The following is a 115,343-nucleotide window of genomic DNA, read 5'->3' as shown; positions in this document are numbered from 1 at the left end:
TCATAATTTATCTCCATAGTCAGATATTTGAACACGCAGCCTCATATAGAGCTTGAAAGCCAGATGTCTGCAATGAAAATAGTAAAAATAAAAGCCCCGTCAAAGACGGAGCTTTTAAAGATCTCTTATATATAGAGCTTTCTCTATACTAAAACTAGATCAGAATCAGCTTTTGCTATATTAGAATTTGTAAGCTACACCAACACGGAAATCATTGGTTTTATAAGCAGCTTCATAACTTTCGTTTGAAAGTTTTACTTTACCAAAATCCGAGTAACGGTATTCTGCACGTAAGATAACATTATCAATGATTGCAAAATCAACACCGGCACCAAGAGCATAACCAACCATTGTTTTTTTCGTGTCATAAAGCACACCAGAAATAGTTTTATCATTACTTCTTGTAGCTTGAACACCCTTAGCTTCCTCTTTCGTTACAGTAACTGTATCAAAGCCACGTATTTGCGCATAAGAAATACCACCAGCAATATAAGGCATCATACGATCAGCAACTGTATAACCAAGACGTACCCGCGTAGCACCAGACCACTTCGTTCTAAAAGTAAGATCATCACTTGCTTTAGCGTTTTCTACAATTACACCATCCATATCCCCATTAATCTTGGCCTTCTTAAATTCCTGTTTAAAATTAGAAACCAAGTGTTCATCAAGAACAACATCTGTAAAGACTGGTTTTGTATCCTCCCGATCTTGCCAAACCGCATCTGTTTCAACACTCAAAATGACACCATGTCCAAGTTCCATATTAGAACCAGCATAAACACCACCTGTGAAGCCTGAAACCTTAGGTGATCTATCTTTAGCCCAAGATTCAGCCTCTCTTGATCCCGTCATCTTAATATTACTAGAAAAATTACCAACTTGACCACCAAGATAAAAACCTGTCCAAGAAAACGCAGGAGTAAAGGTGACAACTGCAGATGACTCTTCTTTAGGCGCCATAATATCTGCAGCTTGCACCGCAGAAATCGAAGTCAAGGCAATAACAGAAGTCGCCATTAAACGTTTTATATTCATAAATTTGCTCCTAATTATTTGTGCGTGATTTTATTTATGTGCGTGATCTTATACGGCTACGACAAAAAAATCTGTAGTAAAAATGATACAGACATAAAAAAAACAAAATTTTAAAATTATTTGTAGTATTTTTTCTAAACTCATTCAAATACAAAATATCTTTAATAATATTTTTATCAAAGCTTAAACAACTATGCTTTATACATAAAAAAAACTTATAACTATAGCTACAAATCAAAGTGTTTCCAAACAAGACTCCTTGATGAATCAAATCATTATACATCAAAATTTATAGGCTATACCAATATTAAAATCATTGGTTTTATAGGCAATTTCATATTTACTTTTTATGAATTTCTTTTTACCATAGTCAGAATGACGGTATTCCGCGCGGACAATAACACTATCAGTTAGTGCAAAATCAATGCCGCCCCCAAGTGTATAACCAACTAGAGATTTTTTTTCATCAGATAACTCACCAGAAGCGATCACTACATTTGATATCCCCCTTGTTACTGATATAAACGTAGAGTCCTGAAGCTGAGTATAAGAAACACCACCAGCAATATAAGGCAAAACACGACCAGCCGCAAAACCAATACGCGCTCTTACAGCACCAGCCCATTTTTGTTTTAAAGCAAAACTGTTAGTTCGTTCATCATCTTTTTGGACTCTTTCATAGTCCATTACTTTGATTCCAGCCTCTTTTAACTCTTGCTTAACAACTTTTACCTGATCATCATTCATCTTAAATGGTTTAGCCGCCTTAGTATCACTTTTATTAACCCAAAGAACATCTGTATCAATACCTAGAATAAAACCATTATTAAACTCAAAGTTAGAGCCTGCATAAAAGCCACCAATAAAACCAGATAATTTAGGTGAAAGATCTTTACCAACAGAGATTTTTCCTTCTGGTCCAAGAAGGTGGTCCATTTTATTGTTGCTGGAAAAATTTCCAACCTTACCACCCAAATACAATCCTTCCCAAGAAAAAAGAGGAGAAACAATAACTGGTGAAGCTGTAATATCTGCTATAGGCTCATGGTGAATAATAGCATCTGCTGTCCATCCTTTAGAAACAGAAAAAACAAAAGCAAAAACTGTTACTAACCATTTTGTATTCATAATTTATCTCCCTCATGAATTTGAATATGTGCACTCATATAGAGCCCATCCTCCAAATAACTGTAGTAAAAATAACACATTCAAAAAACAAACGCTCTATTATAGTCTATTATAATAAGCTTTTTTAAAGGTTTAATTCCTTCATAATTAAACTATGTCAAAATGCAAAAGTTTTTATAAAGCTTCTTTTATCACGAATTAAGCAATAATATTCTCTACACGAAATATTTTACAATATAATAACTATAATCACAAAAAAAGAAGCTTTGTTTTTGCAAAGCTTCTTAATGATTAAAACTTATAAAACATTAAAATTTATAAGCTATACCAACACGAAAATCATTGGTTTTATAAGAAATATTGTATTTATCTCTTACTAATTTCTTTTTACCATAATCTGAGTAACGGTATTCTGCACGCATGATAACATTATCAGTCATTGCTAAGTCAATACCTCCTCCAACAGTATAACCAACAAATGATTTCTTTTCATCCACAAAATTACCAAAAGCAATCATTTCATCCGTATTTTGTGCTAATATTGCTATAGACGCAGTATTTTGAACCTGAGAATATGCAACACCACCAGCAATATAAGGCAAAACACGACCAGCCGCAAAACCAATCCGCGCCCTCACAGCACCAGCCCACTTTTGTTGAAAAGTATAACTATCTACCCGTTTATCACCTACTTGAATTCCTTCAGGATCCTCTTCCTGTCCCACTTTGATTTTAATACCGACTTTTTTAAATTCCAGCATAAGAGGTTCTACCACATATGCTGAAAGCGGTTTTTCTTTGATTGTCTGAGTGTTCTTTTTATCAATAAAAACAAAGTCTGTATCAAAGCCAAAAACAAAACCTTTGCCCAAATCAATGTTTGAACCTGCATAAAAACCACCTGCAAAACCTGACAGATTAGGCAAAGCATTTTTATCAATGGGAACTATTTGCCCTTTACGAGCAAAATCTACTTTAGGGCTACCAGAAAAACTACCAATCTCACCACCAATATACGAACCTGTCCAAGAAAAAGTAGGAGAAACCATAACCGGTGCACTCATCGCAGGTGTTACAGCCTTACGATGAATAAAAACATCTGCTGCCCACACAGAGGAAACAGAAAAAGCAAAAGAAGCGGCTGCTAATAACCATTTTATATTCATAATTTATATCCCCCCCCTTGAATTTGAATATGTGGGCTCATATAGAGCCGCTCCTCCAAATGACTATAGTAAAAATAACACATTCAAAAAACAAGCGCTTTATTATAGTCTATTATAATAATTAGTCTATTATAATAAGCTTTTTTAAAGGTTTAATTTCGCCATAATTAAATTATGTCAAAATGCAAAAGTTTTTATAAAGCTTATAAAATATTAAAATTTATAAGCTATACCAACACGAAAATCATTGGTTTTATAAGAAATATCATATTTATCTCTTGCTAATTTCTTTTTACCATAATCTGAATAACGGTATTCTGCACGCATGATAATATTATCAGTCATTGCTAAATCAACACCTCCTCCAACGGTATAACCAACAAATGACTTCTTTTCATCCGCCAAATGACCGAAAGCTAGTCTATCAGCTGTATTTTGTTGTAATATTTCTATCGACGCAGTGCTTTGAAATTGAGAATATGCGACACCACCGGCAATATAAGGCAAAACACGACCGGCAACAAAACCCATACGCGCTCTTAGAGCTCCAGCCCATTTTTGTTTAAAAGTATAACTATCTAATCGTTTGTCACCTTCTTGTATCTTTATCTCCTTTCCTTGGTCCGTTTTTATATGAATACCGGCTTTTTTTAATGTTTCCGTAATTTCATCTACTCGACTCTTTTTAATCGCTCTTCCTTTGACGTTTTGAGTATTTTTTTTACCAATAAAAACAATATCTGTATCAAAACCTATAACAATACCTTTTCCGAACTCAATGTTCGAACCTGCATAAAAACCGCCTACAGATCCTGATAAGTGCGGCATAGTATTTTCGTTAATAGGAATTTTTTGCTCTTTTCGAGTAAACTCAACGTTAGTGTCACCAGAAAAATTGCCAATCTCACCACCAATATACGAACCTGTCCAAGAAAAAGTAGGAGCAACAACAACCGGTGTGGTGACAACAGATGCTACAGGCGCACGGTAAGTGACCATGTCTGCTGCCCATCCTGCAGAAACAGAAAAAGCAAAAGAAGAGGCTGCTATTAACCATTTTATATTCATAATAATCTCCCTCATGCATTTGAATATGTGAGCTCATATAGAGCCGCTTCTCCAAATGTCTGTAGCAAAAATAACACACTCAAAAGACAAAAAACTCTCAGGCATGAAGCACGAATATTTATGAATATCACAAATGAGAACTTATAAAGCCTACCCCCAATTAAAACCTACCCCCAATGAAAAATCAAAACCCCACCCCTCATTAAACTCAACTTTATTTTTTTCAAAAACTTAATATCTCCCCCCGCTTTACAATAATATAACACAAGATTCCAAATCTCATTATTGGCATCAAAATGTAAATAAACAACGCCCTTCACCCTCAATTGTGGAATGCAATCAACTCAAATGAAAATCTTACAACCTGACATTGTTTTTTTTACTTGCTAATAACTCATTGGACCTCTAGACAACTTTGGACGTTCTCGCCTTCCCCCACCAGGAGCATGCCTTTTTTTACGCTTCAACGCTACAGATTCTAATTTTAATTTTTTGGCCTCTTCCCAATTATTATGATCGATATGAGAAAATTCCTTGAGAAGAATTTCACTTAAATGATCACCCAAACCTTTATTAAGAGAGGGATCCTTAAAAGAAATATCTGCCAATTTTTGTGAAATCAAAAGACCTTCTCCCTGAGCTGCAGGAACCAAAGAAAAAGTAAAAACTGTCGTAGAAACCATAATAAAATATTTCATATTCATAACCTTATCTCCATATAAAATATCCATATTGTATTTATATAGTAGACAAGAACCACATGTCTATAAAAAATAACAGGATTATTTATAAACAAAAAAATGTTTTAAAAACAATAATTTGATATATTTCTATTTCAAAATAAAGGAAAATCTTTTAGCTAAGTCAGCTATTAACAAATCACGTATATCGAGATAAATGAAAATATAATATACAGTTTGTGGTTAGTACTAATAGTCTAGATATTTTTACAGCTCACTTCTTTAGCAAGAGTATCTTATACTCTCTTACCTAATACAAACCAACAGTAACTGTGTATATATTGATCCTTTAATACAGTTCCATATTTTTCTGCTATCATCTTCATGATAATATTTATTTGTCATGAAATCTTGAAAAAGAACGCTACATAAAATCAAAATAAAAAAGCGAACAAAGACACCCTTGCCTCTACACAGGCGCTTTGTTCAACCATATGATTTTTTTCTACTTACGATGTTTAAAGCAAATGTAAATATTAAAGTCAGCTATGCGCAAAAATATCAACCTCTGGCCATCCTAAAAGATCGAGTTTTGCCCTCATAGGTAAAAATTGAAAACACGCTTTTGCGACACTTTCCCGCTCTTCACGTCTTAAACGTTCTTCAAGAACATCTTTTAAACGATGCAAATATAACACATCTGATGCTGCATATTCGATTTGTGCACGCGATAAAGTTTCTGCTGCCCAATCAGAAGATTGTTGCTGTTTAGAAATATTGACATTCAACAATTCGCTACAAATTTCTTTTAATCCATGACGGTCCGTATAAGTACGAGTAAGTTTTGAAGCAATCTTTGTACAAAAAACAGCATCTGGCATAACACCAAACGTATGCGCTAAAATAGCAAGATCAAAACGCCCAAAATGAAAAATTTTAGTAATGGTATTATCTTCAAGTAATTTGACTAAATTAGGTGCACTTTTTTGCCCTTTAGCAATCTGTATAACGTCAGCACTACCATCCCCAGAAGAAAGCTGAACAACACATAAACGATCACGATGCGGTTGTAACCCTAAAGTTTCTGTATCAACTGCAACAGCATCAATTTGATAATTATCCAAATTTGGCAAATCACCTTGATGAACACGAATCTCCGTCATTTATCCTCCTATTTTTGCTAAAGTTGCAAGAATCCGCGCCCAAGACCGCTGCCCCTTATGAAACGATTTTAAATTATACTTTTCATTAGGTGAGTGAATACGGTCATCATCTAGTGCAAATCCAACTAAAACCGTTTCCATATCAAGAATGGACTGAAAATCTCCAACAACTGGGATAGACCCTCCCATCGCAGTTAATAAAGCTGGGTTGTTCCATTCTTGTGATAAAGCATCTTTTGCTGCCTTGATAAAAGGTGAATCATAAGGAAGTTGAATTGCTGGAGAAGCGCCATGTTCTTTAAATGCAACTGTACAATCAGCAGGAATAAAGCTTCGCACATAATCACGAAAGGCTTGACGTATTTTCTCTGGATCTTGCTTATGCACTAAGCGAAAAGAAACCTTTGCGCTTGCTTTGGAAGCAATAACGGTTTTAAATCCCTCACCTTCATAGCCACCACTAATACCATTGATTTCTGCTGTAGGACGAGCCCATATTTGTTCTAAAATACTCCTTCCCTTTTCACCGGCAGGAATAGAAAGGCCAATAGGCCCCAAAAATGTCTCAGCATTACAACCAAGCTCATTCCATATTTGTAAAATATGTGACGGTGTTTCTTCCACACCATCATAAAATCCTGGAAGAGTTACTCGACCATTTTCATCATGCAGTCCTGCTAAAATCTTGGACAAAATACGAATAGGATTAGCCGCTGGACCTCCAAAAGAACCAGAATGCAAATCACAATTAGCCGCTGTAACAATGATCTCTTCTCCCAAAAAACCCCGAAGACCAACAGCAATTGATGGTGTATTTGCATCCCACATTGTAGTATCACAAACCAAAGCACAATCAGCTTTCAATTCATCAACATTTTCTTTTAAAAAAGGAATTAAAGAAGAAGATCCACTTTCTTCTTCTCCTTCAAATAAAATAGTAACCTTAACAGGAAGCTGTCCGGTTTCTTTTTTAAAAGCGCGACACGCTTCAATAAAAGTCATAAGCTGACCTTTATCATCTGAAGCGCCACGTGCACAAATGACTTTTTCGCCCCCTTGTTCTTTTATAGATGGCTTAAACGGATCATCTTCCCATAAATTGAGTGGATCAACAGGCTGAACATCATAATGCCCATAAAAAAGCACATGCAAACAATTTTCTGAAGCGCCTGGATGATGCCCAACAACCATCGGATGACCAGGTGTATCACGACGCGAAGCATTAAAACCAATACTTTTTAGATCTTCCACTAACCAATCAGCGGTTTTGCGACAGATATCCTTATAGGCAGGATCTGTAGAAATTGATTGAAAACGTAAAAGAGAAAAAAGGCGCTCAAGACTCTTTTCTATATTCTCATCAAGATGTGTCAATACTCTATTCAGCATAAAAACCCTCTCAAGTCTTGTACAATTGCAGATGTGACTTTAAGCTTCTTCTTAAATTTTTCAAGCCACCTTATTCACTTTTGACACTGCAAGCAGTAAAAACTCGAACGCCCTGATTGCAAAATTCGTACTATAGACATCCCACATTGCAAACATTCTTCTCCCTCGCGACCATAAACTGAGAAAGTGTGCTGAAAATAGCCAAGTGAGCCATCAACATGCTTATAATCACGCAAAGAAGAGCCACCAGATAAAATTGCTTCAGAAATTACATTGCGTATATTTTGTGCTAAAGAATCTGCAAATTCACGTGCACGGATCGTTTTTAGTGCTAATGTAAATGCGCAACGCTTAGGAGATAAGCGGCTACGCCAAAGCGCTTCACAAACATAAATATTTCCAAGACCCGCAACAATAGACTGATCAAGCAAAGCGCCTTTAAGAGATTGTTTTTTATTAATAAAAGACTTTTGTAAATAATCACCAGAAAACGCATTACTCATAGGCTCAAGACCTAATTTCTTTAAAAGTGGATGTTCATAAAGCCTGTTGGTATCCACTAAAAGCATAAACCCAAAACGACGAGCATCATTATAAATGAGACGATAAACTTTTCCACTTTTTGATTGAACATCCATTACAAAATGATCATGTGCAACAAATTTTTCTGTAAAAGAACATTCTTGTCTTAAAACTTTATCTTCTATGCGCCATGATCCTGACATTCCTAAATGACTCAAAATTGTTTCACCTTGTGAAAGGTAAAACAACAAATATTTCGCACGCCGACCAAGATCTAGAATTATTCTCCCCACAAGCCGTTCAGAAAACGCCTCTGGAAAAGGAAACCGCAAATTTTTACGATTAAGTGTAACTGATAATATCTTTGCGCCATTCACAACTGGATCAAGACCACGGCGAACCGTTTCGACTTCAGGGAGCTCTGGCATCCATTTTCCCAATAATTAAACATTTACAAAAACATTAAACCCATTCACCTTGGCGAAGTATAGGAATTTTTGTACCCTCCTGTGTAATGCCGTCTATATCAATTTCACCTGAGCCAATCATCCAATCAATATGAATCATACTTTTATTACCACCACGCGCTGCAATTTCTTCTGCTGTTAATGATGCACCATTTAAAAAGCACTTAGAATAACATTGTCCTAAAGCAATATGACATGCGGCATTTTCGTCAAATAATGTGTTATAAAAAAGAAGATTACTCTTAGAAATCGGTGACGAATGAGGAACAAGAGCAACCTCGCCTAATCGACTTGCACCCTCATCGCTTTGTAAAACCTTTTGCAAAACTGCCTCACCTTTCAAAGCACGCGCATCAACAATACGCCCCGCTTCAAAACGCATCTCAATGTCATCAATACGTGTCCCTTGATAAGAAAGAGGCTTCGTTGAACGAACAAAACCTTCAACCTTATATGCATGAGGAGTGGTGAATACTTCTTCCGTTGGAATATTAGGATTACAAACAACACCATTTTGAGCCACTGATGCACCACCGTGCCATTCATGATCATCTGCCAAGCCAACCTTCAAATCAGTCCCCGGTCCTGTAAAATGCAAAACAGAAAAACGTTGTTCATTAAGCCAAGATGACCGTTGTTTTAAAATTGCATTATGTACCTTCCATGCATGCACTGGATCATCTTCCGTAACACGAGACGCTGCAAAAACTGCATCGGCTAATTTTTTAATTGCTTCATTAAGCGGCAAAGAAGGGAATACCGCTTTAGCCCACCCTGCCGTGGGATATGCAACTATCGACCAATTCATGGAAAAATTGGATATTTCTTTAAGTGCAGGCTGATATGCTATCGAAGCGGCCTTATTTAAACGTGTCACCCTATTCAAATCTTGATCAGCAAGCAAAAAAGGATCATCGCCAGTAATTGCTAAACGAGCAGCACCATTTTCAAAAGCCTTTGCCATGCCCTCATATAACCAAGAAGGTGCACAATCAAAACTTGCATCACGTGCATTCTCAAAGCGCATAAGTGACAATACGTCATCGCTAAAAAATGGTGTAACCACACCAGCACCAGCTCTATAAGCATGATATGCAATGCGCCGAACAAAAGGTAAAGCAACAATTGGAGCTGTCAAAATAAGATTTTGCTCTTCTTGTAAATTAAGCCCTACTTTTACAGCAACTTCCGCAAGACGATCAAGCATTTCAGATGAAACTGTTTCATAAATATCAAGGCACATTACCAATATCCTTTTTTTGATTATGAGAATATTACCGACTTCTATACCGCTCTTCCAACATTGCAACAATTGCAATTAACTGATCTGATGAAGGTACTGCATATGCCACAGCCATTTCATTTTCTTTTTTCTGATTTGTGCGATCAGGTGCAAACGTAGGAATGGGCACCTTATCAAGCTGTACAACAACAAAAGGCGTAATATGTGACGTATCCGCCTGAGCTATATCTATTGCAATCGATGTATTTTGTTTCTCTTCTATCTTTACGTCACTATTTGTTACTAAATTTTCATCCGTGAAGCTTGGCACATTGCCGGCGCGCTCTTGAGCAAAAGCAAAAGCAACATCATAAGGACGATTGTTAGCTGGAACTTGGCGCGAACCATCACGCGCGCGCCTTTCATAAAAAGCATTGCCTCCAGCTATACGAACATAGTGCATATTTTTATAAGGATAAGAAAAACCAGCTGTATGAAAAAACATAGCATCTTTAACTTTTTTGTCTCGTTCTCCGCGCAAAACAGCATCGGCAGCCTCTCTAGCACGAGCAACAGATGCTGGCTCAGTCATAGGACGCGTTAAAACACCAGGGGCGAACTGCTTATGTTGACCAACGACCCCACAGATCGTCTTTGGATAAGCACTTGAATTAACACGATTCATAACAACCGTTCCCACTGCAATCATCCCTTCGCGACTTGTACGATTAGATTCAAAATACATTGCCCTCATAAGACATTGATGCTCAGTCGACGGATAAACCACAGCCTGTATCTTCTTGTCATCATTTACTTTGTTAAAAGCAAACTTATTTAATGTACATCCTCCAGTGACTAATGATGCTACACAGCAGATCATTAAAACAATAAAACGATCTTTTTTCATTTTACACAATACATTTCCATATCTTTAAATGTTGCAAATAAGATGTCATAAAAAAAACATTTATGTGAAAAAAATTAAAAATTCTTAATAAAAGACATGATTTTGTCATAAAATGCACAAAATTTTTATACAATTTCAATAATTATGAAATATTACCTATAAAGATAGCCTTAAAATTTATGGCTACCCTATTGCAGCGCACCACAAAAAAACACATCATTATTTCAAGATCAAAAAAATGAAAGCTAAAATTATCTGCGTTAATATTAAATCTGCAAATAAAAAAAATGCCTTCTCAACATCAATTTTAGCAAAATAATAAAAAGCTTTTCTTTTCATTGATGCATAAATGGTAACGACACTTCATATCCAAGCATATCTAACTTAAACAATTTACAGCACAGCTTTTAAAAATATTTTTGCTTTCTTTCTTATTACCCATAACGCACAAACTTTACCTCTCTCCTTCGATTATCCTGAAAGAGTCCACAACGTTTCTTGTTTTCAACAAAAAATCATTTTTATACATCTAAGCTGTATATCTTAATTTGTTTTTCTCTCTCCTACCCCAACCTTGTATGTAAGATCATCGCGAGGACGATCAGCAGACATATGATAACCCGTTATGATATAATGCAGCGTTTCAGCAATATTGGTAACGTGATCGCCAATGCGCTCAATGTTTTTCACACAAAAAAGTAAATGCGTGCAAACCGTTATATTGCGTGCATCTTCTGCCATATAAGCCAAAAGCTCTCGAAAAAGAGAAGTATAAAGAGTATCAATTTCATCATCACGCTCACGCACGGCATCTACATGTTCTAATAAACGGCTTGTATAAGCATTTAAAACATCTCTTAACTGATTGAGCGCCAAAGCTGTGATCGTTTCCAACCGACAATAAAAAGCTGCAGGTTGACGAATTTCTGAAATAGCGACCGTACGCTTAGCAATATTTTTAGCCATGTCTCCAATCCGCTCAAGATCGGCAGAAATACGAATAGCTCCAACAATTTCACGTAAATCAACAGCCATCGGTTGACGCTTACAAATAACCGTAATTGCTTTTTCATCAATATCGCGTTCTGCTTCATCCATAAATAAATCATCCGCGATAACTGTATCAGCAAGCTGGAGATCATTATATACGATTGAAGCAACAGAACGTTGAACCATTTTCTCAGCATGACTACCCATTTGCGTAATCTTTGATGTCAAATATTTTAATTCTGCATCATAAGAACGAACAGTATGGTTCATAGACATTTTTTTTACACTCCTCAAATTTACCTATCCAAAACGCCCTGTAATATAATCTTGTGTTCGCTGTTCTTTTGGTGAATTGAATATCATTTCAGTTTTACCAACTTCTACCAAGTGTCCCAAATGGAACATAGCTGTATATTGAGAAACCCGTACTGCTTGCTGCATTGAATGTGTTACAATAACAATTGTATAATTTTTCCGTAGCTCATCAATAAGCTCTTCAATACGTGCTGTTGCGATTGGATCAAGTGCAGAACAGGGCTCATCCATTAAAATAACCTCAGGATTAACAGCAATAGCACGCGCAATACATAAACGTTGTTGCTGTCCTCCTGACAAACTTGTTCCTGCATCATGAAGTCGATCTTTTACTTCTTCAAATAACCCTGCTTGCCTCAGACTTTTTTCCACTACATCACGCAATTCAGCACGCGATTTAACTAAACCATGAATGCGTGGTCCATAAGCAACATTTTCAAAAATAGACTTAGGAAAAGGGCTTGGTTTTTGAAAAACCATACCAACTCGCGCACGCAATTCTACTACATCAATACGCGGGTCATAAATATCTTCCCCATCCAAAGTAAGAAGACCTGTTACTTTAGCTCCCTCAATAATGTCATTCATACGGTTAAAACAGCGTAAAAAAGTTGACTTTCCGCAACCTGACGGACCGATTAGAGCCGTAACCCGGTGCTCAGGGATATCAAGAGTAATACCATGGAGAACTTCTTTTTCTCCATAAAAAACTTTTACATCCTGACCACGCATTTTAATCTTCATGACAAAATTTACCTCATTTTAGAACAAAAATTTTATCGAAATTAGTAATGCCGTTCAAATCGTCGGCGCAAAAAAGCAGCAACAATATTCATGATAACAAGAAAAATTATCAATACGATAATAGCGCCTGATGTCTTTTCAACAAAGGCGCGTTCTACTTCACCCGCCCACATAAAAATTTGAACTGGCAAAGCTGTTGCTGGATCCATTGGTGTAGCAGGAATATTCACAACAAAGGCAACCATTCCAATTAAAAGTAAAGGTGCAGTTTCACCTAAAGCTTGAGCCACACCAATAATCGTTCCTGTTACAATACCAGGTATAGCTAAAGGAACAACATGGTGAAAAACCATTTGTGTTTTCGACGCTCCTAGTCCTAAAGCCGCCGCGCGAATAGAAGAAGGAACAGCCCGTAAAGCAGAACGCGTTGCAATAATAATTGTTGGTAGTGTCATGAGAGCTAAAACAAGCCCACCAACAAGAGAGGCTGAACGCGGTAAACCAAAAAAATTAATAAAAACAGCAAGTCCTAAAAGACCAAAAACAATTGAAGGAACAGCGGCAAGATTATTGATATTAATTTCAATGAAATCTGTAAATTTATTTTTACGTGCATATTCTTCAAGATAAATAGCTGTGGCTACGCCTATAGGCAGCGAAATCACTAAAACAATAGCCATCATATAAAAAGAACCAATTATAGCGACACCTAATCCTGCAACCTCAGCACGACTTGAATCACCAAATGTAAAAAAGCTAAAGTTAAACGTTTTATAAAGTGTACCATCATGAATCAAACGTCTCATCCATTCCACTTGACGATCAGAAACTTTACGTTTTGTTTCCGCAACACGCAAATCAATCTGCCCTTTATAAGCAGAATCAATATCTGCTGCGACTAAAGCTGTAACTTTCTGCGTTGTTCCAATAAGTTTTGGATTCTTTGTCACCATTTCGCGCAATTGAACGCGCACACTGCTTGAAAACATACGATTAACTTCACGCATTAGAGCTCGATCATTTTTATCTACATTAAGCTTTTGTGCCAAAGCATTACGGACAAGAACCGGATAATTCGCAGTTATTAATACCTTTGGATCTATTTCTCGTTGATTATTTGGATCGATAACTTTTTCATCCAAATAAACTGATAATGTTATTTTACTTTGAAAGAAAGCTGAGTATCCCTGACTAATGACAGACCATAAAAGCGCAAATAAAAAGAAAAAACCAATAAAAATAGCTATTAAACCATACGCTCGAAAACGACGTTCGGCCCAACGTCTACGTTTGAGACCAATATTGCGACGATGCGAACAAAAAGCTTCACTCATTCATATTGTTCCCGATATCTTCGCACAATGTAAAGCGCAAAAATATTCATCAAAAAAGTTATAATAAAAAGAGTCATTCCCAAAGCAAAAGCAACAAGAGTTTGTGGAGAATTAAATTCAAAATCACCCGTTAATTGATTGACAATCTTAACCGTCATTGTAGTCATTGCTTCAAACGGGTTAAGAGTTAAATTTGCTAAAACACCCGCTGCTAAAACGACAATCATTGTCTCTCCAATTGCGCGTGATGCTGTTAATAAAATTGCCCCTATAATTCCCGGGAGAGCAGCTGGTATCACGACTTTTTTTATTGTTTCAGATTGTGTTGCTCCTAAACCATAAGATCCTTCACGCAAAAAACGTGGAACAGCCGTAATAACATCATCTGACAAAGAAGAAACAAAAGGGATCAACATAATCCCCATTACAAATCCAGCTGTCAAAACACTTTGCGCCATAATAAAACCAACACCACCAGAAAGAAAAATGGAGAGATCATGCAAAAATGGACCGACAATCTTTAAAGCAAAAAAACCATATACAATAGTTGGAATGCCAGCAAGCATTTCCAACAATGGTTTAACAATTGATCGCAATCGAGGTGACGCATATTCAGCCATATAAAGAGCTGAAAATAACCCTATTGGAACAGCAAAAAGCATTGCTACAAACGCAATATAAAGCGTACCAGCAAGTAATGGTATTAAACCAAATTGTCCCACTTCATTCCCTGAACCACTAGATGAAAAACGTGGATCCCAAACCGTTCCAAAAAAGAAATTTGAAAAGGATACAGACTGAAAAAAGTTCATCGTTTGCAAAAATAAAGAAAGTGCAATACCCACTGTCGTTAAAACAGCGACGATAGATGCACAAATCAATCCAATAACAATAAAGCGTTCAACTTTATTGCGCGCACGCTGACGCGGAGAAACTTGCATAGTTCCTAAAATAAAGCCACCGAGAGAAATGATAAAACATAAGCTAGCACCAATAAATTGGTGCCTTTCAGAAGAAGAATACCATAATTGTACTATTCTTAATACATTATCGGGAGCTTCTTTTGGCAAAATGAACCCCTTTGCAAACAATTGTGCTTGCACCTCACTATATGAAACATTAGCGAGATCCCCCTGAAAATGATGAATAACTTTAACTAAACTACGGATAATTTCTAAAACAAGATCGGGGTTAACAACCTCTGTCACACATGCACTACATTCCCGCACCTCTCGCGCAGCACTATACTCTAAATAAACTGCGCTCCCGCTATCCCACAAAATCAAAAAGATGAATGCTGGGATAATAGTCATCAAAAATGTCCACCAGCCATAATAATATGCACGAGAATGCATCTTACATTGTGCATATTCAAAATAACGGGCTCGCATATAAGAAATGCAAAAACCAATAGAACCAAAAATTAATAAGAGAAAAACAATAAAAGAAATGTGCATATCATTTTCAATTTTTATAAATAAGCAGCACGATAAACTCCTATACCGCAATGTAGAACATTATTTCAAAGTCATCTGCTACTAGCAGAAAAAGCAGAACGTTGCGCCAATCGTTCTTTTTCAGAAGCCGCAACTAAACCATATTCAACCAATGGACTATTTGGACCAATCATTTGATCAGAAATAAAAAAGTCAACATATTCTCGCAAACCTGGCACAATATCTAAATGTGCTTTCTTAACATAGAAGAAAAGTGGACGAAAAACTGGATATGTGCCAGTAGAAATTGTTTCAGCAGTGGGTAAAAAACCATTGATATATGCAGCCTTTAACCTATCAGCATTATTTTCATAAAAAGACAAACTAAAGACACCAATCCCTGTTTTGTTAGAAGTCAAGCGAGCAAAGGTTTCAGAATAATCACCATCAATATCAACAACCTTTCCATCTTTACGTATAGAAACACAAGCGGCATGTATCTCTTTATTATTCATACCTAAAGATTTCATTACCTCAACTGCACCGCTGTCCCGACAACCTACAACGAGCAATTTTTCTTCAAAAACTTCACGCGTTCCATGCTTTTCTCCAGGAATATAAGCTGCTATCACCCAGTCAGGCAAAACATTGTTAATTTCGTTCCATTTCAAAGTTTTGTTTGATTGCAATTCCCCATTTATAACAACCTGAGCAGCCAGTGCTCTATAAATATCTACCGGTCGCAACTTCCAATCAGGGCCATTGATATCTGTGGCAAAAACAATGCCATCATATCCGATGAGTATTTCTTCAACATCTGTTACGCCAGCATTAAAACAAGACTGCAATTCGCTTTGTTTCATTGCTCGCGAAGTATTAACAATATCAATTGTGTTTTCTCCAATGCCGCGGCAAAAATCTTTAATACCAGCACCAGATCCACCAGATTCAATAATTGGAACCTTAAAATTAGGGTAAATTTCTCCAAATATCTCAGCCACAATTTTTTGGTAAGGGAGCACTGTTGATGAACCCGCAATCCGAATTTGATCACGAGCATTGCTAGCACTCACCGATAATACAAGCGCAAAAGCTATCCCCATTCCAATTGATAGCAATTTACTCATCTGTACACTCCTAAAAATATGAAGCAAAACCTCTCATTCACACCATATGACAATCAGGATTTAATTCATATTTTCAATATGATAAATATAAAAAAACAACATTCATACTTTTTTTAACAGAACTATGTTTTAAGTTCTCCTTTTTAACGAATTTAACTTGAACATTTCAGTTCAATGATATCCCAAAAAAGATTAGCAATATCCGCACCACCAAAGTTTTTAATTTCTCGAATTCCAGTAGGAGATGTAACATTAATTTCTGTCATATAATCTCCAATCACATCAATTCCCACGAGGATAAGACCACGTTCTCGCAAAGCTGGACCAATGCGTTCGCAAATCTCATAATCACGTTTTGTTAAATCAATATTTTCTGCCTGCCCTCCAACATGCATATTAGAGCGGATATCCATTTTAGCTGCAATCCGATTAATGGCTCCCACGGGATTACCATCAAGCAAAATAATACGTTTGTCTCCTTTTTGTACATCATTCAAATAGCGCTGAACAATAAAAGGTTCACGATAAATTTGTGCAAACATTTCTAACAATGATGCTAAATTGCGATCATCTTGCCTTAAATAAAAAACACCTGTTCCTCCATTACCGTAAAGCGGTTTAATAATAATGTCACCAAACTGATCTCTAAAAGACTTTACTTCTTCCATGTCGTTTGTAATCAATGTTTCTGGCATCAAATCAGAAAATTCAGTAACAAAAATTTTTTCTGGACTATTACGCACCCATACTGGATCATTCACAACCAGTGTTTTAGGGTGTACACGTTCTAATAAATGTGTTGTAGTAATATAATTTAAATCAAAAGGGGGGTCTTGGCGTAAAAGAACAACATCCATATCCTTCAATTCCGTGCGCACAGGTGTCTCTAATTGATAATGGCATTCTTCTTTATCCTGCACTGTCAATGGCTCTAACCATGCAATCACACAGCTATTGTACATAGATAAACGATCTGGAGTATAATGAAAAAGAGAGTGTCCACGTTCTTGCGCTGCCAAAGCAAGCGCAAATGTAGTATCTCCTTGAATCCGAACTGTTGAGATATGATCCATCTGAATAGCAATTTTCATGAACAAAGCCTTTCTGTAATTAAAGCGGACTAGTCTATGCGCAATAAATTTAGTAAACAATAAAGGAACTATGACAAGAGAAAGCTGATGATACAAGACGCTGAGAAAAAATTAAGTAATGAAGAAATTGAACGTTACGCACGCCACATTATTTTGCCGGAAATTGGTGGGATAGGACAACAAAAGCTTAAGGCTGCGCGCGTTCTTGTCATTGGTGCAGGGGGTCTTGGTGCGCCGGCTCTAATTTATTTGGCTGCAGCAGGCGTTGGCACTCTTGGAATTGTTGATGACGACATCGTTTCACGCTCCAATTTACAGCGCCAAGTGATTCATAAAACAGACACAATTAATCAATGCAAAACTGACAGTGCCAAAGCTACTATAGAAGCAATAAATCCCCATGTTGCAGTTGAAAAACACTATTTACGCTTGGATAAAAGTAATGTGGATAAACTATTAAACGCCTATCATATAATTATTGATGGAAGTGATAATTTCGCCACACATTATCTGCTTGCTGATCATGCTGCTCAATGCGAAAAACCTTTAATAAGCGGAGCTGTAGAACGTTTTAATGGATCACTAACAGTGCTCATGCCGTATAAAGACAATAATCCTCACTATCGTGATTTATTCCCGAACCCTCCAGCGCCTGGTATTATTCCAACATGTGCTGAAGCTGGAATCATCGGAGCTTTACCTGGAGTGATTGGAACATTGCAAGCAATGGAAGCCATTAAACTTATTACCAACATCGGCCAGCCTTTAGTAGGAAAAATTCTTCTCTATAATGGATTATCAGCACAATTTAATACAATCACCTATAAGCGATCAGATTCTAACGCAAATGCGGCAGACATCAAAGCCTTTGTATAAGCATTTTTAGGTTTAGAAAAAATATGATCAGCACAACCATGCTCAACCATTTCTCCGTTGCGCATAACAATCACTTCATGCGCCAACGCTTTAACAACTTTCAAATCATGACTAATAAATAGATAACCTAAATGATATTTTTGTTGTAAATGACGTAAAAGATCAATAATCTGGGCCTGTATACTTACATCAAGAGAAGATGTTGGCTCATCAAGCATTATGAAGCGCGGCTTGAGAATAATTGCACGTGCGAGAGCAATTCTCTGTCTTTGTCCACCAGAGAATTCATGTGGATAACGATGCCGAGTAGAGGGATCAAGGTTAACTTCATATAAAGCTTCAATCACACGATCATTGCGTTCAGAATAGGAAAGTTGCGGTTCATGGACTGATAACCCTTCAGCAATAATTTCATTTACAGACATTCTCGGAGAAAGTGAACCGAAAGGATCTTGAAAAACAATCTGAATATGGCGACGTAAAGGACGCATCTGCTTAAAAGTAAAATTGCTAATATCAGTATCACCAAAAAAAATCTGCCCTTTAGAAGATAACATTCGTATCAACGCAAGCCCCAATGTTGTTTTTCCTGAACCCGATTCGCCCACAACACCAAGCGTTTGACCAACACGAATTGTAATATCCACATCCTGAACAGCTTTTACAGAATCCACTGTCCGGCGCAATAAACCTTTTTTAATAGGAAACCAAACACGAATTTTTTGACCTTGCATCAAAATAGGCGCACTATGATCTGCTTGAAGTGGATATCCTTTCGGTTCTGCAGCCAATAATTGTTTTGTATAAGGCTGTTGAGGGTTTTCAAACAATTCATTTGTTAAACCACTTTCAACAATCTTTCCTTTCCTCATAACATAAACTCTATCAGCAATACAGCGTACAATCGTCAAATTATGAGTAATAAAAAGCATCGACATATTATTGCGCTTTTTAAGTCGCATCAAAAGTTCGAGGATTTTTGCTTGAACCGTAACATCAAGTGCTGTTGTCGGCTCATCAGCAATTAAAAGCTGTGGGTTATTTGCAAGCGCCATAGCAATCATCACGCGTTGCCGTTGTCCACCCGACAATTGGTGGGGAAATGATTCTAAACGTTTTTGTGGTTCACGAATTCCCACCTGAGACAACAAATCAATAACGCGTGCACGCAATAATTGATTTGGCACATTTGCATGTATTTTGAGAACTTCACTTATTTGGCTCTCTACATCATGCAAAGGATTAAGAGCTGTCATTGGCTCTTGAAAAATCATAGCAATATCTTTACCACGAACTTTACGCAGTTCTTCTTTTGTTTTTTTTAATAAATCCTGCTTATTAAAAATAATTTTGCCCGATTGATAAAGATTTTTTGTCGAAGACAATAATTGCAAAATAGATAACGCTGTTACTGACTTTCCAGAACCCGATTCTCCCACCAGAGCAACTGTTTCTCCTTCTTTAATTTCAAAAGAAATTTGTTCAATGATATATTTTTTTTCTTCTGCTTGACATAATGCCACCGAAAGATCACTTACTGAAAGCAAATTTGTCATTGTAATGTTTTCCGCGGGTCAAAAGCATCTCGCGCAGCTTCGCCAATAAATGCCAATAACGATAATATCACAGCAATAACAACAAACCCTGTGATGCCAATCCAAGGAGCGTTCAAGTTCATAGTCGCTTGCCGCACCAATTCCCCTAAAGAAGGATAACCAGGGGGAAGACCAAAACCTAAATAATCAAGCGATGTGAGTAATGAAACTCCCGATGTTAATAAAAATGGCATATAAGTTAAAGCAGCAACCATCGCATTCGGTAATAAATGCCGTACCATTATAGCACTATTAGGGACCCCTAAAGCACGTGCAGCATCGACATAGGTAAAATTGCGCGCACGCAAAAATTCTGCTCGCACAACCCCAACCAATGTTACCCATTGAAACAGAAGCATAACTCCCAGTAACACCCAGAAACCCTGTGCTAAAACCGCAGCCATGATAATGACTAAATAAAGTGAAGGAACAGAAGACCATATTTCAATCAGCCGCTGAAAAATTAAATCAACCCAACCACCAAAATAGCCCTGAACAGCTCCTGCTGTAACACCAATAATAGTAGAAATAAGCGTTAAAAGAATACTAAAAATTATTGATACACGAAAACCATATAAAGCGCGCGCAAAGATATCACGTGTTAGATCATCCGTCCCAAGCCAATTCCATCGACTGATTGTACATTCTGGATCAGCACTTCCCTGTGCGTAATTAACACAACGTTCCTCTTTGCTTTGAAGCCAAAAAGGAGGTGCCAATGCCATAGTTTTATTGCCTACAACCGTATTATAAGAATAATGCACTAGCGGCCACACGGCCCAACCATGTTGCGCAATTTCATTCTGAATAAAAGGATCGCGAAAATCTGCTATAATTAAATTTCCACCAAATTTTTCATCAGAATAGTCAAAAAAAATAGGAAACAGCAGCTCTTTTTTATAATAAGCAATGATTGGACGATCATTGGCAATAAATTCTGCTGAAAATGAACATAAACATAAAAAGAAAAAGATCCATAATGACCACCAACCGCGCCGATTTTGCTTAAAATTATGCCAACGGCGTGCATTTAATGGAGAAAAAAAAGGCTCTTTTTGCAATTTAGAACCTTGCGAGCTGTTATATCTTTCTTCTCGCATTATAAATCCTTTTTATCAAAATCAATCCTTGGATCGACTAGCATATAAACGATATCAGACATGAGACTAACAACTAAACCAATTAACGAAAAAATATAAAGAGAAGCAAATACAACAGAATAATCACGATTAACGATAGAGGTATAACTTAAAAGCCCTATACCATTTAGGGAATAGAGCAGTTCAATCAATAAAGATCCACTAAAAAATGATGTCATAAAAGTTGTCGGAAAACACGCAATCACAATTAAAATTGCATTGCGAAAAACATGCCCATAAAGAATCGAACGCTCACTTAACCCCTTAGCGCGCGCTGTGATAACATATTGCTGACGAATTTCCTCTAAAAAACAATTTTTTGTTAGCAAAGTCGTTGTAGCAAAAGCAGAAATAGTCATTGCCGTTAAAGGAAGAACCAAATGATAAATGTAATCTAATATTTTTCCTCCAAAAGACAATTGGTCAAAATTATCAGACGTTAAATGACTTAATGGAAACCAATTTAAAAAAGAGCCTCCAGCAAAAAAAACGATTAAAAAAACACCAAAGAGAAAACTTGGAATGGCATAACCAATGATGACAACAGTACTTGTCCATACATCAAAAGCTTCCCCCTCTTTCAAAGCCTTACGGATTCCTAACGGTATAGAAATAGCATAGGAAATCAGCAAATGCCAAAACCCAAGCGAAAGGGAAACGGGTAAAGCACTTTTAATAAGCTCAATTACTGAACGCCCCTGTGTATAAGAATCCCCAAAATCAAACCGCAGGTAACAACCAATCATTGTAAAATAACGTTCTAAAGGAGGCCTATCAAACCCAAATTGCTTTTCAAGTTTTGCAATAAATTCTGGATCTAGCCCTTGTCCACCGCGGTATTTAAAATCTCCAGAAGAATATGATCCAGCATTTGCACCATTTAAAATAACATCAGAAGAAAGACCAGTATCACTCCCTCCACCTACTCGTCCTAATGCATCACCACCCACGCCTTGTAGCTGAGCAATAATATTTTCAATAGGCCCACCCGGTGTAAATTGAACAATGATAAACGTCACCGTTAAGATACCAATGAGTGTCGGTATAATAAGTAAAAGACGCCGCAAAATATAGGCTGCCATTTTTTTATTTTTACCTTCTGATACGATTCACCAAATCAATTTTAAATAATGTATCAGTAATGACTCCAATTATAAATCCATAACGATCTTTTTTTAATCTTATAAAATCTAAATTACAAAAAATATTACACGTTTTGCTAAAATGAGCACTCTAACGTAACTCAATCTAATACATTTTCTTTATTCTCCACTGGCAAAGAAGCAGGATGATCAGATAAACTCCGCAAATAAAGCAAAAGGTCAGCACGATCTTGATCATTTTCGATTCCACGAAAAGACATTATTGTTCCTGGAAAGGCTTTACGTGGTGATTGTAGATAATGATCTAAAGTCATAAAATCCCATATTTTATCAGAATTTGCACGCAACGCTCGTGAATAAGCAAAATCCGCTGTATTCGCCAAAGGACGATTAACTATCTCCCAAAGTGATGGACCAACGCGACGCAGCCCTTTATCTTTAGAAGAAGTATGGCATACGGCACATCGGCGAAAAATTTTACGTCCATTTTCAAAATCACCTTGTTGAAGACGATCGTTTAATGATAAAAAAGACACTGATATTTGCTGATTTTCTTTGAGTGCATTATTTTCCGTAACTTTATGAGGAAGTTGCATCGCTTCAGAGTTATGATAAACCCTATTGCTCATCTTAGGAATGACCATCCACATAATCAGCAAAAACAAACAGACACAAGCAAAACAAGCAACAATTAAGCGTTTCTTCATAAAAATTCAAATGTTCATACTTTTCATTATAGCTTTTAGCTTAAACCCTTTCTTGATATTACACAATACTATAAATGAAATGCATCACATATAACATTTGGAATTTCATGATGGTTATTGACCCAATTATTTTTATTCCCGCTCGAATAGGATCAACACGTTTACCTCAAAAAGCTTTAGCTGATATCGCTGGAAAACCAATGATCGTACATGTTGCTGAACAAGCCAAAAAAGCTGCAATAGGACGTACTATCGTTGCAACAGATCACAATGACATTGCCAAAGCTGTTACAGCTTACGGACATGAGTGTATCATTACACGTAACGATCATAAATCTGGGTCTGATCGTATTTATGAAGCTCTAACCAATATTGACCCTGGACAACGATACAATACCATCTTGAATTTACAAGGTGATTTGCCAACAATAACCCCCAATGAAATTATCAGCTCTTTACAACCCTTAGAAAATAACTTAACGGATATAGCAACTTTAGGAGCTAAAATTGTTGATGAAGAAGAAAAAATAGATCCGAATATCGTAAAAATTGTTGGTACACCGCTTTCTCAAAATCGCCTTCGTGCTCTTTACTTTACCCGCGCAACAGCGCCTTATGGAAATGGTTCCCTATATCATCATATTGGAATATACGCCTATCGACGCGAAGCACTTGAACGGTTTATAACTCTCAAACCTTCTACACTTGAGCAACGTGAAAAGCTTGAACAATTGCGCGCATTAGAACATAACATGCGTATTGATGTAGAAATAATCGATACAATTCCTTTAGGGGTAGACACACAGCATGATCTTGACAAAGTACGTAAAATTTTAACATGAAAATAGCTAGAAAAACGAATAAAATTTCTTTTCAAGGGGAATATGGTGCTAATTCTCATATTGCTTGCTCTAATACGTTTCCCGATATGGAAGCGGTACCTTCTGCCACTTTTGAAGATGCACTCAATTTAGTAAAGAGTGAACAAGTTGACCTTGCTATGATTCCAATTGAAAATACTCTTGCTGGTCGCGTTGCGGATATTCATCACCTTTTGCCACAATCCTCTCTCTACATCATTGGAGAATATTTTTTACCTATTCATTTTCAATTAATTGTTTTGCCTGGCGTTACACATGAAGAAATCGAAACCGTTCACAGTCATGTTCATGCTCTTGCACAATGCCGTAACATTATACGGAATAATAACTGGAAGCCTGTTATTGCTGCCGATACAGCTGGAGCTGCAAAATTTATAAAAAGAAGTGCTAAGCGTTCACAGGCAGCTTTAGCATCTTTTCTTGCAGCAGAAATTTATGAACTTGATATTCTTGAAAAAAATGTTGAAGATAGTCTTCATAACATAACTCGTTTTGTCATTCTTTCACGCTCTCAACAGCATGTACCAAGACCTCAAAATGGCGAAAAAATCATTACAAGCCTTCTTTTTCGAGTGCGCAATGTACCAGCAGCTCTTTATAAAGCTATGGGGGGATTTGCTACAAATGGTATCAATATGACAAAATTAGAAAGCTACCAAATTGATGGAAACTTTAATGCAACACAATTTTTCGTTGATATTGAAGGGCATCCTGAAGATCCTATGATGCAACTTGCCTTAGAAGAATTATCTTTCTTTTCTACTGAATTTCGCATTATTGGCGTATACCCTGCTAAAAAAGATCGAACACTGCAGGCACAATAAACAAATAACAAATAAATTGTATCATTTTTCTTTGACACAAAAAATTTAAAAACTTTATGACGCAGTTCACCTTAAAAAAACTATCTCTCTTTTTTCAACCATTTTTCAGGAGAATTTTAAAAAAACAAATAGCAACTTTTTACAGTGAAAAGCTCAAATTTTCTGATAACATTCCTCAATGAATTCATATCATAGCAAACGCCAGTTTAACGAGCCGAACACTAACACAAAAAATTAAAGATAAATGTTTCTTTTTCTATTTATACCACTTATAAACAGAGAAAAAGCTCTTTAAAGATCTCAATGCGCTTTCGTAGAACTTATTTCAATAGAATGATTGTAAAATTTTCAAATGGAAATAGAAAACTATTTAAAAAATAGTTTTATAAAGCTAAAAAATTTAGCTGAGCCTTTCGTTTCTGAGATGAACTCGTATTTTCATATTTATAAAAGCTGATTTACAAATAATTATATCGAAAATAAAAGAGAAAATATAATGAAAAAAATCTTCACTCAAGGATTATTAGCTGCAAATATTCTGACTTACTCTCATGCTGCATTTGCTGGATTTGGCGAAAAAAACTGGAGTTTTGCACCAAATGAAAGCATTACGATTAGTAAGTCTGACATAATACCTCAGGGCGTTGAATACTCTTGCAAGGTATTTAATCCTTCAAAAGCTTCTTTTACTTTATCCTACTCTGCTTCTTCAGACTTGGATAAATTAGGAATTGTTGCTGATGATAAAGAGAAAATAACACATGATAAGAAAAATAAAATCTTTATACTTAAAGATATAACATCTCTTGATATAAGCTTTCCATCATCTGGAAATTACATCTTTAAAAATATTACTAATCAAAAAGTAATAGGAATAGGTTGCGATACTGGAGATTACGATTAACAATATTTTCAAGAAAAAAACATTTGAGTTTCTGAGTAAACTTATCCAAACATTGAAAAAGCTCTTTTCAAACTCAAATATAACAGACTTTCAAAGCTTAATTTCCTATGAAATGAAATCTTTATTCTTGTACAACGAAATGAAATATTAACTGATTTTTCAATCAATTAAATTATTTTTGTTATGAGAATCATTCTTAACAATAACATAGCATCCCCTCTTTCGATCAGATCACCGCACAATTATTACAAACTGCATCGTATACAAATTACAATCATAAACAGAAAAAGCGCAAAATCTGCTTTAGTTCTGTAAATATGTTCTATATTTTATCTAGTATAATATAGACAACAATGTTGAATAAAGTTGAATAAAATAAATATGAAATGAACTATTCCAATGAATATGAATAAATCGCTGGTCTTATTTGGTATCCATAGAGTAAAAAATTAAACTAAAAATAAAATTTTTCACCATTCTTGCTACATTTTTTGTTTCTTAGCTTGATTTTTCATTTTAAATTGACAATATGAACTTGGGAGGTTGGTGATGGACGAACAGTTCGCCAACCGGGTCAGGTCTGGAAAGAAGCAGCCCCAACGGATTTTTGTACGGGTCATAGTACCAGCCTCCTATTTTTGTCTGATAAGGCGCTTTTTGATCGCTTTCTGGTCAAGATTTTTGATCTTTAAATCAGCATTGTGTGTATAAAAAGTGACGGAATTGGGCTCAGTTTTAAGTAGATTTTCCTATCCTCTCAAAAATAATTTGATTGAAAAAAAATCCTTCTGTATGAGAGAATGCTGTTAGTTTGCGCTTTTGTATTATATAAACAGACTCAATAAAGAGCATTAAAATTGGAATCATTGATGGGAAATATGCCGGTAGAAAAAGCCTATCGTGTTCTCGCGCGCAAATATCGACCTCAAAATTTTTCTGACCTTATTGGTCAAGAGGCTATGGTACGTACTCTCACAAATGCCTTTGAAACAGGTCGTATTGCACAAGCGTGGATGCTAACAGGAATTCGCGGAGTGGGTAAAACCACAACGGCACGTATTTTAGCACGCGCGCTCAACTATGAAACAAAAGACATTGACCGTCCAACCACTACCTTAAATAAACTTGGTGAACATTGCACCCAAATCATTGAAGGACGTCATATTGATGTCATAGAAATGGATGCAGCTTCGCATACAGGTATTGATGATATTCGTGAAATTATTGAACAAATACGTTACCGTCCTGTTTCCGCACGTTACAAAGTTTATATTATTGATGAAGTGCATATGCTTTCAACGCAAGCATTTAATGGCTTATTGAAAACGCTCGAAGAACCACCAGAACATGTAAAATTTATTTTTGCAACAACAGAAATTCGTAAAGTTCCTATTACGATTCTTTCACGTTGCCAACGTTTTGATTTACGTCGTATTGAATCCGCAGTTTTGAGTGCACATTTACGTAAAATTGCTGAACATGAAAATGTGGAAGTCGAAGATCAAGCACTTTTCATGATTGCCCGTGCAGCAGAAGGCTCTGCACGTGATGCATTATCCATTTTTGATCAGGCCATTTCTCATAGCAATAATGAAAATATCAGTGCTACAGCAGTGCGTACCATGCTAGGATTAGCAGATCAAGCGCGCATTATCGACCTTTTTGAATTCATTATGAAAGGTGATGTTGTAAGTGCACTACATGAATTTCGCAGTCAATACGATGCAGGCGCTAATCCTTTTACCATATTAACAGAATTGGCCAACTTTAACCATCTTGTCACACGTTTACACTTCACACCAGAGATAGCACAAAATTACTCGCTTACTGAAGAAGAACGTTTAAGAAGCTTAAACTTTTCACAAAAACTTTCCATCCCAGTTTTATCCCGAAACTGGCAAATGTTACTTAAAGGTTTGCAAGAAGTCAGTCAAACAACTCGCCCATTTCAAGCAGCTGAAATGTTATTGATTCGTCTTGCGTACACAGCTGATTTACCAACCCTTGATGAAGCTTTAAAAAATCTTACACAAGAAAAAACACCTCTCACAATTGTTCAAAATTCTTCTCATACAAAATTTACGAATGCAAATAATACAACAGCAGGAGAAAAAGAGTATATACACCCTTGCCCTAATGATTTAAGCACATCACAAAACCAATTAGGTCGTTCTTTAGGTCTAAAAAGTTCGTCGCAAATTCAAATTCCTGAAAGCACAAATTCCTCTAGGATAGCAAAAGTTTTTGAAAACTCTGAGCTTATTGACTTTCCTGAAAAAAACGCAAATTTACCGCATTCTTCTACACATACCGATGAAAAAATCACCAAGCAAGAAACCACAACTGTCAATTCCTTGCATGATATTCTTCAATTAGCTGAACAGCATAATGAGGCCACTGTCAAAATATTTGTGAAAGAATATATTCACCTCATTTCTTTTAAACCAGGGCATATTACTTTGAGACTGCCTGAAGGTACAGAACATTCATTGGTCCGTCATACGGAAAAGATGTTGTCTCAATGGACAAAAAATCGCTGGACTATATCTTTAGTAAACGAAGGTGGAGAACCAACCCTACAAGAAAAAAGTGACGCGGCACAAAAAAGGCTTTTTTCTCATGCACAAGCAAATCCCAATGTTGAAAAAATTCTTCACTATTTTCCTGAATCTCAAATTGTTAATGTCCGCTTAAATGAGCAAGAAAATGAGCTTGATTTATCTCATAATGTACTTAAAAATAAAAATGAAATAAATAATGAATAAGGAACTTCACTTCAATGCGTAATATAATGAACATGATGAAAAATACCAAAGAAATGCAAAAAAAAATGCAGAAAATTCAACAAGAAATCGCTAATTTAGAAGTAACTGGTATTGCAGGCGGTGGACTCATTAGTATTACCTTGAATGGAAAAAATCTTATAACGGTAATGAAAATTGATCCTTCATTGCTCAATCCTGAAGAAGCTGAAATGCTTGAAGATTTGATTATGGCAGCCTATAATGATGCCAGGGCGAAACTTGAAATAGCCATAGCAGAAATGACACAAAGAATAGCAGCAGGATTCACCGTCCCAGCTGCAAAACCCTTGTTCTAGTGAATCAAATTTTATTTAATCCTTTGGAACAATAGTATGGCAAAACACACTGCAGGACCTGAGATTGAACGTCTTATTCAACTTTTGGCGCGGATACCAGGTCTTGGTCCACGTTCAGCACGCCGTGCTGCGCTCCATCTTATAAAAAAAAAAGAAGCATTATTAGAACCTTTGGGAACAGCAATGCAAGTTGCAGCAGAAAAAGTTTGCATTTGTTCTGTTTGTGGAAATGTAGATACAGCTAACCCTTGTTCAATTTGTACAGATTCTCGTCGCGACGATACAACAATTATTGTTGTTGAAGATATTGCGGATCTTTGGGCTCTTGAGCGTGCAAGGACTCTGGCAACACGTTACCATGTCTTAGGCGGACGGTTATCTCCATTAGATGGGATTGGTCCAGATGAACTCAATATAGCTTCTTTAGTACAGCGTGTTTTAACAGGTAAAATTACAGAGGTTATTTTAGCCGTTAATGCTACCGTTGAAGGACAAACAACAGCTCATTACATTACTGATCAACTTTCTAATTTTCCAGTTAAAATTACTCGCCTTGCCCACGGCGTACCAGTGGGGGGGGAATTAGACTATCTTGATGATGGAACTTTAGCTGCTGCTTTACAAGCAAGAACCAATCTATAAAACTACCCTCGCTTAATTATTAGCCTTCTTGCTTGTTCTTTTGTTTAAATTTATAAAAACTATTTTAAATGCTCAAGAAACCACTTTCTTTCCTGTATAATTTTTTCCTGGCATTCTAATATGTCTGTTTTTATCTGCTAGTGTTTATGCTGTACGACAAGTTTTTCAACATTACATATATCTTTCACAAGCGTTCAAATGGCAATAAATAATTATTAAGTTGGTGCACATTTTAATGTTAGCCTCTACTGTTTTTACTTTATTCATTATTTATCATCGACCAACACAAGCACATTTATGTCTATGCACACTTATTCCTATAACTGTTATGTCTACTCTTAGAATTTATTGATCTGTGTCACATAACATATTAAATATTCTGAAATATTTTTTTGATAATAAGTATATGCCATTTTATGGCTATAGCTTAAGAAGTTTTTACTGATATTTGACCGTATATATGATCAAAAATAAAGAAAATTATTTATGCGATGCTATAAAAAATAAGGTAGGTGTACACCCATATAAAGCAATATGTTAAAAGAGTTTAAAAATTGCAAAATAATAATAATGTATCAGGAAAACAACAAGCCTTCTTTCATTTTACAATCATAAAATCATTCTATATAAATATAGTAGTGTTATGGATGATATTATGTTAAAAATGAGTACCTGAACAATAAACTAAAAAACACTATAGATCTTTTTTTATCATATCCTTCGAATAAAATATTTTATGCTTATTCTTGCCATAGACACTGCTTCAATTTATTGCGCTGTTGCGCTTGTTCACCATAAATCTGTGATTGCCCGCATCAGCGAACGTATGAATAAAGGGCATGCTGAAAAACTCATTGGACAGATTATGCAGGTGACTGATCAAGCCAATATTACCCTTAATCAAATAGATCGTATCGCTATCAATATTGGACCTGGATCATTTACTGGCGTACGTGTAGGTGTTGCAACAACAAGAGCGTTAGCACTAGCATTAAAAATACCAGCTGTTGGAATAAGTTCACTTGAAGCATTAGCCGCACAGGTAAACGATAAAAATACCACATCAGCAATCGCTGTTGTCATGGACGCTGGTAGAAATATGTTTTATCATCAAAATTTTAATGCAGATCTTACACCTTTAGGGACACCTAAATTAAACACTATTGAAAATATTATTGAAGATTTACCGCAAAAAGCTAAACTAACTGGTCCAGCAGCTAATATCATTGCGCTACATATTAAAAATAACAAAGTAAATAAAAAAATCTTACTAGATTTAACCTTCTGCGAAGCAGCTGATATTGTAAGCTACGCCAATCTTGCCGCAGATAAAGAACCTCAAGGCTTACCACGCCCACTCTATCTGCGCAGTGCAGATGCAAAACAACAAACTGATTTTGCTTTACCGCGACAAAAATAATGGATAAACTTCCGTTGATACACAAACGTTTTGACGTTTTTTCATTACAAACAGATGATAGCATGTCTCTCTCTCAAATTCACCAGCGCTGTTTTATTCCTGCTTGGGAAAAACAAACATTTGATAATTTCTTAAAAGATCACTCTATTTTTGGATACAAAGTTTATCCTATTGATCAACCTGATCATGTTTTAGGTTTTTGCTTATGTCGTCTTATTCTTGATGAAGCAGAAATGATCACGATTGCAGTCCTTCCTCATTACCGTCGGCAAGGAATCGGTCACCTACTTATCGATAGTGTACTTCATCATCTGCACCGCGCATGCGCTATCAAGTTATTCCTAGAAGTAGCAGAAACTAATCTTTCTGCTTTAAAACTTTATCAACGTTTTGAATTTCAGAAAATTGCTAAACGTCCTGGCTACTATCAAGCAAAAAATAATCGTATAGACGCAATCGTTATGCAAAAAACTTTTAAGCAAAAAGATTGAGATTTATATAAAAAAAGTTTAAACACATTACTATGAAACAAGAAGATCCTAAAAATCTATGCCCTGCTGCTCCAAAGAAAGTTTTTATTAAAACTTATGGATGTCAGATGAATGTTTATGACAGTCAGCGCATGACTGATAGTTTAAGTTCACAAGGTTATGTCTCTACGCAGACACCAGATGACGCTGATCTTATTCTTGTTAATACCTGTCATATTCGCGAAAAAGCAGCAGAAAAACTCTATTCTGATCTTGGTCGCTTGCGGGTAATGCGTCAAGAACGTGCTCCTGACAAGCCTTTGATGATCGGCGTAACGGGGTGTGTTGCACAAGCTGAGGGAAGTGAGATTTTACGTCGCGCACCAACGGTTGATCTTGTCATTGGACCGCAGATGTATCACCGCTTACCAGATTTATTAAAACAAGCAAAACAAGGAAAAAAAATTGTTGAAACAGATTATGCTGTTGAAGACAAATTTGCTCACTTACCACCTCATAATAAACGTGCTGTAAGAAAACGTGGTGTCAGTGCATTTTTAACCGTACAAGAAGGTTGCGATAAATTTTGTACTTTTTGTGTTGTTCCTTACACACGAGGTGCTGAAATATCGCGATCCGTCGAACAAATTACTGAAGAGGCACGCCAACTTATTGAAGCTGGTGTCAAAGAAATCACGCTCCTTGGACAAAATGTAAACGGTTGGCATGGACAAAGTATTGATGGAAAAACTTGGCGTCTTGGCGATCTTCTTCATCATCTTGCTAAACTAGATGGTTTAAAGCGTCTGCGTTACACAACTAGCCACCCACGTGATATGGATGACAGTCTTATTGCTGCACACCGAGACCTTGATATATTGATGCCTTATCTGCATCTTCCTGTTCAATCAGGTTCGGACCGCATTCTAAAAGCAATGAATCGCCAACACAAAAGTATTCATTATCTTGATATCATAGAAAAAATTCGTGCTGCACGACCAGATATTGCTTTTTCAGGTGATTTTATTGTAGGTTTCCCAGGAGAAACAGACGAAGATTTTGAAGAAACTATTAAACTTATAAAACAAGTGCAATATAGTTCAGCTTACTCTTTCAAATATTCACCTCGACCTGGAACAGTTGGTGCAACAATGAAAAATCATGTTGATGAAGCTGTAAAGGATACTCGACTTCAGCATTTACAAGCTCTTCTTCTTGAACAGCAGCATGCATTTTTGCACTCTAAAATTGGTCAAAAAACTGATGTTCTCATTGAAAAAGCAGGGCGTCACTCTGGACAAATGATAGGTCGTTCCCCTTGGCTTTTGCCTGTTGTATTAGATACAGAAGCATCCATAGGTACTGTGGTTCCTATCAACATTAAAAATGCGGGTTCGAATAGTTTCGTCGGTGAAATAACGAATATATAAATACATTTTTTACGTATATTCAATACGCATATTCAAAATGATCTTAGAAGATTATTTTATTCTTGAAAAAAGTGATCACACCTAAAGCTTATACTTTATGAAAAATATAGAAGATTTTTAAAACATAGGAGAGTAGGTTGAAAGCGTTGACCGAAAAAGTAAAACACGCTAAAGAAGAGATAGATATTTGTCCTAAAAATGCTGATATCCTAAAAAAAACAAGTACATCGGACATTAACCATGTTGTTTTAATTTTTGAAAATAATAAATATGCAAAAGCAGTCTTTGGTAAATTTGATGAAAATCTTGCTTATATTGAAAAAAAGCTTGGAATCCATATTCATCCGCGCGGCAATGAAGTTTCAATCCGAGGTGAAACTGCTGCCATAAAACAAGCGCAACATGTATTACAGCAGCTTTATGAATTAGCCAAAACACATCAAGAGTTTACTTTATCAGATATCAAAGGAGCGATTTCTATGGCAAATTTGCTGCAAGAACAGCAAGAATCGCTCATAACAACAGATCCTATAAAAAAACGTACACCGGCGCGATTAAGTACGCATAAAAAAGTAATCCATGCTCGAACTGCAACTCAAGATGCTTATATACGTGCAATGGAAAGCAATGAACTTGTTTTTGGTGTAGGACCAGCCGGAACAGGAAAGACATATCTTGCTGTTGCTCATGCTGCAATGCTTCTAGAACGTGGTATCATTGAACGCATTATTCTTTCACGTCCTGCTGTTGAAGCTGGAGAACACCTTGGTTTTCTTCCTGGGGATCTCAAAGAAAAAGTGGATCCATATTTACGACCACTTTATGACGCACTCTATGATATGATGCCTATAGAGAAAGTAGAACGTATTTTAGCTTCTGGTACAATGGAAATTGCTCCTCTTGCTTTCATGCGAGGACGAACACTATCACATGCGACGGTCATTCTTGATGAAGCACAAAACACGACTTCTATGCAGATGAAAATGTTTCTCACACGTCTTGGAGAAGGAACACGAATGATCATAACTGGAGATATCAGCCAAATTGATTTGCCTGTAGGACAAAAATCAGGTTTAATTGAAGCAATGCGCATTCTCTCAGACGTAGAAAATATTGCAATTATTCGTTTTAGTGAACAGGATGTTGTCCGCCATCCCCTTGTTGCTGCGATTGTTCGTGCTTATGATCGTGATTCTACTACAGAGAACAAAAAATACTCTTCTCATACTTCTTATAAAAAAAATGAACTTTATTCGTCATGATTACAATTGATATAACTGTTGAAAGCTCTGGGTGGTATGATAAACAAGTACTCTATGATATCACTGAAAAAGCATTAAAAACTACGATGCACCATCTTTCATTAGAGAAAGTTGTAAGCGAAATTAGTCTGCTTTTTACAGATGACGAACGTATAGCACAAATTAATGCACAATGGCGCAATAAAAATGAAGCTACGAATGTGTTATCTTTTCCTGCCTTTCCTCTTAAAGCTGGGGATTTTCCTAAACTTATGCTCGGCGATATTATTATTGCACGAGAAACTGTCTTATCTGAAGCAACAAAAGAGAGGAAATCTTTTCAGGATCACTTAACGCATATGATTGTACATGGTGTCCTTCATCTTCTTGGTTATGATCACGCAACAGATGAAGAAGCCTATCAAATGGAAAAGCTTGAAAAAGAAATTCTTCAAAAGCTTTTCATAAAAGATCCTTATATTGAATTGTCTTAGAATTATAAAAAATGATTTTTTAAATCAATATTATTATACCCATTACAGTTTTTTTTAACAGCTTATGTATCTTTTATAAAAAGGGAAATTTAAAAGATTTTAAAACCATGGCAGAAAAAGTTAACGCACAAAATAACAATAAAACATCTTCTAATATTGAAGAACATCCTCCTCAGCGAGCAAATTTTACAGAAAAAAATTCCTTAATGAATCACTTATTTTCGTTTTTACGTGGACGCAATTATACATCACCACGTGATAACCTTACTGTTGCACTTTCCGCTGATAACGACAAAGATACGTCTTCTTTCTCACCAGAAGAACGTATTATGCTGCACAATATTTTACAATTGCGCGAGGCACGCGTTGATGATGTTATGATTCCACGTTCTGAAATTGAAGCATTAGAAATTAATACTTCTCTTGGAGAAGCCCTTAAATGTTTTGCAAAAATTGGACATTCTCGTATGCCTGTTTATGCTGAAACTTTGGATGATCCACGAGGAATGGTCCATATTCGTGATATCCTGAATTATATGACTCACTTTATTACTAAATCAGCCAAAATGGATCAAACATCTGATTTCTTTCAATTAAATCATATAGATTTGAGTACACCAATTGGAGAATTGGATATCATACGAACAGTTCTCTTTGTTCCAGGTTCCATGATGGCAAACAAATTACTAACACGTATGCAAGCTACAAGAACACAAATGGCTTTGGTTATTGATGAACACGGTGGCACGGATGGTTTAGTTTCCATGGAAGATATCGTCGAATTAGTTGTTGGAGATATTGAAGATGAACATGATGATGTCAATAATGCCATTATAAAAGAGCCAAACAATAGATGGCTTGTTGACGCGAGGACCGAACTCAAAGATGTAGAAAAAGCTCTTGGATCTGATTTTATCGTAGCAAAATACGGTGATGAAGTTGATACTGTTGGTGGTTTGATTGTTTCTATTCTTGATCGCATCCCTGCAAAAGGTGAAATTATTGACACTATACCAGGTTATCAATTCCGTATTTTAGAAGCTGACAAACGCCGAATTAAGCGATTGCGTATTTTTCGTATCTCGGAACATGGAAACTATAAATAAAATGTCATTTTTAAAGAATGACCAAATATTTTTGAACAGATTCACGCTTTTTGCGCTTTCTGTTACTGGTTGGAAACGACAAGCACTTGTGTTTTTATGTGGTGCATTGACATCTTTTGCTCTTCCACCTTTTTATTTTGTGCCCATTTGCTTTTTAACTTTTCCCGTTTTTATTGTTTTGCTTGATCAAATAAACATCATTAAAAACAATAAAAAACGCCTCTTCACTTATGCTTTAAGTTGCGGGACTTTTGGTTTTAGCTATTTTATTTGTAGTCTTTGGTGGCTTGGCAATGCTTTACTAATAGAGCCAACAACTTTGAAATGGGCATTTCCTTTTGCTGTCTTGTTCCCTCCTCTTTATCTTGCTCTCTATTGGTTTTTTGCTGGTTTCATTGTTGGTTGGTTATGGACAAAGGGAATAGCACGTTTTTTTGTTTTAGCTTTTGCGTTAGGGTTAGCAGAATGGTTGCGTGCTATTTTGTTTACGGGATTTCCATGGAATGCACTTGGTTATACAGCTATGCCTACCCCGATATTCATGCAATCAGACGCAATCGTAGGACTTTTTGGAATGAATATTCTTGCTGTTTTAGCCTACAGCTTACCCACTGTGTTATTAACGGATGAAAAAAAGAAATTTGCACTTTTTCTTTGTTTATCGCTCATATCAATTCATAGCGGTTTTGGATTTTATCGTCTCAATACCACATCTGCGACAATCGATTATCAGAAAAGCAATTATTGGGTACGCGTAGTTCAACCTTCTATCCCGCAAAATGAAAAATTAAATAACACCTTATCGGAAGAAATATTGGATGCCCATATAAAACTGAGCATAACACCAACAAATGGTAAAAAGCCAGAACCTGATTTGATTATATGGCCTGAAACATCACTACCTTATATTCTCAATGATTCGCCTGCTCTTGCAACATATATTGCTTCTTTTCTTAAACCTAAACAATGGGCCATTATTGGAGCTGTGCGAACCACTTATGATGCCTCTTATTCTCAAACACAGTATTTTAACTCAATGGCGGTTATTGACGCAAAAGGAGATGTTCTTAACACCTCAGATAAACTTCATCTGGTTCCTTTTGGTGAATATCTTCCTTATAAAAGTTTATTTAACAAAATTGGATTTCATATTCTTGCGGAGGATGATATCAGTGAATATACTGCCGCTCATGTACGCAAAACTGTCACATTGCCAAATGGTTTTTCTTACCTTCCTCTTATTTGTTATGAAATAATATTTCCTAATGAAATGACCTTTAAAGGTTATCCTCCACAAGCAATCATTAACGTTACAAACGATGCCTGGTTTAATATAACCCCTGGTCCATATCAACATCTTCAACAAGCACAACTGCGTGCAGTTGAACTGGGCATTCCCCTTATACGAGCAGCTAATAATGGAATATCCGCTGTCATTGATTCTTATGGGCGAATCGTTATAGCTCTTAAGCAAGATGCTGTTGGTGTTATTGATTCGCCAATCCCATCACCAATTGTCCCTATATGGAGCAATGAATGTAGAATAATATCTACTTTCATCTTGTTCATTCTTATGTTATTGTGCCGCGTTGGTTTTGGTTCTACAAAACAGCCTCAATGATCGAGTGCCCATGTATGGTACTATATTGTGTGTGCCAGTAACATTGGGAAAAAATGTTACATATTATTTAAATAATACGATAAACTAGCCTCACATAAATCTGATGTTAGTTTGGAAGTAAAGCGCTGAAAATAAAGAGTTGCATTATGACCGAGACTAAAAAAAAACCTGATCCTATAGATATCTACGTGGGAACTCGTATTCGTTTACGCCGTAATATTTTAGGACTTACTCAAGAAAAATTGGGAGAAAAGCTGGGCATCACTTTTCAACAAATCCAAAAATATGAAAAAGGTACAAACCGTATCGGAGCAAGCCGGCTTCAAGCCATCGCAGAGATTATGGATGTACCTGTTTCTTATTTTTTTGATAAAGGCATGACTACGCAACACGTAGAAGGCTTTGCTGAAAGCGATAATAATTTTATGGATTTTTGCTCCAGCAACGAAGGAATCCAACTTATGCGAGCTTTCACAAACATATCCGATGCCAAAGTGCGTCGAAAAATTATTGATTTGGCAAAGGCACTTTCTGAAGAAGAAGAACTAGCAGATAAGCTATAAAAGAATATACCCTTCTCTCTGATTATCTCACAAATTAGGATTGACGATTTGCCATGGTATTGGCAAAGGAGGGGCGATTTTAACAAACATTTAGTAAAATATTGATTTTCTTTTTTGGAGGAATTCCTATGCCGCATCAAGATTATCTTTTTACAAGTGAATCGGTATCGGAAGGACACCCTGACAAAATTTGCGATCGTATTTCCGATGAAATCGTTGATATGATCTACAAAGAAGCCCAAAAAACTGGTACGGATCCATGGTTAATACGCGTTGCTTGTGAAACTTTAGTAAGCGTAAACAGAGTTGTTATTGCTGGTGAAGTGCGTGTTCCTGATACACTCTTAAAAAAAGATAAAAACGGAGAATTTATCTACGATGAAACAGGGTTTCCACTTATTAATCCGACTCGCTTTCGTGCGGTAGCACGCCGTGCTATTCGTGCAATAGGCTATGAACAAATAGGCTTCCATTGGAAGACTGTTAAAATTGATGTTTTGCTGCGCCCCCAATCAACAGATATTGCACAAGGAGTTGATAACGCTATAGATCGACACGGCGAAGAAGGAGCTGGAGATCAAGGCATCATGTTTGGATATGCTTGCCGTGAAACACCAGATCTTATGCCTGCGCCAATTTATTATGCGCATAAAATTTTAAAGCTTTTAGCCCAAGCGCGACACAAAAAAGAAGGAGAAAGTGGCAAATTAGGACCAGATGCTAAAAGCCAAATAACGATACGTTATAAAAATGGAAAACCTTTAGAGGTAACATCCATCGTTTTGTCAACACAACATTTAGATGAAAATTGGAGTTCTCATAAAGTACGAACAGTGGTTGAACCTTATATTCGTCAAGCTTTGCATGATATTCCTATTTCTGATCAATGCAGTTGGTATATTAATCCAACAGGAAAGTTTGTTATTGGTGGACCGAGAAGCGATGCAGGATTAACAGGACGAAAAATTATTGTTGACACTTATGGCGGCGCAGCACCCCATGGTGGAGGAGCGTTTTCAGGAAAAGATACCACAAAAGTTGACCGTTCTGCAGCTTATGCAGCACGATATCTAGCTAAAAATATTGTTGCAGCTGATTTAGCGGAGCGATGCACTATCCAACTCTCTTACGCAATCGGTGTTGCACAGCCCTTATCTATTTATATTAATCTTCATGGAACAGGAAAAGTTGATGAGGATATTCTCGAAGATACAATCCGCAAAATAATTGATCTTTCACCAACTGGTATTAGAAAACATCTCGGTTTAAACAAACCCATTTACGCAAAAACAGCCGCTTACGGACACTTTGGACGCAAACCAAAAGATGATGGTTCCTTTTCATGGGAAAAAACTGATCTTATTCAAACACTGCAAACGATGATTAAAACCTCATGATCTATCAAACACGTACAAGTGAAGCTTTTTTTGGTCGACGACAAGGAAAACAGTTACGAAGTAGTCAGCGTACGCGTATAAAAATGTTACTTCCAATTCTTAAAATAGACTTAAATAGTCCAACACCTTCAGACCTGAAATCTTTATTTTTTATTCAAGTAAAAGAAGTTCGTCTTGAAATTGGCTTTGGTGGAGGTGAACATTTGCTTCATGAAATGGCGCATTTTCCACAAACTGGTTTTATCGGTGTAGAACCTTTTATCAACGGCATGGCAAAAATGTTAATGTCGATTGAACAACATGAACAACATCAAAATCATCTTCGCCTTTATGATGACGATGCTACACGTCTCCTTGATTGGTTACCAAATGAATCACTTGATGGGATAGATCTTTTTTATCCTGATCCGTGGCCTAAAAGAAAGCACTGGAAACGACGCTTTATCAACATAAAAAATTTGAACCGTTTTGCTCGCGTTCTAAAAACAGGTAAAAAGCTTCGTTTTGCCAGCGATATAGATAGCTATGTTAACTGGACTCTGTACCATTTTATCCATCACCAGAGTTTTGAGTGGGAGGCTGAAAACTCTAAAGACTGGAAAGCTCCTTACCCTTTATGGTCAAGCACTCGTTATGAAGCAAAAGCTTTACGTGAAGGACGAACACCTGCCTATCTTACTTTCATTAAGAAATAAATAATAAAATGCTTTCATTTATAAACAACTTGAAAAAAAATCAATTTAAGAGTATCAATGAGTGAATTCTTGATCTTATGATGGAGAGTGGGTTGTTTCAATCCGCTCTTTTTTATTGAATGTCATAAAGTTATAAAACCAACTTATATAAATTATATGAACGAAACTAAAATAATTAACGATATTGACGAACCACGTTTATTTGAGGAGAATGGCGTAGAAGCACAGGTTGCTGCTCTTGTTACACCAGTGCTTAAACCTTTAGGGTTTCGTTTGGTTCGTGTCAAACTTCTCGGCTTAAATGGCTTAACACTTCAGATTATGGCAGAGCGTGCTGATGGCTCCATGACAATAGAAGATTGCGAAACTATTAGCCGAACTGTATCACCTCTTCTTGACGTACAAAACGTTATTGAACGCAAATATCATTTGGAAATCTCATCTCCCGGAATTGATCGCCCATTGGTAAGAAAATCTGATTTTTTTAATTGGCAGGGACATATTGCAAAAGTTGAAACAAAAATAACAATTGATGGACGTCGAAAATTTCGTGGATCACTTACAAATATCACAAAAGATGATTTTACCTTAAACACTAATCAAGTTACTTCTGGAGAAACTATGTCTATCTCTATTCCTTTTGATAACATCATTGATGCACATTTGGTTCTTACCGATGAGCTCATTCATAATGCATTGAAAAAATAAAGATTGAAGTCGATAATTAATTTTCCAAGATCATCCTGACGTTTCAAAAATAGGAAATAAAATTATAAGATTAATATCGCTGGAATCCATGCCTATCATGTGGCACAAAGAAGGAGAGAATCGATGGCTATAAGCGCTAACAGGCTTGAAATTCTGCAAATAGCAGATGCTGTTGCACGTGAAAAGTCGATTGACCGTGAAATTGTTATTTCTGCTATGGCTGATGCTATTCAGAAAGCAGCGCGTTCTCGTTATGGTCAAGAAACCAATATCCGTGCTGAAATCAATTCCAAAACAGGTGAAATTAAATTACAGCGCTTGCTTAAAATTGTTGATATCGTTGAAGACTATACAACTGAAATTACTTTATCTGATGCGCTTAAACGTCAAGCAGATGCAAAAATTGGTGATTTTTTACCTGACCTTTTACCACCCATGGATTTTGGACGTATTGCAGCACAATCTGCTAAGCAAGTTATTGTTCAAAAAGTACGTGATGCAGAACGCGATCAGCAATACGAAGAATTCAAAAATAAGGTTGGTGAAATTATCTCTGGTACCGTAAAACGTGTAGAATATGGCAATGTTGTTGTTGATTTAGGACGCGGAGAAGCCATTGTGCGACGTGATGAACTCATCCCACGCGAATCTTTTCGCTATGGAGATCGTATTCGTGCTTTTGTTAGCGATGTGCATCGTGAATCAAGAGGTCCACAAATTTTTCTTTCTCGCACACACCCTCAGTTTATAGTAAAACTTTTCACCATGGAAGTACCAGAAATCTATGATGGAATTATAGAAATCAAATCTGTTTCACGCGATCCAGGTTCACGTGCTAAAATTGCTGTTGTTTCACGTGATGGTTCTATTGACCCTGTTGGAGCATGTGTTGGAATGCGAGGTAGCCGCGTTCAAGCTGTTGTTTCAGAATTACAAGGTGAAAAAATAGATATTATCCCATGGTCACCTGATGCCGCAACATTTATAGTCAATGCATTACAACCTGCTGAAGTTTCCAAAGTTGTTCTTGATGAAGATGCAGAACGTATTGAAGTGGTTGTACCTGATGACCAGCTCAGTCTTGCTATTGGTCGGCGCGGACAAAATGTTCGTTTAGCTTCGCAATTAACCGGGTGGAATATTGATATTTTAACAGAACAAGAGGAATCTGAAAACCGCCAAAAAGAATTTACTGAACGCAGCAAGCTGTTTATGGAATCTTTAGATGTTGATGAAATGATCGGACAAGTTATAGCATCAGAAGGCTTCTCCTCTATTGAAGAAGTTGCTTATATTGACCTTGAAGAAATTGCTTCCATTGATGGCTTTGACCATGAAACTGCGACAGAAATCCAAAGTCGTGCACGCGAATATCTAGAACGCAAAGAAAAAGAACTTGATGAAAAGCGCAAACAGCTTGGTGTCTCTGATGAATTGCGAACACTTCCTGGAATGACAAATGCTATGTTAGTTGCTATTGGAGAAGATGGCGTGAAAACCATGGAAGATTTTGCAGGCTATGCAGTCGATGACTTAGCAGGCTGGAGAGAACGCAAAGAAGGACAAACACAAAATTTTTCTGGTATACTCACACCGTTTGATATTACACGAGCAGATGCAGAGGCTATGATTTTGTCTGCACGTGTACAAGCAGGTTGGATAGATCATTCTGATCTTGTTACAGAGAACTCTGTAGAAAACGAAAAAATAGATAATTTATAATATGGATACACTTTAAATGAACAATCGGACCTGTATTGTGACAAAAAAAAATGCTTCAGCAGAAACGCTGATCCGTTTTGTTATTGGTCCAAATAATCAAATTGTTCCTGATTTGAAATCTAATTTACCTGGGCGTGGCGTATGGGTCTCTGCCTACCATTCTGCCATCGAAAAAGCAATAAAACAAAAAGCTTTTAGCAAAAGTTTTAAAACAGATGTTGAAGTTGCATCAGATCTTGCGCATACTGTGGATACACTGTTGCTAAAATCCGCTCTTGGAAGCCTTTCTATGATGCGCAAAGCAGGCGCTATTATTACAGGAGCAGCAAAAGTTGATGCAGCCATCCGTTCTGGTCAAGTCATTCTCGTGATCCATGCCAAGGAAGCTAAAGAAGATGGAAAAAGAAAAATTTCACAAGCCATTCATATGGTACAGCAACAAATAAACTGGGACATAAAAACTATATCTTTATTTACAAGTAATGAAATGAAAGTAGCTTTTGGGAATAACGCTGTAATGCATGCAGCCTTATTAAACATGAAAGCAGCAGAAGGATTTCTTAAAGAGATACATAAATTGATTGCTTATCGTGATAACAAGCTCAGTAAGCTTGGTGAAATGACCGCACAAGCCGTGAAGGAAATACAATGAGTGAAAGTAATAACGACAAAATAACAGTCAAAAGGACGCTTACCTTAAAACGTCCAGTCTTAGAAACCAGCACGGTCAAACAAAACTTTAGCCATGGTCGTACAAAAGCTGTAGTTGTCGAAACCAAGCGGCGCAAAATTACGCGGCCTGATGAAAAAGCTGAAACACCACAGCCAATTACAAAACCCCATGTGGCTACACAACGCTCCAAACCAAAATTTGAAGAAGCAATGCCGAGTGAACCTGTAGCAAAGAATAGTCTTTCATCAGCTGAAATGAAGGCAAGACTTCGTGCTTTAGAAGAAGCGCACATCCAAGAAAAAATAATGCGTGAAAAAGCCGAAGAACAAGAAAGACAGGCTAAAGAGCGTGAAGAAATTTTGAAAAAAACAGCTGAAGAAGAAAAAGCTAAAGAAGAAAAAATGAAGCAGGAAAATGAAATCTCTACGATACAGACTTCTTCCACTTCTCCAGCTCTGCCCATAACAGAAACAGTAGAAATTCCTATCAAGCCTAAATCTCTATCACTTAAAAATACAAATTCGGTACCACCTAAAAACATAAATGCAGCTGAAAAGCACAATGATGATGATGATAAAGACGATGATAGACATAACCGACGTTCTAATTCTTCTAAATCAGAAGTGCGTGCATCAAAAGTTGTGAAAGGTGCAGATGAAAGACGTCGTGGAAAAATTACCCTCAATAGCGCATTAGATGAAGAAGGTAATGCGCGTGGACGTTCAATGGCTGCAATGCGCCGCAGGCAAGAAAAGTTTAAACGTGCACAAAATCAAGAGCCACGGGAAAAAATTTCTCGTGAAGTGATTCTTCCTGAAACCATTACCATTCAAGAACTTGCACAGCGTATGACTGAACGCTCCGTTGATGTGATTAAGTTTTTGATGAAACAGGGACAAATGATGAAACCCGGCGATATTATTGATGCGGATGTCGCTGAGCTTATTGCTGTCGAATTTGGTCACACTGTTAAACGTGTCTTAGAATCTGATGTAGAAGAGGGGATTTTTAATATCACTGATAATCCTCAGAAAATGCAGCCACGCCCACCAGTTGTAACAATTATGGGTCACGTTGACCACGGAAAAACATCCCTTCTCGACGCCATTCGAAAAGCGAATGTTGCATCTGGTGAAACGGGGGGTATTACTCAACATATTGGTGCTTATCAAGTAGAGAAAAACGGTCAAAAAATTACCTTTATTGATACACCAGGACACGCTGCGTTTACAGCTATGCGTGCTCGTGGAGCTCGTGTTACAGATATTGCTGTTCTGGTTGTCGCTGCTGATGATAGTGTTATGCCACAAACCATTGAATCTATTAATCACGCCAAAGCTGCTGGCGTTCCCATTATTGTCGCTATCAACAAAATTGATAAACCAGCTGCTGATGCGCAAAAAGTGCGAACAGAACTTCTACATCATGAAGTCTTTGTTGAGAGCATGGGGGGAGAAACTTTGGAAGTTGAAGTTTCGGCTAAAACGGGGCAAAATATTGATAAACTTCTTGAAGCTATTCTTCTTCAAGCTGAGATTCTTGATCTAAAAGCAGACCCCAAAAGAACTGCAGAAGGCGTTGTCATTGAAGCTAAATTAGATCGGGGGCGCGGATCTGTTGCAACGGTTCTTGTTCAAAAAGGCACATTGCATCCTTCTGATATTATTGTCGCTGGTAATGAATGGGGACGTGTACGCGCCTTAATTGATGACCATGGTCGTCATATCAAAGAAGCTGTTCCTTCTACTCCAATTGAAATTTTGGGTATGCAAGGAACACCTCAAGCTGGAGATCGTTTTGCTGTTGTTACCCATGAAGCAAAGGCACGTGAAATTTCTGAATATCGTCAACGATTAGCACGTGATAAAGCTGTAGCTCGGCAAACGGGTTCTCGTGGTTCTCTTGAACAGATGATGAGCAAATTACAAACCTCCGGTATAAAAGAATTTTCGCTTATTATCAAAGGAGATGTGCAAGGTTCAATTGAAGCTATTGCTTCAGCATTAGAGAAATTAGGAAATGACGAAGTGCGTGCACGTATAGTACATTCAGCTACTGGGGGTATTACTGAAAGTGATATTTCGCTTGCCGAAGCTTCCAATTCTGCTGTAATTGGCTTTAATGTTCGAGCAAATAAGCAAGCGCATGCTGCAGCTAAAACACAAGGAATCGAAATCCGTTATTATAATATCATCTATGATCTCGTTGATGATATAAAGGCTGCTATGTCAGGGCTACTCTCACCGGAGCAGCGTGAAACATTTCTTGGTAATGCCGAAATTCTAGAAGTATTTAGCATTACAAAAATTGGAAAAGTTGCAGGATGTCGCGTTACAGAAGGTAAAATAGAACGTGGGGCTGGTGTTCGTCTTATCCGTGATAATATTGTCATTCATGAAGGAAAACTTAAAACGCTTAAGCGTTTCAAAGATGAAGTCAATGAAGTACAAAGCGGCCAGGAATGTGGAATAGCGTTCGAAAATTATGAAGATATGCGTTCTGGAGACATCATTGAAATATTCCGCGTCGAACACGTTAATCGCACATTATAAAATAATCCAATAGCTTTTCCATTTTTGATATGAGCAAAGTTATTGGAATTCACATACAATGCCTCGGTCTTTTTTACACTTTCAATATTGAAAGTAAGAGGGGTTGTAACAAAGGTAGAGCGTTCATGAAAAATGCAAATCCGTCACAACGACAATTAAAGGTGGGGGAGCAAGTGCGTCATGCGATAGCTTATGCGCTACAACGAGGCATTTTACTTGATAATATCTTGAAAAATGTTGTGATTTCTGTCTCTGAAGTACGTATGTCACCAGATTTAAGAATTGCTACTTGTTTTGTATCTCCTCTCAATACTCTTAATGATGATTCTAATACTGATGTTGTTAACATCCTGAATAAACACAGCCGCTTTATTCGTGGAGAAGTAAGTCATTCATTGCGGCAAATGAAATATATGCCTGAATTACGTTTTCGGCTTGATTGTAGTTTTGATAATTTTGCAAAAATTGATGCTCTACTCCGCTCACCCGAAGTAGCACGTGATCTAAGCAATAATGATGAATATGAGGACAAAAATCATGATAAGGAAACGTAAAAAAAAAGGACGTGCTATTTCTGGTTGGGTAATATTTGATAAACCGAACGGGATGAGATCAACAGAAGCTGTCTCAAAAATAAAAAGACTCTTTAATGCACAAAAAGCAGGACACGCAGGCACCCTTGATCCACTTGCTTCTGGACTTTTACCAATTGCGCTAGGCGAAGCAACTAAAACTGTCCCTTATGTTATGAGAGGTACAAAAACTTATCGTTTTCATATCATTTGGGGAGAAGAACGCTTAACAGATGATCTAGAAGGTGAAGTCACAAAAACATCTTCTAAACGTCCCACAAAAGAAGAGATACTCGCTATTCTCCCTAAATACACAGGTGTTATTTGGCAAACCCCCCCACAATTTTCAGCAATCAAAATTGCTGGTAATCGCGCCTATGATTTAGCACGTGAAGGTGAAGTTGTTGAAATTTCGCCAAGGCAAGTGGAAGTAAAAACGTTTAAATTAATCGAAGCAACTACCAAAGAGTACAGCGTTTTTGAAATAACATGCGGGAAAGGAACTTATGTGCGCTCCTTAGCACGAGATATAGGACGTGACCTTGGTTGTTATGGATATATTGCTAATTTAAGACGCATCGCAGTAGCACCTTTTAATGAAGATGATCTTGTTACATGGAATGAACTAACGGAAGTAGTACATGATAACAGTGTAACAACAAATCAAAATGGTTCGCTTCCTTTAAAAAATTTTACGGGACTTGATAAATTATTAATTGAAACAAGCGCTGCACTCGCTTGTCTTTCTCATTACACTCTTAACGAAACACAAGCACAACGTGTAAAAATGGGAAACCCAATATTGCTAAATAACAACAATACATCTATTGATGATGATGAGATTTGTGTAATTTACAAAGATCAGCTTTTGGCCATAGGTGCTCTTGTCCAAAACCAATTCAAACCAAAGCGCATTTTTACAATTTAATAAAAAGCCTTTCCTTAATTAATAAGCTGCTGCCTACAAGAGTCTTATTTTGAGTAGAAAATAACTTTTATCCTCATAAAAAATGAAAATGGTGCATTTATCTTATGCTCGCCTCTTCACAATTAAGCTAAGTGATCAGGAGATGATTTTAAATGCATTTCATTGACATGTGGTATTGTTTGTCTCTCAATCATGCGGTGTACTTTTATACCGTTGGGTGCATAATTTAAGCGATGCAAATGCTTATTTACCTCTGCATCTGCTTTTGTGCGACGATGATTATGACGCAAATAATCTACCCAAGTTGGCATATGATAAGCCTCTGTCCAGCAATCAGGCTGTTCAAGATTACGTAAGAGAACCCATTGGCGAGCACCATCACGTAAACGAATATGTCTACGACGTGTCATAACCTCAAAAAATTCTTCCAGATCATTTTCATGAATTTGATAATCAATCATAATCATAATCGGACCACTTTGTGCTTTTAAGTCGAGTAAAAGTTCTGGTTCCCTAAAGTGATCAAGAGGATCAAGATCTATCTGAGGAATTTCTTGAATTTTAAATTTTATTCCTGCAAGAGCTCCAAAAACTAAAAATAAAGCACAAACACTCAAAGCAATTGTTGGAGAATAACCATCTGCAACTGCCCCCCAAATTGCGCTTCCAATAGCCATACCACCAAAAGATGCCGTCTGATAGAGCGATAAAGCACGTGCAACAACCCAACGTGGCGTAGAAAGCTGTACCGATGTATTAAACAATGATAACGCTAAAACCCAACACAAACCTGCTGGAAACAATACAACATGGCTTATAATTAATGAATGACTTATTGCCAAAAAAATGCAAGAAAAAGCAAAACCAATAAATGAACTTACAACAATTGTCTCTGAACGAAAGTAATACCGTACAATTGCATTAATAACACCCGCGACAATAGCTCCTAAACCGAAACAACCAAGTAATGTCCCATAGAGAACTGCATTCCCTCCAAGAGTGTCATGCGCAATAATCGGCAATAATGCCAAAATCGAAACCGCCCCAACCCCGAAAAGAAATGCTCTGACCATAATGCTAAGAAGATTGGGAGACATTGCAACATAGCGCAAACCATCTCCAATAGCTCCTAAAAATCTTTCTCTTGGCAATGGATTCCTTTTATAATTCGGTTTCCACAAAAATAAGACACCAATTAAAAAAATATAACTTATGGCATTAAATAAAAAAGCTGCAGTTATACCTAAAATAGCGATGATACTACCACCAATAGCGGGTCCTATACTACGCATCAAATTAAAGCCAACACTGTTCAGACTAACAGCAGCAGCGATATTTTTCCTGCTTACAATATCTCCCATTGTTGCTTGCCAAGAAGGATTATGAAAAGCGTTTCCAGATCCAATCAAAAATGTAAAAAATAATAAAAGCCAAGGAGTCAAAAGTTCTAAATAAGATAAAATAGCTAAATTAATTGACAGAACCATCATAATAATCTGCGCGCACAACATGATACGACGTCGATTATAATTATCAGCTAAAGCTCCAGCTATCAAAGAAAACACAACAAGTGGTAATACTGTAGCACTTTGAACAAGTCCAACCATAGAGTGCGAAGAACTAATCAACGCCATCAACCAGCCTGCTCCTACATTTTGTATCAGTCCTCCTAAATTAGAAATGAGTGTAGCAGACCATAAATTACGAAATATCGAATTACGAAAAAGTTCTAACGTTGAAGCGCTCTGCACCTTTTGCCTCCAAATCGGCATGCTATTATTTTTCCCCCCATAAATATGCTATGCAAAGCAGTAATTTCTGTATACAAAAAAATGCATAATTTTTTAAAACTTCTCATAAAATACTCTTAAAATCAACATTTCAAAACACAATAATTCATCAATGAAGATTTTTGAAGTTTCTTCAAGGACTAGCATTTTGACCTTCTTTCCTATATAAATGCCAAAATAAGCAAGAATCTTGAACGCTTCTTGTTGTTTTCTTCGCAAGCCCTTGCTGAACGACATCTCGGCCAGGGAGTAGTGTTTTTATTTCTTTATTGTTGAAAGGATAATACGATGTCGATTACAGTTGAACGTAAACAAGCCCTCATCGCAGAATATGCCAATAAAGTTGGGGATACAGGATCACCAGAAGTGCAAGTTGCTGTACTTTCTGAACGTATTTCTAATCTGACTCATCATTTTAAATTTCATAAAAAAGATAACCATTCTCGTCGTGGACTTTTAAAAATGGTATCTCAACGCCGTCGTCTACTTGATTATCTTAAAAAAACTGATCCAAGTCGTTATCAGATTCTTATCGGAAAATTAGGTTTACGTCGCTAAAAAAACGGGTGGATAGCATTTTTTAAAAATCCACCCATCTATTCTGACTTGCTGTTTTTAATTAAAAACTTTAAAAATTGCTGAATAAAACCGTCGTGGGATAGGATTATTGGGTGCTTCGCGTTTTAATTGCGATTTATTTTTTTGCACAAAAACAGGAGTATCTTGTTATCTTACCCATAGCTTAAAAACATGCTACACAGAATTAAAATTGTGAGCACTTAATATTTAGGATGTGAACACTGGCACTAAGGATAAAAAATGTTCAAAACGCACAAAGTAGAAATTGAATGGGCTGGTCGTCCCCTCACCCTTGAAACAGGGAAAATAGCGCGTCAAGCTGATGGTGCAGTGATTGCCACCTATGGTGAAACTATTGTTTTAGCAACCGTTGTATCGGCAAAAAGTCCAAAACCAGACCAAGATTTTTTTCCGCTCACAGTTAATTATCAAGAAAAATCTTATGCTGTTGGAAAAATCCCCGGAGGGTACTTTAAGCGTGAAAGTCGCCCGAGTGAACATGAAACATTAATTTCACGTCTAATCGATCGTCCAATTCGACCTCTTTTTGCTGATGGTTATAAAAATGAAACACAAGTTATCGTTTCTGTCATACAGCATGATCTCGAAAACAATCCTGATATTCTAGCGATGATTGCATCTTCTGCCGCCTTAACTTTATCAGGTGTTCCTTTCATGGGACCCATTGCCGGTGCTCGTGTTGGTTACTGTAACGGACAATATGTTCTTAACCCTAATATTGATGAAATGCCTGAATCAAAACTTGATCTTATCGTCGCAGGGACAGAAAGTGCGGTCTTGATGGTTGAATCAGAAGCACAAGAATTGCCTGAAGACATAATGTTAGAGGCAGTAATGTTTGGGCATAAAAGCTTTCAACCTGTTATTGATGCTATCATTAAACTTGCTGAAGTTGCTGCAAAAGATCCTCGTGAGTTCGTTCCTGACGATCTTTCTGAGCTCGAAGAAGCTATGTTAAAAATAGCTGAACAAGATATACGAAAAGCTTATACAATTACTGATAAACAAGAACGCCACGCTGCAATTGATGCTATAAAAACAGAAATCATCAACAAATTTACGCCAGAAATCGAAGAAGAATGTAAATTTAGTCTTGATCAAATTGCAACTGTTTTTAAACAGTTACAAGCAAAAATTGTACGTGGAAGCATTCTTGATACAGGCAAACGCATTGATGGACGTGATCTTTCAACAGTGCGTCCAATCCAATCAGAAGTGGGTATTTTTCCTCGAACACATGGATCAGCACTTTTTACCCGTGGAGAAACACAAGCTATTGTTATCGCAACACTAGGAACTGGAGAGGACGAACAATATATTGACTCTTTGACAGGTGTGTATAGAGAAACATTCCTACTCCATTATAATTTTCCGCCATTTTCAGTAGGTGAAGTAGGACGTCTTGGTTCGCCTGGTCGCCGCGAAATTGGGCATGGGAAATTAGCATGGCGCGCTATTCATCCTATGTTGCCAACTAAGGAATCTTTTCCTTATACTATCCGCGCTGTTTCAGAAATCACCGAATCCAATGGATCTTCTTCAATGGCAACAGTATGTGGAACGTCACTTGCATTGATGGATGCTGGTGTTCCTTTAACGCGACCCATTGCAGGCATTGCTATGGGATTGATTAAAGAAGGTGAGCGCTTTGCTATTCTTTCTGATATTTTAGGAGATGAAGATCACCTTGGTGACATGGATTTCAAGGTAGCGGGTACAGAAAATGGTATTACTGCTTTACAAATGGATATCAAAATTGATGGCATTACCGAAGAAATTATGAAAATTGCACTTGAGCAAGCAAAAGGTGGACGCATTCATATTCTTAAAGAAATGTCAAAAGCTCTAACTAGCGCACGCGATGAACTTAGTGAATTTTCTCCCCGCATTGAAGTCATGAATATTGCTGTTGATAAAATTCGTGATGTTATAGGCTCTGGTGGGAAAGTTATCCGAGAAATTGTTGAGCAAACTGGAGCAAAAATTAATATTGAGGATGATGGAACAATTAAAATTGCTTCTACTGACTCTAAAACCATTAAAGCAGCAAAACAATGGATCCACTCAATTGTTGATGAACCTGAAGTTGGTGCTATCTATCAAGGAACAGTTGTAAAAACTGCCGAATTTGGTGCATTTGTAAACTTTTTTGGCTCACGCGATGGGCTTGTTCATATTTCTCAACTTGCATCAGAACGTGTCGCCAAAACAACAGATGTTGTTAAAGAAGGTGATAAAGTCTGGGTTAAATTAATGGACTTTGATGAACGTGGTAAAATTCGATTATCAATGAAAATTGTTGATCAACAAACCGGTGAAGAAATTTCGGGTGATGATGTAGCAAAAACAGAAAAAGAAAATGGGGATGATGAAAAAAATACATCTGAAAATAAACGCCGTCGTAGAAAAAAAGAAGATTGATCTGCTGCTTCTATTATGAAATAAAATGCCATTCTGATATTGGAGTGGCTTTTTTCTTTAAAAGAGCCATATGTGTTGCTATTTTTACCTTTTAAAAATTGTGATTTACCTTTTCCAAAACCAAACCAATATTGGCTAAGTTTTGGTTTAACTGATCTCCCTACCCTAGAATGGACAAAAAATTTAAAAGTCATAACACCTTGGCGACCGGACTTTTTAAAATTTGCCAATGCCCAATTTTGCTGTTCCCCCAACATAGACCAAACTTCTATATATGATGGCGCATTTTTGTATTTAAGCAAATATCGCGGACTAAACCAAAATTATTTTCTTGATTTATTAGAACGCGTTAAACCGGGTGGATGGCTTATCATTGGTGGAAATAAAACTGCTGGTGCAGCTTCAATGATGAAATGGGTGAAAACAATTGCTCCCATCACAAATAAATTATCTAAAAATCACGGTTTGGTATTCTGGCTTCAAGTTCCACAACAGATAGATAAACAGCATATTGCGCAATTACGTTCACCACTGCTCCTTTTTGAAAATAAATTTCAGACTACTTCTGGCATGTTCTCGCACGGTCGCATTGATCCAGGATCTGCTGCTCTTGCTTTGCATATTCCTAAAGTCATTTCTGGAAAAACTGCTGACTTTGGCGCAGGCTGGGGATTTCTTTCTTATGCAGCACTTGAAAAAAGTGAGAAGCTAACAACCCTTGATCTTTATGAAGCTGACTATAATGCTTTGGAAGCAGCTAAACAGCACTTGAAACACATAAAACCTTCTATTCCGATTCGTTTTTATTGGCATGATCTTGTGCATGAATCCATTACAGACCGATATGACACTATCATTTCAAATCCACCATTCCACACGCAACGAGCTACAGATGTCTCATTGGGTCAGCATTTCATAATAAATGCTGCAAAATACTTAAGACCAGGTGGCAAATTACTTCTTGTTGCGAATCGCCACCTGCCTTATGAAACTTTGTTAAGAAATATCTTTCATACAGTATTAATAAACGAAGACACTCCTAATTTTAAAATTATCGAAGCACATCGATAGATGATAACAAGCGATCGTCAAAGAATGAAACGTGAAAGATCGACATCAGCAGCAAGATCACCTATAGATTTTCTAACATAAGCAGCATCAACCTTAAACGAAGTTCCAGCTTTATCAGGCGCAGTAAAAGAAATTTCATCCAGAACACGCTCCATCACTGTCTGCAAACGTCGCGCTCCAATATTTTCAATTCTTGCGTTTAGATCTACAGCAATATCCGCTAAAGCATCAATCGCATCATCAGTAATTTCTAATTGTACCTCTTCCGTTGCCATTAAAGCGATATATTGCTTAATCAGACTCGCTTCAGGTTCAGTCAGAATTCGTCGTAAATCTTCCCTTGTTAAAGCGTTTAGCTCTACGCGGATGGGTAAACGTCCCTGAAGCTCTGGTAATAAATCAGATGGCTTTGCAACATGAAATGCACCTGATGCAATAAATAAGATATGATCTGTTTTTATTTGTCCATATTTTGTAGCAACTGTTGTTCCTTCAACCAGAGGCAAAAGATCCCTTTGAACTCCTTCACGTGAAATAGCAGCGCCTGCTCCACCATCTCTGGTAGCAATTTTATCAATTTCATCAATAAAAACAATTCCATCATTTTCAGCAACGCGTAGCGCTTCTTGAATAATTTGATCTTGATCAAGAAGTTTTTCAGATTCATCATAAATAAGTGGCTTATAAGCATCTCTTACTGTCGTTTTACGAATCTTTGTACGACTACCCATTTTTCCAAAAATATCTGATAAATTCATAATTCCCATTTGCGCACCAGGCATACCAGGAATATCAAAGGTTGATGCACTATTACTGCTATTATCAGCCACTTCTATTTCAATCTCTTTATCATCCAGTTCACCATCACGCAATTTTTTGCGAAAGCTATCACGAGTAGCAGGACTTGCCGTTTTCCCAACAAGAGCATCTAAAACACGTTCTTCTGCATTAATGTGCGCCTTTGCTTTAACTTCATCTCGTTTTTTTTCACGCACAAGAGAAATTGCAATCTCAACAAGATCACGAATAATCTGCTCAACATCACGTCCTACATAACCCACTTCAGTAAATTTAGTTGCTTCTACTTTTACAAAAGGCGCCCCGGCAAGCTTTGCTAATCGACGCGCTATACCTGTTTTTCCAACACCTGTTGGTCCTATCATCAAAATATTTTTTGGCATAACTTCTTCACGCATTGGAGCATCAAGCTGCTGTCGACGCCACCGATTGCGTAATGCAATAGCAACAGAACGTTTAGCATCATTTTGACCAATAATAAAACGATCAAGTTCAGAAACAGTCTCGCGAGGGGAAAATACAACACACATTCAAATAGCTTTCTCTAAAGAAGATAATTCTGCATCTAATGTTTCGATTATAAAATGATCGTTGGTATAAACACAAATTTTAGCGGCAATGTCCATAGCTTTACGTGCGATGGTTTCCGCATCCAAATCCATATCCATGAGCACTTTTGCAGCAGAAAGAGCAAAATTGCCTCCAGAACCAATCGCCATGACTCCGTCTTCTGGCTCTAGAACATCACCAAGCCCTGTTAAAGCTAAAGTTACTTTCTTATCAGCCACAAGCATCATTGCTTCAAGACGACGCAAATAACGATCTGTTCGCCAATCTTTTGCAAGTTCTACACATGCGCGCATAAGTTGATCAGGATATTGCTCAAGCTTGGTTTCCAATCTCTCTAAGAGTGTAAAAGCATCCGCTGTAGCACCTGCAAAACCAGCAATAACCGCTCCACCTTTCCCAAGACGACGTACTTTACGTGCGTTGCCTTTCATAATTGTCTGTCCAAGTGAGACCTGACCATCACCAGCCATCACTACTTTATCGCCCTTTCGTACAGTAATAATAGTCGTACCGTACATTACATTAGGCTTATGTTTTTCCATAAAGAAACTCCTTAATATTGATCTCTCTTCATCAAACATAAAATCCAACCATCATTGCCTTTATTTAAGGGCATATACAAAAAAACACAATGATTAAGCACGACTCAATTTATTGAAATAAAAAAAATGATATCATTGTTGTCAATGGAAATTATTGCTAAATAACCTTGGTAAACAATTTGCATTTTTTTTAAGTCTTTAAAGGAAAAATTATGAAAAAAATAGCCATAGGAACGTTAGGAGGAACAATTGCAATGGCTGCTGACAATTTGGGCCAAATGCAACCGACTTTAACTTCAGATATACTTATAAAAAATGTTCCTGGCTTAAATAACATTGCTCATATTCATGCCCAAACATTAACTCAACTACCAAGTGGATCATTATCTTTCAAAATTCTTTTTGAAATAATAGAGTGGGCAACACAGCAAATAAAAAATGGCGCAGAAGGTATCGTGTTAACGCAAGGAACTGATACGCTAGAAGAAACAGCTTTTTTTCTTTCCCTTTATTGGAATAAAGCTGAACCACTCGTCATAACTGGTGCTATGCGGACCCCTCATGAAGCTGGTGCTGATGGACCTGCTAATATTTTGGCTGCCACGCGCGTTGCGGCTCATTCACAAAGCCGTAATAGAGGTGTTTTAGTTGTAATAAATGATACAATTCATTCACCTTATTGGATTCAAAAAAGTCATACTGTCAAAGTTGAAACATTTCAATCAGGACTAGCAGGAGCTTTAGGAACTGTTTTGGAAGGAAAAATAATTTATTTTAATGACAAAAAGTTTTTTCCTACAACTTTTGAACTTCCTCAACAAAACAATCACCAAGTTGCTCTTTTATATTCTTCTTTATCCTCTGATACACAGTTAGTAAAATTTTGCCTTGAAAGTGGACATTATGCGGGTCTTGTTATCGCAGGTTTTGGTGCAGGACATTGCAGTTTTCAAGTAGCAGATATCGTGCGACAATATACAAAAAAGATACCAATTATCATGGCTAGCCGTTGCTATAACGGTGCAACAGCCCGTATAACCTATGGCTATAAAGGTTCAGAAACCGATATGATTGCTTCTGGTGCCTTAATGTCTGGCTATTTATCAGCAGTAAAAGCACGCTTGCTTTTATGGGCTTTTTTGGCAAAAGGACTATCATTAGCAAAAATCAGTGCAAGCTGGAATGATTGGACTACAAGTTAATTTAGAATTATTTTATATTTAAAAAAAGAACATATACAAAATAAAATTTACTTAAATGCCAAAAAGTCTGCCTTTTTGTGCTTAATTATCGCTGGATAAAAGGATTTGACTAATACAAATGATTGATATGACAATATCAAAACTTTATCAAAAAAGTAACCTGATTAAGTCTAATTCTGATAAATACTCTCCCTATAGTATTTTTACTGCACAAGAATGGTCTCAATTTCGTGCAGATACACCACTCACTTTGACTTTTGATGAAATTAAGCGTTTACGCTCCATGAATGATCCGATCGATCTTGATGAAGTTCAGCGCATTTATCTTTCTTTATCACGTCTGTTATTAAGTCATGTTGAAGCGATACAAGAGCTTTTTCAAAAACGTCAGCAATTTTTACATAAAGAAGAAACCCATAAAACGCCTTTTATCATTGGAATTGCTGGACCTGTTGCAGTAGGCAAATCAACCACCGCTCGCATTCTTCAAGAACTTTTAAAACGTTGGACATCTAATCTTAAAGTGGATTTAATTACAACTGATGGTTTTCTTTACCCTAACGCCGTCTTGCAACAAAAAAATCGTATGGATCGTAAAGGTTTTCCTGATTCCTATGACATTAAAAAATTATTGTGTTTTCTTTCTGCTATAAAAGCTGGTGTTGGAAATGTTACAGCTCCGCTTTATTCGCATTTGACCTATGATGTTTTGGAAACTAAAACTGTCATCATTGACCGTCCTGATATATTGATTGTTGAAGGAATTAATGTGTTACAAGTCAGCGATCTTCCAAAAGATGGAAAAATTATTCCCTTCGTTTCAGATTTTTTTGATTTTTCAATCTATGTAGATGCTGAAACAAAAGTGATTCGTCGCTGGTATCTGGAACGCTTCAAACGTTTGCGCAAAACAGCTTTTCAAAATCCGAAATCCTATTTTCACCGTTATGCGTTGCTCAGTGAAAAAGAAGCTTTAAAAATTGCTGAAAACCTTTGGAAAACGATTAATTTAAAAAATTTACAAGAGAATATATTACCGACGCGACCACGATCTAATCTTATTTTAAGAAAGGGAGAAAATCATTTAGTCGAATATGTCGCACTTAGACGATTATGATTATAAGGAGTTCTTAATATGTATACCACACACCACATTAATTTTACCTCAACACGTGCTGATAATAGTTGCCCTATCCTTTTAGTAAATCCGACAAGTCTTTCTAATTTATCACTTGATACAGCGACAAAAACATGGGTAAAAGTTAATGATTTCACTGGAAAAGCTGGACAAATATTATCCGTTCCTAGCGAAACAGGACATTTAAAAAAAATCTTATTTGGGCTAGGCGATGGCGAGGAACCTTTTATCACAGGACTCCTTGCCAAAAATCTTCCCGCCGGTGGACACTGGCATCTAGAAGGAGATGCTTCAAGTGAAATAAATGCCTATCTTGGATTGGCATTCGGAAGCTATCAATTTAACCGTTATCGTAAAAATTCTTCTTTCAATCCATTGTCAATCTACGTTAATGATACAGTAGATCTTAAAGAAATTCAGCGAATTTATGAAAGTGTCTTTTTAGTTCGTGACCTTATTAATACTCCAGCCAATGATATGAGCCCTGAGATTGTAGAGCAAACAGCACGTAAACTTGGAGAAACCTACAATGCTCATGTTAAAAGCATTCGTGGAGATGAACTATTAGCATATAATTTTCCGATGATTCATGCTGTAGGACGAGCAAGTAGCACTGCGCCACGGCTCATTGATCTGCGCTGGGGACAAGAAGACCATCCTAAAATAACATTGGTTGGCAAAGGTGTAAGTTTTGATAGTGGAGGATTAGATATAAAATCAGCCAACAACATGTTACTCATGAAAAAAGATATGGGGGGCAGTGCTCACGTTTTGGGATTGGCTAAACTTATTATGGATGCTAAATTACCCTTCCGTCTACGTGTTTTAATTCCAGCCGTTGAAAATGCGATCTCTGCCAATGCTTATCGGCCAGGTGATATTCTAAAAAGTCGAAAAGGTTTAAATGTTGAAATTGGCAATACAGATGCTGAAGGGCGACTTATTCTTGCCGATGCGCTTACTTATGGGGATGAAGAAAGCCCACAATTCATGCTTTGCATGGCTACTTTAACAGGAGCAGCTCACGTAGCATTAGGACCAGACCTGCCTGCATTTTACTGTAACAATGTAGCATGGGCGCAACAAGTTATTCAATCTGCACATGCTGTTTCTGATCCTCTTTGGCAAATGCCACTTTGGAAACCTTATCAAGAAACATTATCTTCACCAATCGCTGATATTAACAATACAACGGGAACAAGCTCTGCGGGCTCTATAGCTGCCGCATTATTCCTTAACCTTTTTGTTGAAAAAGCCAAACACTTTGCCCATTTTGATCTCTACGGATGGGTTAACAAAGAAAAACCAGGTTTTCCTGTTGGTGGATCTGCACAAGTTATTCGTGCTCTTTATCACCTTTTTAAAAATTAATCATGGCGTAAAATTTCCATAAATGTGTACAATCTATGGCGCAAAATAATTATTAAATTAATTTGCGCCATAGATTGCGGCTTATTCTTTTTTAAGGATAAAAAGTCAAACTTACATGGTTTTTATACGCTTGTTTAAAGGTAAAAAGACCCAAAAGTGAAAGATGAATAAATGGTTGATAAAGATCCAAGATTATGCGCATTCAGCAATGATTTGGCAGATCAACATCTTGAAAAAAAGCTTGTAACTCAACGTTTTGTTCAAGGTGAAAGAAAACGTGTTAATATACCCGTTGCCGCACTGTTTAAAGAAAATAACAAAGAAAGCGAAAGACAAACAGAATGCTTATTCGGGGAAGAAATCTTAATTTTTGAACAAGCAGAGCCCTTCTCTTGGGCGCAATCGCTTAAAGATGGCTATGTTGGTTATATCGAAACTGCAGCTCTTTGTACATCAACCATAAAACAAACACATATTGTTTCAGCACCGCGCACTTTTCAATATTTACAAGCAGATTTACGTGGACCAGTGGAATATGCCTTATCAATAGGAAGTAAAGTAACCGTTGTTGATGAAGTCGAAGTTCGTAATACAAAATATTCTGTTCTTGAAAACGGAAAAACTATTGTTTCGACTCATCTTAACCCCATTGAACACGTATATGAAGATTATGTTACAGTTGCTGAATCCCTTATTCATACACCTTATCTTTGGGGTGGCGTCAGTGGTTTTGGAATTGATTGCTCAGGAATTGTTCAGCTCTCCATGATGTTAGCTGGAAAAATGGTATTACGCGATACTGATATGCAAGAAAAAACTATAGGCAAAAGACTTACAGATAATGACCATCTTCAACGAGGCGATTTAATTTTTTGGAAAGGCCATGTTGCTATTATGACTGATCAGAAAAATATCATACACGCAAATGGATTCTCTTTAAATGTTATGATCGAACCATTGGAAGAAGCAATTGCGCGTATTGCTAAAAAAGGTGGATATCCTACAGCAAAACGTCGACCAACTCAGAAAATATAATATATTCTTTTTTAAAAACATGACATATCTAATATTGTTATTATTATATTTTTATTGATTTGTATTAAAATCATCAAAAATAGTATCAGCAACAATGGCTACCAGTTCATGTATAAGAGAGAAATCTACATATTTTCATAAAATTTATTTATGTAAAATAAAATTAACCTCTGATCCTTATATTTTTCACCTTCTTTAAAAACTTTTATTCATATTCATCTGTTTTTTTAAATATTCTAAAGATAATAAACCCGCTCATTATAGAGTTTTCATTAAAATAAAAATAGATTAAACGCACATTATATAAATCTCACAAATAGCAAAAAATTCAATTTTTGCTTATCCATTTCACGATTTCATAATAATTGTTTCATTGTTTAGATCTCTTTAACCAGCACATGCTATACATTTCTATCTGTTCTCGCTTATATCCTTTGGATCTTAAGATTGCCGACTATTGAAAAACAAAGAGACAAAAGGTTCAAGTGTGCAATACTTTAAGTTATTTCAACTTTCATTATTCATGCCACTATATTTAATAGTAGGGGTATTTTTATTCAGTTATCCTCATTTTTTACAAGCACAAACGCTCAATCACACTTTAGGACCAAGTGGTCTGCCACTTCCAAGATTTGCTTCAATTAAACCTACCCGTGTTAATGTACGTGTCGGGCCAGGAAGCAATTATTCTATTCTTTTTACTTATCAAAAACAGGGATTGCCTATTGAAATTATTCAAGAATATGATCAGTGGCGCAAAATTCGTGATGCTGAAGGCAATGAAGGGTGGGTATATCAATCGCTTTTATCAGGAAAGAGAACAGCAATAACCGTCCCATGGCAAAAAGACAAAACAAAAAGAATCATGCTGCGCAAAAGCCCTACAGACAACGCAACGCTTGTCGCAGAAGTAGAACCTAACGTCATTGGTTACATCCGCCGATGTGATGGACATTGGTGTGAACTAAATATAAAAAATATCTACGGATGGATTTATCAACCACAACTGTGGGGAATCTACCCTGATGAAATAATCAACAATTAGTGAATTATAAAAAAATCTACATCCTTTTATCTCTTTATGAGATACTCTGATTTTCCTAATCACATTGGATTTTTAGGTCTTAACCGAACTATTAGATCAACATGAGAAATTTCCATACCGTCCGGTGGTTTAGGCAAATTCTCAATAATGAGAGATTCTTTCAAATTACCAGGAATATCAAGAATACGATTTTCACCCTCAATATAAAAGTGATAGTGATCGGAAGTATTGGTATCAAACCAAGTTTTTGAACCCTCGACAGCAATAATCCGTAATAATCCTGCTTCTGTAAACTGATGAAGTGTATTATAAACAGTTGCTAAAGATACAGGAACACCTAATTCAATAGCCTCTTCATATAGCTCTTCAGCGGCAATATGACGATTGCCTTGAGAAAAAATCATATTAGCAAGTTCTAATCTCTGACGTGTTGGCCGCAAACCATTTTGACGTAAACGTCCCTCTAACATAGGCATGGAAGGATACTCCATAACCTTTTCACAATCTTTCACGGACTGTTCCTCTTCATTCAATCCTAAACCGCTTGTAGTAGCATTTAACGACATATCATAAACTGCACCACATTTTCATTTAGACTAAAGTCAAAACTCTGTAAAATATAAAAAGCATATGATACAATCTATTCATTCTATTTTAAATAACTTTCTGTGCAGAATACATAAAAAAAAGGGCTTTTGTCATCAAAAATGATATAAAATCATTTCCTTCTCCTTTAAATTTACTCTAAAAGTAGGTTTAAGAAAAGCGCAGAAGTAGAGAACATACAAAATACATGGAGTAACAATGGCTGAACAAAAGTCTCGCTACACTTATGAAGAGCTTTTAAAATGCGCTCGCGGCGAAATGTTTGGTGAAGGAAATGCACAATTGCCTGCACCGCCGATGTTAATGATTCATCGAATCACTCAAATCAGTGAAGATGATGGTGAATACAATAAAGGAATGGTTCGTGCCGAATTTGATATTACTCCTGACCTATGGTTCTTTGATTGTCATTTTATAGGTGATCCTGTTATGCCAGGATGTCTTGGATTAGACGGTATGTGGCAATTAACAGGCTTTTTTCTTGGTTGGTTAGGCGAGAAAGGAAAAGGGAGAGCTATATCAACAGGTGAAGTGAAATTATCAGGTATGGTAACTCCGCAAACCAAACTTCTTGAATATGGAATAGATTTTAAGCGTATCCGGCGTGGAAATCTGGTTTTGGGAATAGCGGATGGATGGGTTAAAGCAGATGGAGCAACCATCTATAAAGCGAATGATTTACGCGTTGCTTTATTCAAAGAAGGCTGAAACATTATTTTCATCATATTGTTATCCTGAAAAAACAAGGAGGTATGAATGCGTCGAGTTGTTATCACCGGAATGGGAATTGTCTCCGCAATTGGAAATAATCCTCAAGCCGTTTTAACCAGTTTGCGTGAAGCAAAATCTGGAATTTCTTATGCACCTGAATATGCTGAATTAGGTTTTCGTAGTAGAATTTATGGCAAACCTGATATTGATATAGAAGAATTAGTTGATCGACGTGCTTTGCGTTTTCATGGACGTGGAACTGCATGGAATCATATTGCCATGGATCAAGCAATTGCTGATGCAGGTTTAAAACCTAATGAAATATCAAATGAACGCACAGGGATCATTATGGGATCTGGGGGAGCATCTACGAGATCCATTGTTGAAGCTGCCGACATTGCACGCCAAAAGGGTCCAAAGCGCGTCGGTCCCTTTGCTGTACCCAAAGCAATGAGTTCTACATCATCCGCAACGCTTGCAACTTTCTTTAAAATTAAAGGGATCAATTATTCAATTTCCTCAGCTTGTGCTACATCTAATCATTGTATCGGGAATGCTTATGAGATGATACAATACTGCAAGCAAGATCGAATCTTTGCCGGTGGTTGCGAAGATCTGGACTGGACACTATCTGTTTTATTTGATGCCATGGGTGCTATGTCCAGCAAATATAATGACGTACCAGCAAAAGCTTCGCGTGCCTATGACATTAATCGTGATGGATTTGTTATTGCTGGGGGAGCCGGCGTTTTAGTTCTTGAAGAATTAGAACTCGCTAAAGCACGAGGTGCAAAAATTTACGGTGAAATTGTTGGTTATGGTGCTACATCCGATGGGCACGACATGGTCGCTCCATCTGGTGAAGGAGCAGAACGGTGCATGCGCATGGCACTTGCAACCGTGAACAATAAAATCGATTATATCAATCCCCATGCAACAGCAACACCTGTTGGTGATCCCCCTGAAATAGAAGCAATCCGCCGCATCTTTGGGACAGGTGATCAGTGTCCTCCAATTTCTGCTACCAAATCTTTAACTGGGCATTCTTTAGGTGCAGCAGGTGTTCAAGAAGCAATTTATACATTACTAATGATGAATCATAACTTTATTTGCGAAAGCGCCCATATTGAAGAGCTTGATCCAGCCTTTGCAGACATGCCGATTGTCCGTAAACGTCGTGATCATCAAGAGCTTAACACTGTATTATCAAATACATTTGGTTTCGGGGGCACTAATGCAACACTCATTTTCCAACGCTATACATAAGCAGGGATTTTTAGCTGATTTTAAATAGCATGATCTTATGGAGAATAATATGAAAGGTTTAATGGAGGGTAAACGTGGCCTTATTATGGGAGTTGCAAACGACCATTCAATTGCTTGGGGCATAGCTTGCCAACTTGCAGAGGCAGGAGCTGAATTAGCATTAACTTATCAAGGAGATGCTTTTGGAAAGCGTGTTCAACCATTAGCAAAAAAGCTTGGTTGCAAATTACTATTTGAGTGTGATGTTGAAAAAATTGAAAGTGTTGATTGTGTTTTTGAGAATCTTGAAAAAGAATGGGGAACGATCGACTTCATTGTTCATGCCATTGGCTTTTCAGATAAAACGCAGCTAAAAGGGCGTTACGTAGATGTCACAACGCGCGATAACTTTAACCGTACCATGATCATTTCAGCTTATTCTTTTACTGAAATTGCTCAACGTGCTGGTAAGCTTATGCCTCATGGCGGCACACTTCTAACACTCACTTATGGCGCTTCACAAAAAGTTGTGCCAAATTATAATGTTATGGGTGTTGCCAAAGCCGCTTTAGAATCCATGGTGCGTTATTTAGCAGCAGATTTTGGTTCACAAAATATCCGTGTCAACGCAATTTCAGCTGGTCCTATTCGAACCTTGGCTGGCAATGGTATTGCATCCGCACGACTCATTTTTTCTCATCAACGGCGCAATGCACCATTACGTCGCACTGTAAATATTAATGAAATTGGCAAAGCCGCTCTTTATTTACTGTCCGATTTATCATCAGGTGTTACTGGTGAAATTCATTATGTTGATTCAGGTTATAATATCATGTCTATGCCAACACTCGAAGAGTTAAAAAAAGCGGAAGATGCTCAAGAAGAGTAACTTTAAAGGATGTTAAATATTTTTCTGAACATAAACATAATTAATACATATATCTACACATCATAGAAAAATGTACCTCAACCGATGACTCAAATTTTTTATTCTTTTAAGTCATCGTATAAGAGGAAGGCTTTGTATTATTCATAGTTCGTTAAAAAACTAATATCTGTAAGTGACAAAGAAAATTTTTTTAAATTTCTACTGTTATATATTTATTTCTGCATCCGTTTTGATAATTTAAGAACATGCATTACGATCAATATCGTATATTTCGTCTTTCAATTTGCGGCTTAAGAGTGTATCAGCTGCGTCGAGAACGCTTTTGCCGCAATAGAGGACTTGATAAATTTGCTCCGTAATTGGCATTTCTACATCGATGCGTTGTGATAATATACGCACTTCCTTAGTATTTAAATATCCTTCAACAACTTGGCTAACTTGTTTTTTTGCTTCTTCTATATCTATTCCCTGCCCGATTAACATTCCAAAACGGCGGTTACGTGATTGATTATCAGTGCACGTCAAAACCAAATCACCTAAGCCCGTCATTCCCATAAATGTAGAAAGCTCAGCACCCATCGCAGTGCCTAAGCGACTAATTTCGGCTAATCCTCGTGTAATAAGAGCTATCCGCGCATTTGCTCCAAATCCCATACCATCTGATATTCCTGCACCAATAGCAATGACATTTTTGGCGGCCCCACCTAATTGAACGCCAATCATATCTGAGTTTTTATAAACTCTAAGACTTTTACCATAATGAAATAGCTGTTGTAGTTCCTCACTAAATTCCACATCAGAAGACGATACCGTAATTGCAGTGGGCAAACCAATAGCAAGCTCTTTAGCAAAAGTTGGTCCCGACAAAACAGCTAAAGGAATTTGATTACCCAAAATCTCACGAGCGACCTCTTGTAAAAGACGCCCCGTACCATATTCCAAGCCTTTTGTTGCCCACACAATACGTGAATCTTGCTTCAAGTAGGGCCTAATATTGTGCAATACCTCATGAAACACACGACTTGGAACAGCTATCAATATATTGCGACTTGCTCTTACTACAATTTCGAGAGATGCTTCAAGTAATATACCATCAGGAAATTGCACATCAGGCAAAAACACCTGATTACAACGATATTTCTGTAACTTTTGTATATGCTCAGAATCATGTCCCCAGAGAAAAACACGGTGGCGATTACGCGCAAGCGCAATAGCTAACGCTGTGCCATAAGAACCAGCACCAATAACTGTCATTGAAACCGAATTCATTAAATGTCCTGATATTTTTTAAATTTCTATTTTAGTTATGTGTCACTGTTACCAATATGTTTTCAAATAAAATATTTTTACCACTAAAATTCATATACTATCTCTTCATGGCTTTATTTTAACACATTACAAATGAGCTTTTAAAACTTTTTTAGTGGTCTATAATGAACTTCACAAACAGTATATCTACACTCAACTAAATAGTCATTTATATAAAACCAACATCAAGCTATTATGCTAGCATTGGACTAACTCTTGAGAAAAAACACAACTATAATTTTAAACAACTCAACAAATATGAAGTTATTAGCTTCCAGTTGTGAAAATAATCATCATAATTTTCTCATTTGTTTTTTAATGCTTCTAATGCTAACCATTGCTCACTTTTGAAGATAATAAAGTTTGTAGTTATTAAAGAAACACTAATAAAGAATTATTTTTTGTTATCACCACAGCTATATTGCTTAAGCTCTCACATCACAGCTCTCTAATTGCAGAGACTCAATCTTTCAAAATTAAATAATATCTTCGATTACTTCACTTTTTATCGTTATAATTTCAACATTCAACTTATCGACTTCTGTACTGAAAATTTATATTAATTCTTTTTCAAACGTGGAGCCTGAGTTACTCACTTGATAACATTGACTACATATTTATTTTAATGTCTTTCATTATGTAACTCTTCATCAAAAGAGGTAGGGTTTTCTGGTTTTACCCCCTCTAAATTCTCACCCTCTGATATTGCATCTTCCGGGATTGTCACTTTTATTTCTGACTCAATAATTCGTCCTGAACCACCCATCATATTGTAATTTAAATGAGAAATAGCCCACCATGTTCCTCCGATGATAATAAAAACACACACTACTGTGAACCATAAAGCTGCTAGATTCCACTTAGCATCAGGACCAGAATTCAAATGCAAAAAGAAAACGATCTGTACGGCAATCTGAAGAAGCGCCATCCCAATAAGGTAAATGACTTTTGTACTAATTACCCAACTATCCATCATTCCATAAAGTACGGGAAGGAAAGATCCTAAAGTAAAAAGAACAGCTAGAATAAAACCAATAAAATAAGAACCAGTACTTGGATCATGCGTTTTGTCATGTGAACTCATTATAATGCTCCTAATAGATAGACCATAGTGAAAACACCAACCCAAACAATATCAAGTAAATGCCAAAAAATTGATAAACATGCTAAACGTGTCTTGTTATCTTGATCCAAACCATGACGATGCAAATGCAAAAACATGATTATCATCCAGAAGACACCAACACTAACATGGATACCATGCGTGCCAACTAGAGAGAAGAACGCTGACCAATAAGCAGATAGAACCTCTCGCCCAAAAAATTTTACACCTGTTATAGGATCAACACCAGCGTAAGCAGTAGGCTCGAAGTAAAAGACTTCATTTAAAAGTTCATGAAACTCATAAATTTCCATTCCAATAAAGCATAAGCCAAGTACAAAAGTAACAGCCATCCATAAACGTACACCAGAAAGGCTATTTTTATGTGCTTGTACCATCACAAATCCATAAGTAATTGATGACAATAATAAAATAGCAGTCTCAACCAAAACAAAGTGTAAATCAATAAATTCGTTACCAGCTTTACCTCCACCATAAGAAGCAGAAAATACAGCAAAATTCGCAAAAAGAGTTGAGAACAAGATTAAGTCTGAAAGAATATAGACCCAAAATCCAAATATCATAACAGAACTACTGTCGTGATGATGTTCATCAGCGTGAACATTATTTGTTGTCACAGCACTCATAGTTTTACTCCCTGTTCTTTAAGAACGGCTGTCAAAGTATCTTCTGTCTTCTGCACTTCTTCAGATGAAATATAATAACCATGATGATCACCCATTAATGAATGATAAACGAGCGTCCCAACAAAACCAACGAATCCAATAGCAACAAGCCACCAAATATGCCACACAAGGGCAAAACCAGTGATTAATGAGAAAAATCCTGCGATAACCCCAGCTGGCGTATTCGAAGGCATATGAATTTTTGCAAATCCACTTGTTGGACGATGATAACCACTCTTTTTCATATCCCAGTAAGCATCTTCAGTTCGTACTTCTGGAATAACTGCAAAATTATAAGAAGGAGGAGGAGAAGAAATAGACCACTCAAGTGTGCGAGCATCACCCCAAGGATCATTTAATGATACTGGTACATTTCCTTTGTGTTTAACACCATACCAAACGGCCAAAACAACCTGTAGCACAAAACAAAGAATACCAAGGAGAATAATACAAGCACCTAACGCAGCAATAATAAACATGGGCTGCCAGCTAGGCTCAATATAATGCTGAAGTCGACGTGTTGCGCCCATTAAACCAAGCGCATAAACTGGGAAAAAAGCAAGGTAAAAACCAACAAACCAACACCAAAAAGATGCAATACCTAAGAAGCGATTAGGCTTAAAACCAAAAGCCTTTGGAAACCAAAAAGCCAATCCTGCTAAATAAGCAAAAATAACACCTCCAATAATTGTATGATGGAAATGCGCTATTAGAAACAAAGAATTATGAAATTGCCAATCAGCAGGAACTATCGACATCAAAACGCCTGTTAATCCTCCACCAACAAATGTAAATATCATACCTATGCACCAAAGCATTGGAGGTTCAAAGCGAATTCGCCCTTTATACATAGTTAACAACCAATTAAAGACTTTTACACCTGTCGGAATTGCAATAATCATGGTCGCAATACCAAAGAAAGTATTTACAGCTTCACCACCACCCATTGTAAAGAAATGATGCCCCCACACGAGAAGCGAAAGAATTAAAATAACTAAAATCGCCCATACCATTGAAGCATAACCAAAGAGACGTTTGGAAGAAAAAGTTGCAACAATCTCAGAAACAATCCCAAACGCAGGAACAACTAGAACATAAACCTCAGGATGGCCAAAAATCCAAACATAATTAATCCACACCATTGGATTACCGCCAGCAGTATTCGTAAAGAAATTCATGCCTAAATAACGATCACCTGCTAATAGCGCAAATGCAACAGTCAAAACAGGATAAATAATTAAAATCAAAATATTACTGACGAAAGCAGACCAACAAAAAACTGGCATTTTCATCATTGTCATTCCAGGAGCGCGCATTTTAATGATAGTCGTGATCAAATTAACCGATCCCATTGTCGTTCCAATACCAGCAAGCTGAAGAGACCACAAATAATAGTCTACCCCTGTATCTGGGCTGTTTTGCAATTCCGCGAAAGGCGGATACATCAACCAACCACCACGGCCAAAGTTTCCAATACCAAGTGATACATTAATTAATATCGCAGCAGCAGCAGTAATCCAAAACCCTAAATTATTTGCAAATGGAAAAGCAACATCACGTGCACCAATTTGAAGCGGAATGAGATAATTGAAAAGACCAAATAAAATCGTCGTAGCCACGAAGAAAATCATAATGACGCCATGAGCCGAAAAAATTTGATCAAAATGTTCAGGTGTTAAATAACCTGCAGCCTCACTCCCCACAGCCAACGCCTGATGTGTTCGCATCATAATCGCATCAGCAAAACCACGAAAAAGCATAATAATACCGAGAACAATATACATAATTCCGATACGTTTATGATCAACCGTCGTAATCCAATTACGCCAAAGAACACCCCACCAACCAAGTACCGTTAAAGCAACAGCAGCGACTAAACCGCCTACAACAATTGCAATACATGTGTAAAGAACAATCGGCTCATGTGTAAGTGCATGAAAAGCACCGGCCGCAGGATCTGTAAGTCTTCCAAACATTTGTTACCCTATATCAAGTGAACTTCATTCTAAAAGAAACCTTTTTTAAAAAAGATGGGACTTCTTTCAATTGACAATTTTATATAACATCAGGATCAAAAACAGAACAAAGTGCACCCCAAAGCGTTTGAGCAGCGGCACGCTTCATCAAGTTTTCATTACATATCGTATTTCCCTCAACACAGCGATTGACGATCCTGTAATAAAGTCGTTCCTCAACAGGTGAAAAATAACGTACTTCAGCATCTTTCTCTTTTGCTGCAATATCACCCATACGAGGTGCAACAGAAAGCTGACGATAAGATATACGATCAAGCTTTTGCCCATTTTTCTGAGCTTTAACAACCCAACTGTTGAAATCTTCCAAAGATACAGAATGCCACTTAAAACGCATATGTGCAAAGCCATCACCACTGTAATTTGCTGAGCTTCCATTAAATATCCCTTGCTCATCAGCCACTAAATGCAATTTAGAATTCATCTGTGGCATTGCATAAAGAACAGTTCCAAGTTTTGGCACCCAAAAGGCATTAACAGAACTCTCTGATGTCATCTGCAACAACACTTGACGACCTTTTGGTGCATAAATTTCATTAATTGATGCAATACCGTACTCAGGATAAATAAATAACCACTTCCAGTCTAGAGCCACAGCATCTATTTGTATCGGTTTTTCCTCACCAACAATATCGACTGGAAGCGACTTTGAAGGCTCAAGCCTATGAGTATAAAAAGCTGTTAATACACCCAAAACCATCACAATGATAACTGGAATGCCCCACATAAAAGCTTCAATCTTATTTGAGTGTCCCCATTCAGGCAAATACTCTTCCGTTGTATTCGATGCACGGTATTTAATAGCAAAAAAAACCACCGCAACCATAACTGGAATCACAACGCATAACATAACAACAACACACGCAATAATTAAAATAAGCTGCTGACGTGCAACGTACCCCGACGGCTGAAGAACATCAATTTCACACCCAGACAAAAGCAACATAATCCCTAAAATTACGAGCATATTCATCCGTTCAAAAAAGTTTTTCATTCTACTTGCCCCACTATATTGGATTCTATCAGCAAAAAACCCATAATACCTTAAAGATATGCTTACCTATTAAAAAAAAAATTATCAAGTAAATTCAGATTACCTCTTTTAATTAGGTGATAGTTCAAACTTTAAGTGATATTAGATAAACTTTGCTCCTGTAGATCAATTTTAAGTCTTTTAGCAATATATTCAAGCGCAAAACGATATCCTTCACTACCGCATCCAGTAATAACGGCATCAGCACCCGCAGAAATGTAAGAATGATGACGAAAATTTTCACGATGATAAATATTGGATAAATGCACTTCTACTATAGGACCTGTAAACATTTTTAACGCATCAAGAATTGCAACAGATGTGTGACTATAGGCAGCTGGATTAATAACCAATCCAGCACTTACACCGATTGCCTCCTGGATCCATTCCACCAACTGTCCTTCACAGTTACTTTGACGAAAATGCAATGTCATGCCAAATCTTGCTACATGTTCTTTGCAAAATTGTTCAATATCTTCGAGAGTGTCAGTGCCATAAATTTTTGGTTCACGCTTTCCAAGAAAATTTAAATTAGGACCATTTAAAATCTCTATAACTGTAGACACAGATAACCTCTCTTTCTCAATTATCCCCTTAAAACTTTTATCATATTTTCACTGTAATAAAGTTCCAGCTTGAATTTCAAAAAACTCTGCTCGTCCTTTTAAAGCATCAAACAAAATACGATCAGTTCCCGTCATAAATGTTTGCCCACCCAAATCATCAAGAATATCAAATAAAGCTGCACGTCGATAAGAATCAAGATGAGCTACCATTTCATCAAGAAGAAGGATAGATGCTCTATCCGACATCATGCCTGCCAAACGCGCATGAGACAAAATTAATCCTGTTAGCAAAGCTTTCTGTTCACCTGTAGAGCAAGACGCTGCAGCCACATTTTTATCTGCATAAAAAACCTGTAAATCCGTGCGATGTGGACCTTCTAATGTCCGACCAGCAGCCCGATCTATCTCTCGGTTACGCCGCAATCGATCATAAAACTGTTCCTCAACTTCAACCGCTGATATTTTACCAAGAGCTGTTTCTAAAAAACCTTCAACTTGCAAGAAAGCCCGCGGAAAAGGTGTATGAATTAACATTTGTGTAAACATATCATTCAAAAGTCCAGTAGCATCAATACGTGCTGCAGCAATAGCTGTTGCCAATTCCGCCATTTGCATTTCTAAGGCATCAAACCAAGTGTGGTCTTTATTGCCATCCAAAAATAGACGATTGCGCGCACGCATAACTTTATCATAATCAGCTATACGGCGACCATGCAAAGGGTCAATCGCTAATACCATACGATCTAAAAAACGGCGACGTTCAAGTGAAGAACCTGTAAAAAGCCCATCCATAGAGGGCGTTAATACACTAATGTTACAATAATCTGTTAAACAATCACCTGTTTCGCTCACACCATTAATATGTACTTTTCGACTATTATCGCTAACTTCTAAAGCTGTACCAATATCTACTTCACCATAAAGATCACATTGAAGACGTGCAAACACAACAAATCCTTCACCTCCACTATCCACAGAACTAACATCAGAATAAACTGCACGCCGTAAACCACGACCAGGAGAAAGAAAAGACAGTGCTTCTAAAAGATTAGTCTTACCAGCACCATTATGGCCAGTAAAAACCACATGTTGACCTGAAAAATGAATATTAAAAAAAGGATAATTACGATAATGTGCTAGCCTTAGCTGCCTCACCGCCACCTTGTGTACATGACCAGCCATGCACCGCAAAACATTTGCCTCTAAACACGAATAGGCATCAGCACATAAAGCGCATCTGCATCATCATTATCACGAATCAGAGCTGGAGCCCCAGCCTCTGCCAACATAAAAACCATCTCATCACTTGAAAGCTGCCCAGCAATATCTAATAGATAACGTGAATTAAATCCTATTTCAAGCGGATCAGACGTGTAAGTTGCAGCTAATTGATCTTCTGCACTTCCCGAATCAGGATTATTAACCACAAGTCTTAATTGTCCATGCTCAATTGTTAACTTCACTGCACGTCCACGGTCACTCGAAATCGTTGAGACACGATCAACTGCAGAAGAAAAGTCTTGCCTATTAACAATTAACTTTTTATCATTTTCAAGAGGGATAACGCGTTGATACTCTGGAAACGTTCCATCAATTAATTTTGATGTAAAAATCAAGGAACCTACAGAAAAACGAATTTTTGACTCTGAAAGCTCTATTTTTACATCACCACTCATTTCTTCTGAAAGAAGCTTTTGCAATTCTCCTACAGCTTTACGAGGAATAATAACGCCTGGCATACCCTCAATCCCTGCAGGAGCTTCCATATCAGCTTGCGCCAAACGGTGACCGTCTGTAGCAACTAAGCGCAGTTTTAAAACACCATCATCAATAACATGAAAATAAATGCCATTAAGATAATAACGCGTTTCTTCAGTAGAAATAGCAAACTGCGTACAATCAAGTAAATATTTTAAACTCGATGCCGATAAAGAAAAAGAATAACTAAACTCACCTGGAAGCGATTCTGGAAAATCAACTTTTGGAAGGCACTGAAGATGAAAACTTGCACGTCCAGAAACAACAGACATTGTGCTCATCCGATTCGCATCAACAGATAACACAATCTCGCTACCATCAGAAAACTTTCGAACTATATCGTAAAGCAAATGCGCCGGAACCGTTGTCGCTCCCGCTTGCTCAACATTAGCCACAAAAGATTCTATAACCTCTAAATCAAGGTCTGTTGCTTTTAATCGCACACCGTTACCATCTGTATCAATTAATACATTAGATAAAATAGGAATAGTATTACGACGCTCAACCACACGATGGACACGATTAAGCGACTTAAGAAATTGATTGCGATCAACTGTAATACGCATGAAAATACCCGTTATAATTTACTAAAATGATAAAAACCCCCGAAATCAAAAACTACCAATTCATTTAAAAGAATCATCTCCAAGAATTTATTCAACCGCTCTCAAAATGGCAAAAAATGATTCTCGAAACAATCGCACTTCGCCACTTCTCTTCTCTATTTTCAATAACAGAAAAATTGACTATCAAACTTACAGAGTTTGCTCTCCAATTAATCTCTTAAGCAACTCAAGCTCTTTAGCTAATGTCTGGTCAGCACACATCAAATCTTCAATCTTACGCACAGCATGCAAAACTGTTGTATGATCACGCCCTCCAAAACGACGTCCAATCTCTGGCAACGAGCGAGGAGTCAACATTTTTGCTAAATACATCGCAACCTGCCGAGGCTTAACAACTGTACGTGTCCGACGATTAGACAACAAATCTTGCTTAGAAATATTATAATGACGTGCAACCGTACGCTGAATCTCTTCAATTCGAATGCGCTTAGGTTCTCCTGAACGTGTCAAGTGACCCAATAGTTCATCAATCCGTTCTAAAGATAAATCAGACTCAAAAGATTGACGGAACAATAACTGATTAAATGCACCTTCAAGATCACGCCCAGAGCCTAAAATTGTCTTAGCAATATATTCCAAAACATCATCAGAAATGGCAATCGCATTATCATCTTGTTGCGCTACCTTTAATCGTTGGCGCAACATTTTCAAGCGCATTTCATAATCTGGTGCTTCAATTTGAAGCGCAACCCCTCCTTGAAGACGAGATCTAACCCGAACATCAAGTGATTCTAATTCCGCAGGTGGACGATCTGCAGCTACAACAACTTGCTTTGCACTATCAAGCAACATGTTAAGCAAATGACAAAATTCATGTTGAATCGACTTCCCCTGCAAGAACTGCATATCATCAATAATCAAAAGATCAATATCACGAAGCTGTTCTTTAAAAGAAAGTGCATCATTATCACGAATAGCCGTAGCGAAACGCCACATAAAATATTCAGCAGTCAAATAAATAACTCGCGCAGGCATCAAACGACTCAGTGCAGCTGATGCAATAGCCTGAAGAAGATGTGTTTTTCCCAAACCGACAGAAGCATGAATAAAAAGAGGATTAAATCGCAGAGCACTTTTATGTCCCTCTGCAATTGAACGCGCTGCAGCTAAAGCAACACGATTGGAAGGACCCTCAACAAAACTCTCAAAAGTATAGCGAAAATCAAGCGGTGAACCAAAAACACTGGCTTGAACGCTTTTTGCTGAAGGTTCTGCATAATTCTCAACAAAAGACGAAACTGTCTGCTCCTCAGGAACAGCAATAGGATCCACGCTTACTCCGCATGACACACTCTTTGAAACACGCTTCATCCCACGAACAATGACTTCAACACGAAGAATCGCTGCATTCTCCTGTTTCCATAAACTGGTTAAAAGAGAACCATAATGATTATTAATCCATGAACGCAAAAATGCTGTAGGAACAGAAAGCCTTACGAGATTACGACTGTATTCAGCAAGCTTCAATCGGCCAAACCAACTTGTATAAGCCTCAATACCAACCTGTGCTTTTAATTGCGCCATCACTCGCGTAAAAGCTGCTGCACCTTCTTCTTGCGAAACAATTGAATGTTCTGCAGAAGCACTTGTACTAACAGCCTTGGTTAGATCCACCATATCACTGTTTATTATTCTTTTTGTTGACAGGATATTCACTGCAACCCTTTGAAAGGAACTAGCTTTAGAGTTCAATTTATCCACCATCTTTCATCCCGATAAAAACCAAAATCTCGTCCCGCCCAAAAACTAAAATCAACTTAGCGAAGACAAACACGCCTTACCCCAAAATTGAGATCACTCATCTCCCCCCCCAAGATAACTTCATTACAACCCAAATAACAAAGATGACCAATAAAATTTACTTGCACCCATGGTATGATACGTCATTCAATATAAAAAACATATCAATCAAGAAAATAAAAAACACACCTCAGACCTATACAACATAAAGATTTATATAGCTCAAAAACGCATCCCTCAAAATTATGAACTTTGTGTGTTCTTAGTCTCTGAGAAGACCATACAAAACAGCAGAAGTAAAATGCAAGAGGCCAAAATAAAATCAAAAGGCACTAAAAAACTTTATAAATTTGCCAGCGTAAATAAAAAATGAGAAAAATAGTTGATTCAATTCAATTTTTTAAAAAAAATTTACCAAAAATAAAGAATTTATCAAAATCAAAAAAAAAAATAAAAAAAACTTGACAAAAAAGACTCTGTAAAAATTCACAAAGCTTGTGGATAACCATAAAAATTTTACAAGTCCGCCCTATTTATCTATAGTAAAAACTTAGCTTCAGAAATATTTTTTCAGCGTAAACAAAAAAAACCAGCATCCACACGGATACTGGCTTAATTTTTAACAAAAAGACAAAAAATTTAAATGCTGAGTGCCTTAAAACGCTTTGCTAAACGCGACACTTTTCGTGCCGCAGCGTTTTTATGAAAAACCCCTTTGGAAACTGCACGCATAATTTCAGGTTCAAAATTCTTAAACGCAACTTCCGCAGATGCTCTATCGCCTTTAGCTACAGCATCATCAAACCTACGCATAAAAGTACGCACACGCGAACGACGGGACCTATTAACCTTTGTACGCGCCTCAACTTTACGCACTGCCTTTTTAGCCGAAGGTGTATTCGCCATAAATGTATCTCTCTTTCAACACATTAGCAGTAAAAACCTTAGCGGCATCCCTACTAATATAAACAAAGCCACGCTATAAAGCCACTAACAACTGCAGAAGGTTTATAACCCATTCTTAGATCTAACGTCAATTAAATTTTCAAAAATGGTCATAAAAAACCTACAATCAAACTTTTTGACATCCATTTTAATAGTTAACAAACGTCTCTAAACAGATAGACACTTTTTAAACAGCTAGATTACGCAAAACATATTGCAAAATACCACCGTTGTGTAAGTAATCTAATTCATCTTCAGTATCGACACGACATAGTAATGGGACAGTTTTTACCATTCCATCAGCAAAAGTGATTATAGCTTCGATTCTTTGGCGAGGTTTTAAGTTGCTAATTCCCTCAATCGTTACTTTTTCATCTCCTTTTAAACCAAGAGACCTCCAACTTGTACCTTCTTCAAACACAAAAGGCACAATTCCCATACCAACAAGATTAGAACGGTGAATTCGCTCAAAAGATTGAGCAATCACTGCTTTTATACCAAGAAGGTTTGCGCCTTTAGCCGCCCAATCACGAGATGATCCATTACCATATTCAATACCAGCAAAAATAACGAGTGGAACGCCTTCTCGCTTATATGCCATAGCTGCATCATAAATGGCTTGTTCTTTCCCTGACGGATAGTGGATTGTATATCCTCCTTCACGTCCATTTTCTCCCAACATAAAATTACGAATACGAATATTAGCAAAAGTTCCACGCATCATAACTTCATGATTTCCGCGGCGGGTTCCATATTGGTTAAAATCAGCAACTTTAACACCATGCTCAATTAAATATTTTCCCGCAGGAGAATCAACTTTAATAGAACCAGCAGGTGAAATATGATCTGTCGTGATTTTATCACCAAACAAACCTAAGATTCGTGCATCCTTAATATCTGATAACACTTCAGGAACTTTCTGCATATGATCGAAATAAGGTGGATTACGTACATATGTTGATTTCTCATCCCAAGAATAAGTAACACCCGTAGGAACTTGAACACTCTGCCAATGCTCATCTCCCTTAAAGACATCTGCATATTTTTCAGAAAAAATCTTACGCGTTACATTTTTTTCGATAAACTCTTGTATTTCTTTAGAGGTTGGCCAGATATCTCTCAAATAAACCGGTTTACCATCTAAATCTTCGCCTATAGGTTCTTTGATTAAATCTTTACGCACTGTTCCAACTAAAGCGTGCGCAACAACTAACGGTGGTGAAGCTAGATAATTTGCTTGCACATCAGGTGATACGCGCCCCTCAAAATTACGATTTCCAGAAAGAACTGCTGCAGCAATTAAACCATTATCATTAATTGTTTTAGAAATTGTTGGTAATAAAGGACCAGAATTCCCAATACACGTTGTACAACCAAAACCTACCAAATTAAACCCCAATGAATCCAGATCATTTTGAAGACCCGAATTAATGAGATAAGCTTCAACAACTTGCGAACCAGGCGCAAGAGAAGTCTTAACCCATGGTTTGCTTTTAAGACCTTTTGCCACAGCATTGCGCGCTAGAAGTCCTGCAGCAATAAGCACACTTGGATTTGATGTATTTGTACAAGAAGTAATAGCAGCAATTACAACATCACCATGACCCAGATCGTACTCTTCACCCTCAACACGATAACGATTATCTTGTCCAACAGTCTTTTTATAATCATTAACCAGTGCTGTCTCAAAACCTTGCCCGACATTTTCCAATGCCATACGCCCTTCAGGACGCTTAGGACCAGCCATAGAAGGGACAACACTACCCATATCTAATTCAATGGTATCACTAAAAATGGGATTAGATGTAGTCTCGTCATGCCACATGCCTTGTGCTTTAGAATATGCTTCTACTAAAGCAACCCGATTTTCATCACGTCCTGTCATATTAAGATAACGCACTGTTTCCTTATCAATTGGAAAGAAACCACATGTTGCTCCATATTCAGGTGCCATATTCCCAATCGTTGCACGATCTGCAAGTGTCATATGCTCTAAACCAGGACCAAAAAATTCAACAAATTTACCAACAACACCTTTCTTGCGTAAAATTTGCGTCACTGCCAACACTAAATCCGTAGCTGTAACGCCTTCTTTCAGTCTACCTGTTAAACGGAAGCCGACAACCTCAGGCAGTAACATAGAAACAGGTTGTCCTAACATTGCTGCTTCTGCCTCAATGCCACCAACACCCCATCCCAAAACACCCAAGCCATTTATCATCGTCGTGTGCGAATCAGTGCCCACACATGTATCAGGATAAATCGTTTGAGAATTGCCTTCACTCTTTATCCACACGCATTGTGCCAAATATTCTAGATTAACTTGGTGACAAATGCCTGTCCCTGGCGGAACAACCCGAAAATTTTGAAAAGCTTGCTGCCCCCATTTGAGAAAACGGTAGCGTTCACTATTGCGATCATATTCATGATCAACATTATTTTTAAAAGCTGTAGGAGTACCAAAACTATCGACAATAATTGAGTGATCAATAATCAAATCAACGGGAATAAGTGGATTGATTTTTTCAGCATTACCACCAAGCTTGACCATGGCATCACGCATAGCAGAAAGATCAACAACTGCAGGAACACCCGTAAAATCCTGCATCAAAACACGTGTGGGACGATAAGCAATTTCTGCACCCGCACTGCCTTTGTCATTTAACCACTTAGCAACGTTTAAAATATCTTCTTTTTTAACTGAGCGACCATCTTCAAACCGTAATAAATTTTCGAGAATAACTTTCATCGAAAATGGTAAGCGAGAAATACCCTGAAGTCCATTTTTTTCTGCTTCAAGCAAGCTGTAATAAGTGTATTCTTTGCCACCAACATTTAAAATTTTGCGACAATTAAAACTATCTATTTGAGACATGAACTCTCCACCCTCACACTACAAATTACCCAATTTCCTGGAATAAGCAACACAACCTGTGAGTCAAGGTCACAGCTTGGATACAGACGCAGTCACCTACGCTTTTTTTCATTTTTCCCCCGCCTTACCATAGGTACATCAAAAAATCAGCGTTAAAGACCCTTATACACCAATTGTTGATGCAATATAATGACTTATAGAACTATTCTAGATATAATGAAATAAAAAACGTGTTTTTTATTTCATTATGCAATAAAGATCACAAAAATGTTAGGAAAATAAGCACAATAGGCAATCTATATGGTACTATCGGGTAGAAATCTGGCAGCGCATAGAGATGAAAAAATTCTATTTCAAGGTCTTTCTTTTTGTTTATTTTCACAACAACTTATGACAATAACAGGCTTTAATGGCATTGGAAAATCCACATTGTTGCGAATCATTGCTGGTCTTTTTGAAGCTGCTGAAGGTCACGTAATATTGGAAGATCACGGGCAAACATATCCTGTAGCAGCTGCATGTCATTATCTAAGCACCCAAAATGCCATGAAACCCCATTTATCCGTTATCAATAATTTGCAATTTTGGTCAGCATTTTATGGACAACACATGCGCACCCCACATGAAGCTCTTGCAGATATTGATCTTTCTGAAATTGAACACTTACCTTTTAGCATTTTGTCCACTGGACAAAAAAAACGTGTAGCCATTGCTCGCCTTTTATTATCCTACCGTCCTATTTGGATTTTAGATGAACCGATGTTTGGACTTGATAAGCAAGCGCAAACTATCTTAATTAACCTTTTTCAGCATCATCTAAATCAAGGCGGCATGATTATCGCGGCAACTCATATACCGCTGACTATTTCAGAAAACCATGAGATCAACTTAGAAAATTTTTTACCTACTAGGAAAACATGGCATGAAAGCACTCTTCTGGCGTGAACTTAGATTAGCCCTAGCGCCACAAGCTTCTTCCTTAACAGGACTTTTGTTCTTCATTTCTGTTATCGTGATAACACCCTTTGCTATCGGACCAAACCCCGAAATTCTTGCACAAATAGGTCCAGGTATATTATGGTTTGGAGCCCTTCTAGCAGGACTTCTCAATCTGAATAAACTTTTTCAAACTGATCACGATGACGGAAGTCTTGACCAATTTATTCTCTCTGGACAAAGGCAAAGCTTAACACTCATCGTATGCATTAAATGCCTTGCACATTGGGTAGGAAATATGCTCCCTCTTATTTTTGCAACACCTCTTTTAGCACCAATGCTTCATTTAGATGCAACAACAACCTTTACAACAACAATTACCCTTTTATGCGGAACACCAGCAATCATTTTTATTGGTGCTGTTGGAGCGGCACTAGCAACTTCATTATTGCATAGCGCTCTACTCATTGTCATTATCATCTTACCTTGGGTAATTCCTATCATGATCTTTGGCATTTCAGCGGCTATTGCCCCTACAAATCAAAACGCCTCTTTTGGAACTGCTTTAGCTCTGCTCATTGCTTTTTCACTTCTTTTAAGCCTTTTTAGCTCCTTTATGACAGCTATAACACTTAGATATTTATCGGAATAACAAAAGAGGATTGCTGTACAACTAAAGCGTGTCTATTATAAATCCATGAAGAAAATATCCCATCTACATAAAATAGAATCGCTTCCTACAATTTTTATCCGTTTTATGAAAATAAGTGGTTCTATTTTACCCTGGTTAACTGCTGTAACATTGTGTTTTCTTGTCTTGGGACTCATTCTGATTATGCATTCTCCGGATGATTATCAACAAGGAATCACAGTTAGGATTATGTATATTCATGTACCTTTCGCATGGTTATCTACCTTTTGTTATATGATAATGAGCGTTTCTGCACTAGGAAGTTTAATTTGGCATCATCATCTTGCCGATGTCGCACTAAGATGTGGAGCACCTATCGGGGCAATTTTTACAGCCTTAGCACTTATGACAGGAGCTCTTTGGGGACGTTCTACATGGGGAACATGGTGGGTATGGGATGCACGATTAACATCAGTTTTTATTCTATTTTTTATCTATCTCGCTATTATCATGCTTGCTAATGCTTTTCATAACCAAACAAAAGCTGCACATGCTACAGCAATTCTGACACTCATTGGATTTGTGAACATTCCTATTATAAAGTTTTCTGTTAATTGGTGGAATACACTTCATCAATCAGCATCACTTCTACGATCAGGAGGCACAACTATCGATTCTACTATGTTATGGCCACTCATAACAATGATACTTTGTTTCACCTTCATGTTCATTTTACTATACGTAATGGCTATGCGAAACGAAATCGATAATCGTCATATTCGGATACTTCAAATTAAAAAAGCTCATCGGGCACGACATTAGGATTCTTTATCATGCCAAACTTAAATAGCTTTCAAAGTGGAATTTTAGGAAACCTATCTCAACAAATTGATTTTTTTCTTGGAGCGCTTCATCATGGACAAATTGTTATTTTAAGCTACGCGCTTTCCGCAATTTCTCTTCTTGGCTTTCTTGGACATATCCTTTACAAGAGTCTACGTCAAAAAAAGATTTTGCAGCAACTAAAAGAAAAAGAATTGTTTTACAAAGAAAAATGCAATGAAAATCGCTCCTCAAAAACCTAAAAAAAACATGTCCTTTTTAAATTTTTTCAGCTTATTTGGGCCATTTTTTCTTTTTCTTCTTTTTACTATACTTCTCTTCAGCTCTATGAGCGACAAACTCTCCAAAGAGTCTTCTTTCTCTCCCAATACGTTAGCTGGGAAACCTGCTCCTAAAATTCATCTTCCTTCACTTAATAATGATTATTATTTAGATTTGGAACAATTTAAAGGGCGTATAAAATTGATAAACTTTTGGGGATCGTGGTGCTTACCTTGTCGCCAAGAACACTCACTTCTTATGAAAATTGCCCAAGATCAACGTTTTGATCTTATTGGTATCGATTTTAAGGATAACAAAGAAAACGCCCAGCGTTTTTTAACGACGTTTGGTAACCCTTTTAAACTTATTGGTTTTGATTCTTCAGGACATATCGCCATTAATTGGGGAGTCTATGGATTACCAGAAACATTTCTCTTAGACAAAAATAATATTGTCATAACCAAGCATGTTGGTCCCTTAACATGGCAAATTTATCAAAAAAAAATCTTGCCACAAATCGAGAAAGCGATAACAGTAAAAAAAACATCTAACGCTACATAATCACGTCATAACATTTATCAGATAAAACTGGATGGATAGGTTTAATAAAGAAGCTATAAAACCCATCGTTAAACATACATCCTCAATTAAACATATATCTCCGTAAAATTCCCCTCTAATACGGAGTATATATTTAAATTAATGTGCATGATAAAACACTGAAACCAATATCAGATGATTTTATACTCTTATACGCCGTTTTTCAGAGATTGGCTGAAACGCTATTTTGGCATGAAAGGCACAATAAGGACTGCTTTCACCAGAATCAGCGCCACAAAAATAAAAATCTGCTGATAAAGGATCTCCAACTGGCCATCTACATGTATTCTCACTCAACTGCAAAAGATTAAGATGACGTGATATAGGCACAACCACATTTGATTTTTCAGGCATATCCATTGCTGTTGTCTCACTTTCAGCCACCGACGTCATTTTTAAAGCTTCTACTTCAGTATTGCTAGGCACTGCATCCATTGATAATATGGTTGAGGTTGTACGGCGTATCCGTAAAGTTGATGGATTAGAATTTGTAAGTGTCTTTTGTACACGCGATACTGCCTGTGTTGTTTTTCCACGCCCAGGTAATTTCAATCGATGCACTTTACCGATTACGGCATTCCTACTAACCCCTCCTAGCTGAGCCGCAATCTGGCTTGCACTTAAGCCTTCACTCCACAACTTCTTAAGAAGTTCAACACGTTCACATGTCCAACCCATACCAGTACTCCATTTAGATCATCTCATTGAGATGCGCCCCTTTGCACCTCCAAATGTCTTCATTATATTTTCAATAAGCCGAAAAAACCTTTATACTCTTACTAGAGCATAAAAACCTTACTCAATCTGCGAAATCTACAAATTGATAATTTCACTTGCTAATTCAAATTACAATATGCACCATGCACCGACTCAATGACAAGAGTCTTTCCCTTTTTAACAGTTTATTTAGAATGTTTTCCCCAACTTGCGAATCAATCATAGAAAAGATTTTCATTTTTTTCTAAAGTTTTTCATACGAAGGTATATTGACAAAACCTTCATTGACTTTTTGCTAATCAATGTAATCATTCACCATAATCATATATCAAAAAATGCAGTATTATTTTGTTTACTGTATGCAGAGCCAAAAACATAAAGGAAACCATGATGAATACTACCACTATAAAACCACTTTATGAATGCTTTGCTCGACGTAATTTACATTTTACACAAGGTAATGGTGTATGGCTCACTTCTGATAAAGGAGAGCATTATCTTGATTGTGCATCGGGAATCGCAGTTAATGCGTTAGGATATGCCCATCCAAAATTAGTTAATGCTCTTAAAATTCAAGCTGAAAAACTATGGCATATTTCTAATCTTTTTGAATCTCCTGAACAAGAGGTTCTTGCTACACGGCTTTGTGAAAACAGTTTTGCCGATAAGGTTTTTTTCTGCAACTCTGGTGCAGAAGCACTTGAATGTGCATTCAAAACTGCTCGTCACTATCATTACGCAGCGGGATACCCAACACGCGTTGAAATTATTACTTTTGAAGGTGCATTTCATGGGCGAACACTTGCAGCACTTGCTGCAACTGGACAAGAAAAATACCTTGAAGGTTTTGGGCCAAAAGCTGGTGGATTTATTCAAGTTCCCTTTTGTGATGAAACCGCTTTGCGCAATGCCATTAATAAAAATACCGCAGCAATTCTTATTGAACCCATTCAAGGAGAAGGAGGAATAAGAACAGTACCTCATGAGTACTTAAAATTTTTACGCAAAATATGCGATGATAATAATCTATTATTGATTTTAGACGAAGTTCAAACAGGAATTGGACGAACAGGAAAACTTTTTGCTTATGAATGGAGTAATATCGTACCTGATATTCTAACCTTAGCCAAAGGATTAGGTGGTGGGTTTCCATTAGGAGCCTGTCTTGCAACAGATAAAGCTGCAAAAAGTATGGTACCAGGTACCCACGGATCAACTTTTGGAGGAAACCTTCTTGGGATAGCGGTAAGCAACAGTGTTCTTGATGTCATATTAGAACCTGATTTTCTTCACCATGTTCAATGTATGGGACAGAGACTAAAAAATGGAATTGCAGACATTATAAATACTTACCCTAATATTATTTGTACGATCCATGGTGTAGGACTCATGCTTGGTATTCAATGTGTTGTGCCCTCTAATACCGTCATAAATGCCTTAGAGAAAGAATACCTTTTGGCTGTTGCCGCAAATAACAACGTAGTACGCTTATTGCCTCCTCTTATCATTACAGAAAACGAAGTCGATGAAAGCTTGCGTCGTATTGAAAAAGCAATCTCTCACCTTTCGCAGCAAACAAAAAATGATAAATGTTAATATATTGTCACAATTGAATTCTCATCACTTTACTGCTTTAATTATTTGATTCATGTGAAGAGCGCACATTTTTTACAAGTTGTGCGATACTTCCCAAAATCAATTTCAATACAAAGAGTATTCAAAATACTAACAATAATCTCTGAAAAATATAAATAACCCTATTTTATATAATACGCGTCGCTTAATTAAATAACGCTCTCATATTTCAGATAATTTAGAAAACAATCTTATGCAAAGAAAAGGTTTACTAATGCAACGCAATATATTTATTGTTGTTTTTTGTGAGTATCATCATAGTGCAAAATGTAGGATACATTGAGATATTTAATAGAGTAATATATTCTGAAAATCCTTTGTTAAAGCGTATAGATAGCACGCTTTCTTGCTATTTTATGAATATTTTTTCTTTATTAAAAATACTGCAATCAATTTTAGCAGAATATGTACTTAGAAAAAAACGCTAACGCTTTCTGTTGTCTAAGATTGGCGTAGCAATCTCTGTTTGTATCTCTTTATACTTTGATACCCAATATAATAAATCATAAGAAAAACGCACTCATTTTCCATATCAATACAGAAGATATGTTACATTCACCAACAACCCTCGCAAAATAACCAAAATATCAATGACCGATTGCATGACAATAAGCATATAAACTTCCAAAGTGAAAGATTTATTCTCAATTATCATTCCATATTTCAGCTTAATAAGATCAATAAAACCTCATTAAATCTAATATACTCTCTCTTCATGTGCTTATCTATTCGTCCATTATATTGGTTTTGTACATGATAAATGCATATATTGGATACATATATTAGATATTGGTTAGCAAAACTGAGTTTTTATGCACCAAAAGGAATTTTTTCATGGTGTTTACAAGATATGTTTTTCTCTCCACAATGGTCAGCCAAAGCAAATCATATAAAAGGCGCAAATATGAGCAAAGAGCACGAACAAGCTAAAAATGAAACCTCCTTTAATAACATATATTTAAGTGAAGACGATACTGTTATTCCCTTCCAGGTTGAAGAACTTGATATTCGTGGACGTGTCGTACAACTTGGAAAAGCTTTAGATTCTATCATTAAAAAGCACCAATATCCTGAACCTGTTTCTTACCTTTTAGCCGAAGCTTTGGTTTTGACAATTTTGCTTGGAACTTCCTTGAAACTTGAAGGAAAATTTATTTTACAAACAAGCTCCAATGGACCGGTTAATATGTTGGTATGCGACTTTTCTCCTCCTTCCAGTCTACGCGGTTATGCTCGCTTTAATGAAGAGCAGCTAAAACAAGCTATAGCTAATAATCAAACATCTTCAAAAACACTTCTTGGTGAGGGAACTTTAGCTTTTACTATAGACCAAGGTACCCATACACAGCGCTATCAAGGAATTGTTGCATTAGATGGAACAAGTCTACAAGAAGCTGCTCGTACCTATTTTGATCAATCAGAGCAAATCCCGACTGATATTCATTTAGCAGTCGCTACCTTAATCAAACGTGATCGCCAGGGAAAATCACAAAAAAGCTGGCGTGCAGGAGGAATTTTGACGCAACTTTTGCCACAAACATCACGTCATCATACAATGCACAAATCCAGTCAACAATTACAAGAAACAAAAACTCGAGCTCAACTTGAAAATCAATGGCAAGAAGCTAAAGCGCTTACTGCAACCATTGAAAATACAGAACTAACAGACCCTCAAATAGGCAGCAAGAAACTATTATTTCGTCTTTTTCATGAACAAGGTGTTAGGGTTTTTGATCCCATTCCTCTTATAAATCAATGTTCTTGTTCGCGCGAAAAAATTAAAGAAATACTGGAAGGATTTCCCATTGAGGAACGTATTCAAATGGTGAAGGACGGATATATTTCAGCCACATGTGAATTTTGCTCAACAACTTATCGTTTTAAACCGCAAGAATTATCTGAAAAAGAAACAAGATAAATATTTGCTAATAAAATAGACCCATGGCATACAAAGTTAATTTCATTATGCCATTGCATCTTAGCACCAATTAAGACTAGTCATTAAAAATTTTGTTTAGTCTTGGCTCTTAATTCTATCCTTTATGTCTTATGCAATCATATTCCTGCTCCCAGCAGAAAAGAGCCTATAGCTACTCACTTACAAAGATTCTTTTCTTTCAAATAAGTTGCACGTACCACCTCGAAAATACTGCTATCATATTTGATGCGTGAACATTAAGAAAAAACCAGTCTCGTAATAAACCGGCTGCTTTCAACTACTTTTAGTGATTGCTACAAATCTCAAATACAGTTCATAGATTAAATTAAAAAATTGTATGATTTGAATAAGCATAATATTTAATAGCTCTGCTTTATCCTAATCTCTTCTTTACGCTAACTAAATTAATTCATAAAAATATCTCATGGCTAAAGATAAAAATTTACTAAAACTTTGTAATGCTTTAAATATGAATATTACAAACGGTTATCTTATAAGCGTTTTGTTAGCAATAGATGACCACTATTATCACAACAAATATTATTGCTCTAAAAATTAGCAATAACAAACAAATATCATGGAAAAATTCTCACTTTACTCAAAGTAAGTATAACACACAAAATACCTTCTTTGATAAAATCATATTAAATCTAAAACAGCGCCAACAGTACCACACCTTCCCTATGGTACAAAACGGCGTAACCGAACATAAAGCGCACCATCGCCCCCATGATTACGAGCAGCACGCTCAAATTCATGAACATAATATCGAAAAGCTGGCGTTGACAACCAATGAGGAACAAATTGATACAGAACACCCCGTTTCCCATGCAACCGTCCTTTTCCTGTAATGACAAGCACATGGCGCAATCCACGTTGCATAGATGATTGCAAAAAACTTTTTAATAAAAAATAAGCCTCCTCTTGCACACAACCATGAAGATCAATACGCGCTTCAATAGAATAGCGACCTTTGGCAATTTTACGATGCGTTACATGGTCTAAAAGACGAACCTTATGCGCTTGCCCCACTATCTTCTTTTCACTTTTATCTTTTATTTTTTTTTGTTGATTTTCTTGAAGAAGTGAAAAATTTTGTCTTATACACTGTTTCCTATCTTCTATATTTGCAGCATCTTCTGAAATGGAAGAATGAAATTCACCATGAAGAGGTACCACAGTACGACAAACCTTCTCCCACAAAAGACTGTCCTGCATAACCAATAAATCTCTTTTTTGTTTCCTTTCACCGATAGCCATTTCAATTTTTAATCTTCTCATAAATCTTATTCATACAGCTTCATGTACGAAAAACGCCTCAACTTTCATCTTCCGTTGCAAAAAGTTTCCAATTTGGATCCTGGGATAAACTATTGCGAACAAAAGTCCAAACATCCTTAACTTCTACAATAGTATCAGGATCGCCATCTATACGTTCTCCTTGCTTATTGTAAGTCACTGAAATCATTTCACTAACAATACGCACAGTCAAAAATTCTTCATTTTTTTGCATTTTTGCTGCAATAAACTCGATATTATTAACTCCAACAAAAGTAAACTCAACCCTTTCACCGTTTTTTTCGCGGTTTTCAATAGCCGAACAAAAACTTTCAAAGACATTCTGAGAAAGCAATCTCTTCAATTGATCGCGATCGCCTTTAGCAAAAGCTGTCACAATCATTTCATATGCAATTTGAGCGCCTTTTATAAAAAATTTAGGAGAAAAATGAGGATCACTTTGGTAAATAGCACGCAAACCTTCATTCAATATGCTTCCTTCAGGTGAAATTGCATCAATTTCACTAAAATCATTTTTTTTCGAATTAGCTTGGTGAGGGAACGAAACAACATTGTCATCTGTTTCTGTCTCAGTTTGTTTTTTAGAAGAATCTGAATAAGGATCGAAAGGAGGCTTTTCAAAACCAATCCGTTTTCCTAATACATTCCGCAGTTGCACAAAAACAACAACCATAATAACAAGAGCCACGATAAGTACGACGTCAAATTCCATAGGCACCGCCAATCTCCAAACCTAAGATGATCTCCAATAAACATTGCAGTCAATAACATTTATAAATAAATATGTAAAATAAGGATTTACCATTCAAATATTTTTACAACCTCCAATATAAGCTTTAAGAAGATAGCTCTCAATGATGTTCCACACTAAATTTTGAAAAGAAAGTTTTTATGTGATCAAATCTTATCCTATAAATCCCCGTTTTTTTATACTTTCCATTCTCGGCGCTCTTTTAATTGAAATCGCTGGTTTTATCTTTGTTGGGAAAATAATCGGAATTTTTGCAACTTTGATGTTAGTTGTTCTTACAACAATGGTAGGAAGTATTTTATTGCGAATTCAAGGTATTAGCCTTTTAAAAAATATACAACGAGAACTTACCCAAGGACGTAAATTGGAAAATGACGTCATCAATGATGTCTTCATCATTATAAGTGCAATTTTGCTTATTCTTCCCGGATTCGTAAGTGATCTATTAGGTATATTACTTCTTATAAAACCCTTCCGAACTATTATTTGGTATTTATTTTTATCTTTTAACAACACCAATCGTTACGATAACAACGCGAACACCAAAAATGAATCTGAAAAAACAATCGATCTTCAAGTAGAAGACTACAAAGTTTATAATGAGAAAGATACACCATGGTATAAAAATGATGACAATCCTTGAAATATTAAAAAAATTGCCATAAGCGTTAAAATAACTAAAGATAGGCAGAGCATTTCTTGCAACCTTTTGCAAGGCATGATAACCAGTCGTGTTTTATATCTAAAATAGCAGTCTATATATTATGATGAGAGAGGTTTGTAATATGGCCGAAGGTGAGATTAACAACAAGAGTGAGGAGCCCGTCTTTTCTATATTAACGCAATATTTAAAAGATTTTTCATTTGAAAATCCAAATGCCCCTCGCTCATTGCGCCCACGCGAAAAGGCACCAAAAATTGACATTGACATTAATGTTAATGCTAACTCAATGGACGATAACAATTATGATGTTGTTTTGTCTCTCTCAGTCAAAGCTCATGATGATACAGAAGTATTGTTTCATGTAGAATTGATTTATGGTGGTGTTTTCCATCTTAAAAATATTCCGCAAGAGCATGTTATGCCTCTCGTTTTTATTGAGTGCCCTCGTCTTTTATTTCCATTTGCCCGACAAATCGTATCTGATGCCACCCAAAATGGCGGTTTTCCACCTTTATGGATTGACCCAATCGATTTTGCAGCCTTATTCCAAAAGCGTATAGCTAAAGAACAAAAAAACAGCCCAACGCAACCATCTTAAAAGTTAGTTTTTGTGCTCAAAAAAAGGCCCCTAAATATCAGTGGCCTTTGTTTTTTCTATCATTTTTTTGCATGGTAAGCAGCTAGCGCTGCAATATTGACAATGTCTGTATCATTCCCATTAAATGGTACGATTTGGACAGACTTCTCCAACCCAATTAAAATAGGACCTATAATAGTTGCTTCACCAAGCTCTTGCAACATTTTGCTCGCAATAGAAGCGGTATGATACCCCGGCATTATTAAAATATTAGCAGATTCAGTTAAACTCATAAAGGGATATTGTTGCATCAATCTTGAATTGAGCGCAACATCAGCACTCATTTCCCCATCGAATTCAAAATCAACCTTACGTTCACGCAAAATACTAACAGCATCTTGAATATGCTGTGTAACCTGTCCTGCCAAATAGCCAAAAGTAGAAAATGCTGCAAATGCTACCCGTGGCTGATACCCTAAACCACGAACAAAAAAAGCTGTTTGTTCCGCGATATCAGCAAGTTCTTTAGCATTAGGTTTCTCATAAACAGCAGTATCTGCGATAAATATAATGCGCCCACAACAAATAACCATTGAAATACCAATAAGTCGCTCATTTGGTTTCTCATTAATAACCCGGCGTATATCAATCAATGTTGTTTCATAATTGCCTGTCACTCCTGTAACCATTGCATCAGCATCACCTAACGCAACCATACAAGCAGCAAAATAATTGTGATCATTGTTGATACGACGATGACAATCACGCAATAACCAGCCTTGACGCTGCATCTTTTTATATAAATAATCGACGTAAGTATCAGTACGATCAGAAAGTTTAGCATTCATAATAGAAATGCCTTCTCGCTTAAGATTAATTCCAGCAACAACAGCTTTTTCTTGAACTTTCTTTTCACAACCGACCAAAATTGCCTGTCCTAATTTTTGATGAACATAGGAAACGGCTGCCCGCATTACCTGCTCTTCTTCACCATCTGCAAAAACAATTTGTTTTGGCGCTTGGCGAACATGATCATAAACACCACGCATCGCAAAAGAAGTAGGATCACGTCTTGCATTCAAATTGCGCTCATAAGCCTCTAAATCATCAATATGCTTTTGAGCAACACCGCTTTCCATTGCTGCCTTTGCTACTGCCATTGAAACAACCGTGAGTAAGCGTGGATCAAAAGGAACAGGAATGATATAATTGGGACCAAATTTCAATCGCTTTCCATGATAAGCTTTTATAACACTATCAGGCACTTCCTCATGTGCTAAATTTGCAAGAGCTTTTGCAGCAGCAATCTTCATATCTTCGTTAATAACCGTCGCACGCACATCAAGTGCACCACGAAATATATAAGGGAAACACAGAACATTATTAATCTGATTTGGATAATCCGAGCGACCTGTCGCTATAATGGCATCACCACGCACTTGCATCACTTCTTCTGGTGTAATTTCTGGATCTGGATTGGCCATAGCAAAAATAATCGGTTTAGGAGCCATAGATCTTATCATTTCTGGAGTAATTGCTCCTTTAGCAGAAACTCCAAAAAACATGTCAGCTCCTTCCATAGCCTCAGCAAGTGTGCGTTTATCCGTTCGAATAGCGTGAGCCGCTTTCCATTGATTCATCCCTTCTTGACGCCCCTCATAAACAACACCCTTCGTATCACATAATATGATATTTTCAGGCGGAAATCCCATTGCTTTAATAAGTTCGATACATGCAATTCCGGCAGAACCAGCACCATTACAAACCAGTCGGGTATTTTTCATATCGCGCCCGGTCAAATATAAAGCATTGAGTACCCCAGCAGCTACAATAATTGCTGTACCATGTTGATCATCATGAAAAACAGGAATATTCATTATTTCGCGCAAGCGGCTTTCTATTATAAAACACTCAGGAGCTTTAATATCTTCAAGATTTATGCCACCAAAAGAGGGCTCTAAATGGCGCACTAAATTGATAAAGCTTTCTGTATCATTTGTATCCACTTCCAAATCAATTGAATCAATATCTGCAAAGCGCTTAAAAAGTACTGCTTTTCCTTCCATCACTGGTTTAGAAGCTAATGCACCTAAATTCCCTAAACCCAAAATAGCTGTTCCATTTGATATAACGGCAACAAGATTACCCTTTGCTGTATAATCATATGCAAGCGCTGGATTTCGAAAAATTTCCTTAACTGGAACAGCAACACCTGGTGAATAAGCAAGTGCTAAATCATACTGCGTTGCAATAGGTTTTGTTGCAACAATTTTAAGCTTTCCAGGTTGACCACGACTATGAAAATCTAGAACTTCTTGCTCGCTAAGGTTATAAGCCGTTTGATATGTTTGCTGATCCTGTTCACTTTTTTTCATTTCACTTAATTTTCTCCCACAACTTATCTTCTAAAACAGTGTAAACCCTGTTCAATAATGCATTGTATTATCCGATTTTTAAATTTGATTCATATACCGGAAATCGCTATGTTCATTCTAACAGCTCTAACCATGCGTTTCAATTCAGAGTTAGGGAAGATAGACGTTGATAATAAATAAAAAAGGTATAGACCCCTCTATTGAAAAAAATGAGCGCACGAAATGGATAAAAAGACTGACCATAAAAGTGATGATTTAATCTCAAATTTTGCACCCTCATCTGCCCCACATCAAGAACGCCTCACACCTATGATGGAGCAATATATCGAAATCAAAGCAGTCAATAACGATTCTCTTCTTTTTTATCGTATGGGTGATTTTTACGAATTATTTTTTGATGATGCAGTTGAAGCCGCTCAAGCTTTAGGAATTACTCTTACAGCACGTGGAAAACATTTGGGTAAAGATATTCCTATGTGTGGTGTTCCAGTTCACGCTGCAGATGATTATTTGCAAAAATTAATCTCCTGTGGTTATCGTGTTGCTGTTTGTGAACAAACAGAAAATCCAACAGAAGCTAAAAAGCGTGGAGCAAAATCTGTCGTTCGACGGGATGTTGTTCGTCTTGTTACACCTGGAACCATAACAGAAGAAAAACTTCTTGATCCAACGCGTGCAAATTATCTGATGACACTTTCCCGTATCAAAATCAGCGATGGAGAGGAATTTGCCCTTTCTTGGATTGATATCTCAACAGGTATATTTCGTGTAACAGAAAGCCATCATGAAAAGCTTTTGGCAGACATTATGCGTGTCGATCCACAGGAAATTATTGTTGCTGATTCTTTTTTTCATGATAAATCTCACAAATCGCTTTTTAACGTTCTTGGTCGTATTGTCTCACCTCAACCTGCAAACCTTTTTGATACAATTACCGCTGAACGTGATATTTGTGATTATTTTAAACTTTCAACTCTTGAAGGCGTTGCTGATTATTCACGTCCAGAACTTTCTGCAATCGTCGCAGCTATTCGTTATATTGAAAAAACACAAATTTCTCATCGCCCCCCTCTCATGCGTCCTGAGCGACAAAATGAAAGTGCAACTCTCTTTATTGACGCTGCCACTAGGTTGAATCTTGAACTTGTTCGAACCACATCAGGCCAGCGCGATGGAAGTTTACTAAAAGCAATTGATCGTACGGTCACAGGAGGAGGTGCACGTCTTCTTGTTGATCGCCTCATTGCACCTCTAACTACACCTTCAGCTATTGATAGACGCTTGGATTCTATTGCTTTTTTCTTGCAAAATCCATCCCTGGCAGAAGCCATAAAGCTTATTTTAAAAGGGGGACCAGATATGCCCCGTGCCGTTTCACGTTTAGCTCTTGGACGAGGAGGTCCACGTGATATGGCAACAATTCAACGCGGTTTTGGAATCATTCGTGAACTCAATCAACTCCTTGATAACCAATTGCTTCCTCAAGAAATAAGCGATATACAACAGATTTTTTCACATTTACCTGTCGCTTTGCTTTTGCATTTAGAACAGGCATTAGCTGATGATCTCCCTCTCCTTAAGCGTGATGGTGGTTTTATTCGTCCTCATTATCACAAAGAGCTTGATGAAATGCGTGCCCTGCGTGATGAATCTCGCCGTGTTATCGCAGAATTGCAAGCACAGTACGCTCGAGAAACAGATATTAAAACGCTTAAAATAAAACATAATAATATCTTAGGCTACTTTATTGAAGTAACGAATTTACAGGCTCCTGCTCTTACTAATACTCCGCAAGCACAAGCACGTTTTATCCATCGACAAACAATGGCAAATGCTATGCGTTTTACGACAACAGAACTTGCTGAACTTGAAAGCCGTATTGCTCATGCAGCCGGTCATGCTATGTCTCTTGAACTGGAAATTTTCGATACTCTTGTTAATGAAATTACTGAGCATGTTGATTTCATTCGTAAAGCTGCTGAAGCGCTCGCTATTTTAGATGTGTCTGTTGCTTTAGCACATTTAGCTGAAGAACAAAATTATTGTCGCCCTAAAATTGATCAATCACTTACCTTTAATATCACCGCAGGACGTCATCCCGTGGTGGAGCAAGCATTACGAAAACAAGCAGCAGAACCATTTGTTGCAAATAACTGTGATCTCTCTGCGCAAAAAAACCATCAATATGCAGCAATTTGGTTATTGACAGGTCCCAATATGGGAGGAAAGTCAACTTTTTTACGGCAAAATGCTCTCATCGCTATTATGGCGCAAATGGGTTCTTTTGTTCCAGCTGCTGCAGCACATATTGGTGTTGTAGATCGTTTATTTAGTCGTGTTGGCGCTTCTGATGATCTTGCTCGAGGACGCTCAACCTTTATGATGGAAATGGTTGAAACCGCAACGATCCTTAATCATGCTAGCAGCCATTCCCTTGTTATTCTTGATGAAATTGGACGAGGAACATCAACCTTTGATGGACTTTCAATTGCGTGGGCAACAGTTGAATATCTTCATGAAGTAAATCACTGTCGTGCTATTCTTGCCACACATTTTCATGAGATGACAGCACTTACCGAGAAACTTAACCGACTTCATAATGTAACAATGAAAGTCAATAATTGGAATGGCGATGTTGTTTTTCTACATGAAGTCACACAAGGAGCTGCTGATCGCTCTTATGGAGTACAAGTTGCAAAGCTTGCTGGACTTCCGCCAGCAGTTATCACGCGCGCGGCAGATGTTCTGCATCAATTAGAACAAAGCGAAATGGCTGGAAAAGGGCATAGACTAATCGATGATTTGCCGCTCTTTTCTCTAAATGCAACATCTACTACAAATGAAAAAATAAATAAACATTGTGCGCTTTATGAAGCTTTAAAAGATATTCACCCTGACGAACTTTCCCCTAAAGATGCTTTAGAAGCACTTTATCGCCTTAAACAGCTTGAAAAAAGTGATTCTTTTTAAAAAATAAAAGACAACATTTATTTTGAATATTCATACTGTCTTATATCTATCGCATTTTTGTATCTATAAAACACATAGAAAAATTCATACGCAATACCTCATAATCTATTTATTCTTCATACAAACAAAGATAAAATTTACATCAGTTTTAATGCATGTTCCATAATGAATGAAAAGACTGACTAACCCAATAAATAGCTCCCGATAACCCACTTTAAATATTGGCAAAAGACGCAAAGAGGCTCTTAAAACTTATTTATCTTCTTATAAAAATACTTTACCCATCAATATTACGCACTGCCCCCTTTGCAGCGGAAGTTGTCATAGCTGCATAAGCTTGAAGAGCTTTTGAAACTTTACGCTTACGCTTTTCAATCGGTTTCCATGCAGTCTTTCCCTTTTTTTCCATTTTAGCACGACGATGCATAATCTCGACGTCATCAACTAACATGTTAATGGTACGGTTAGGAATATCAATCTCTATTATATCCCCTTCTTCCACCAAAGCAATTTCTCCTCCTTCAGCAGCCTCTGGTGAAATATGTCCAATAGAAAGTCCTGATGTTCCTCCTGAAAAACGACCATCTGTGATCAATGCGCAAACCTTTCCTAATCCTTTAGATTTAAGATAACTCGTTGGATAAAGCATTTCCTGCATTCCAGGACCACCGCGTGGGCCTTCATAGCGAATTAAAACGACATCACCTGGTTTAATTTTATCCGTTAAAATCGCTGAAACAGCGGATTCTTGACTTTCAAAAATTTTTGCTGGTCCCTTAAAAGTTAAAATGGACTGATCAACACCGGCTGTTTTCACAATACAGCCATCTTTCGCAAGATTTCCGTAAAGAACTGCTAATCCTCCATCTTGCGAATATGCATGTTTAACATCTCGGATCACACCTTTTTCACGATCAAGATCAAGCGTATCATAGCGACAAGCTTGACTAAAAGCCATTTGTGTTGAAACACCACCTGGTGCGGCACGATAAAACTCATGAGTTGCTAACTCATTAACTTGCTTTACATCCCAGCGACAAAGAGCTTCTTTCATCGTTTTCTCATGCACTGTATAAACAGATGTATCAATGAGTCCAGCTGCATTTAATTCCCCTAAAAGTCCCATAATACCACCAGCACGATGAACATCTTCCATATGTACATTAGCAATAGCAGGTGCAACTTTACATAAAACAGGGACACGACGCGAAAGACGATCAATATCCGCCATAGTAAAATCTACCTCACCTTCTTGCGCTGCTGCTAAGAGATGCAATACAGTATTGGTTGATCCTCCCATAGAAATATCAACAGTCATTGCATTTTCAAAAGCTTTACGTGAAGCAATAGAACGCGGTAAAACTGTCTCATCACCTTTTTCATAATAATTCTTAGCTAATGCAACGATTTTTCGTCCAGCTTCTTCAAAAAGCATCCGACGGTCTGCATGTGTTGCTAATACAGATCCATTTCCAGGAAGAGCAAGCCCTAATGCTTCTGTAAGGCAATTCATAGAATTAGCAGTAAACATTCCTGAGCAAGAGCCACATGTAGGACAAGCTGCACGCTCCATATTAGCAACTTCTTCTTCCGAATTACTTTCAGAAGCTGCAGCAATCATTGCGTCAACCAAATCAACGTGAATCTCTTGATTTTTCCATTTAATCTTGCCTGCCTCCATCGGACCACCCGAAACAAAAATGGTTGGGATATTTAACCGTAAAGAAGCCATTAGCATCCCAGGAGTAATTTTGTCACAATTGGAAATGCATACTAATGCATCAGCACAATGAGCATTGACCATATATTCAACAGAATCTGCAATAATTTCACGGGAAGGTAAGGAATAAAGCATTCCATCGTGTCCCATCGCGATTCCATCGTCTATAGCAATTGTATTAAACTCTTTTGCGACACCGCCAGCTGTAATGATCTCTTGTGCAACAAACTGTCCAAGATCTTTTAAATGTATATGTCCTGGTACAAATTGTGTAAAAGAATTAGCAATAGCAATGATAGGTTTACCAAAATCAGAATCTTTCATCCCCGTTGCACGCCAAAGACCACGAGCCCCCGCCATATTGCGCCCATGAGTTGATGTTCTTGAACGGTAAGAAAGCATTTTTTCCCCTCCAATAATTTCATTCTTTCTGTTGTGTTGTAACCAAACTTTAAAAACAAGATCTTTATTATTAGAAATAAAAAATGCTTTTTACTGAGACATTTAAATCACAAAACTGCTCAATTATATGTCGCAACAGTTATTATGCTTACTCCAATAAAACTTTCTTATATGATCTTTACTGTTATTTTGGCTTATTAAAACAGACATAATGAGCGATTTAGTTTTTTACATATATCGCAAAAGATATATTTCGCATCTACTTTTTTTATTGCAATAAGATCTGTCAATATTACAAATAAATGCAAAACACACAGCAAACAACATCTTTTCAAACTGTTGCAAAATAAAAAAACAACAACAACGCTCGCGCCTTTTAAGCGATGTATGAAGCTCTTTATTGCCGATAGTTTAACCCAAAAAAATGTTCTGATCTTTTTGGTGGAGCTAAGCGGGATCGAACCGCTGACCTCTTGCATGCCATGCAAGCGCTCTCCCAGCTGAGCTATAGCCCCACAAAAGATCAATTATCTGCCTAAAAGCGGTAATAATCTTGAGCTTTTAAAATGAGAAAAACTGAAGATCAAGAATAATTTGCGTTTAGCAAGAAGAATATATTCCTTCTTCTCTTAAACGTCATCATCACTAGAAACACCACCTCCGATAATGCCAGTAACGTCATCATCATCATCATCATCATGAGACAAAAATGCATCATCGTCATCACCCAAATCCACGTCACTATCTCCCAAATCAGGAAGATCATCATCTTTAGAATCGTCAACATCCTCTTCAAGTAGCATAAAGGCAGATTTTTCAAGTGCTGTATCAAGTTCCTCAGCATCAACTTCTTCTTCACCGCTTGCTTCAGCTGCCGCAACTTCAAAATAAGAACGAGGATAAGAAATTCCTGTATAAGGCGACACAATAGGGTCGCGATTAAGATCATAAAACTTCTTTCCCGTTTCTGGATCAATACGTTTAGTTCCAAGTTCTTCTTTTGCCATCAACCGTGTCCCTTTGGTTAATATTATTCCATTAAAAAAACAAATTTTATGGTGCTTAATCGAAAGACAATGCTTTTGTCAAAGATAAATGCACCTATGTATGGATTTTTTCATGACGCACCTCAAAGCATATGCTAAAGAAGGCTAAATTTAATAAATTCAGACAAAATTAAATAGAATTTTTATGCAAAAAGCAATACCCATAACAGCCTATAAATCTAGCAATCTTTCTGGTAAAATTAAAATACCAGGAGATAAATCAATCTCTCATCGATCCCTTATATTGGGAGGATTAGCAAATGGCGAAACATATATTCATGGATTACTTGAAAGTGATGACGTTCTAAACACAGCTGCCGCTATGCAAGCTATGGGGGCTTGTATTTATAAAAAAAATGGACTCTATATTATTCGTGGAACCGGTAATGGTTGTCTCTTACAAGCCGAACAGCCTTTAGATTTTGGCAATGCAGGAACAGGTGCCCGACTGGTTATGGGAATGGTCGGTGCTTACCATATGAAAACAACCTTTATTGGTGATGCTTCTTTATCTAAACGCCCAATGGGACGTATTCTTGACCCACTGCGTTTAATGGGCGTTGAAATTGAAGCGACACAGAACAACTATCTTCCTTTAACACTTTATGGTCCTAAAATGGCCAACCCAATTCGCTATCATATTCCCATGGCTTCTGCCCAAGTTAAATCAGCGATCCTACTTGCCGGACTCAATATCGCCGGCACCACAACTGTTATTGAGCCAATTCCTACACGCAATCATACAGAAAAAATGTTAAAAGCATTTGGTGCTACACTTGAAATAGAGGTGGATGCACAAGGAACCCATTTCATTCATCTCCATGGGCAACCACATCTCACAGGACAAAATATTGATGTTCCAGGCGATCCTTCTTCTGCTGCTTTTCCATTGATTGCAGCACTTCTTGTAAAAGATTCTGATATCACTATTGAAAATGTTTTGGTAAATAATTCTCGAATAGGACTTATTGAAACACTATGGGAAATGGGAGCAGATATTGAACTTTTGAATCAACGCCAAACGGGTGGAGAAGATGTTGCAGATCTACGCGTCAAATCATCCGTTTTAAAAGGTGTCACTGTCCCTAAAGAACGAGCCCCATCAATGATTGATGAATATCCCGCTTTAGCAGTCGCAGCAGCCTTTGCTGAAGGAAAAACAGTTATGCTAGGACTTGAAGAGTTGCGCGTTAAAGAATCAGATCGTCTATCCGCTGTTGCTCAAGGATTAACAATAAACCATGTAGAATGCGAAGAGGGTAAAGATTTTCTAATCGTTCATGGAAAAAGTTCCGCTAAAGGACTGGGTGGTGGACACGTCCTGACACATCTTGATCATAGAATTGCTATGTGCTTTCTTATTTTTGGATTAATATCAGAAAAACCGGTTACGATTGACGATAAACGAATGATTTCTACTAGCTTTCCAGAGTTTGTCTCTTCCATGCAACAACTTGGAGGAAAAATATATTGAAACCTTTTGTTATTGCAATTGACGGACCCGCAGCCTCAGGAAAAGGAACATTAGCACGCAAAATTGCTGCTCATTATGGACTTCATCATCTAGACACTGGTTTAACTTATCGTGGTGTTGCCGATGCACTTTTACAACAAAAATTGGCTCTTGATGATGAAAAAAGCGCTATTGCTTGTGCCACAGAACTTGATTTTAATACTTTAAATCCGGTGCTGCTTTCTTCTCATGAGCTTGGTCAAGCCGCTTCAAAAATAGCACTTATACCAGCTGTACGCGAGATTCTTGTTGCAAAACAACGTAACTTTGCTAAAATCTTGCCCGGTAGTGTAATCGATGGTCGTGACATTGGTACTGTCGTTTGTCCTAATGCAGATGTTAAGTTTTACATTTTGGCTAATGTTCGAATTCGTGCAAAACGTCGGTACCAAGAAATTTTAAAAAAAGGATTCCAAGCAGATTACAATGAAATCCTTGTTGATCTTGAGCAACGTGACAGCCGTGATATAACCCGCAAGCAGAGCCCGTTAACACCAGCACAAAACGCCCACTTGCTTGATACGTCAGAATTGAGTATAGAAGCAACATTTATAACTGCGTGTACTTTTATTGATCCCATCATAAAAATTCATGGAGTTGATTAAAATCGTTCAAGGTAATTTACAGCCTAGCGCTAATTTTTCTTCCTATATAAGAAATAAGGCAGAAAATTACCTTATGTCCAACACTAACCTAGCGCTTATATCTTTTACAATAAAGATATGTATCAGGAGTTCTTATGTCACAATACAATCCTACAACAGCGGATTTTGAAACCCTTTTAATGGAATCTTTCCAAACCAATGATCTCAACGAAGGATCCGTTGTTAAAGGGCGTGTCATCGCAATCGAAAAAGACATGGCCATTATTGATGCTGGCCTTAAAGTTGAAGGACGTATTCCTCTCAAAGAATTTGGAGCTAAAGGAAAAGACGGTTCTTTGCAAATTGGTGATGAAGTTGAAGTTTATATTGAGCGCATTGAAAATGCGATGGGTGAAGCTGTTTTATCACGTGAAAAAGCTCGAAGAGAAGAAAGCTGGATTCGTTTAGAAGAAAAATTTAATGCAGGTGAACGCGTCGATGGAACTATCTTTAGCCAAGTAAAAGGAGGCTTTACAGTCGACCTTGATGGTGCTGTCGCTTTTTTACCTCGCAGCCAGGTTGATATTCGTCCTATTCGCGATGTTTCACCATTAATGCACAATTCACAATCTTTTGAAATTTTGAAAATGGATCGTCGTCGTGGTAATATCGTCGTTTCACGTCGTACCGTCTTAGAAGAAAGTAGAGCCGAACAGCGTTCAGAAATCGTTCAAAATCTCGAAGAGAACCAAATTGTTGAAGGGGTTGTTAAAAACATTACAGATTATGGTGCCTTTGTCGATCTTGGTGGAATTGATGGTCTTTTACATGTCACGGATATGGCATGGCGGCGTGTTAATCATCCATCTGAAATTCTTACAATTGGCCAAACTATTAAAGTCCAAATTATTCGCATCAATCAAGATACGCACCGTATATCTCTTGGTATGAAACAGCTAGAAAGCGATCCTTGGGAAAGTATCAGCGTCAGATACCCGATTGGTAAAAAAATTATTGGTGCTGTTACCAATATTACGGATTATGGTGGTTTTGTTGAAATCGAACCAGGAATTGAAGGATTGATACATGTTTCTGAAATGAGCTGGACAAAGAAAAATATTCATCCTGGAAAACTTTTATCCACCTCACAAGAGGTAGAAGTGGTTGTTCTTGAAATTGATCCTTCAAAACGTCGTATTTCTCTTAGTTTAAAACAAACATTTGAAAATCCATGGGTTGCTTTCGCCAATAAATTCCCTGTGAATTCACAAATTGAAGGAGAAGTCAAAAATAAAACAGAATTTGGTCTCTTCATTGGACTTGAAGGTGATGTTGATGGAATGGTTCATCTTTCCGATCTGGATTGGAATCGCCCTGGTGAACAAGTCATTGATACATACAATAAAGGTGATATTGTTAAAGCTGTAGTTCTTGATATTGATATTGAAAAAGAGCGTATTTCTCTTGGTATCAAGCAGCTTTCCAATGATAAAGTTGGTGAAGCAGCAGCATCTGGTGAACTGCGCAAGGGGGCTGTTGTAACATGTGAAGTTACTAGCATCAATGAAAATGACATCGGGGTGCAATTGATTGATCACAATTTGGAAACAACTATTCGTCGTGCAGACTTAGCACGTGATCGTGATGAACAGCGTCCTGAGCGTTTTTCTATTGGTCAAAAAGTTGATGCTCGTATCACAGCATTTGATAAAAAAACACGTAAGCTTTCAGTATCAATCAAAGCTTTAGAAATTGCAGAAGAAAAAGAAGCTGTTGCACAATATGGATCTACAGACTCAGGAGCTTCTCTTGGTGATATTCTCGGTGCAGCACTGAAAAAACAAGAGCAAGAATAATAATAAAATGAATTAAAATTTCAATTAAGGTCACTAGCTTCTCTAGTGGCCTTTTTTACTTCTTATTAAAATTTTGCCTATACTCTTTCTAAATTATCTAATAAAAAATTTGACAGCCTTTGAAATATAAATTTATTATTAGATAAAAATACCAATAACCTTATGTGTCTCAGCAAGACTTTTAATAAACAGAGACATATTTACAAATTTTGCTTTATCTGAACAATAATATATAAAAATAAGAGTGTCTATTTTGAGTATTTAATCCAAATACTAAAGAACGACAGTCAACACATTCATAGTGTCGTTTAAAAGATTTTATGGCTTATTGAAATAAATAAAAAAGATAAAACTTATGTTTTTTTCTACAATTAACCCAATTAATTTTTTCTACAATTAACCCAATTAATTATGAACAAGATCATGAAAACCTATCGTATTGGATCTTATGTCATGACTGCAAACATCTATGCAAAACAATTATATTATAGGCAGAGCTATTAATATGATACACAAATCCTATAAGCTTATTTTATAGCGTTAACGCGCGCTATTCTTGGAATTAACATCATTTACATCCACAATTTGTCCTTTTATTCATAAAAATATGCGATGAAAATGAGATTTTACAACACTATGATATAACTCACTGGAAATGATTACCCTCTAATATACTGAGTATTAATAACAAAGAATATACAAAAGTTCATACAAGTATAAAACTGAGAAACAAAAGGAATAATAAGCTTTTTTATTATTGCTCAAAACCATAAAGTTATTATATTCTTTGTACTCTCTATTGTAATTACGTTTAGTGCATTATCAACTGAAATTTCATTTAGCTAAAAGAAAGAATATCATGGATCATACGGATATTGCTAAACGTGTCTACAATCATACTTGGAAGCTTGATCCTATTATTCGCTCACTTTTAGATACAGATTTCTATAAGCTCCTCATGGTACAGATGATTTGGGGACTTTACCCAAATGTAAATGTCACTTTTTCTCTCATAAACCGCACTAAAACGGTACATCTTACTGACGATATTGATGAAAGTGAACTGCGTGATCAACTTGATCACGCTCTTAGTTTGCGCTTTACCAAAAAAGAAATGATTTGGCTTGCTGGTAACACATTTTATGGACGTAAACAGATTTTTGAACCAGATTTTCTTCAGTGGCTCGAAAATTTTCAACTGCCAGAATATGAACTAACTCGCAAAGATGGCCAATATATTCTTCATTTTCATGGTCCGTGGACGCACAGTTCAATGTGGGAAATCCCTGCTCTTGCCATTATAAGTGAACTACGTTCACGTGCTGCTATGAGAAATATGGGACGCTTTGCACTTGATGTGCTTTATGCCCGTGCTAAAGCAAAAATGTGGAGAAAAGTTGAACATCTCAAAAAACTGCCTGACATTAAAATATCTGACTTTGGCACAAGACGCCGGCATTCTTTTTTATGGCAACGTTGGTGCGTAGAGGCGCTAAAAGAAGGCATTGGCAATTCTTTTGTGGGAACTTCTAATGTCCTACTCGCCATGGATACAGATTTAGAAGCTCTGGGTACAAATGCACATGAACTCCCCATGGTTATTGCTGCTCTCGCCAATAATGATAGTGAATTGCGCAAAGCACCTTACAAAGTCTTGCAAAATTGGAACCGTTATTATGGTGGAAATCTTTTAATTGTCTTACCAGATACCTTTGGTACAGAAACATTTTTACGCAATGCACCAGATTGGGTAGCTGATTGGACAGGTTTCAGGTCTGATAGTGCTCCTCCTATTGAGGGGGGAGAACGTATTATTCAATGGTGGAAAGATAAAGGAAAAAATCCACGTGAAAAGTTGTTAGTGTTTTCTGATGCACTTGATATTGATACTATTGAAAAAACCTATAATCACTTCTGCGGTAAAGTCCGTATGAGTTTTGGATGGGGAACAGACTTAACTAATGACTTTGCAGGCTGTGCACCCCAAAAAATTGCAGCTTTTAATGCTATTTCTCTCGTTTGTAAAGCCACCAAAGTCAATGGAAAACCAGCGGTAAAGCTTTCAGATAACCCTGAAAAAACTATTGGTGACCCGCAAGTAGTGCAATATTATTTAAATGTTTTTGGTAATGAAAAACGCACTGTTAGACCTGTAAAAACTTGATCATAAGCTCGTTTATAAAAATAAAGCATAAATCACAGTCTAACAAAAAAATATAATCTTTGAACGCATAAAAATGATAATCTCAACAGGGATGTAAATTATCGTTTAAGATATTCGTACACATCATTTTCTTTGCTAAAAAATATCGTTTCGTAAATATATTAATATGCAATCTCATAACTTTTTAAGATTTATAAAATGATGTACATTCTCATACGCAAATATAACCCTGAAAATTTGAAACAAAGTTTCTCTATTAATAGCTCCTAATAGCTCCAGTAAGCCAAAAAATAAAAAAACTTTTCACCAATAAAGCGTTTTATCTTTATTCTTATGAAGACGGACGTGTTATAACATAAGTGACAATCAAAAGAAAAATAGCCACAACCGATAAGGTAAGCCACAAAGAAGGATGTATAGTCACCCAAAACATTAAAAGCCCACTAGTCATACTGACCACAACAAAAACTTTAATAAATATTGGAATAGCTCTTTTTTCTTTCCATTGCGTAATAAATGCGCCTAAAATGCGATGATTATTTAGCCAATCATGAAATTGTGGAGATGAGCGAGAAAAACACCACGAAGCAATTAATAAAAAAGGAATGGTTGGTACAATAGGTAAGATTATACCTATAAAACCCAATACAATCATGATCCAACCTATTACACAATAGAAGATACGCAAAAAGTAAGATGTCTTAAATTTTTTTTTCATCCTCTAGCGCCATTTTTCCTAAGAAAGATATTTATAATTACTACGCTCTTCATATGCTTTACTGCATACAAATTATTCAATGCCACTTTATGAGTAACATATCTTTGATAACAATTTTTGCTAAACTACAGAGTAACTCACGCAATATGATTACAATCTCAAAATTTTCAAGAAATTAGCAAAATTTTTTAAAAAATCCCAAAATAAAAAGGCTGCAGAATAAATCAATGCAGCCTTTCAATTATGAATACAGTTATAAGGGAAGAAAAAACACTGTATTCATCTGCTAAACATTAGGAGGAATATAGTTTAGCATCTCTTTGTTTAATTAAAGCAAACAAGAGATACAATAGACAAAAATGCATAACTGATATGCATAAATTTTATTATACTCAAATTTCTTGAGTTGTTTTCTGACGAAAGAAAGTCGATATAAAAATAGCGATAAAAATCAGTGTTAAAATTAAAACAATCGTGGAAGCAGAATCAGAACCAATAAATAAGCTGAGATAAATTCCTAAAAAACCAGAAAATGCTGCAACAAACATAGCGATTATCAACATAAAAGAAAATCGCTTAGTGATAAGGTAAGCTATCGCTCCTGGTGTTATCAATAAAGAAATAACTAAAACAATACCCACAGCTTTTAAAGCTGCAACAATAGTGAGAGAAATCATCGTTAAAAGAGTATAATGGAGCACTGATACCCGTAATCCTACCGCGCGCGCCTGAACTGAATCAAAAATATACAGCATAAAATCACGCCATTTTGCTCCTAAAATAAAAGTAACAGCAGCAGCAATTATCGCTGTCTGCATAATATCAAGTCCGCTAATACCTAAAAGATTACCAAATAAAATGTGATTCAAATCTAAGTTGCTATAAATCGCCGTTGCCAAAACGAGTCCTAAACCAAACATAGATGAAAATACAACACCCATTGCTGTATCCTGCTTGATACGGCTATTGCTTTCTAAAAAACCAGTTATGATAGAACAAACCATACCTGCAACAAAAGCACCAAAAGCAATCAAAGTCATCGTAACATTAGCTGGACGAACATGTTGAATCCAAACAAATGGTAAAGAAGTTAAAAATGCCACCACCCACGGCGTTGCCATATAACCAATAACCACCCCAGGAAAAACTGCGTGAGAAATTGCATCACCTAAAAGTGCCCATCCTTTCAAAATCAGAAAACAAGAAAGCATCGCCATTGGAATAGAAAGGATCATAACAATAAGCATGCCTTTAAGCATAAAAGAAAACTGAAAAGGAAGCAGTAAATTGTCAATCATGAGATCACCACACCTTTTTTTGCTGCTTTTATACGCAAGCGCGCAGCAATAAAGCCGTGCTTAGGAGCAAAAATAAAGGCCATAATAAATAAAAATGCTTGAAACAAGACAACAACACCACCAGTTTGCGCATTCAAAAAGTAACTCACATAAACACCCAACACACTTGTAAATGTCCCGATCATCACTGCAATAACCAAAACATTTACAAAACGATCACTTAACAAATAAGCTGTTGCTCCGGGCGTTACGACGAGACAAATAACCAAAAAAGCACCAACAGTCTGCATAGCAGCAACAGTACAAGCGGCAAGCAATGTAAAAAAGAGGATCTTTAAAAACTTAACATTTAATCCAATGGCACGTGCATGCGTCTCATCAAATAAGGAAACGAGTAAATCCTTCCACTTCAAAAGCAATATAAACAAAGAAACAAAACTAATAAAAGCTAATTGTAAAATATCTGATGAACTAACAGCTAAAATATTTCCCAAAACAATCGTATCAATATTAACAGCCATTGGTTTTAAGGATTTTAGAAACAACCCAAATGCAAAAAATGAAGAAAAAATTAAACCAATAATGGTATCTTCTTTAAGCTTTGTTCGGTTGTTAAAAAAAAGCATCGCTGCAGCAGCAAGTCCACCAGAAAAAAAAGCACCAAGCGAAAAGGGCAATCCTAAAAGATAAGCTACTGCTACTCCCGGAACAATTGAATGGGAAAGTGCATCACCAATCAATGACCAACCTTTCAACATCAAAAAAGCAGAAAGGAAAGCACAAACGCACCCAACTAATCCCGAAACCCACATAGCATTAACCATATACTTGTAGCTCAACGGTTCAAGCAACCAAGAAATCATACAATATGCTCCACTCTTTGAATATTTTCAAAAGCAACCGATTGTTTATCTTTAGTGAAAAGGTCATTTTTGACCGCATTTTTGGGATCAAAAATATGATGATGCAAAGCGCCACCAAAAGTTTTTTCAAGATTTTGCGGTGTAAAGACGACTTTAGTTAAACCAGAAGCTACAACAGTTCTTTTTATTAAAACCGTATGGTCACAAAATTCACGAACAGAACCCAAATTATGGGTAGACACCAATATTACAGCACCTTCTTCACGCAAATCTTGCAATAAAGCAATGATTTTATCTTCCGTTGTAACATCAACTCCCGTAAATGGCTCATCTAATAAAATAGCTTTTGCTTGCTGTGCAAGAGCACGCGCCAAAAAAACACGCTTTTTTTGCCCACCTGAAAGTTCACCAATTTGGCGTTTAGCAAAGGATAACATATCAACACGTTCCAGTGCAGCATGAACAGCTTTATAATCACGTGCCCGCGCATAACGAAAAAAATTCATGTGACCATACCGCCCCATCAAAACAACATCTTCAACAAGAACAGGAAAATTCCAATCAACATCTTCGCTTTGAGGAACATAAGCAATAAGGTTCTGCTTTAAAGCTACATCAACTGGTAAATCAAAAATGCGAATTTTTCCTTTTGACGGATGCACAAATCCCATAATAGTTTTAAACAACGTTGACTTTCCTGAGCCATTGACTCCAATCAAAGCTGTAATGGAACCTGTTGGGCTTTCAAAACTCACATCACACAAAGCTGTATGTCCATTACGATAAGTTACTGTCACCCCTTGGGCAAATATTCCAGCTTCACTCATTGTCCCTTCTCTCCATCTAATAAAGCACTCGTAATTCGTGTACTCGTTACACGTAATAAATCAATATATGTCGGGACCTCACCATTTTTCTCACTGAGTGAATCAACATAAAGAACACCACCATATTTGGCTCCTGTTTCTTTTGCTACCTGCTTGGCAGGCGCTGGAGAAATAGTGCTTTCAGAAAAAATTACATGGATATTATGTTTTCGAACCATATCAATAACGTATCTAACTTGCTGTGGTGTTCCTTGCTGATCAGCATTAATTGGCCATAAATACAGTTCTTTCAAATTAAAATCACGGGCCAGATAACTGAACGCGCCTTCACTCGTCACAAGCCAACGCTTATTTTCTGGCAGAACTTCTAATTTAGCCTTAATTGGATCAATCATTGCACGAATTTTCTGTTTATAAATTTCAGCATTTTCTTGATAAATAGCAGCATGCTCAGGATCATATTTTACAAAAGCATCACGGATATTATCGACATAAATTAAAGCTGAGGTCGGTGACATCCATGCATGTGGATTTGGCTTTCCACTATAAGGTCCCTCACCAATTTTGATTGGTACAATACCCTCTGAAATAACGGCACTTGGAACATCTTTAATATTTTGAAAAAATTTTTCAAACCAAAGCTCTAATTCTAACCCGTTCCATAATATAAGATTAGCCCCTTGCGCACGCATAAGATCTCGAGGTGTTGGCTGATATTCATGAATTTCAGCACCTGGTTTAGTGATCGATTCAACATCAGCAGCATCGCCCGCTACATTGCGTGCCATATCAGCAATGACAGTAAAAGTTGTCACGGCTTTAAATTTACCGGCACCCAAAGCAAAATCGGGTGCAAAAAAAATAATACTTCCCAAAACGACAGAAAAAAACGTTTTTACGTTCATAAATTCTCTCTTTATTGCCAATGATTTGCATTACTATTTAGCAATAACAATTATCTTTTACCTTTGCAACGAATGATTTTTACAAAAATTACTTTGTGAAATTATTTAAAAATATTCTTTCCTGCCATTAAAAAGACTGATATTGAAAAAAAGCACGTTGGGCATGAATGTCCATTTGTGTAGCTTTATAAATCTTGAATATATAAAAAATAAGGGAGCACTCAAAAGTGCTCCCACTGCCGGTCTAATAGCTCTATAGGAAAGAATATACTCAACAACGCAAATGTGCACCCGTCGCTTTAGTGACATTTTCTACGATCTTTAAAGCAAGGTTTTCTAAATCTTCATCAGTCAAAGTTCGCTCAATAGGCTGAATAGAAACCTCAATTGCAACAGACTTTTTATCTTCGCCAAGCATTGAGTCTTCAAAAAGATCAAAAACTTGTACTGAATGAATAAGCTTTTTATCGGCTCCACTAGCGGCACGAACAATAAGAGAAGAAGCAACCATTTTATCAACTACAAAAGCAAAATCACGGTGCACCATTTGAAAAGGCGATAACTTTAAAGGAGAGCGGCTTTTCGTTACCTTCTTTTTAGACACTGGTATCTGGTCAAGAAAAACTTCAAAACCACACAAAGGACCGTTGACATCTAATTTTTCTAATGTAGCGGGGTGAAAAACACCAAAAAAGCCAAGTATCACCTTTGATCCAAGCTTCATAATCCCTGAACGACCAGGATGATACCAATCCGGTGCTCCAACTTCAATCTGAACCTTGCCGATATCTAAACCGCATGCTTCTAACACAGCCAATGCATCAGCTTTCGCATCAAAAACATCAACTGCTGTCGCATTACCACTCCAAAATCGTCCTGCCCCTTCAAGTCGTTCTGTTCCACGGCGAACTCCGCCAGCAACACGTTGCTGTTTATCAGGGGTATCTCCTTCATAGATACTGGCAATTTCAAATAAAGCAAGATCTGAAAAACCACGATCAGCATTTCGCTGTGCCGCCATAAGCAAACTAGGTAAAAGAGAAGGGCGCATCACGGACATATCAATAGCAATAGGATTGACTAATTTAAGCTCTGCTTGTCCCCCTCCAAAAGCAAGTGCCTGACTTTCAGAAATAAAAGACCACGTCACGGCTTCTTTCATACCACGACAAGCTAAAGCCAAACGGACAATACGTGAACGCATCTGCGAACATGTTAAAGCTTGGCTATTACTTTCGATAAAATCTTCTAATGGAACAGGCTCAATTTTATCCAGCCCATAAATCCTCATCACCTCTTCCACTAAATCCGCTTTACCAAAAATATCAAGACGCCATGTTGGGACTTTAACCGTAACGATGTCTCCTTCCCCTTCGATATGAAATCCAAGCTGTGCTAAAATAGCAAAAGCTCGTTCACGTTCTATTTCTAAACGCGTCAAACGTTTTATTTCAGAAAAAGGAAATGCAATCCGTTTAATATCAGGCTGCTGATAACCAACAATTCTTGTGTTTGATACTTCGCCACCACAAAGACGTAAAGTTAATTCTGTTGCAATATCAAGCCCTGCTTCCATAAAAGCTGGATCAACGCCCCGTTCAAATCGATAACGTGCATCACTTATAAGCCCTAATGTACGCCCCGTCTGTGCAATACTATGTGCATCCCAAAGCGCTGACTCGATAATAACACGGCGTGTTGTTTCATCACATCCTGTTCTTTCACCACCCATAATACCAGCGATAGAAACAACACCCTCATCATCTGCAATAACGCAATCTTTAACACTCAAATGATAAACTTTTCCGTTAAGCGCCTTAAATTGTTCACCTTCACGTCCACGACGTACAATCAAATTCCCTTTAATTTTATCCGCATCAAAAACATGAAGAGGACGACCAAAGTCAAAACTCATGTAATTCGTCATATCAACCAAAGCATTAATTGGTCTCAAACCAATAGCAATCAAACGCTGCTGCATCCACTGTGGCGACACATCATTTTGAATATTGCGAACTTCACGCCAAGCAAAACCTAAACATAATGATCGATCTTGTGAAAAATCTAAAGCAACATTTACCGGCGTTTCAAAAGAAGTAGCAAATTGAGGCACCGACAATTCTTTTAATCGCCCAATCCCAGTCGCTGCAAGATCCCGTGCAATACCGCGAACACCAGTACAATCAGAACGATTGGGCGTTAAACCAATATCAATGACGGGATCATCTAAACCTGCATAAACCGAAAATAAACCTCCAATCGGCACATCTTCTGGAAGTTCGATAATCCCATCATGCTGATCCGATAATGCAAGTTCAGCTTGTGAACACATCATCCCAAAACTTTCAACACCACGGATTTTTCCTATAGATAATGTCACATCAAGTCCAGGTACATAAGTGCCAGGCAACGCAAGAACACCAATAAGTCCAACACGTGCGTTTGGTGCTCCGCAAACAACCTGCATAGGTGTACCAGACCCTATGTCTACAGACAAAACCTGAAGTTTATCTGCATCAGGATGTTTAATTGCTGTTAAAATTTTTGCAATCACAAAGCCTTTTAAAGAAGAACGATCGTCAACATGCTCAACTTCAAGACCAATAGCTGTAAGTTTATCACAAATTTCATCCAAAGACGCATTTGTCTCTAAGTGATCTTTCAACCAAGACAATGTAAATTTCATTTTTAAACCTCACATGAAAGCTATAAAAAGATCACACATTTTTTAAATCAGAAAAGAAAGCAGGCATATCAAAGCAACGAAAGCCATAATGATCTAACCAACGCAGATCGGCATCAAAAAATGCCCGCAAATCAGGCATACCGTACTTCAACATAGCAATACGATCAATGCCCATTCCCCATGCAAAACCCTGATATTCATCAGGATCTAAACCAACATTTTTTAATACATTCGGATGTACCATTCCGCATCCTAAGATTTCTAGCCAATCCTGTCCTTGCCCAAACTTTACCTCCGAACCAGAACGATCACATTGAATATCCACTTCCATTGATGGTTCAGTAAAAGGAAAAAACGAAGGGCGAAAACGCATCTTTACAGAAGACACTTCAAAAAAAGCCTTACAAAAAGTCTCATGAAGCCACATCATATGCGCAATCGTCGAAGTTTTATCAATCACAAGACCTTCCACTTGATGAAACATTGGTGAATGAGTCGAATCTGAATCCATACGATAAGTTTTTCCAGGAATAATGATACGTATCGGTGGTTTTTGCTTCTCCATTGTACGAATTTGCACAGGTGATGTGTGAGTGCGCAATAACTTCCGTTCTTGTGCCTTATCCGCATTAAAAAAGAAGGTATCATGCATTTCGCGAGCTGGATGATCTTCAGGAAAATTCAATGCAGCAAAATTATAATAATCTGTCTCAATATCTGGTCCTTCTGCAACAGAAAAACCCATATTTGTATAAATGGCTATAATCTCCTCAATTACTTGTGACACAGGATGAATACGCCCCCTTTCAACAGGGGAAGAACGTACAGGTAAAGTGACATCGACCGTTTCACTAGAAAGGCGTGCATTCATCGCTTGGCGCTTAAGAAAATCACGCTTTTTAGCCCATAATTCTAAAACACGATTTTTTAACCCATTAAGAACTGGCCCTACTTTTTGGCGTTCTTCAGCATTCATTTTTCCTAGTGTTTTTAACTTTTCAGAGATACTGCCTTTTTTACCTAATGCTGCAACACGCACTGTTTCAAGTGTCTGCTCATCACTTGCAGCTTCCAAAGCTAAACAAATTTCTTGTTCGAGACGCTCAATATCGCTCATATTTTTGCCTATTTTTTTTTAATAAAAAAACCCGCACTAGTTAAAACCAGTACGGGATCCTGAATAAATAAACGCTTTAAAAGGACGTGACTGGCTTACTTGACAGCGCCTTCAAAAGCATTAGGCGTTGTGTCTTTTAAATATTCCAAAGCCTTCTTTGCGGAAGCTACTAAAGCAGAAAATGCTGCAGCCTCATGAACTGCTATGTCTGAGAGAACCTTACGGTCAACTTCAATACCAGCCTTTGACAAGCCATCAATAAAGCGTCCATAAGTTAAACCTTCTGCCCGAACAGCCGCATTAATTCTTTGAATCCACAAAGCACGGAATGTACGTTTTTTATTTTTGCGATCACGGTAAGCGTACTGCTTTGAGCGATCAACTGCTGCTTTAGCTGCGCGAATAGTATTTTTACGTCGACCGTAAAAACCTTCAGCCTGTTTCAAAACCTTTTTATGCTTAGCGTGCGCTGTAACACCTCTTTTTACGCGTGCCATACGATACTCTCCTCAAAATCAAAAGCGCAAAGCTTAATGGCCATTCGGCAAATAATAATGGATGATTTTTTTAGCATCCGATTCTGTCAGAACCATTGTTCCGCGAGCATCACGAATAAACTTATTAGAACGTTTAATCATACCATGGCGTTTGCCTGCAGCAGTTGCTTTAACACGACCTGATGCAGTGATTTTGAACCGCTTTTTAGCGGATGACTTGGTCTTCATTTTGGGCATTTTGCTACTCCACATTCAAATAAATCGATCAAGCTGACCAAAGCTTGAACAAGCACCTGAACAGCCACGGCATGCCCTGCCGGGCGGCTCCAAAATTATTCTCATAAGTCACTATACAAAAAATAGCAAGGCTATATCAAAAAAAAATCGGAGCCCCATTGCCTTGAACTTCAATCAAAGGAGCTGGAATTGCATTTGTTTTAATTTCTGCTTTACATAAATCAGCAATAATACATTGCATACATTGCGGTTTCCGTGCTTTGCAGATATAGCGCCCATGCAAAATAAGCCAATGATGCGCATAACGAAGATAACGCGTAGGTATAATATGAAGCAGTTTTTTTTCAACAATCTCTGGTGTTTTTCCGGATGCTAAACCAATTCGGTTAGCCAAACGAAAAATATGCGTATCCACTGCTATCGTCGGCTCTCCAAAAGCTACATTCAAAACAACATTAGCGGTTTTACGCCCTACTCCAGGAAGCGCCATAAGTTCTTCACGATTATCAGGCACTTGACCACCGTACTGATTTATTAAAACGCAACAAAGCGAATAAATGTTGTGTGCTTTTGCACGCCAAAGACCAATTGTACGAATATGGCGTGCGATTTCTTCTTCTCCTAATGCAGCCATTTTTTCTGGTTGATCGGCTAGGCAAAACAATTCCTCTGTCGCTTTATTAACGCTAACATCTGTCGCTTGCGCTGAAAGAATAACTGCAACTAAAAGAGTGAACACATTTGTATAAATAAGATCGCTTTTTGGATGAGGGCGTTGAACAGAAAAACGACGAAATATTTCCTCAATTTCATTTTTATTATACAATGTTTCAGCTGCTTTTCTCGCTTTTGACAATTTTATTGTTTTTTGTGTCATTGAACTCTCTCATCTTTTCCCTTGAAGTTACCACTCACGCTCGCCATATGAGAGGAACGCAGCAAGCACTTTTTTAGAGTTTAATCAAGCAGCCGCTTTGAAGAGGAGATTCACAATGGCACATGTGACGCCTTTCTCCAACCCCCTTCTTTTAGGATTTGAAACCGTGGAGAAAACATTGCGACGTATTGGTAAAGCTGATGAGGCCTACCCAGCCTATAATATTGAACGTTTGAATAAAAATGATGATGGAAACCATATACGTATTACTTTAGCCGTTGCTGGATTTAAAGTTGATAACCTCAATATTTTGCTGGACGATAATCAACTTATCATTCATGGTAAGCAGACAGATAATCAAAATCATCAATATCTATACCGCGGTATAGCTGCACGTCAATTTCAACGCACCTTTGTTCTCGCGGAAGGAATGCAAGTCATAAATGCTGAATTGAAAAATGGTCTTTTATTAATTAACCTGCATCAACCAAAGCCAAAAAAGCAGACGAAGCAGATTCCGATTAAAGTCAGCGATAATCAATGATACAAAAATTAAGACATAAAGGAATAAAAAAATGGGAGAGCACAAACAGAACATATTATTGCAAGATGTAACTCGCTCTGATGCAAAACAGATCGCTTATTTAAAAAAAGTTTGCACAGATGACCTGGCTAAAAATTTTCCAGATCTTCCACCAATGACCCCAGGTATTACAATATGGGCTCTCTTTGGTGAAACAGGTTATCCAATTATTTTATCTGATGAGCGCTCTGTTGCTCTTGCAGGAGCCAATGAGCATGAAATACAAATTGTCACTCTGCATTAGATTTTTATAAAAGTCCATGCATCTATCCCTATAAATTGTATCCATTTTATACGATATACAATAAGAGAATGATCTCTTTTTTGAGAAGAAAATTGTAAAAAAATCTGATTTTAAAAAATTATAACTATTTTCAACAAAAACCACTAACTTAC

General features: G+C 37.1%; 102 protein-coding genes, 1 tRNA gene and 1 other RNA gene (1 of these 104 only partly in view). 51 read left to right on the top strand and 53 right to left on the bottom strand.

Going from position 1 to position 115,343, the window contains the following annotated elements; all coding sequences use genetic code 11:
• The 17 genes from V4P55_RS06640 to gshB form a co-directional block, all read right to left on the bottom strand.
• A protein-coding gene (locus tag V4P55_RS06640) for an outer membrane protein (protein ID WP_455474307.1) crosses the window boundary here: on the bottom strand, positions 1-4 show its 5' portion. It extends 890 nt beyond the left edge of the window; the window shows 4 of its 894 coding nt (coding positions 1-4); the start codon lies at positions 2-4; its stop codon lies off the left edge, out of view.
• Between the two features lie 176 nt (positions 5-180).
• Positions 181-1,038, bottom strand: coding sequence for an outer membrane protein (locus V4P55_RS06635; RefSeq protein WP_455474306.1), 858 nt, complete (start codon positions 1,036-1,038; stop codon positions 181-183).
• Between the two features lie 282 nt (positions 1,039-1,320).
• Positions 1,321-2,166, bottom strand: coding sequence for an outer membrane protein (locus V4P55_RS06630; RefSeq protein ID WP_455474305.1), 846 nt, complete (start codon positions 2,164-2,166; stop codon positions 1,321-1,323).
• Positions 2,167-2,474: 308 nt separating this feature from the next.
• A complete protein-coding gene (locus tag V4P55_RS06625) occupies positions 2,475-3,332 on the bottom strand; it encodes an outer membrane protein (protein ID WP_455474304.1) in 858 nt (285 codons plus the stop codon).
• A gap of 213 nt (positions 3,333-3,545) precedes the next feature.
• Positions 3,546-4,400 carry an outer membrane protein gene (locus tag V4P55_RS06620; RefSeq protein WP_455474303.1) on the bottom strand — a complete coding sequence of 285 codons (855 nt, stop codon included), beginning with the start codon at positions 4,398-4,400 and terminating at the stop codon, positions 3,546-3,548.
• 386 nt (positions 4,401-4,786) lie between these two features.
• Positions 4,787-5,104, bottom strand: a complete 318-nt coding sequence (locus V4P55_RS06615) for a hypothetical protein (RefSeq protein ID WP_455474302.1) — start codon at positions 5,102-5,104, stop codon at positions 4,787-4,789.
• Between the two features lie 518 nt (positions 5,105-5,622).
• Positions 5,623-6,243, bottom strand: a complete 621-nt coding sequence (locus V4P55_RS06610) for a ribonuclease D (RefSeq protein WP_455474300.1) — start codon at positions 6,241-6,243, stop codon at positions 5,623-5,625.
• Positions 6,244-7,632: a M20/M25/M40 family metallo-hydrolase gene (locus tag V4P55_RS06605; RefSeq protein ID WP_455474299.1), complete on the bottom strand. Its 1,389-nt coding sequence runs from the start codon at positions 7,630-7,632 to the stop codon at positions 6,244-6,246. It lies immediately after the preceding gene.
• Positions 7,633-7,706: 74 nt separating this feature from the next.
• The gene (gene mutM, locus V4P55_RS06600; RefSeq protein WP_455474298.1) at positions 7,707-8,582 is read right to left on the bottom strand and encodes a bifunctional DNA-formamidopyrimidine glycosylase/DNA-(apurinic or apyrimidinic site) lyase; all 876 of its coding nucleotides are present in this window, start codon (positions 8,580-8,582) and stop codon (positions 7,707-7,709) included.
• A gap of 34 nt (positions 8,583-8,616) precedes the next feature.
• Positions 8,617-9,864, bottom strand: a complete 1,248-nt coding sequence (locus tag V4P55_RS06595) for an aminopeptidase (RefSeq protein WP_455474296.1) — start codon at positions 9,862-9,864, stop codon at positions 8,617-8,619.
• 31 nt (positions 9,865-9,895) lie between these two features.
• Positions 9,896-10,750, bottom strand: coding sequence for a cell wall hydrolase (locus V4P55_RS06590; RefSeq protein ID WP_455474295.1), 855 nt, complete (start codon positions 10,748-10,750; stop codon positions 9,896-9,898).
• 543 nt (positions 10,751-11,293) lie between these two features.
• Positions 11,294-12,016 carry a phosphate signaling complex protein PhoU gene (gene phoU / locus V4P55_RS06585; protein WP_455474294.1) on the bottom strand — a complete coding sequence of 241 codons (723 nt, stop codon included), beginning with the start codon at positions 12,014-12,016 and terminating at the stop codon, positions 11,294-11,296.
• Between the two features lie 24 nt (positions 12,017-12,040).
• Positions 12,041-12,799 carry a phosphate ABC transporter ATP-binding protein PstB gene (gene pstB / locus V4P55_RS06580; protein ID WP_455474293.1) on the bottom strand — a complete coding sequence of 253 codons (759 nt, stop codon included), beginning with the start codon at positions 12,797-12,799 and terminating at the stop codon, positions 12,041-12,043.
• Between the two features lie 41 nt (positions 12,800-12,840).
• On the bottom strand, positions 12,841-14,133 hold the full coding sequence (gene pstA, locus V4P55_RS06575; RefSeq protein ID WP_455474292.1) for a phosphate ABC transporter permease PstA: 1,293 nt from the start codon (positions 14,131-14,133) through the stop codon (positions 12,841-12,843).
• Complete coding sequence (gene pstC / locus V4P55_RS06570) at positions 14,130-15,590, bottom strand: phosphate ABC transporter permease subunit PstC (RefSeq protein WP_455474291.1); 1,461 nt, start codon at positions 15,588-15,590, stop codon at positions 14,130-14,132. Before pstC ends, pstA begins: the two co-directional genes overlap by 4 nt.
• A gap of 71 nt (positions 15,591-15,661) precedes the next feature.
• On the bottom strand, positions 15,662-16,696 hold the full coding sequence (locus V4P55_RS06565) for a PstS family phosphate ABC transporter substrate-binding protein (RefSeq protein ID WP_455474290.1): 1,035 nt from the start codon (positions 16,694-16,696) through the stop codon (positions 15,662-15,664).
• 152 nt (positions 16,697-16,848) lie between these two features.
• Complete coding sequence (gshB, locus tag V4P55_RS06560; RefSeq protein ID WP_455474289.1) at positions 16,849-17,787, bottom strand: glutathione synthase; 939 nt, start codon at positions 17,785-17,787, stop codon at positions 16,849-16,851.
• Positions 17,788-17,874: 87 nt separating this feature from the next.
• Between gshB and V4P55_RS06555 the strand changes: the two genes are divergently transcribed.
• Complete coding sequence (locus V4P55_RS06555; RefSeq protein ID WP_455474288.1) at positions 17,875-18,663, top strand: molybdopterin-synthase adenylyltransferase MoeB; 789 nt, start codon at positions 17,875-17,877, stop codon at positions 18,661-18,663.
• On the opposite strand, the gene V4P55_RS06550 is transcribed toward V4P55_RS06555, so the two are convergent.
• From V4P55_RS06550 to V4P55_RS06535, 4 genes are all read right to left on the bottom strand, one after another.
• Positions 18,609-20,219, bottom strand: a complete 1,611-nt coding sequence (locus tag V4P55_RS06550; RefSeq protein ID WP_455474286.1) for an ABC transporter ATP-binding protein — start codon at positions 20,217-20,219, stop codon at positions 18,609-18,611. The genes V4P55_RS06555 and V4P55_RS06550 overlap by 55 nt on opposite strands.
• Entirely contained in the window at positions 20,216-21,358 is a 1,143-nt protein-coding gene (locus V4P55_RS06545; RefSeq protein WP_455474285.1) for an ABC transporter permease, read from the bottom strand. The genes V4P55_RS06550 and V4P55_RS06545 overlap by 4 nt, the downstream gene beginning before the upstream one ends.
• Positions 21,358-22,479, bottom strand: a complete 1,122-nt coding sequence (locus V4P55_RS06540; protein ID WP_455474284.1) for a microcin C ABC transporter permease YejB — start codon at positions 22,477-22,479, stop codon at positions 21,358-21,360. Before V4P55_RS06540 ends, V4P55_RS06545 begins: the two co-directional genes overlap by 1 nt.
• Before the next feature lie 161 nt (positions 22,480-22,640).
• The gene (locus V4P55_RS06535) at positions 22,641-23,207 is read right to left on the bottom strand and encodes a c-type cytochrome (RefSeq protein ID WP_455474283.1); all 567 of its coding nucleotides are present in this window, start codon (positions 23,205-23,207) and stop codon (positions 22,641-22,643) included.
• A gap of 110 nt (positions 23,208-23,317) precedes the next feature.
• Here V4P55_RS06535 and V4P55_RS06530 point away from each other — a divergent pair, with 110 nt between their 5' ends.
• The 23 genes from V4P55_RS06530 (at position 23,318) to truB (ending at position 47,150) form a co-directional block, all read left to right on the top strand.
• Positions 23,318-24,049, top strand: coding sequence for a 3-deoxy-manno-octulosonate cytidylyltransferase (locus tag V4P55_RS06530; RefSeq protein WP_455475070.1), 732 nt, complete (start codon positions 23,318-23,320; stop codon positions 24,047-24,049).
• The gene (locus V4P55_RS06525) at positions 24,046-24,912 is read left to right on the top strand and encodes a prephenate dehydratase (RefSeq protein ID WP_455474282.1); all 867 of its coding nucleotides are present in this window, start codon (positions 24,046-24,048) and stop codon (positions 24,910-24,912) included. Before V4P55_RS06530 ends, V4P55_RS06525 begins: the two co-directional genes overlap by 4 nt.
• A 496-nt stretch (positions 24,913-25,408) precedes the next feature.
• Positions 25,409-25,816 (top strand): hypothetical protein, encoded by a 408-nt coding sequence (locus tag V4P55_RS06520; protein WP_455474281.1) that lies wholly within the window; start codon positions 25,409-25,411, stop codon positions 25,814-25,816.
• A 538-nt stretch (positions 25,817-26,354) separates the two neighbouring features.
• Positions 26,355-26,452, top strand: an RNA gene (ffs, locus tag V4P55_RS06515) — signal recognition particle sRNA small type.
• A gap of 233 nt (positions 26,453-26,685) precedes the next feature.
• Complete coding sequence (locus V4P55_RS06510; RefSeq protein WP_455475069.1) at positions 26,686-28,581, top strand: DNA polymerase III subunit gamma/tau; 1,896 nt, start codon at positions 26,686-26,688, stop codon at positions 28,579-28,581.
• Positions 28,582-28,595: 14 nt separating this feature from the next.
• The gene (locus tag V4P55_RS06505) at positions 28,596-28,916 is read left to right on the top strand and encodes a YbaB/EbfC family nucleoid-associated protein (protein WP_455474280.1); all 321 of its coding nucleotides are present in this window, start codon (positions 28,596-28,598) and stop codon (positions 28,914-28,916) included.
• Positions 28,917-28,952: 36 nt separating this feature from the next.
• A complete protein-coding gene (gene recR / locus V4P55_RS06500) occupies positions 28,953-29,558 on the top strand; it encodes a recombination mediator RecR (protein ID WP_455474279.1) in 606 nt (201 codons plus the stop codon).
• 736 nt (positions 29,559-30,294) lie between these two features.
• The gene (tsaB, locus tag V4P55_RS06495; protein WP_455474278.1) at positions 30,295-30,978 is read left to right on the top strand and encodes a tRNA (adenosine(37)-N6)-threonylcarbamoyltransferase complex dimerization subunit type 1 TsaB; all 684 of its coding nucleotides are present in this window, start codon (positions 30,295-30,297) and stop codon (positions 30,976-30,978) included.
• Positions 30,978-31,469, top strand: a complete 492-nt coding sequence (rimI, locus tag V4P55_RS06490; RefSeq protein ID WP_455474277.1) for a ribosomal protein S18-alanine N-acetyltransferase — start codon at positions 30,978-30,980, stop codon at positions 31,467-31,469. The genes tsaB and rimI overlap by 1 nt, the downstream gene beginning before the upstream one ends.
• A 32-nt stretch (positions 31,470-31,501) precedes the next feature.
• Positions 31,502-32,878, top strand: a complete 1,377-nt coding sequence (gene miaB, locus V4P55_RS06485) for a tRNA (N6-isopentenyl adenosine(37)-C2)-methylthiotransferase MiaB (RefSeq protein ID WP_455474276.1) — start codon at positions 31,502-31,504, stop codon at positions 32,876-32,878.
• 137 nt (positions 32,879-33,015) lie between these two features.
• Positions 33,016-34,140 carry a PhoH family protein gene (locus V4P55_RS06480; protein WP_455474275.1) on the top strand — a complete coding sequence of 375 codons (1,125 nt, stop codon included), beginning with the start codon at positions 33,016-33,018 and terminating at the stop codon, positions 34,138-34,140.
• Complete coding sequence (gene ybeY, locus V4P55_RS06475) at positions 34,137-34,613, top strand: rRNA maturation RNase YbeY (protein WP_455474274.1); 477 nt, start codon at positions 34,137-34,139, stop codon at positions 34,611-34,613. Before V4P55_RS06480 ends, ybeY begins: the two co-directional genes overlap by 4 nt.
• A gap of 107 nt (positions 34,614-34,720) precedes the next feature.
• On the top strand, positions 34,721-35,719 hold the full coding sequence (locus V4P55_RS06470) for a hemolysin family protein (RefSeq protein WP_455474273.1): 999 nt from the start codon (positions 34,721-34,723) through the stop codon (positions 35,717-35,719).
• A 1-nt stretch (position 35,720) separates the two neighbouring features.
• The gene (gene lnt / locus V4P55_RS06465) at positions 35,721-37,340 is read left to right on the top strand and encodes an apolipoprotein N-acyltransferase (protein ID WP_455474272.1); all 1,620 of its coding nucleotides are present in this window, start codon (positions 35,721-35,723) and stop codon (positions 37,338-37,340) included.
• A 146-nt stretch (positions 37,341-37,486) separates the two neighbouring features.
• The gene (locus tag V4P55_RS06460) at positions 37,487-37,903 is read left to right on the top strand and encodes a helix-turn-helix domain-containing protein (protein ID WP_455474271.1); all 417 of its coding nucleotides are present in this window, start codon (positions 37,487-37,489) and stop codon (positions 37,901-37,903) included.
• 128 nt (positions 37,904-38,031) lie between these two features.
• Entirely contained in the window at positions 38,032-39,300 is a 1,269-nt protein-coding gene (metK, locus tag V4P55_RS06455) for a methionine adenosyltransferase (RefSeq protein WP_455474269.1), read from the top strand.
• Positions 39,297-39,995, top strand: a complete 699-nt coding sequence (locus V4P55_RS06450) for a tRNA (guanine(46)-N(7))-methyltransferase TrmB (protein ID WP_455474268.1) — start codon at positions 39,297-39,299, stop codon at positions 39,993-39,995. The genes metK and V4P55_RS06450 overlap by 4 nt, the downstream gene beginning before the upstream one ends.
• Before the next feature lie 132 nt (positions 39,996-40,127).
• Positions 40,128-40,703 (top strand): ribosome maturation factor RimP, encoded by a 576-nt coding sequence (rimP, locus tag V4P55_RS06445; RefSeq protein ID WP_455475068.1) that lies wholly within the window; start codon positions 40,128-40,130, stop codon positions 40,701-40,703.
• Positions 40,704-40,826: 123 nt separating this feature from the next.
• Complete coding sequence (gene nusA / locus V4P55_RS06440) at positions 40,827-42,425, top strand: transcription termination factor NusA (protein WP_455474266.1); 1,599 nt, start codon at positions 40,827-40,829, stop codon at positions 42,423-42,425.
• A 16-nt stretch (positions 42,426-42,441) separates the two neighbouring features.
• On the top strand, positions 42,442-43,077 hold the full coding sequence (locus tag V4P55_RS06435) for an RNA-binding protein (protein ID WP_455474265.1): 636 nt from the start codon (positions 42,442-42,444) through the stop codon (positions 43,075-43,077).
• Complete coding sequence (infB, locus tag V4P55_RS06430; RefSeq protein WP_455474264.1) at positions 43,074-45,650, top strand: translation initiation factor IF-2; 2,577 nt, start codon at positions 43,074-43,076, stop codon at positions 45,648-45,650. The genes V4P55_RS06435 and infB overlap by 4 nt, the downstream gene beginning before the upstream one ends.
• A gap of 125 nt (positions 45,651-45,775) precedes the next feature.
• The gene (rbfA, locus tag V4P55_RS06425; protein ID WP_455474263.1) at positions 45,776-46,204 is read left to right on the top strand and encodes a 30S ribosome-binding factor RbfA; all 429 of its coding nucleotides are present in this window, start codon (positions 45,776-45,778) and stop codon (positions 46,202-46,204) included.
• On the top strand, positions 46,188-47,150 hold the full coding sequence (gene truB, locus V4P55_RS06420; RefSeq protein ID WP_455474262.1) for a tRNA pseudouridine(55) synthase TruB: 963 nt from the start codon (positions 46,188-46,190) through the stop codon (positions 47,148-47,150). Before rbfA ends, truB begins: the two co-directional genes overlap by 17 nt.
• 122 nt (positions 47,151-47,272) lie before the next feature.
• Here truB and V4P55_RS06415 read toward each other — a convergent pair whose 3' ends face one another.
• On the bottom strand, positions 47,273-48,901 hold the full coding sequence (locus V4P55_RS06415) for an MFS transporter (RefSeq protein ID WP_455475067.1): 1,629 nt from the start codon (positions 48,899-48,901) through the stop codon (positions 47,273-47,275).
• Between the two features lie 327 nt (positions 48,902-49,228).
• Here V4P55_RS06415 and rpsO point away from each other — a divergent pair, with 327 nt between their 5' ends.
• From rpsO to V4P55_RS06400, 3 genes are all read left to right on the top strand, one after another.
• Positions 49,229-49,498, top strand: a complete 270-nt coding sequence (rpsO, locus tag V4P55_RS06410; RefSeq protein WP_455474261.1) for a 30S ribosomal protein S15 — start codon at positions 49,229-49,231, stop codon at positions 49,496-49,498.
• A 261-nt stretch (positions 49,499-49,759) separates the two neighbouring features.
• Positions 49,760-51,961, top strand: coding sequence for a polyribonucleotide nucleotidyltransferase (gene pnp, locus V4P55_RS06405; protein ID WP_455474260.1), 2,202 nt, complete (start codon positions 49,760-49,762; stop codon positions 51,959-51,961).
• A gap of 72 nt (positions 51,962-52,033) precedes the next feature.
• The gene (locus V4P55_RS06400; RefSeq protein ID WP_455474259.1) at positions 52,034-53,032 is read left to right on the top strand and encodes a class I SAM-dependent methyltransferase; all 999 of its coding nucleotides are present in this window, start codon (positions 52,034-52,036) and stop codon (positions 53,030-53,032) included.
• Between the two features lie 17 nt (positions 53,033-53,049).
• On the opposite strand, the gene hslU is transcribed toward V4P55_RS06400, so the two are convergent.
• Positions 53,050-54,360: an ATP-dependent protease ATPase subunit HslU gene (gene hslU / locus V4P55_RS06395; RefSeq protein WP_455474258.1), complete on the bottom strand. Its 1,311-nt coding sequence runs from the start codon at positions 54,358-54,360 to the stop codon at positions 53,050-53,052.
• Complete coding sequence (gene hslV, locus V4P55_RS06390; protein WP_455474257.1) at positions 54,361-54,942, bottom strand: ATP-dependent protease subunit HslV; 582 nt, start codon at positions 54,940-54,942, stop codon at positions 54,361-54,363. It abuts the gene before it with no gap.
• Positions 54,943-55,154: 212 nt separating this feature from the next.
• On the opposite strand from hslV, the gene V4P55_RS06385 reads away from it, so the two are divergent.
• The 5 genes from V4P55_RS06385 to V4P55_RS06365 all read left to right on the top strand — a co-directional run bounded on the left by V4P55_RS06385 (position 55,155) and on the right by V4P55_RS06365 (position 60,733).
• Positions 55,155-56,144: an asparaginase gene (locus V4P55_RS06385; RefSeq protein WP_455474256.1), complete on the top strand. Its 990-nt coding sequence runs from the start codon at positions 55,155-55,157 to the stop codon at positions 56,142-56,144.
• A gap of 118 nt (positions 56,145-56,262) precedes the next feature.
• The gene (coaA, locus tag V4P55_RS06380) at positions 56,263-57,261 is read left to right on the top strand and encodes a type I pantothenate kinase (protein ID WP_455474255.1); all 999 of its coding nucleotides are present in this window, start codon (positions 56,263-56,265) and stop codon (positions 57,259-57,261) included.
• A gap of 18 nt (positions 57,262-57,279) precedes the next feature.
• Positions 57,280-58,653, top strand: a complete 1,374-nt coding sequence (locus tag V4P55_RS06375) for a leucyl aminopeptidase family protein (protein WP_455474254.1) — start codon at positions 57,280-57,282, stop codon at positions 58,651-58,653.
• Positions 58,654-58,824: 171 nt separating this feature from the next.
• Positions 58,825-59,688: a C40 family peptidase gene (locus V4P55_RS06370; protein WP_455474253.1), complete on the top strand. Its 864-nt coding sequence runs from the start codon at positions 58,825-58,827 to the stop codon at positions 59,686-59,688.
• Positions 59,689-60,211: 523 nt separating this feature from the next.
• On the top strand, positions 60,212-60,733 hold the full coding sequence (locus V4P55_RS06365; RefSeq protein WP_455475066.1) for an SH3 domain-containing protein: 522 nt from the start codon (positions 60,212-60,214) through the stop codon (positions 60,731-60,733).
• A 59-nt stretch (positions 60,734-60,792) separates the two neighbouring features.
• On the opposite strand, the gene irrA is transcribed toward V4P55_RS06365, so the two are convergent.
• Entirely contained in the window at positions 60,793-61,299 is a 507-nt protein-coding gene (gene irrA, locus V4P55_RS06360; protein WP_455474252.1) for an iron response transcriptional regulator IrrA, read from the bottom strand.
• A gap of 238 nt (positions 61,300-61,537) precedes the next feature.
• Between irrA and fabA the strand changes: the two genes are divergently transcribed.
• Genes fabA through fabI form a run of 3 tightly spaced genes read left to right on the top strand, consistent with a single transcriptional unit; the run spans position 61,538 to position 64,184 of the window.
• Positions 61,538-62,047: a 3-hydroxyacyl-[acyl-carrier-protein] dehydratase FabA gene (gene fabA, locus V4P55_RS06355; protein WP_455474251.1), complete on the top strand. Its 510-nt coding sequence runs from the start codon at positions 61,538-61,540 to the stop codon at positions 62,045-62,047.
• A gap of 48 nt (positions 62,048-62,095) precedes the next feature.
• A complete protein-coding gene (gene fabB, locus V4P55_RS06350; protein ID WP_455474250.1) occupies positions 62,096-63,316 on the top strand; it encodes a beta-ketoacyl-ACP synthase I in 1,221 nt (406 codons plus the stop codon).
• Positions 63,317-63,365: 49 nt separating this feature from the next.
• The gene (gene fabI, locus V4P55_RS06345) at positions 63,366-64,184 is read left to right on the top strand and encodes an enoyl-ACP reductase FabI (protein WP_455474249.1); all 819 of its coding nucleotides are present in this window, start codon (positions 63,366-63,368) and stop codon (positions 64,182-64,184) included.
• A gap of 237 nt (positions 64,185-64,421) precedes the next feature.
• Here fabI and gpsA read toward each other — a convergent pair whose 3' ends face one another.
• The 11 genes from gpsA to acnA form a co-directional block, all read right to left on the bottom strand.
• Complete coding sequence (gpsA, locus tag V4P55_RS06340) at positions 64,422-65,453, bottom strand: NAD(P)H-dependent glycerol-3-phosphate dehydrogenase (RefSeq protein ID WP_455474248.1); 1,032 nt, start codon at positions 65,451-65,453, stop codon at positions 64,422-64,424.
• Between the two features lie 661 nt (positions 65,454-66,114).
• Positions 66,115-66,576 carry a cytochrome o ubiquinol oxidase subunit IV gene (cyoD, locus tag V4P55_RS06335; protein WP_455474247.1) on the bottom strand — a complete coding sequence of 154 codons (462 nt, stop codon included), beginning with the start codon at positions 66,574-66,576 and terminating at the stop codon, positions 66,115-66,117.
• The gene (locus V4P55_RS06330; RefSeq protein ID WP_455474246.1) at positions 66,576-67,241 is read right to left on the bottom strand and encodes a cytochrome (ubi)quinol oxidase subunit III; all 666 of its coding nucleotides are present in this window, start codon (positions 67,239-67,241) and stop codon (positions 66,576-66,578) included. The genes cyoD and V4P55_RS06330 overlap by 1 nt, the downstream gene beginning before the upstream one ends.
• Positions 67,238-69,256, bottom strand: coding sequence for a cytochrome o ubiquinol oxidase subunit I (gene cyoB, locus V4P55_RS06325; RefSeq protein ID WP_455474244.1), 2,019 nt, complete (start codon positions 69,254-69,256; stop codon positions 67,238-67,240). Before cyoB ends, V4P55_RS06330 begins: the two co-directional genes overlap by 4 nt.
• 79 nt (positions 69,257-69,335) lie before the next feature.
• Positions 69,336-70,307: a ubiquinol oxidase subunit II gene (cyoA, locus tag V4P55_RS06320; protein ID WP_455474243.1), complete on the bottom strand. Its 972-nt coding sequence runs from the start codon at positions 70,305-70,307 to the stop codon at positions 69,336-69,338.
• A gap of 131 nt (positions 70,308-70,438) precedes the next feature.
• A complete protein-coding gene (gene aroQ / locus V4P55_RS06315; RefSeq protein ID WP_455474242.1) occupies positions 70,439-70,912 on the bottom strand; it encodes a type II 3-dehydroquinate dehydratase in 474 nt (157 codons plus the stop codon).
• Positions 70,913-70,960: 48 nt separating this feature from the next.
• Positions 70,961-72,094 (bottom strand): DNA replication/repair protein RecF, encoded by a 1,134-nt coding sequence (recF, locus tag V4P55_RS06310; protein ID WP_455474241.1) that lies wholly within the window; start codon positions 72,092-72,094, stop codon positions 70,961-70,963.
• A 20-nt stretch (positions 72,095-72,114) separates the two neighbouring features.
• Complete coding sequence (gene dnaN, locus V4P55_RS06305) at positions 72,115-73,236, bottom strand: DNA polymerase III subunit beta (protein WP_455474240.1); 1,122 nt, start codon at positions 73,234-73,236, stop codon at positions 72,115-72,117.
• A 189-nt stretch (positions 73,237-73,425) separates the two neighbouring features.
• On the bottom strand, positions 73,426-75,000 hold the full coding sequence (dnaA, locus tag V4P55_RS06300) for a chromosomal replication initiator protein DnaA (RefSeq protein WP_455474239.1): 1,575 nt from the start codon (positions 74,998-75,000) through the stop codon (positions 73,426-73,428).
• Positions 75,001-75,675: 675 nt separating this feature from the next.
• Complete coding sequence (gene rpsT, locus V4P55_RS06295) at positions 75,676-75,942, bottom strand: 30S ribosomal protein S20 (RefSeq protein ID WP_455474238.1); 267 nt, start codon at positions 75,940-75,942, stop codon at positions 75,676-75,678.
• Positions 75,943-76,168: 226 nt separating this feature from the next.
• Positions 76,169-78,856, bottom strand: a complete 2,688-nt coding sequence (acnA, locus tag V4P55_RS06290; RefSeq protein ID WP_455474237.1) for an aconitate hydratase AcnA — start codon at positions 78,854-78,856, stop codon at positions 76,169-76,171.
• 300 nt (positions 78,857-79,156) lie between these two features.
• Between acnA and ccmA the strand changes: the two genes are divergently transcribed.
• From ccmA to V4P55_RS06265, 5 genes are read left to right on the top strand one after another with little or no spacing between them, the layout of a single operon-like run.
• Positions 79,157-79,801 (top strand): heme ABC exporter ATP-binding protein CcmA, encoded by a 645-nt coding sequence (gene ccmA, locus V4P55_RS06285; protein ID WP_455474236.1) that lies wholly within the window; start codon positions 79,157-79,159, stop codon positions 79,799-79,801.
• Positions 79,779-80,444, top strand: a complete 666-nt coding sequence (ccmB, locus tag V4P55_RS06280) for a heme exporter protein CcmB (RefSeq protein ID WP_455474235.1) — start codon at positions 79,779-79,781, stop codon at positions 80,442-80,444. Before ccmA ends, ccmB begins: the two co-directional genes overlap by 23 nt.
• 45 nt (positions 80,445-80,489) lie before the next feature.
• Positions 80,490-81,245, top strand: coding sequence for a heme ABC transporter permease (locus tag V4P55_RS06275; RefSeq protein WP_455474234.1), 756 nt, complete (start codon positions 80,490-80,492; stop codon positions 81,243-81,245).
• An 11-nt stretch (positions 81,246-81,256) separates the two neighbouring features.
• Positions 81,257-81,508 carry a heme exporter protein CcmD gene (ccmD, locus tag V4P55_RS06270; RefSeq protein ID WP_455474233.1) on the top strand — a complete coding sequence of 84 codons (252 nt, stop codon included), beginning with the start codon at positions 81,257-81,259 and terminating at the stop codon, positions 81,506-81,508.
• Positions 81,483-82,088, top strand: a complete 606-nt coding sequence (locus V4P55_RS06265) for a DsbE family thiol:disulfide interchange protein (protein WP_455474232.1) — start codon at positions 81,483-81,485, stop codon at positions 82,086-82,088. Before ccmD ends, V4P55_RS06265 begins: the two co-directional genes overlap by 26 nt.
• A gap of 180 nt (positions 82,089-82,268) precedes the next feature.
• Here V4P55_RS06265 and V4P55_RS06260 read toward each other — a convergent pair whose 3' ends face one another.
• Positions 82,269-82,805: a GcrA family cell cycle regulator gene (locus V4P55_RS06260; RefSeq protein ID WP_455474231.1), complete on the bottom strand. Its 537-nt coding sequence runs from the start codon at positions 82,803-82,805 to the stop codon at positions 82,269-82,271.
• A gap of 429 nt (positions 82,806-83,234) precedes the next feature.
• On the opposite strand from V4P55_RS06260, the gene V4P55_RS06255 reads away from it, so the two are divergent.
• Both V4P55_RS06255 and V4P55_RS06250 read left to right on the top strand, forming a co-directional pair.
• On the top strand, positions 83,235-84,440 hold the full coding sequence (locus tag V4P55_RS06255) for an acetylornithine transaminase (protein ID WP_455475065.1): 1,206 nt from the start codon (positions 83,235-83,237) through the stop codon (positions 84,438-84,440).
• 943 nt (positions 84,441-85,383) lie between these two features.
• On the top strand, positions 85,384-86,397 hold the full coding sequence (locus V4P55_RS06250) for an Hsp33 family molecular chaperone (RefSeq protein ID WP_455474230.1): 1,014 nt from the start codon (positions 85,384-85,386) through the stop codon (positions 86,395-86,397).
• A 702-nt stretch (positions 86,398-87,099) separates the two neighbouring features.
• Here the strand turns inward: V4P55_RS06250 and V4P55_RS06245 are convergent.
• Together V4P55_RS06245 and V4P55_RS06240 are read right to left on the bottom strand one after the other, a co-directional pair.
• Positions 87,100-87,678, bottom strand: a complete 579-nt coding sequence (locus V4P55_RS06245) for a Smr/MutS family protein (protein ID WP_455475064.1) — start codon at positions 87,676-87,678, stop codon at positions 87,100-87,102.
• Between the two features lie 58 nt (positions 87,679-87,736).
• Positions 87,737-88,429 carry a Tim44/TimA family putative adaptor protein gene (locus V4P55_RS06240; RefSeq protein WP_455474229.1) on the bottom strand — a complete coding sequence of 231 codons (693 nt, stop codon included), beginning with the start codon at positions 88,427-88,429 and terminating at the stop codon, positions 87,737-87,739.
• 181 nt (positions 88,430-88,610) lie between these two features.
• Here V4P55_RS06240 and V4P55_RS06235 point away from each other — a divergent pair, with 181 nt between their 5' ends.
• Together V4P55_RS06235 and secB are read left to right on the top strand one after the other, a co-directional pair.
• The gene (locus V4P55_RS06235; RefSeq protein ID WP_455474228.1) at positions 88,611-89,111 is read left to right on the top strand and encodes an FxsA family protein; all 501 of its coding nucleotides are present in this window, start codon (positions 88,611-88,613) and stop codon (positions 89,109-89,111) included.
• 142 nt (positions 89,112-89,253) lie between these two features.
• Positions 89,254-89,730: a protein-export chaperone SecB gene (gene secB, locus V4P55_RS06230; RefSeq protein WP_455474227.1), complete on the top strand. Its 477-nt coding sequence runs from the start codon at positions 89,254-89,256 to the stop codon at positions 89,728-89,730.
• 59 nt (positions 89,731-89,789) lie between these two features.
• Here the strand turns inward: secB and V4P55_RS06225 are convergent, their stop codons facing one another.
• Positions 89,790-92,084 (bottom strand): NADP-dependent malic enzyme, encoded by a 2,295-nt coding sequence (locus V4P55_RS06225; protein WP_455474226.1) that lies wholly within the window; start codon positions 92,082-92,084, stop codon positions 89,790-89,792.
• A 222-nt stretch (positions 92,085-92,306) separates the two neighbouring features.
• Here V4P55_RS06225 and mutS point away from each other — a divergent pair, with 222 nt between their 5' ends.
• Entirely contained in the window at positions 92,307-95,054 is a 2,748-nt protein-coding gene (gene mutS, locus V4P55_RS06220; protein ID WP_455474225.1) for a DNA mismatch repair protein MutS, read from the top strand.
• Between the two features lie 277 nt (positions 95,055-95,331).
• On the opposite strand, the gene ilvD is transcribed toward mutS, so the two are convergent.
• From ilvD to V4P55_RS06205, 3 genes are all read right to left on the bottom strand, one after another.
• On the bottom strand, positions 95,332-97,176 hold the full coding sequence (ilvD, locus tag V4P55_RS06215) for a dihydroxy-acid dehydratase (RefSeq protein WP_455474224.1): 1,845 nt from the start codon (positions 97,174-97,176) through the stop codon (positions 95,332-95,334).
• Positions 97,177-97,615: 439 nt separating this feature from the next.
• Positions 97,616-97,691: transfer RNA gene (locus tag V4P55_RS06210), tRNA-Ala, on the bottom strand.
• A gap of 114 nt (positions 97,692-97,805) precedes the next feature.
• Positions 97,806-98,183: a TIGR02300 family protein gene (locus tag V4P55_RS06205; RefSeq protein ID WP_455474223.1), complete on the bottom strand. Its 378-nt coding sequence runs from the start codon at positions 98,181-98,183 to the stop codon at positions 97,806-97,808.
• A 184-nt stretch (positions 98,184-98,367) separates the two neighbouring features.
• Here V4P55_RS06205 and aroA point away from each other — a divergent pair, with 184 nt between their 5' ends.
• The 4 genes from aroA (at position 98,368) to pncB (ending at position 104,339) form a co-directional block, all read left to right on the top strand.
• Positions 98,368-99,696: a 3-phosphoshikimate 1-carboxyvinyltransferase gene (aroA, locus tag V4P55_RS06200; RefSeq protein ID WP_455474222.1), complete on the top strand. Its 1,329-nt coding sequence runs from the start codon at positions 98,368-98,370 to the stop codon at positions 99,694-99,696.
• Complete coding sequence (gene cmk, locus V4P55_RS06195) at positions 99,693-100,340, top strand: (d)CMP kinase (protein ID WP_455474221.1); 648 nt, start codon at positions 99,693-99,695, stop codon at positions 100,338-100,340. Before aroA ends, cmk begins: the two co-directional genes overlap by 4 nt.
• A gap of 134 nt (positions 100,341-100,474) precedes the next feature.
• A complete protein-coding gene (rpsA, locus tag V4P55_RS06190) occupies positions 100,475-102,175 on the top strand; it encodes a 30S ribosomal protein S1 (RefSeq protein WP_455474220.1) in 1,701 nt (566 codons plus the stop codon).
• Positions 102,176-103,034: 859 nt separating this feature from the next.
• Positions 103,035-104,339, top strand: a complete 1,305-nt coding sequence (pncB, locus tag V4P55_RS06185; protein ID WP_455474219.1) for a nicotinate phosphoribosyltransferase — start codon at positions 103,035-103,037, stop codon at positions 104,337-104,339.
• A gap of 331 nt (positions 104,340-104,670) precedes the next feature.
• On the opposite strand, the gene V4P55_RS06180 is transcribed toward pncB, so the two are convergent.
• From V4P55_RS06180 to nth, 10 genes are all read right to left on the bottom strand, one after another.
• The gene (locus tag V4P55_RS06180; protein WP_455474218.1) at positions 104,671-105,057 is read right to left on the bottom strand and encodes a YbaN family protein; all 387 of its coding nucleotides are present in this window, start codon (positions 105,055-105,057) and stop codon (positions 104,671-104,673) included.
• Positions 105,058-105,449: 392 nt separating this feature from the next.
• Entirely contained in the window at positions 105,450-106,355 is a 906-nt protein-coding gene (locus tag V4P55_RS06175) for a metal ABC transporter permease (RefSeq protein ID WP_455474217.1), read from the bottom strand.
• Positions 106,352-107,218: a metal ABC transporter permease gene (locus tag V4P55_RS06170; protein ID WP_455474216.1), complete on the bottom strand. Its 867-nt coding sequence runs from the start codon at positions 107,216-107,218 to the stop codon at positions 106,352-106,354. The genes V4P55_RS06175 and V4P55_RS06170 overlap by 4 nt, the downstream gene beginning before the upstream one ends.
• Positions 107,215-108,045, bottom strand: a complete 831-nt coding sequence (locus V4P55_RS06165; RefSeq protein ID WP_455474215.1) for a manganese/iron ABC transporter ATP-binding protein — start codon at positions 108,043-108,045, stop codon at positions 107,215-107,217. The genes V4P55_RS06170 and V4P55_RS06165 overlap by 4 nt, the downstream gene beginning before the upstream one ends.
• Positions 108,042-108,950, bottom strand: a complete 909-nt coding sequence (locus V4P55_RS06160; protein WP_455474214.1) for a metal ABC transporter substrate-binding protein — start codon at positions 108,948-108,950, stop codon at positions 108,042-108,044. Before V4P55_RS06160 ends, V4P55_RS06165 begins: the two co-directional genes overlap by 4 nt.
• A gap of 271 nt (positions 108,951-109,221) precedes the next feature.
• The gene (gene pheT, locus V4P55_RS06155) at positions 109,222-111,636 is read right to left on the bottom strand and encodes a phenylalanine--tRNA ligase subunit beta (RefSeq protein ID WP_455474213.1); all 2,415 of its coding nucleotides are present in this window, start codon (positions 111,634-111,636) and stop codon (positions 109,222-109,224) included.
• Positions 111,637-111,667: 31 nt separating this feature from the next.
• Positions 111,668-112,753 (bottom strand): phenylalanine--tRNA ligase subunit alpha, encoded by a 1,086-nt coding sequence (gene pheS, locus V4P55_RS06150; RefSeq protein ID WP_455474212.1) that lies wholly within the window; start codon positions 112,751-112,753, stop codon positions 111,668-111,670.
• A gap of 95 nt (positions 112,754-112,848) precedes the next feature.
• Positions 112,849-113,250, bottom strand: coding sequence for a 50S ribosomal protein L20 (gene rplT, locus V4P55_RS06145; protein ID WP_455474211.1), 402 nt, complete (start codon positions 113,248-113,250; stop codon positions 112,849-112,851).
• A 33-nt stretch (positions 113,251-113,283) separates the two neighbouring features.
• On the bottom strand, positions 113,284-113,487 hold the full coding sequence (rpmI, locus tag V4P55_RS06140; protein ID WP_455474209.1) for a 50S ribosomal protein L35: 204 nt from the start codon (positions 113,485-113,487) through the stop codon (positions 113,284-113,286).
• 136 nt (positions 113,488-113,623) lie between these two features.
• The gene (gene nth / locus V4P55_RS06135; RefSeq protein WP_455474208.1) at positions 113,624-114,364 is read right to left on the bottom strand and encodes an endonuclease III; all 741 of its coding nucleotides are present in this window, start codon (positions 114,362-114,364) and stop codon (positions 113,624-113,626) included.
• A gap of 115 nt (positions 114,365-114,479) precedes the next feature.
• Between nth and V4P55_RS06130 the strand changes: the two genes are divergently transcribed.
• Positions 114,480-114,908 carry an Hsp20 family protein gene (locus tag V4P55_RS06130; RefSeq protein ID WP_455474207.1) on the top strand — a complete coding sequence of 143 codons (429 nt, stop codon included), beginning with the start codon at positions 114,480-114,482 and terminating at the stop codon, positions 114,906-114,908.
• A gap of 31 nt (positions 114,909-114,939) precedes the next feature.
• On the top strand, positions 114,940-115,191 hold the full coding sequence (locus tag V4P55_RS06125) for a BQ00720 family protein (protein WP_455474206.1): 252 nt from the start codon (positions 114,940-114,942) through the stop codon (positions 115,189-115,191).
• The last annotated feature ends 152 nt before the right edge of the window (positions 115,192-115,343 follow it).

This window comes from Bartonella sp. B30(2025) (genome assembly GCF_053793825.1).
The sequence above is the reverse complement of the archived record's forward strand: the minus strand, read 5'-3'. Positions and strand labels throughout refer to the sequence as shown.

Bases quoted from the DNA above. Each gene is read 5' to 3' on its own strand.
- pheS (WP_455474212.1), bottom strand. From the start codon at position 112,753: ATGAGCGATATTGAGCGTCTCGAACAAGAAATTTGTTTAGCTTTGGAA.
- V4P55_RS06530 (WP_455475070.1), top strand. From the start codon at position 23,318: ATGGTTATTGACCCAATTATTTTTATTCCCGCTCGAATAGGATCAACA.
- V4P55_RS06555 (WP_455474288.1), top strand. From the start codon at position 17,875: ATGATACAAGACGCTGAGAAAAAATTAAGTAATGAAGAAATTGAACGT.
- V4P55_RS06460 (WP_455474271.1), top strand. From the start codon at position 37,487: ATGACCGAGACTAAAAAAAAACCTGATCCTATAGATATCTACGTGGGA.
- dnaA (WP_455474239.1), bottom strand. From the start codon at position 75,000: ATGGTGGATAAATTGAACTCTAAAGCTAGTTCCTTTCAAAGGGTTGCA.
- hslU (WP_455474258.1), bottom strand. From the start codon at position 54,360: ATGTGTGTTGTATTTTCCCCTCGCGAGACTGTTTCTGAACTTGATCGT.
- V4P55_RS06450 (WP_455474268.1), top strand. From the start codon at position 39,297: ATGATCTATCAAACACGTACAAGTGAAGCTTTTTTTGGTCGACGACAA.
- V4P55_RS06160 (WP_455474214.1), bottom strand. From the start codon at position 108,950: ATGAACGTAAAAACGTTTTTTTCTGTCGTTTTGGGAAGTATTATTTTT.
- V4P55_RS06545 (WP_455474285.1), bottom strand. From the start codon at position 21,358: ATGCGAGAAGAAAGATATAACAGCTCGCAAGGTTCTAAATTGCAAAAA.
- mutS (WP_455474225.1), top strand. From the start codon at position 92,307: ATGGATAAAAAGACTGACCATAAAAGTGATGATTTAATCTCAAATTTT.
- V4P55_RS06365 (WP_455475066.1), top strand. From the start codon at position 60,212: ATGCCACTATATTTAATAGTAGGGGTATTTTTATTCAGTTATCCTCAT.
- pstC (WP_455474291.1), bottom strand. From the start codon at position 15,590: ATGCACATTTCTTTTATTGTTTTTCTCTTATTAATTTTTGGTTCTATT.
- V4P55_RS06385 (WP_455474256.1), top strand. From the start codon at position 55,155: ATGAAAAAAATAGCCATAGGAACGTTAGGAGGAACAATTGCAATGGCT.
- rpsO (WP_455474261.1), top strand. From the start codon at position 49,229: ATGTCGATTACAGTTGAACGTAAACAAGCCCTCATCGCAGAATATGCC.
- V4P55_RS06605 (WP_455474299.1), bottom strand. From the start codon at position 7,632: ATGCTGAATAGAGTATTGACACATCTTGATGAGAATATAGAAAAGAGT.
- V4P55_RS06175 (WP_455474217.1), bottom strand. From the start codon at position 106,355: ATGATTGACAATTTACTGCTTCCTTTTCAGTTTTCTTTTATGCTTAAA.
- V4P55_RS06265 (WP_455474232.1), top strand. From the start codon at position 81,483: ATGAAAATCGCTCCTCAAAAACCTAAAAAAAACATGTCCTTTTTAAAT.
- V4P55_RS06615 (WP_455474302.1), bottom strand. From the start codon at position 5,104: ATGAATATGAAATATTTTATTATGGTTTCTACGACAGTTTTTACTTTT.
- V4P55_RS06635 (WP_455474306.1), bottom strand. From the start codon at position 1,038: ATGAATATAAAACGTTTAATGGCGACTTCTGTTATTGCCTTGACTTCG.
- secB (WP_455474227.1), top strand. From the start codon at position 89,254: ATGGCCGAAGGTGAGATTAACAACAAGAGTGAGGAGCCCGTCTTTTCT.
- rpsA (WP_455474220.1), top strand. From the start codon at position 100,475: ATGTCACAATACAATCCTACAACAGCGGATTTTGAAACCCTTTTAATG.
- V4P55_RS06535 (WP_455474283.1), bottom strand. From the start codon at position 23,207: ATGAAGAAACGCTTAATTGTTGCTTGTTTTGCTTGTGTCTGTTTGTTT.
- V4P55_RS06510 (WP_455475069.1), top strand. From the start codon at position 26,686: ATGGGAAATATGCCGGTAGAAAAAGCCTATCGTGTTCTCGCGCGCAAA.
- V4P55_RS06470 (WP_455474273.1), top strand. From the start codon at position 34,721: ATGGCAGAAAAAGTTAACGCACAAAATAACAATAAAACATCTTCTAAT.
- pncB (WP_455474219.1), top strand. From the start codon at position 103,035: ATGGATCATACGGATATTGCTAAACGTGTCTACAATCATACTTGGAAG.
- V4P55_RS06525 (WP_455474282.1), top strand. From the start codon at position 24,046: ATGAAAATAGCTAGAAAAACGAATAAAATTTCTTTTCAAGGGGAATAT.
- V4P55_RS06630 (WP_455474305.1), bottom strand. From the start codon at position 2,166: ATGAATACAAAATGGTTAGTAACAGTTTTTGCTTTTGTTTTTTCTGTT.
- truB (WP_455474262.1), top strand. From the start codon at position 46,188: ATGATAAGGAAACGTAAAAAAAAAGGACGTGCTATTTCTGGTTGGGTA.
- V4P55_RS06170 (WP_455474216.1), bottom strand. From the start codon at position 107,218: ATGATTTCTTGGTTGCTTGAACCGTTGAGCTACAAGTATATGGTTAAT.
- recR (WP_455474279.1), top strand. From the start codon at position 28,953: ATGGCAAAACACACTGCAGGACCTGAGATTGAACGTCTTATTCAACTT.
- tsaB (WP_455474278.1), top strand. From the start codon at position 30,295: ATGCTTATTCTTGCCATAGACACTGCTTCAATTTATTGCGCTGTTGCG.
- aroA (WP_455474222.1), top strand. From the start codon at position 98,368: ATGCAAAAAGCAATACCCATAACAGCCTATAAATCTAGCAATCTTTCT.
- rimI (WP_455474277.1), top strand. From the start codon at position 30,978: ATGGATAAACTTCCGTTGATACACAAACGTTTTGACGTTTTTTCATTA.
- V4P55_RS06375 (WP_455474254.1), top strand. From the start codon at position 57,280: ATGTATACCACACACCACATTAATTTTACCTCAACACGTGCTGATAAT.
- V4P55_RS06275 (WP_455474234.1), top strand. From the start codon at position 80,490: ATGAAGAAAATATCCCATCTACATAAAATAGAATCGCTTCCTACAATT.
- V4P55_RS06125 (WP_455474206.1), top strand. From the start codon at position 114,940: ATGGGAGAGCACAAACAGAACATATTATTGCAAGATGTAACTCGCTCT.
- V4P55_RS06260 (WP_455474231.1), bottom strand. From the start codon at position 82,805: ATGGGTTGGACATGTGAACGTGTTGAACTTCTTAAGAAGTTGTGGAGT.
- hslV (WP_455474257.1), bottom strand. From the start codon at position 54,942: ATGGAAAAACATAAGCCTAATGTAATGTACGGTACGACTATTATTACT.
- irrA (WP_455474252.1), bottom strand. From the start codon at position 61,299: ATGTCGTTAAATGCTACTACAAGCGGTTTAGGATTGAATGAAGAGGAA.
- V4P55_RS06505 (WP_455474280.1), top strand. From the start codon at position 28,596: ATGCGTAATATAATGAACATGATGAAAAATACCAAAGAAATGCAAAAA.
- cyoD (WP_455474247.1), bottom strand. From the start codon at position 66,576: ATGAGTTCACATGACAAAACGCATGATCCAAGTACTGGTTCTTATTTT.
- cyoB (WP_455474244.1), bottom strand. From the start codon at position 69,256: ATGTTTGGAAGACTTACAGATCCTGCGGCCGGTGCTTTTCATGCACTT.
- rplT (WP_455474211.1), bottom strand. From the start codon at position 113,250: ATGGCACGCGTAAAAAGAGGTGTTACAGCGCACGCTAAGCATAAAAAG.
- fabB (WP_455474250.1), top strand. From the start codon at position 62,096: ATGCGTCGAGTTGTTATCACCGGAATGGGAATTGTCTCCGCAATTGGA.
- ccmA (WP_455474236.1), top strand. From the start codon at position 79,157: ATGGTACTATCGGGTAGAAATCTGGCAGCGCATAGAGATGAAAAAATT.
- metK (WP_455474269.1), top strand. From the start codon at position 38,032: ATGCCGCATCAAGATTATCTTTTTACAAGTGAATCGGTATCGGAAGGA.
- V4P55_RS06565 (WP_455474290.1), bottom strand. From the start codon at position 16,696: ATGAGTAAATTGCTATCAATTGGAATGGGGATAGCTTTTGCGCTTGTA.
- ccmB (WP_455474235.1), top strand. From the start codon at position 79,779: ATGAAAGCACTCTTCTGGCGTGAACTTAGATTAGCCCTAGCGCCACAA.
- V4P55_RS06245 (WP_455475064.1), bottom strand. From the start codon at position 87,678: ATGGCTATCGGTGAAAGGAAACAAAAAAGAGATTTATTGGTTATGCAG.
- V4P55_RS06435 (WP_455474265.1), top strand. From the start codon at position 42,442: ATGAACAATCGGACCTGTATTGTGACAAAAAAAAATGCTTCAGCAGAA.
- gshB (WP_455474289.1), bottom strand. From the start codon at position 17,787: ATGAAAATTGCTATTCAGATGGATCATATCTCAACAGTTCGGATTCAA.
- V4P55_RS06250 (WP_455474230.1), top strand. From the start codon at position 85,384: ATGAGCAAAGAGCACGAACAAGCTAAAAATGAAACCTCCTTTAATAAC.
- V4P55_RS06165 (WP_455474215.1), bottom strand. From the start codon at position 108,045: ATGAGTGAAGCTGGAATATTTGCCCAAGGGGTGACAGTAACTTATCGT.
- V4P55_RS06225 (WP_455474226.1), bottom strand. From the start codon at position 92,084: ATGAAAAAAAGTGAACAGGATCAGCAAACATATCAAACGGCTTATAAC.
- V4P55_RS06540 (WP_455474284.1), bottom strand. From the start codon at position 22,479: ATGGCAGCCTATATTTTGCGGCGTCTTTTACTTATTATACCGACACTC.
- cyoA (WP_455474243.1), bottom strand. From the start codon at position 70,307: ATGAAAAACTTTTTTGAACGGATGAATATGCTCGTAATTTTAGGGATT.
- mutM (WP_455474298.1), bottom strand. From the start codon at position 8,582: ATGCCAGAGCTCCCTGAAGTCGAAACGGTTCGCCGTGGTCTTGATCCA.
- miaB (WP_455474276.1), top strand. From the start codon at position 31,502: ATGAAACAAGAAGATCCTAAAAATCTATGCCCTGCTGCTCCAAAGAAA.
- V4P55_RS06550 (WP_455474286.1), bottom strand. From the start codon at position 20,219: ATGACAAATTTGCTTTCAGTAAGTGATCTTTCGGTGGCATTATGTCAA.
- nth (WP_455474208.1), bottom strand. From the start codon at position 114,364: ATGACACAAAAAACAATAAAATTGTCAAAAGCGAGAAAAGCAGCTGAA.
- pstB (WP_455474293.1), bottom strand. From the start codon at position 12,799: ATGAAGATTAAAATGCGTGGTCAGGATGTAAAAGTTTTTTATGGAGAA.
- rpmI (WP_455474209.1), bottom strand. From the start codon at position 113,487: ATGCCCAAAATGAAGACCAAGTCATCCGCTAAAAAGCGGTTCAAAATC.
- V4P55_RS06610 (WP_455474300.1), bottom strand. From the start codon at position 6,243: ATGACGGAGATTCGTGTTCATCAAGGTGATTTGCCAAATTTGGATAAT.
- pstA (WP_455474292.1), bottom strand. From the start codon at position 14,133: ATGAGTGAAGCTTTTTGTTCGCATCGTCGCAATATTGGTCTCAAACGT.
- nusA (WP_455474266.1), top strand. From the start codon at position 40,827: ATGGCTATAAGCGCTAACAGGCTTGAAATTCTGCAAATAGCAGATGCT.
- ccmD (WP_455474233.1), top strand. From the start codon at position 81,257: ATGCCAAACTTAAATAGCTTTCAAAGTGGAATTTTAGGAAACCTATCT.
- V4P55_RS06620 (WP_455474303.1), bottom strand. From the start codon at position 4,400: ATGAATATAAAATGGTTAATAGCAGCCTCTTCTTTTGCTTTTTCTGTT.
- phoU (WP_455474294.1), bottom strand. From the start codon at position 12,016: ATGTCTATGAACCATACTGTTCGTTCTTATGATGCAGAATTAAAATAT.
- lnt (WP_455474272.1), top strand. From the start codon at position 35,721: ATGTCATTTTTAAAGAATGACCAAATATTTTTGAACAGATTCACGCTT.
- infB (WP_455474264.1), top strand. From the start codon at position 43,074: ATGAGTGAAAGTAATAACGACAAAATAACAGTCAAAAGGACGCTTACC.
- V4P55_RS06240 (WP_455474229.1), bottom strand. From the start codon at position 88,429: ATGGAATTTGACGTCGTACTTATCGTGGCTCTTGTTATTATGGTTGTT.
- V4P55_RS06330 (WP_455474246.1), bottom strand. From the start codon at position 67,241: ATGAGTGCTGTGACAACAAATAATGTTCACGCTGATGAACATCATCAC.
- V4P55_RS06520 (WP_455474281.1), top strand. From the start codon at position 25,409: ATGAAAAAAATCTTCACTCAAGGATTATTAGCTGCAAATATTCTGACT.
- V4P55_RS06255 (WP_455475065.1), top strand. From the start codon at position 83,235: ATGAATACTACCACTATAAAACCACTTTATGAATGCTTTGCTCGACGT.
- recF (WP_455474241.1), bottom strand. From the start codon at position 72,094: ATGGCTGGTCATGTACACAAGGTGGCGGTGAGGCAGCTAAGGCTAGCA.
- coaA (WP_455474255.1), top strand. From the start codon at position 56,263: ATGATTGATATGACAATATCAAAACTTTATCAAAAAAGTAACCTGATT.
- rbfA (WP_455474263.1), top strand. From the start codon at position 45,776: ATGAAAAATGCAAATCCGTCACAACGACAATTAAAGGTGGGGGAGCAA.
- V4P55_RS06595 (WP_455474296.1), bottom strand. From the start codon at position 9,864: ATGTGCCTTGATATTTATGAAACAGTTTCATCTGAAATGCTTGATCGT.
- fabA (WP_455474251.1), top strand. From the start codon at position 61,538: ATGGCTGAACAAAAGTCTCGCTACACTTATGAAGAGCTTTTAAAATGC.
- rpsT (WP_455474238.1), bottom strand. From the start codon at position 75,942: ATGGCGAATACACCTTCGGCTAAAAAGGCAGTGCGTAAAGTTGAGGCG.
- acnA (WP_455474237.1), bottom strand. From the start codon at position 78,856: ATGTCTCAAATAGATAGTTTTAATTGTCGCAAAATTTTAAATGTTGGT.
- V4P55_RS06625 (WP_455474304.1), bottom strand. From the start codon at position 3,332: ATGAATATAAAATGGTTATTAGCAGCCGCTTCTTTTGCTTTTTCTGTT.
- ilvD (WP_455474224.1), bottom strand. From the start codon at position 97,176: ATGCTTTCTTACCGTTCAAGAACATCAACTCATGGGCGCAATATGGCG.
- V4P55_RS06130 (WP_455474207.1), top strand. From the start codon at position 114,480: ATGGCACATGTGACGCCTTTCTCCAACCCCCTTCTTTTAGGATTTGAA.
- V4P55_RS06590 (WP_455474295.1), bottom strand. From the start codon at position 10,750: ATGAAAAAAGATCGTTTTATTGTTTTAATGATCTGCTGTGTAGCATCA.
- fabI (WP_455474249.1), top strand. From the start codon at position 63,366: ATGAAAGGTTTAATGGAGGGTAAACGTGGCCTTATTATGGGAGTTGCA.
- V4P55_RS06180 (WP_455474218.1), bottom strand. From the start codon at position 105,057: ATGAAAAAAAAATTTAAGACATCTTACTTTTTGCGTATCTTCTATTGT.
- pnp (WP_455474260.1), top strand. From the start codon at position 49,760: ATGTTCAAAACGCACAAAGTAGAAATTGAATGGGCTGGTCGTCCCCTC.
- pheT (WP_455474213.1), bottom strand. From the start codon at position 111,636: ATGAAATTTACATTGTCTTGGTTGAAAGATCACTTAGAGACAAATGCG.
- V4P55_RS06205 (WP_455474223.1), bottom strand. From the start codon at position 98,183: ATGGCAAAAGAAGAACTTGGAACTAAACGTATTGATCCAGAAACGGGA.
- V4P55_RS06370 (WP_455474253.1), top strand. From the start codon at position 58,825: ATGGTTGATAAAGATCCAAGATTATGCGCATTCAGCAATGATTTGGCA.
- dnaN (WP_455474240.1), bottom strand. From the start codon at position 73,236: ATGCGTATTACAGTTGATCGCAATCAATTTCTTAAGTCGCTTAATCGT.
- gpsA (WP_455474248.1), bottom strand. From the start codon at position 65,453: ATGAATTCGGTTTCAATGACAGTTATTGGTGCTGGTTCTTATGGCACA.
- ybeY (WP_455474274.1), top strand. From the start codon at position 34,137: ATGATTACAATTGATATAACTGTTGAAAGCTCTGGGTGGTATGATAAA.